This is a genomic window from Candidatus Babeliales bacterium (assembly GCA_040879965.1).
Classification (GTDB): domain Bacteria; phylum Babelota; class Babeliae; order Babelales; family JACPOV01; genus JBBDJI01.
The window spans coordinates 173,015-270,302 of sequence record JBBDJI010000012.1; the positions used below are offsets into that span (position 1 = coordinate 173,015).

Consider the following 97,288-nt stretch of genomic DNA (forward strand, 5'->3'; position numbering starts at 1 on the left):
TTAAGAGCATTGAAACCTGATTTATATTTTGCTCTAATGCATTAATAAATTTTAAATCGAGTGCTGATTGCGTAAAATCATTCGTTATGTTTGTATAAGCCTGTTCATAAGAATAGACAATATGTCGAGCAAATGCTTCTTTATCTGGTGAGTGAGATGAAAATGGTGTTAAGATTTTATAATAATTATAACCAGTTCCGAGTTCAACTTCTTGTGATGCGACCATATATTCAGCATAATTTTTTACAATATTTGCAATTTCAATCATTGACATTAAGCATGCATCAAAACAGATAATAGTAAGTTTTTTTCCGTTCAATAAATTAGTACATATGGAATCCAGAGCATATTCCAAGTCCTGATTGGTGAGATAATGTCCAGTGGTATCATCAAAACAAATTGCTCGTTGATCAGCATAAGCACATGACTGTATGAAATCAAAAAATGGGATACTCCTATCAAGCTCTATGAGGTTATTTTCTGGATTAAATAAAAACAATGGAAAAGGATTTATTGTGCGCTTAGGGCCAATATCTAGAGCTCCTGTGCCATGGTTCCATAAATTTAATACGTATTTTTTTGCAGGAAAGTTGTGAATACCCCATTTGCAAAAATCAATTAATGTATTTGGAACTCCGCTATCCATTTGCTGTGTTGTAGGATCATTATGATTGATTACAAGTAATTTATCTTTTTCTACATAATAACGTTTTGTTACTTTTTTATTTCCTGCAACGCGAGTATCAAGTTGGGTTATGATATTAATATATTGCGTAGATCCTGCATTAGATTGTTCTCTTAGGTTTTTTCGAGCAAATGGCCCGAGGTCATTATCTGCTGCCATAAAAGTCATAAAGGAATATTCCTTTTCATGCATTGTTTTATTAATTTGAGGGTCAGTGGTTTTTACATCAATAGTTGCAGATTTGTTATCGATACCAGAAATTTTTTGAATAATATTTTCAAGCAGTGATTGTCTATGTACTTCATGGCTAAAAATTAGATAATTAATGGCGCTACAAAACATTAGAATTAATAGAAATTTTGATTTAATCATAGTTTCTCCCCCTTATATTCTTATTCAAATCTAGGAGATTTAGAGAAGATTATTCAAGAGTTGAAAATAAATAACGACTTTTAGCAATATGTACTTGTTGAATCCATGCTAAAAGATAGGTGATGCCAAAACTTAATTGAAAATCAAGTAAAAAAAGGTTAATTGGATTTAAGATTAAAAACAAAAAAGTAATTATAGTGATTAAATGGAGGGAGTTTGTTTGTCGATTAAAAATAATACTAAATTTATAACTTAAAAAAGTAAAAAAAGCACGTAAAAAAGAAATGCTAGACCAACTTAATAATAAATAAACTATAGTAAAAAAGCTTATAAGAATTTGTTTGAAAATCAATGATAAAGGAATATACCTAAAAAGCATTTCCCATATATATATAATCATTACTAAATGTAGACCAGATCTAGCAAGATAATGTGAAATTCCCCATTCTTTACACCAAGTTCTTAGTTTTTGTAATTCTTTTTTATTGATTGATTTATTTCCCAGGAATAATAATGAAAATAAACTAAAAGTTTTTTTATTGCATATTTGTTTTAATTCAACAAGAATTCGATTTTTCTGGTTAAAAACAAAACTTCGTAAGCTATATTTTGAATGTAGCGTAGTTGTAAATTGGTTATTATTTTTTAAATTAATAGTTGCATAAATATTTTCTCGCAAAAAATAATAATTTAATATGGATGGGTCAGGAATTTTTAATTTTGGGTTTTCTATATATATCAAATCATCAGCTACAAGATTTAAATCTTGAGGAGAATAAATAAGAATATTCTTGTTGTAACATGTTTTTTGAAAATCTATACATTGTATATTTTTTATTGATCCATGATATAAATACTTTGAAAAAGAATTTTGCTTTTGTTCAGTATCAATAATTTTAATAGTTAGGCTTTTTGGGTTATTGCATTGAGAAAATGAGCAATGGCTATTATACTTTTTTTTCAATAATCCATTACCAATAATAAAAGTTGCTCCTAAAAGCAAAATTTTAAGATAATAGACATTTTCTGCATAATAGGAAACGAGTATTGCTAAAAAAATCCATGAAAAAAAAGGAATATAAAATGAAAAGCCAAAAAAATACCAAACAATACCAGCAATAAAAGCGATTAATGAGGGGAATAGCGGAGAAATCGGAATAGATAAAAAAAAGGAATGAAGTTTATACATGATGTGCTTATCTTTATTTTTTTTCAATATAGCAGATTTTGAATTTTTTTAAATAAAAATTTTAAATTATTTTTTAGATGGTAAAAAAGTAGTTTTAAAAAAATTGATGAAAGTCTGAAGGTAATTGTGTATAAGTTGGCATGATAGGCAAAGTAAAATTATCACAAAATGTATGCCAAAATAAAATAGTTTTATTTTTTAATTTTGTATTACTTTGTAAATCATTAATTAAAGCAGCAGCTGCTCGAGCAGTGTACGTATCATCTAAGTTAATTTTTTCATAAATTTCAAAAATATTTTTTGCTGCAGCTCCTTCTGGTATAGCTAACCCATAGTCATTTTCGCTCATTTTAGTAATAAATTTTAATTTTTTAGCATTAAATGAAATTATTGGAAATATTGAATCATAAAAATGAAGAAGTTGGTTTGTTTGCTCAAAAAGTAATTTGGCATCGAGTAAAACTTTTTCTAGTTCGATTGGTTCAACACAAACTGCTCTTATTTTGGTTTTTAATCCAAGAATTTGCAAGCCAAGTGATAAGCCAATTGAAGTGCCAAAACTACCACCAGCAACATAGATATAATCTGGTTCTGGAATGATACCATTATTTATTTGCTCTTTAAGTTCAAATGCAGCATTAACAAACCCTAAGATACCAATCGTATTTGAGCCTCCTGCTGGAATTACATATAATTTTTCATTCTTTACAAAATCAAAATTTGGATCTATTAAAATTTTTTGAATAAGATTTCTTTCAGATTGTGAAAAAAGATATGTTTTGCAGTTGAAGTAATGCATAAGTAATAAATTACGGTGAACATAGGTAGAAATTGGTTGTTTTTTTAAAAAACCGATACAGTTAAGTCCAAGTTTTTGTGCGTAACATGCAGTAGCAACTACATGATTTGAGCCAATAGCGCCAAAAGTTAAAATGGTATCAGCTTCTTTTTTTAAGGCATCTGCTAAAAGGAATTCCAATTTTCTTACTTTATTGCCACCATATAAATGGTTATCTAAATTTCCTGCAAGAGAATCTAATTTAATATAAAGATTAGTTTTAAAATAAGTGCTTAAGTTTTTTAATTTATTAATAGGAGTTGGTAATTGAGCCAATGGTATATAATGAATTTGCGATTTTAAAGAAGGAAAATATTTAAATAAAAAATGATTTTGCATTGTTTTTGGTAAAAACAAGAGATATAAAAAAATAATATTGTTGAATTTTTTCCATTGATTCAAAACAAAACCTATAATTATTCATTTTTTAAAATATCTAAATTATAATCTGAAAAAATTCCTTGTTTTGCTTTATAAGATCCGACAAATGCAATCATAGCAGCATTATCAGTACAATATTGGGAAGAAGGGCTAAAAAACAATTTATTATTTTTTTCAGCAATTTTCTGAATATTTTCTTTAACAAATTTATTACTAGCAACACCACCAACAAATGTTACCGCGCGTACTTGAGGAAATTGTTTAATGGCAAGTTCAATTTTTTGTATAAAAATATCATTAATACAAACGAGTAAAGAGCTTGCTATCTGTTCTTTTATATTTTCAGACATGTTTGGTGATAATTTTTTAGTAGATAAATTATATAAATTCTTTTTAACTAAATCATAAAGTATGGCTGTCTTGAGGCCTGAAAAACTAAAATCAAGTTGATTTCCCATACTGCGTGGATAGTGAAAAAAATCTTCAAAATTAACTTTTTTAGCTAGCTTTTCAATAATTGGACCACCCGGATACGGAAGATTTATTAATTTTGCAATTTTATCAAATGCTTCACCTGCTGCATCATCTAAAGTAGTACCTAAAACATCATATTTGCCAAAATCATGAATCAGATATAATGAAGTATGGCCTCCTGATGCCGTTAAACATAAATGGGGAAATGGTACATCGTATTCTAAAAATGTGGAAAATGCATGACCTTCAAGATGGTCGATACCAATAATCGGCTTTTTTTTTACCCATGCGAGCGCTTTTGCAAAACAGACGCCGATAAGTAAAGATCCTGGAAGGCCAGGCCTATTTGTTACGGCAACAATATCAATTTCATTTAATCCAATTTTTGATTGTGCCAATGCTTGTGCAACAATAGTATTTATTTTTTCTATATGAGAACGAGAAGCGATTTCAGGTACCACGCCACCATATAGTTGATGTAAATCTACTTGTGAAAAAATAATATTTGATTGAATTTTGTTATTTGCATAAACAGCGGCTGCTGTCTCATCGCATGATGTTTCGATACCCAAAATAGAAGGATTCATCTAACCCCTTTAAATTCGTATTTTTTTGGATAAGTAAGGCATTGAAATTATACGATCATTGGTATAAGCAATAGAATTATTAAGTGGTTTTTTATGTAAAAATTTAAAATCACAAAAAGCGAGCTCCATTTGAATCGCTAAATCAGTAAGCTTCTCTCTAGGGATTTCTTTTTTTATATTTAAAGATGGTAAGGGAATAATATTACTCGTGGTAGGCCATGAGATATTTTCGAGTTCTGCAACTATAGTGCAATCCATAAAAAAAATAATAGTATTATCAGGAATAATTAAATATTTTTTTTTATTATCCAGTTCTTCTATTTGCCAAGAACTCATTTGATTCCTTTTAGCATTTACTTGCGTAGCATCAGATGGTGCTGTTTTTGTTAACCTGAATAGGCGATATTGGTGATTAGGTGATGTTTGAAGATGAGTAATATTGATATCTATCGGTTGAGCTAACCCTTCAGTTATCATTATAAATAATTCTTTTGGCATTTCTTCATCGTGTAATTCAAAGTGTGCCTTGCGTGTATCGCCATCAGCATCGACCTCAGCTTTATATGGTTGTCCTTTATAGGATATAGGAATTTCCCACCCATCAAGAGGTTGATTGAGTTGAATGGATCCTAATAATATTATATTATGGGGTCGCAATTGAAATGGCAGTATTGCATTACCAATATTTGAATAAAGTAATATTATGGTTATAAGTAATTTTAACTTCATAATAAAGTACTCCTTTATTAAAAAAGGGATATTTTCATTTTTCTTCTACTTTAGTTTATACTTTTAATAAAGGAGTGCAAAGCTATTTATCAGGAGACTTTAAGTAAAGATCTTAAAATGAAATATACGATAACGAATTATTTAAAAAAATATGTTTATGAGGAACGCTCACCGCATAAACTTGCTCTATCTTTTTGTATAGGAAGCTATATTGCTTTTTCTCCATTTTTATTTTTTCATACGATAATGGTTTTTGCTGGGGTTTGGCTTTTTCAGTTAAACTTTCCTATAACATTAACAGCAGCATATGGAATTAATAATCCATGGACAGCTATACCAATTTATATGATTGATTATATTTTTGGCTATTGGATCTTACACAAATTATTACACATTAAAGTAGTAACAATATTTCCTGAATGGATGAGTTATTTGAATTATTTTTTTGAATATAAATTAGGATTACCACAGCCATGTATTTGGTCATTTTTGATAGGTGGTAATCTCTTAGGTATTATATTAAGTGTTTTACTTTATCCATTAATGAAAAAAATATTTTCAAAGCTTGTAACTGAAATACATGGTACAATATAATTATGGGTATAAAAATCATTGCACAAAATAAAAAAGCATTTCATGATTATGAAATTTTGGAGCGCCTTGAGGCTGGTATTGTGCTAACTGGTGACGAAGTTAAATCAATTAGAAAAGGTCATATTTCATTGGTTGGTTCTTATGCGGTATTTCATGACCGTGAATTGATGCTGCTCAATTGTACTATAGCACCCTACGAACAAGCTTTTCAGAAAAGAGATGACTTATCTACTCGAAGCCGAAAGCTTTTAATGCACCGCCGTGAGCTTGATCAGCTTGCAGGGGGAGTTGCAAAAAAAGGAATTACCATTGTGCCGTTAAAAATGTATTTGAATGAAAAGGGGCTCATAAAAATTGAGCTTGGTATAGCGAAGCACAAAAAAGCAGCGGATAAGCGGCGTGAACTTAAAGAACGAGATATTAAAAAAGAGACTGCTCGCGAAATCAAGAAGCATCGGTAAAGAGCTTGACTTTATCGGACCTGTTTGTTACTATTTGAATAGAAAAAAGTTCATTGAAATATTTGGGGGCGTCAAGGCTTCGACGTGGTGTTGATAGCTCAGAAAGCATGTCGAGTTTCGTCTGAGATCTCGTAAAAAAGCGGTCAAAACAATAAATGCAGACCAATTTGAAGGTCACTTCGCTCTCGGCGCAGCTGCTGCGTAAAAAGAGAAGCGAGTCTTGTTAATCTAACGTTTCTGCTCGTTAATTAACTCGTATAATAACAGGTAGGGCTTTCACGCGAAGTTTTTTGGTTACATAGCGTGATAGTATATGAAACTGGCTCAAATTCATTTGCCCTGTTTTCGAGGTTGAATTTGAGTATAATTCGAAAACTAAACATGTAGCGTTTTGGGTTTGATATAGTGCGGACATGGGTTCGATTCCCATCGCCTCCACCAGTTTTCGCTCCAAGAGCTTTATCTGGCTATTCGAGTTTTTTATTTATTTTTTACTGGCAAAAGCCCAAATAAATATATTAATGGTTTATAAATAATTATCAGAAAAAAAGTGCCAATAAAACTAGCGCTCAGCGATGATAAGTTAATAGAACTTCTTTTTGATTTATAGGGCTTTTTTTTATGAATTCCATTTAATTTCTTTTTAATATTTTCATCACCATTAATTCCAGCAGTATCGTTATTTTTTAGCCTATTAACTAAATTTTTTGTTTCTTCTGATAAATTATCCAATTTTCCATTAATAATATTGTGTAATATTTCATTTAAGTAAGTAGATTTAAGACCTTGAAACTCTTTCACTTCTCCTGGTACTTTTAATTCTTTTTCGATTAATATTTCTAGATATTTTTGATGCGCATTAATAAATATTTCATCACGATATCCAGCTTCTAATGCTTTTCTATAAATTTCCAGAAAACTGTGTTCAAATTCACTTTGGTTGATACCTTGTGCTGCCTTTTGTAATAAATAATCCCATTCTTGTTTGAGGGGTGTAAAGGTAGCTACATTTATTTTGCTTGGATGTTGAAAGATTATTTTATTTAAAAAGCCTCCATCTAACTGTAATGTAATAATTTTTGATTTTTCTTCATTTATTCCTCCATTTGATAAGCAAATAATCGGAATTACTAAAAGATAAAATAAAACAAAAATTGGATTTACCATAAAGCTTATTCCTTTTTAAGTATTCATTTTTTATTAAAGATTAATCAGCTATTTTAAGTCAATCAATTGAATAATTTCTTTTTGAAATGTTATGATTTAAATCGTTATTATTCATTTTTGGATAATTTTCAAGGAAGATATGCTTTTTAGGGGATGGTAAATGAAAATTGCATTTTTTGAAGTTAATGAGGAGCAAAAAGAAGTTTTTAAAAAAGCTTTTTCTGAAGATGAGCTTCATTTTTTTTGTGAATCTTTAATTGATGAGGTTCCTGATTCTATTAAAAATGCGGATATTATCTCGGTATTTGTATGTTCAGAAATTAAACAAAAAATACTTAATCAATTTAATAATTTAAAGTTAATTGTTACTCGTTCAACTGGTTATAATCATGTTGATGTTAAAAGTGCACAAGAGAAAAATATTGTTGTAAGCAATGTGCCTAAATATGCAGATGTGGCGGTAGCAGAATACACCTTTGCTCTTTTATTAGCATTATCCCGTAGAATTTATGATGCATATTATCAAGTTGCGCACGATTATTCCTTTTCAAATGAACATTTACAAGGGTTTGATCTTGCGGGGAAAGTACTAGGTGTAGTTGGAACTGGTAATATAGGGAGGCATGTAATTCGTATTGCAAACGGTTTTAATATGGAAATACTTGCTTGTGATAAGAAGGAAAATAAAGAATTTGCTAAACAATTTAATTTTGAATATTTATCTTTTAATGAACTGATTAAAAAATCGGATATTCTAACTTTTCATGTACCACTTATTAAAGAAACGTATCATATGATTAATCTTGATAATATTGATTTATTAAAACAGGGAAGCTATTTAATTAATACAGCACGAGGTGGTATTATTCAAACTGATGCATTGGTAAAAGCATTAAATGAAGGAATTATAGCAGGTGCGGCGCTTGATGTTTTAGAAGAAGAAAATTTTACAAAAGAACCATTAGCATTACTCTTTGAGCAGCATCCAGAATACAAACAATTAAAAAATATTTTAGAAAATCATGTTTTAATAGAACATCCCCGCGTTATTGTAACTCCACATAATGCTTTTAACTCCTATCAGGCTTTAGAACGTCTTATAAAGCTTAGTATTGAAAATATTAATAAATGGAAGAGTGGAAATCCAATTAATATAGTGCAATTATAAAACGGTTTTAAAATTATTCTTGCGAGCTTGATGCGCTCGTGATATATATGAGATAAAAAAAGGAGCTTAATGATTAGCAGTTATTTTTTTCAATTTTTGTTTATTATATTAAGCTCAATTTCCTGTTTTGCACAGGTATGTGTACCTTCAATGAGCCGTTTTTCTTCAATAGGTTATTCAAAAATATCTTTAGGTCAGCAACTACTTCAAGTAATTAAGCAAGGTAGCCCTGAAAAATTCAAATCTCTTTTAATGCAAGCAGTACAGCAAAATCGCGGCAATAAGCAAGCATTTTTTGAAGTAATTAATACACGAGATGAAAATACATATAATATTCTTCATTTTACTACTCTAATTGGAGATCTAGAAAATATAGCTGCGATATTTGATGCACTTAAACAATTTTATGGTAATGATAAACAGGGGCTTTTTAAGTACTTGGATGCTCGAGATAAATATGGGCTGAATGTGCTTGGCTTTGCTGAATATAATGCTGATAAAAGAACGATGCAATTAGTGCTTACAAGAACGATGCAATTAATTGGCGAAGATAAAGAACTTTTTTTTAAATTTATGAATGCACAAGATTCACGTGGTTGGCGTCCTTTATTAAATGCTGCAGATGATGCCGAATCAGATAATATGCAGCTTATGGTTCAAATAACAGCGCATGTTTTAGGTCAAGATTCTCAATTTTTTTTGGATTTTCTTAATGCCAAAGATTTTGAAGGATACACAGCTCTTGATTCAGTAAGAACTTTTCCTGATGAGCTTTTCTTGAAAAAATTTGGTGCAAAAAAAGGGAAAGAAGACATAGAAAGTGAAGAATTAAAAGAGGCTGATAGATATGGACGAATACTAATAGAATCTAGTAATCGCTCTAATTTTGCATTATTTGAGAAAACACTCAAAGAAGCTCTGGCAAAATTTAAAGATCAAAAACATATGTTATTTCACTTTCTTTATATTCGTGATGATGCAGGTTGGACCTCACTTATTAATGCTGCTACTGATGGTCAGTATGAATATGTTAAAATACTTTTGGAGGCAATAGAAGAACTTGCAATGCATGAAAAAGAACTTATTTTCCATGTTTTAAGCGCAACTGATTTTCAAGGAAGAACAGCACTTCACTTAGCATTATTAAGGCATCATTATGATATTGCTCACCTTTTGATTGATGCGATTATTAAATATTCTGATAATACCGCATTACTTTTAGCAATATTGAATACGCCAAATGAATTTAATGGTTTTACTCCTTTAATTACGGCAGTCTACAGTGGGTATCAATTTGATGTAAAAGGTTATGAGAATACTAAGCTCATAATTGAAAAAATAAAACAAGTTTTAGATAAAAATTCTCGTATGTTTTGGCTCTTTATGAATGCTCGAGATTATAATGGCTGGACTCCACTTGCATATGCTGCAGATGATCGTATACGTGCATTATTAAAATCATATGGCGCAATTGATACTACAATGCCTAAAATCTATGGTGTAACTAATTTTGAAAGTCTTGCACGCAATATGGGTATCTGATTTTGAATATTTCAAGTTTGCAATTTATTCTTCAAGGGTATTGACGCTTTATTAAAAAAAAGTAGTCTATAAGGAATACAATTGGCGAAAGTAACCTATAAATTGAAAGGTCTTAATGAATAACCGATATTTTAATAGCTTATTAATGCTTTTAATAATCAATATAATGAGTGTTTTATATATTAATGCAGAAACTGCAGCTCAAGGGATTAAAAAAGAAGATACTATACAAATGACTAAAGATGAAATTCAGACCATAGTTCGTGAAGAAATGGAAAAATCTTTTGCCTATTTTGATCCTTTTAAAATTTTAGAAAGATCCTTAGAATATAAAGATGAAGTAAGAAAAATAGAAAAAGAGCTTGATTCACGCAAGCAACAATTGAAATCACTTGAAGAAACAGCCATGAAAAGAAAAACAGAATTAGAAACTATGGCTAATGCGCTGAGTGAAAGCGCAAAAGAGCGTAAAAAAGAAGAGATGGGGAATTTAGAAGCGCAATATCGCATTAAAGCACAGGGCGCCCAAGAATATGCAGAAAATGCTGAACAAAAAGCACGCATGAAAGTATTGCGCACTATTCAGATAGAAGCGGAAGCTTTGGCAAAAGAAGAAGGCCGTATGGTAGTTCTAGCTGGTGGGGTAGTATATGGGGTAAAACCAATTGATCTTACCGAAAAAATACTCGAACGTATTAATACTAAATATCGTGCGAGTAAAGAAAAAAATAAAAATGAAGGTATGAAAAAACCAGCAGTTACTCCTGCTGCCTAATAAAATAAAAATTGAGTATATAAGAGCGGCTAGAACTAACTAGTCGCTCTTTTTATTTAATGAAGGATAATCGATGCAAAAAGATGACATTAAAGCGATAATTGGATTAGGTAACCCAGGAGAGAAGCACTATAACAATCGTCACAATATTGGTTTCCGTATTTTAGATGCGCTCGCAGAAGCACACACGGCTTATTGGCAAGAAAAAGATAATATGCTTACTGCCGAAGTTCAACATGGCAATAGAAAAGTAATTTTAGTTAAACCACAAACATTCATGAATTCTTCCAGTAAGGTACTTCCTTTTTTATTAAAAAAAGGAATAAAGCCAGAAAACATTCTAGTAGTTCATGATGAATTAGAACTTGCTTTAGGAGTTATAAAAATAAAATTTGGAGGAAGTGCCAAAGGGCATAATGGCTTACGTTCAATAATTGAGGTTATTGGTAAAGAATTCTATAGATTATGTTTTGGTATAGGACGGCCTAAAAATAAAGAAGAGGTTTCAGAATATGTTCTTTCTAATTTTCAAGAAGATCCTGCTGAACTTGAATTTCAGATTGGAAAAGCAGTAACAAAAATTGGCGAACTTTTTGATTCCGAAAAATAATTAAATCATGAATAATATCAAAGTTGGATGTGAAATTTTTGTAATAAAAAATAAATCTGTTTTGCTCGGAAAAAGAAAAAAAATTGTTATGGTGAAGGGATGTGGGGATTACCTGGTGGACATTTAGAATATGGTGAATCTATAATATAGTGCGCCCAAAGAGAACTTAAAGAAGAGATTGGTTTTGAAAAAATAGAGTTAAAGTTAATTTCAATAATAGAAAAAATTGATGAAAGAGGTCATTATATTCATATATCATTTATATCAGAGAGGTTTTCTGGTGAAATACAATGTCTGGAGCCCAACTTTTGCTACGAGTGGAAATTTTTTGACATATCAAATCTACCGCACAATATATTTAAACCACATCAAAAAATCTTTAAAAACTATTTTAGAAATACTATATATCTTGAAAAAGAATAAAACATAACAAAATGCAAAAATTACATACTATTGATAATATTTTCTTATTTTTTCAACCAAGCAACGATTCCTTCTTTTAATTGATTAATATCAATTGCAGGACCGCCACCTTGCAAGGTTCCTTTTTTGCCACCACCACGTAATTCAAAAGTATCTTTTAGCCATGTTGCAAACGCTTTTAAATTGATTTGTGATTCAAATTGATCAGCCAAAATACAATAAAAGCTACTGCGCTCATCATGAGTTGATAATAAGAAGTAAAACCCGGGTTTTTGTGTATTAAGCGCTTGTGCAATTTCTTTTAAATCTTCTGCGCTAGAATCTTCTATAGCAAAGATGCCAACAGGGATATTATTAATTTTAATTACTTGTTCAAGCCATGTTGCAAGTTGTGCTTTCCAGCTTTGTTTTTTCAATTTTTTAATAGTGTTAAGTGTTTGCTTGAATTGTTCTTGTTGCCGTTCTACTGCTTGCAGTACTTCATGCTGTGGTACTTTAAATTCTTGGCTTAGTTTTTTTACTGTGGTAAATGTTTCTTGAAATAACTCAATTGCTTTAACACCAGTAACGGCAAAGATTCTTCGCTGACCGGCAGATAAAGCTGATTCTTCTGTAATTTTAAAACAACCAATATCACCCGTTGCTTGCACATGCGTGCCGCCGCAAAGTTCCATCGAAAAACTTGGAATATCAATAACTCGTACTTCTTCTGGATTATATTTTTCTCCAAAAATTGCAATAACGCCCTTATTAACGGCATTTTGATAAGAAGTATAATAAATATTAAGTGGAATATTTTCACGAATTTTTTGATTTACTTTATCTTCAACTATTTTGATTTGTTCTGGAGTCATAGTGCCATGATAAGTAAAATCAAAACGTAAATAATCTGGATGAACGAGCGATCCTGATTGTTTTACTTCTTTACCAAGCACTTCTATAAGTGCGGCTTGCAATAAATGAGTAGCAGTATGATTATTCATCACATTGAGACGAAATTTTTTATCAACAAGAGCAGTAACGGTATCATCGATTGATATAGTTTTCGGTGCAACAATTTGCACTGCTATAGCATTTTCTATGCGTTGAAGATTAAGAATTGGTGTTTTTGTAGAATTAATTTGAATCCATCCTTGATCGCTAACTTGGCCTCCTTTTTCAACATAGAAAGGTGATTCTTGCATAATAATCCAACCAGATTCACCTTCATTTAATTTTTTAACGAGTTGGTTATCATAAATAATGCTTAATATTTTTGAGGTGGTCTCAAGTTTTTCATAACCAACAAAATTAGTTTTTACCGATTCTTCTAGATCGATAGCATCAAAGCGTTCTTTGGTGATTTTGCCACCTGATCGTTCTCTTTGTATTTCCATATGTTTTTCAAAACCTTCTATATCAACAGTAAAGCCATGCTCATGTGCAATAACTTTGGTTAATTCTAAAGGAAAACCAAATGTATCATACAGTTTAAATGCTTGAGCTCCTGAAATAATTTTTCTATCTTTTGATTCTTCAAAATAACGTTCTAATATATTTTGACCATATATGAGATTCTGTGCAAATTTTTCTACTTCGATGGTCAATAAATGTTTAATCGCTTTTTCAGCAGGTTTAAGTTCAGGATAAATAGAGTTCATTTCTTGAATTACCGATTGTGCAATTTCGGGAAAAATATTTTTATCAGTTAACTTCTGCGCAAATAATGCAGCACGTCGAATAATTTTACGTAATACATAACCACGTCCTTCGTTAGATGGTGTAACACCATCGGCAATTAAAAATGTTGATGAGCGAACGTGATCGGCTAATACATTGAATGCAGCTTGCTGCTCTTTAGTTGCTTTTTGATACCTAATATTGGTTAAATTTTCAATAGTATTAATAATATTTTCAAATAAATCGATTTCAAATAACGATTTCTTTTCTTGGACTATTAAACATAACCGTTCAAGCCCCATGCCGGTATCAACACCTTTTTGTTTTAAAGGAACATCAGAACCATCAGCTTGCCGATCATATTGCATGAATACTAAATTCCATACTTCTAAATAACGATCACAATCACATCCTGGCGCACAACTTATTTTTCCACAACCAAACTCAATGCCACGATCAACATAAATTTCGGTACATGGCCCGCACGGGCCGGTATCACCCATTTGCCAGAAATTATCGGCTTCGCCTAATCTTGAAATTTGTGCTTTTGGGAGGCCTATTTGTTGTAGCCAAATATCATATGCTTCATCATCTTCTCGAAATACGGTGGCATACATATTTTTTGGATCAAATGCCATTTCTTTTGTAAGAAAATCCCAAGCAAATTGAATAGCCTCTTTTTTAAAGTAATCACCAAAGGAAAAGTTTCCCATCATTTCAAAAAAGGTAAGATGACGATTAGTAAAGCCAACATTATCAAGATCGCTATGCTTTCCTCCTGCCCGCATGCATTTTTGAATTGAAACTGCTCTGGTATAACTCCTGGTTTCTTTACCAAGAAAAATATCTTTGAATTGATTCATTCCTGCGTTGGTAAATAATAAAGACGGATCTTGGGCTGGAATTAATGAAGAGCTGGCAACTTTGGTATGGCCATTCTTGATAAAAAAGTCGAAAAATTTTTTGCGTATTTCAGATGATTTCATTGGTTTCCTTTAGACCCGGCAGCTATTTTTTAAAATAGGTAGTACTTTAATAATAGTATAAACCAATCTTATACTCTTTTCTACTGAGCCATTTCGCTTTTTTTTTCAAAAAAATTAATTATTAAATCTGAAGTGCTTCAAAATGAGGTTTTAGTTTTTTATAGAGTTCCTGCAAATCAACTGAAATTTGCTTAGTTTGAGCAAGTAAAGGAAGGAAGTTCGTATCTCCTAACCATCTAGGTAGTACATGTTGATGTAAATGAGAAGGGATACCCGCACCACCAGCTTTTCCTAAATTAAGACCGACATTAATTCCTTGAGCTTCGAGCACGTTTTGTAAAATAATGATGCTTTCATGAGTAAGTTCAATAAGTTCAGCGCGAGCTTGCTTGCTAATATCTTTAAGGCAATTTTTATGCTCCAAAGATACAATTAAAAGATGTCCTGCATTATATGGATATAAATTGAGCATAATCGCGTGATGCTTAAACCGTTTAAAAATAAAATGTTTTTCATCATTATTAGTTGCAAGTTGTGTGCAAAAAACACAATCTTCTTTAAGGGTATCTTCACTTTTGCCCCGTAAAACTTTATGAACATATTTATTTCTCCACGGTGCATACAGAATTTCCATGTGATTTAATTCCTTTATAATTTTCAAAAATGAGCCAAAGCCAAAATGTTAAAGATAAAATTATGATAAGTGGTTCAGCAGGCATGCGCAGCCGGGCATAACCAAATCCACCGGTCATAAAAACAAGACCTCCAATCATTAGTCCTGTTTTTATCCATAATAATTGTAGTTTTTTTATTTCTAAAGTTTTTTGTTTTTGCCACGAATAATATATTAAAAAAATTAAGATTCCACCAAAAATGCCAAGCCAAATAAAAATATAAAACAATGCTTCCAGCCAACACAAAAAACGCATTAGCCAATGCATAGGTTGTTTATATAAACACAGTTGTAATTTTTCAGTTAAAAATTCTTCAAGAGGATCATAAGTATAAGAATTGTTAGCAAATGCTACAAGTTGACTACCATATAAATCAAAAGTAGTTTTTGCTGCTTCTTTACACCAATCAATCAAAAAAAACATTGGATATTTTTTTATCCAAGGAAGTGCTATTTGGCCACATATTAGTTCTTGTGGAACTACTAAATCTGGAGTAATAATTTTGCACAGTTCTTCTTGCTTTGATAATTCTTTGCTGACATTATACGTTAAATATTTAATACATTGATCAAGTGGTTTATTTGAAATACGCCGTAATATTTTTGGTGCTGAAAATGCAAGTAAGTATGGGCCACTCATTGGGCAAAAAAAACATTTACCCGTAAAATTATAATTACGTATGTACCATGGGCTTAAAAAAAGAAAAAACATACTTAAAAACAAGCAAATTTTTAAAACCTTTTTTTGCCAATTATCATTTGCTAAAAGCAAAATAAAACTTGCAATAACTGCGATGAAAATACCATTCGGACGCAGCCAAGTATATAACCCTAAACTTAGAGCTGCAAATGTTATCCAAAGCAAACTATTTTGTTGATTACATTTGAGTTGCCCAATAATGCAAAAACTGGTGTAAAATAAAAGTAAAAATGCAAAGAAAAAAAGTATAGCGAGTGCATCAGTCAATAAATAACAACTGGCAAGAATAAAACCGATATGAAAAACAAAAATCCACGCAACAATCCATGAAAGCAATAGTGAACTTGTCAAAAGAAACGCGAGAAAGAATGTTAAAATTGGAGTAAAAGAACACAAAAAAATTTGAAACCAAATTGTTGTCTTTTGCGCGGATTCCCAAGCATTAAATTGCATATTTTTTATATCATACCAATTATAAAACCATGATAAATATACTGGATAACCTGGCGTTCGCCAAAAGATAGGTTTGGCTGTTTGTGGATGATGCATGGCACCTTTTAAAGAAAGCATTACAGTGCAAATATGATAATCCATTGAATCTGCTTGGCGATAACGTTCATGGTGTTGTATATAAAAGAAAAAAACAGTAGCACGAATTAAAAAAGCAACAATAAATAAAATTAATAAGTTTTTCCATGAATATGATGATTGCACGGCGGCTCCTTTTTTTTGTGCAAATTCAAGATAATCATAGCAATGAAAAATTTTAATGGAAGCTATATCGAAGATACTAACTACTCAGTAATCTATATTTTATGAAAAAGTCTTATTTGTTTAAGACTAATAAGAAAATTAATTCTTGCAAAATATTGATCATTGTTAAAAATTATCTTTTATTTTTTAAATTGTTTTTAAAAGAAAAAGCAATTTGCATGAAAACAAAAAACATACTTTTTATTGCTTAACTCAATGTTTAAATTGCAAAGCGAAATTGTTAAATTGTTCAAAATGCCGTCTAGATCATATTTAACATAAAGTTTTTGTTTACATTTTGTTTTTTTACCGTACATTTAGCATGTAATCTTAGGGGTGTAGATTTGAAGCCAAGGAATAGGCCTATTCTTTTGATTTAAGTTTTAAATATTTATTATTTTTATAGTAAAATAAGGGTCAAATGAAAATCAAATATAGCTTTGTATTGTTAACTTTCTTTTCCATAAATGCTATGGAAATCGTACAATCTTCAAATAGTTTTGTTAATTTTCCAGTATTTGCGCCTACCAGGTTAGGAGAAGTTAAGCTCTTGCATGATGGCAAAGATTTTTTTGTGTATAAAGAAGATATGATTAAGCGCATACAGCCTGGAAGAATTGATAAAGTATTAAGAAGGGCTTGTCCTGAAAGCTTGCTTGCATTAGAAGATAAGTTATGTCTTTCATTGAATGAATCTGAAGAAGGTGAATATTCACTTGATGGCTATATAAAAGTTAATGGCGGTGGAATTCCATTTGCTTGTTTATTTGCAGCTGTTCCTCAATTAGTAGGAAAAGTTTTGCCGGCAATTGCTGCTTCAAAAATGATAGGTAAACTTATTAGTAAATTTTCTTCTGAAAAGAAACATGGTGCAAGTAGCTCATTGGGTATGTTGAGAGATGCCATTAGTTCTGCAGGAGTTACGAATGAATTTTTATCTAAAGCACGTACACAAGCAGAATTAATTCGTGAAAACTTTAGTAGTGCAATGGATTTTATACCGGGTGGGCCTGCAGCAAAGGAAGTAGTTTCATCAACAGCAAGCAATGTTAGTAAAAGGCTTGTTCCATATATTCCATTTATTACTATAAATGGTCAACCAATAGCTGAAGGAACGAGAACTGCACTAACTGCGGCACATCTTACACAGACAGCAGCTTTAAATGCAGTGGGAAGTGCAGTAGTTGATCAAGTTGGCGCTCAAAATATAGTAGCATTTACTGCTAATACGGCAACTGCTACTAATAATATTTCATGGGCGGCTTATTCTAAATTTATAGATAAACTTTCTGAGGCAGGATGGAATTTAGGCATGAGAATACATATTCCTCTTCCTGGGTTATGGTGGTTATAATAAAATATGAATTTTAAACACGATACTTGTGCAGAATATTTTATTTGGTGGCTTAAAACGTTTATTATAGTATGGCTTTGTAATTTTTTTATGCATATTTATACCTATAATGAATCAATAATAATTAATCTAAATACAATTAAATGGGATTTATTTTTCTTGATATTTGGGGGTATTTTTATAGCAATAACATTTAAGTGTATTGATTATTTAAATTCCTAAGTAATTGTATATTGATTATAGAACTTTTTTTGCATGTCCTTACGTAGTGATTTACATTGCTACGTAAGGCCTAATAAAGGACAAAATGATTCCTGAATTAAAAGTTGAAATTGCTACTGCCTTATTACTTTATTTTTTCATTTCCAGCTTATATTTTTTATTTAGTGCATGTTTAAATCCTATAATTATTACTTATCAACATGTAATAATATATTTATTTTCATTTTTTATGATGGGTTTTATAGCTTATTTGAAATGGTTATATGTTTATTTTGAAGAAAAATAATTTTTATAGATTTTTATTTTCAGCAGTACTTATTTCTTTTTTTGGATATTCTCATATATGGTTTAATAATTTTTGTGGCTTCAATCTCGAATTACCCCTTACAGATGAATATTTTATTTTATTTTTACTCTTTTTCTTAAATATACAAAAACCATATCAATTAAATGATAGAGGAAGAATAGTATGCAATTAAGTAATCGTTATCTATCTTTTGTAGTAGTTTTTACTACTGGTACTTTTTTAAAAATGCTTTTTTATAAAATGGGTATTAATAAGGAAGCAACAGGGTTTATTTCTATTTCCAACCCTATAATTACTATTCTTTCTCTATCAATAGGTCCTTGCTTACTGTATTGGTGGCGAGAGAATAAAGAGAGCTTTATGAGTAAAAAGAAAATTAAGAATTTTTTCTCTAAAATATTCAGGATATGGTTAATAGGTTGCACAACTAAATTTGTATTAATAGTAGCAAATATATCTGTTTCAGACATAACTTCATTGTATGCACTTTTAATAACAAATTTATTTATGTTTGCGTTTCTGGATTATCAAGATAGGAAAATTAATCATGCATAACAGAATACAAAAAGTCTTAGATAGAGCTATACCAGAAATCAAAGATGCGATTACTTATTCTTCAATAGCAATTGTATGGGCATTGTGTCTTTTGAGTATGCGGGCTTATTGTTTTGAAGAACCGGCATTCAGTATATCTCATGAATATACGCTCTTTTATTTAACGTATTTGGCAGTGTTTAGTGTGTATTGTGTAATACGTGATTTATTTTTTAGTACAGGTACTGTATGTAGCAGAAATAATGTGCCAACATCTTAAAATAATAAAAATTAACATGAGAAATTTGTTGCAAGTATTCACAGAGCATCTTCAATTAACATTATTGTGTATAATAATACTTGTTGTATGTTATGCCAATGAAGAATTAACTAAATTTAGTTATAATTTTGAAAATAAATACTTTGCTATTTTTATGTTATTTTTTTGGTTTGTTATTATGCCAAGTATTATTTGTTATTATCAATTTCTTTAATATGGCATATTTAGTTATTTACTTTAGGTTTTTTATATGAATCATACACTGCGATGGTTGTTGCAGTGTATGAAAAAATTGTTCTTAGCTTAAGTATTTGATTCTTAGAATGGATACATTGATATTAAGCAATTAAGTGATGGCAAATACAAACTTAATTCATATATACGTGGTGTTGGTGGTGGTCCACTTGCTGCAAAAGCAGCAGAATATGCTGCATACATAGCGGCAATACCTCATGAACCATTTTTACCTCTACATCATGCTGAAATTATGGCGGGTATAGAAGCAGCGGCTATGACGGCATACTCCGCAGCAATGCTGATACCTGGTCCTTAAGCATAAAAAATAGTATAAATAAGGAATAATAAATGACTCTTGTTCAAGCTTTTTTAAAACAATTAATATTTGCCTTATGTTTTATATTGTACTTATCATTAACTTGTATTATGCGGGGCGATAACGAGATGACAAGCATATTGCCTGAGGCGGATAGAAATATTTATTTTTTATTATTTATACTATTTTTTTGGTTTGGCTTAGGAACATTGTGGCGGCAATGGAGTGAACTTCCTTTATTGGGAATATGGAGTTATTTATATAATGCTATTTAAACTTAGAAGCATTAGAAATAATTTTAGCGGTATCAATAGAAACAATGTAGGAGCTATAGAATTTAAAAAAAATATGATTCATTTTACTGGTTCATTTTGGTTGTTTGATAAATTAGGAGAACAAGCGCTACTTACTCATCATGCGAAATTAGATAAATGGTTTCAATTTGGGTGGTCATTGTGGTGGAAATCCAGATGTTTTAGCAGTAGCACTGCGTGAAGCATAAGAAGAGTCTTGTATAAAAGGAATAAAAGTAGTATAAAATAGTATTTTTGATATTGATATTCCTTATAACTATCCAATAAAGATTTTGCTTGCTTATTTGTTTATGCTATGTTTGAGCGATGAATAAAAAGATTATTAAGGAGAGTGTTAAGGTTGTTTATGATTAAACCTATTGTGCTTATTATTGGTACCCGTCCCGAGGGTATCAAAATGATTCCCGTATATTTTGCGCTCAAAGATGCAGGGATGCCAGTTATTATTTGTTCTACTTGGCAGCACAATGAATTATTATCAGAAGTTTATAGCTTATTTAATATAAAACCTGAAATAAATTTTGATATTATGCGTCCGGGCCAAGATTTATTTTATCTGACACAAGAAATTTTAATAAAAATAAAAAAAGTATTTCAAGAAATTAATCCGTCACTAGTTTTAGTGCAAGGAGATACAACTTCTGCTATGACTGCTGCATTAGCCGCTTTTTATTTACATATTCCAGTTGGTCATATTGAAGCAGGATTGCGTACCGCATTTATTAATAATCCATTTCCTGAAGAATTTAATCGACGAGTAATAAGCATGGTTGCACAATATCATTTTGCCCCTACTCAAGATGCAGAAAAAAATTTGCATGCGGAAAAAATTAATCCAGCAACTATTTTTTGCACAGGTAATACGGTAGTTGATGCGTTATTTATAATGAAAAAAAAAATTGAAAAACAAGAGATCATAATTGATAAAAGTATTACTGATATTATTGAAACAACAAAAAAAAATAAAAAAAAATTAATTTTATTAACAGTGCATCGTAGAGAATCTTTTTCTGAAGGTATAAGAGATATATTAAAAGCAGTAAAGTCATTTGCTCGTAGAAATGATGAAGTCATATTCTTTTACCCGTATCATCCAAATCCAAACGTTACGAAAATTATTCAAGAAATAGATTTAGTAAGCGAACCAAATATTTTTTTATCACCACCAGTCAGCTATAAAGAATTGGTATACCTTCTATTGAATAGTGATATAGTTGCTACTGATTCTGGTGGAATTTGTGAAGAAGCAGTTAGTTTAAAAAAACCAGTATTAATATTGCGTAATGAAACTGAACGAGTTGAAGCCATTAAGGCTGGTCTAGCTTATTTAGTTGGTACGCAACAAAAAAATGTAGAAGATTATTTGGGAAGGTTTATGCAAAAAACAAATTCGCTAAATAAGAAAAATACAACTATATTTGGTGATGGTTTTGCAGCAAAAAAAATAGCTGCTATTCTAAAAGATGCTTTTAAATGTTCTCAGTTTTTGAATAAGGATATAAAACAGTCAACGATATAAAGGTAATTCAAAAAAAGGATTGAGTATGAAAAAAGTCTGTGTTATTGGACTTGGATATATCGGATTACCAACTTCTTTAATCGCGGCAGAATATGGTTTTGACGTGATTGGCTTTGATGTAGATCAAGATCGGGTTGCACGCATTAATATAGCAGATCCGGTTATTGAGGAACCAGAAATCAAAGAAAAATTAAAAAATATTTTAGCTAAAAAAAAGTTTCATGCTACAACCAAAATTCAAGAAGCCGATTATTTTATAATTGCGGTGCCAACACCATTTTTAAAAGATAAAAAGGCAGATCTTTCTTATGTTTGGGATGCAGTAGATTCAATAAGCCTTGTATTAAAAAAAGGGGCTGTTGTTATCTTAGAATCAACCGTTCCAGTTGGAGCAACGGCACAGTTAGCACAAAAATTAGAACAAAAAACGTTATTAAAAGCAGGCATCGATTTTTTTGTTGCGCATTGCCCAGAACGAGTTTTGCCTGGTAATATTTTTCATGAACTAGTACATAATCCTCGTATTATTGGTGGTATTAATGAAGAATCGGTTGATCAGACAAAAGAGTTTTATAAAAAATTTGTCAAAGCATCTTTGTATTTAACAAATGCTACTACTGCTGAAATGGTTAAATTGGTAGAAAATAGCTCCCGGGATGTATCCATTGCTTTTGCAAATCAAATAGCAGCCATGGCATATAAAGCAGGGCTTAATCCATTTGAGGTGATTGAATTAGCAAACAAGCATCCACGAGTTGATATTTTAAATCCATCATGTGGCGTTGGTGGTCATTGTATTGCTGTAGATCCATGGTTCTTAATTGAGACCTTTCCTGAGCAAACACAATTACTAAAGGCTGCTCGTGAAATAAATGATTTAAAGCCTTTGCAAGTTGTTAAAGCAACGAAAAAATCTGTTGAAGAATGGAAAAAAGATAATAAAAATCATATGCCCTGCAAAGTTCTTATTCTTGGCTTAACGTACAAACCAAATATTGATGATTTGCGTGAATCGCCAGCTCTGCAAATTGCAAAGCAATTATCTCAAGATACCGACATAGATTTGCTTATTTGTGAGCCATTTGTAAAAAATGAAACTATTAATACCTTATTTGGGAAATATTCAATCTCATTTAAAGAAGGATTAGAACAATCAAATATTATTCTTTGTTTAGTAAATCATACACCATTTAAAATTATAAATAGTGCCACGATATCAAATAAAATGATTCTTGATTATTGTGGTCTTTTATATAAACCGCACATAAAAAACCAAGATCAGGAGCAGCTTTTTTGGCCAGCCAGTACGGTATCAATAAAGCCTATAATTGATCATGTCCAAGGAGATTTATAAATGAGACAAGTATTTTTAGAAAAAGGCTTAGTAAAAATTAAAGAAGTCTGTGAACCACTTTTAGATGATAATATCGTATTAGTTTCGGTGCGATATTCTTGTATCAGTCCTGGAACTGAAGGATCTACTATTGCACAAGCCCAAGGAAATGTTTTAAGTAATTTACCATTAAAATTACCAAAAGTTTTAGTTTCATTGGCTCAACATGGTATCGAAGGCACTAAAGCCTTAATACGAGAACGATTAGCAGGAAATTTGCAATCACTGGGCTACTCTTGTTCAGGGAAAGTAATTGCAGTTGGCAAAAAAGTAACACGCTTTAGGGCAGGTGACCTTGTTGCATGCGCTGGCGCAGGATATGCGCATCATGCAGACGTTGTTGCAGTTCCTGAAAATTTAGTAGTTCTTGTGCGTGATGAAAAAAATTTACATGATGCAAGTATGACTACGCTTGGTGCTATTGCAATGCAAGGAGTACGGCGTGCACAAGTGCAAATTGGTGATGTAGTATGCGTACAGGGGCTTGGCCTTCTTGGGCAATTAACTATTCAAATGCTTAAACATGCAGGATGTACTGTTATTGGCATTGATCTTATAAAAGAAAGATTGACTCTTGCCAAAAAGTTGGGAGCTGACGTTGTATTACATGCAACCGATGACAATGTTAAAAATGAAATTAATTTTATTACTACACATTATGGTGTTGATTGTACCATAATTACTGCAGGCTCTAAAAGTGATAGTATCGTACAACAAGCAATGGAAATTACACGTAAAAAAGGCCGCGTAGTAGTAGTTGGCGATGTTGGATTGCATTTACAACGAAGTCCATTTTATCAAAAAGAAATTGATTTTCTTATTTCATGCTCATATGGTCCTGGAAGATATGATAATGCCTATGAGCAAAAAGGAATTGATTATCCATATCCTTATGTTCGTTGGACAGAAAATAGAAACATGCAAGCATTTGTACAACTTATTGAAAAAAAACATATTGATATACAAAGTTTAATTTCTCAAACAATTAATATTGATGAAGTTAATACGGCATATGATCAATTAAAACAGCAACAAACATTGGCAATTATTTTATCTTATGAAGATCAACTCGCAGTAGAAACTCCAAATGAAAATGTTAAAGATGTTAAACTTGATGAGGAAAATAAATTAGTTAATTTTAAGCCAGCAATTAAAGATACCATCCGTGTAGGAGTAATTGGTGCCGGTGGATTTGCAAAAGTAAAATTAATGCCAATTATTTCACGTATTAAAAATATCAAGATTAATGCAATTGTAGATTCAAATGCGGCTAATTCAATCACGACCTCTAAGGTTTATGCGGCAGCAAAAGCGCTTACTCATGATACCAAATTATTTGAAGAAGATTTGGTAGATGCAGTATTAATTGCATCACCACATAAATATCACTGTGACCAAGCTCTTTCGGCATTACAAAATGGTAAAGCAGTTTTTTTGGAAAAACCAATGGTTACAGATTTTGAACAACTCAATAAATTTAAAGCACTTTTTAGTTCGTATCCAAACATGCCATTTTGCGTTGATTATAATCGCTCATTTGCGCCATTTATGCAAAAAATTAAAACCTTTGTGACAGAACGTAAGTCACCGCTGGTTATTCAATATCGTATGAATGCAGGTTTTATTCCAAAAGATCATTGGATTCAAACAGAAATAGGTGCAGGGCGTATTATCGGTGAAGCGTGTCATATTTTTGACTTATTTTATTATTTGACTGATTCAGAGCCTGTTTCAGTGTCAGTTGAAACAATAAAACCTTCAACAGAAAATATTTTTCCTACCGATAATTTTTCGGCTCAATTTAGTTTTGCTGATGGTTCACTTTGTACATTATTATATACTTCATTAGGACATAAAGAAGTAAGCAAAGAACGTATGGAATTATTTTTTGATTCAAAAACAATATTAATGGATGATTACAAAGTACTCCAAGGTTATGGCTTATCTAGTACGCTTAATGAAAAAGTTATGATTCAAGATAAAGGGCATGAAAATTTATTAAAAGAATTTTTCAATGCACTAAAAAAAGATCAATTTATCCCACCAATTACGCAAAAGCGTCTTGAACGGGTTGCTGAAATAACTTTAATTGTTGATCAACTTGCATGCCAAGGAGGCGGAGAAGCTGCACTATGATGCAAGTATCGCATAAAAATATATATATTTTTTGCATTATTTTTTATGTTTTTGCTTCTTTTTTTCTTTATTTTATTGCTGCAAATAATTATGATGCACATTTAGATTTGGATTCTCCTGGCTACATTCGTGTTGCACAGCAATTTGCACAGTCAAATATATTAATTGATCCTGCACGAGGAAATATTATTCCTGTGCAGACGGTGGGGTATCCATTATTTTTAGGTGTTATTTATAAGTTATTTGGTCAGAATTTTAGTTTTATAATTATATTACAGGTCCTTTTAAGCATGGGCATTGCTTGGTTATTATATTCAATAGCTTTCATGCTTTTTAATGCTGAAGTTGCATTAATTACTGTTATACTTTGGGCAATCAATTTAGGTTATTTGGTTTTTAGTCAATTTATTTTAACTGATATTTTATTAGCAATATTAATTATCGCAGGTTTACAGCGTTTTTTGTCTTTTTTGCTTTTTTCAACCAAAAAAGCTTTGATACAATCGGCAATTATTTTTGGTATATCATTAATTGTTAAGCCTGTAGCATTATTTTATGTATTTATTTTGTATTTTTTCCTTTTATGGAAATATAAAAAAAATATAGTATATGGATTAAAAATTGTTTGCTTATTTGCAATTTGTTTTTACTCATTTGCAGGCAGTTATATGATTTATAATAAATCTATGTTTGGTGCATTTACTATTGCTCCCGTAATGAATGAAAATATTTATTATTATTTTTTAGCACGGATAACAGCACGAGTAGAGAATATTTCATATCCTCAAGCTATTAAGAAAACTGCCCAGTTATTTGAAGGAAAAGATCATAATGATGTTTTCCGATGGCAGTTAGCGCGTGAAAAATTATTTAACTATTTTTTTCAAAAACCCACTCTTGTTATTGGCATATGGCTTAATAATATGCTCAAGACACTTGGTGGTTTTTATACCAGTCAATTAAAATTTTTAGTTAATCCAGCACTTAAAGGAATCTCAACCTCTTTTTTTGAAAAAAATGGTTCGTGGTATGATTGCATAAAAGCTTATATTTTTGATGGCACCAATAATCACTTAGTGCAGAGTATTTCTTTTTTATATTTGATTTGTGTTTTTTTTCAATTTTTTTTAATTATGAGCACATTATGTATTTGTTTAGTACAAGGTAGATTTTTTTTAGCCAGTTTTTTTGGATTAACTATCTTATATTTTGCGTTTATTACTGGCCATGATGGATGTGCTCGATACCGTATAATGTTTGAAGGGCTTTACCTTTTACTTGCTGCACTTGGCATTTGGCTATTATGGGAGTACATTCAACATAGAAAAATTCGAATACCATCTCAGCTCTCATAAAAAAGGAGGGAATATGCAAAAAAATGAAATCTTAGTGTTTATTCCTACGTATAATGAACGAGAAAATGTTGAAAAACTATATCAAGAAATTAAAAAATATAACCAAGCAGTAGATATATTATTTTGTGATGATAATTCACCTGATGGCACCGGAGAAATCTTAGATAATCTTGCACAAAAAGATACTAGTGTTCATGTTATTCATCGATCGGCAAAATTAGGCTTAGGCACTGCACATGTTAAAGCGTTTGAGTTTGCACAACAATATAAATATCGTCATTTGATAACTATGGATGCTGATTTTACTCATCATCCTTCTTATATTTCTGCCATGCTTCAAAAAAAAGATGAGGCAGATATTGTCATCGGTTCTCGTTATGCACATGGTGGTAGTATGAGTGGCTGGGGATCAATACGGCTTCCATTTACTTATTTTTGGCGCAACATGATCAAAAAAGGATTAGGAATGCATTATGATTGTACTGGTGCATTTCGTTTATATAATGTTTCTCAGTTAAAACCAGAATTATATCAAAAATTCAGCTCAAAAGGGTTTTCTTTTTGCATGGAATCTTTATATCGAATGCATCAATCTGGTTTTAAAATTATGGAAGTTCCTATTAAAGCGCATAATCGTATGCACGGCAAATCAAAGCTATCAGTACAAATTATGAAAGAAGTTGCGCTAACTTATTTTAGATTATTATTCGAGCGCAAACCAAGAAAAAAATAAAAATAAATTGGAGTAGTTATGAAGAAGCACCAATATATTGTTATTTTAGCTGGCGGTAAAGGAGAGCGTTTATGGCCACTTAGTCGTGAAAAATGGCCAAAACAATTATTAACAATCGATAATTCTTCTTTGTTAGATCATACTATTGATCGAGTACAATCATTAATCCCTAAAAGTAGATTATTTATTATTACTACGGAATCTCAAAAAAAAACAATAAAAAAATTAGTTGGTCATCGTATTGGTGGAATTATTGTTGAGCCAGAATCATGCAATACGGCACCTGCTATTTTACTTGCTTGTTTAAAAATTTTCGAAAAAGATGCGTATGCAACAATCGGTTTTGTGCCAGCAGACCATTTTATTCCAGATCATAATGCTTTTGCGCAAGAATTTAAACATGCTTTAAACCACGCAACGCAAGAAAATAAAATCATTTTGCTTGGTATCAAGCCTAACTGGGCTGCAACAGGGTATGGTTATATTGAATATGAATATCAAAAAAATAAACTTGATAATATAACGCACAAAGTAATTAGATTTCATGAAAAACCAACGATAAAGACGGCTCAATATTATGGTGGTTTGCCAAATATGCTTTGGAATGCTGGTATGTTTTGTGCAAATATATCAGTATTTTTAAAAGAATTTGAAAAACATGCGCCAAAATTATTAAAAGCAGTACAAGGATATTTAGCTAGTAGCATAGAATATAATCTTTGTGAAAAAATATCAATTGATTATGCATTGCTTGAAAAGAGCACAAATATATCAGTATTGCCAGTGAATTTTTTATGGTCTGATGTGGGTAACCTTGAAATTTTTCTTTCTTTAATTAATCAAAATGTAGCGCAAAAATTACCAATAATAAGTATAAATGCCAAAAATAATATTATTAATATTTCGGATAAATTAGTGGCATTAATTGGAGTAAATAACTTATGTGTTGTAGAGACCAATGATGTATTGCTAATAGTGCAAAGAGATAAGACGGATAAGGTAAAAGATGTGGTTACAAAACTTAAAACACAAAAAAATGAAAAATATTTATAAAACAGTATTCATTTTACTTTTTTTAATAACTCAGATGAAAATAATGTCGAGCCATGAAAATGAAGAGTGTGAAATGAAAAGAAAAAAGGCATTAATTACAGGAGTAACTGGGCAAGATGGTGCTTATTTAGCTGAATTTTTACTCCAAAAAGGTTATGAAGTTCATGGGGTAAAGCGCCGTTCATCATTATTTAATACACAACGTATTGATCATTTGATTCAACGCATAAAAATGGAAAAAGACAAGCAATTTTTTCTTCATTATGGTGATATGACCGATGCTTCAAATCTAATATATTTAGTTCAAAAAATTCAACCTGATGAAATTTATAATTTAGCAGCACAATCCCATGTAAAAGTATCTTTTGAAATGCCTGAATATACTGCACAAGCAGATGCACTTGGTGCATTGCGATTATTAGAAGCAATACGTATTCTTGGTCTGACAAAAAAAATTAAATTTTATCAAGCATCTACTTCCGAACTTTATGGGCGCGTTCAGCAGGTACCTCAAGATGAATTAACGCCATTTTATCCGCGATCTCCCTATAGCGTATCAAAATTATTTGCCTATTGGATGACGGTAAACTATCGCGAATCATATAATATTTTTGCATGCAACGGTATTTTATTTAATCATGAATCACCGATTCGTGGTGAAACATTTGTTACACGAAAAATTACGCGTGGGGTAGCGCGTATAGCATATGGCTTGCAAGATGTTTTATATTTAGGAAATCTTGATGCTAAACGAGATTGGGGCTATGCAAAAGAATATGTAGAAGCAATGTGGTTGATTTTACAATATTATGAACCACAGGATTGGGTCATTGCTACCGGTAAAATACATACTGTACGAGAATTTATTGAACGTGCATTCGATTATGTTGGTATTAAAGTTGAATGGCAAGGATCAGGAATTGATGAAAAAGGATATGATAAAAAAACAGGTAAGTGTTTAGTAGAAATTGATCCGCGTTATTTTCGCCCCACGGAAGTTGATCTTTTGATTGGTAATGCACAAAAAGCTGAAAAATTACTCGGTTGGAAGCCAAAAACTACTTTTGAACAGTTAGTGGATTTAATGGTAGAAGCTGATTTAAAGGAAACGGAAAAAGAATTACATAATAAAGAAATTTTATTTAAGGTAAGTACCAAAGATTCCAACAAACAAGCATATAATTGTGTAAATCAAAAAGAAATATTAAAAAATATGCAAGGGGATTTATGAAACACGATGCTAAAATTTATATCGCAGGACATCGTGGATTAGTTGGTTCAGCATTACTAGAAACATTAAAAAAAAATAATTATAACAATATTATTACTCATGATGTTAATACGTTAGATCTTAGAAATCAGCAAGCAGTCAATGCTTTCTTTGCAAAAGAGCAACCAGAATATATTTTTTTAGCTGCAGCAAAAGTTGGTGGTATAAAGGCCAATACTCAGTACCCAGCCGATTTTATTTATGATAATCTCATGATTGCTGCTAATGTTATTCATGCCGCATATTTGTTTAGCGCGAAAAAATTACTTTTTTTAGGTTCTTCTTGTATTTATCCACGGTTATGCTCGCAGCCTATAAAAGAAGAATATTTATTAACGAATCAATTAGAAAAAACTAATGAGCCATACGCAATTGCTAAAATTGCTGGGCTTAAGCTTTGTGAGTCATATAATAAGCAGTATGGCACAAACTTTATTGCATGTATGCCAACTAATTTATATGGCCCGCGTGATAATTTTGATCTTGAATCTTCCCATGTAATACCAGCACTTATAGCAAAAGTTGATCAAGCAAAAGATAATAAAAATCCATCACTTTTTTTGTGGGGAACCGGAAAACCGCGTAGAGAATTTTTGTATATTGATGATTTAGTCGAAGCACTTTTACATTTAATGAATAATTATAATAAATCAGCACTTATTAATATTGGTACTGGAAAAGATATTTCAATTGCTGAACTAGCAGGGTTCATAAAAGAGATTGTCGGATATAAAGGAAAAATTTGCTTTAATCAAAATCAACTTGATGGTACACCGCAAAAATTATTAAATATTGATCGTATTGCAAAATTAGGTTGGCATGCAAAAACTTCTTTAAAAGAAGGATTGCAAAAAACGTATGAATGGTATTGCATGCATAAAAAATATAAAGAAATATTAATTAAAAGGCCGAATAAAATTGTAAATTCATGAAAAAAATAAATTGGGCAATATTAATTTCATTAACTTTACTAAGTATGAGTTTAATAACTTATCAAGTTTTGATAGATTATGTTGATTTTGATGAATCAATGAAAAAAAATGAATATATGCATATTGTCAAACAAAATAATTTTTTTGAGCGAACTTACAATTTATTGAAACAATTGTACGAGAAAAATAATCCACAAAAAATAAAACAGAATAATACAATACGTATTCCAAAAATTATTCATCAAATCTGGCTCGGTAGCCCGTTTCCCGAAAAATATAAGCAATGGCAAGCAAGCTGGAAAGAGAAACATTCTGATTGGGATTATAAATTATGGACGGATGCAGATGTAGCTACTTTTAATTTTATAAATAAGAAATTATTTGATGCTGCAACTAATTATGGTGAAAAATCTGATATCTGGCGTTATGAAATTTTGGAGCAATATGGCGGAGTATATGTGGATACTGATTTTGAATGTTTAAAAGCTTTAGATATTTTACATTATATGTATGATTTTTATATTGGTATTCAACCATTAGATACTAATATAGTTCAATTAGGTATAGGCATTATTGGTTCAATTCCGCATCACCCATTACTCAAGCAAGCGATAAAGCAATTACCAGTTTATCAAAGCAAAAAACAAATCATTCTTAAGACAGGTCCAATTTTTTTTACTAACATTTTCTTGAACTATATGAATCGATTTGACTATCTTGATATTGCATTACCAGCAACTTATTTTTATCCATTGGGTTATATAAAAAAAGATGATGGATGGCAAAAATCAGAATCATTTGCAGTGCATCATTGGGAAGGTAGTTGGTTAAAATAAAAAAAGGAATAATGAAGTGAAGAGAAACCTATTGTTTTTTAGTTTATCAATATTTATATTATTTAGCTTGAATTCAGAAATGAATGGAATGATGAAAGGCGAGGACGCAAAGGTAAATTTTGATATTGCAATCAATACAGGTAATAAACAGTTACTTAATTCCATTAATCTTAAATCTATTTCTCAAGAAGATCAAAATGAAGCATTATTAAAAGTTGCTGAAAGACCTGCCCTAAAATATGTAGAAATTGCTAAAATTTTGATTGAAAATAAGGCTGATCCAAATACAACCGATCAATTGGGGGCAACTCCTTTAATGAGAGCTGCTGAAAAAGGTTCACTTGCTATTGTTGAATTATTATATGAAAAAACACGAAATCCAAATCAATTGGATAAAAATCAATTTAATGCAGCTGATTATGCTTTTTTTGGTAAAAATGTACAGGTTTTAAATTTTTTGATAAATAAAGATTTTTATCCTAATACTATAAGTCCAACTAAAGTAAATGAATTCTTAGACAAATTTAATTACGAAAAATTATTTAATCAGGCAGTTGAAGATGGTAATTTAAATCAAGTAAAAACTTACATAAAAGAGATATCAAAATTAGAAAATGCACAAAAAATAAAAGATGATGCTTTATTAAAAGTTGCTCGTGAATCGGATTCAAAATATGTAGAAATTGCAAAAATTCTTGTTGATAATAATGCTAATCCCGATACCATTAATCCAGTTGGCAACACACCACTTATGACTGCAGTTTCTAGAGGCTCATTAGAAATAGTTCAATATTTGCTAAAGGTTACTAAAAATAAAGATCAAATTAATCGCTTGAAGCATAATGCTATCAATTTAGCCTATTTAAATAAGAACAAAGAAAAATTAAAATTACTTTGGGATGCTGGCCTACGGCCGACTGGTAATATAACTGAAAATCAAATAAAAGAATTTTTAGATATTGAAATAATTAGACAACCAGTAGAATATTCTTCATTAATCAAAAATCTTATTAATTTACAAAAAAATCTTATAGATCTAAATAGCTTATTGAAAATATTTGCTTAAAAAATAAAAAAAGGGAACATATGAAATTATTATTATTATTTAGTTTGTTAGTTTTTTCCGGTGTTAATTATGCGCAAGCTCCAGGGGCCAATGAAAGCTTTTTAAAAGCAGTAAATGAAGCAGATTCTGAAAAAGTTGAAAAATATATAGATCAGGTTAGTAGTGAGGTAAAAAATAAAGCCTTATGGAATATAGTTGATAAGAAAGAACCCGAGTACGTGAAGATCGCAAATTTCTTGCTAGGAAATGCTGCTGATCCAAATTATGTAGATCCGACATTAGACATGCGGATACTAGTAAAAGCAGTAAAAGATGGTTCAGCTGATATGCTCAAAACTATATTAAAAAGTCCTAAATTAAAACTGAATATCACTTATGGCCAAAAGACACTCATAGAACTTACGGCAGACAAAGAAAAAAACTCTCTTTTAATTGTTTATGGATACGATCCACGCATAGCTGAAACAGTAGCCATGACTATTAATGATGCAACTTTTATAGGATATATAAAAGGTGAACAATTTGAAGAAGCAAAGGAAGTGCAAAATGTTAGCCACAAAGCAAAAAATAAAGCTTTGTGGGATATAGTTGCAAAAAAAGGCAAAGGTTATCTTGATTTTGCAAAGTTTTTAATAGAACTAAAAGATGGACCAAGTGTCAATTTAAGGGAAGTTAACAATGTTACTCTTTTGATGCGAGCGGCTGCAGTAGGCACACCTGAAATGCTGAATCTTTTGTTAGAAAAAGTAAACAATATTACATATTTAGAACAAAAAGATAAATCAGGAAAAACAGTACTTGATTGGGCAGAGACTAAAGAAAAAAAAGATTTAATAGAACGAAAAATCATTGATTTAAAAAATCCACAAGAGGCATTTCAAAGAGGAATAAGAGGAGGACATATAGGTTTGGTAGAAAAGACAATAGATCGTATTATTAGTGAAAAAACTAAAAGTGATGCATTGCTGTATGTTGCTGCTCAACCTGATCCGAAATTTGTGGATATTGCAGAAATTTTAATAGATAAAGGTGCAGAAATAAATGCACAAGATCAAAATGGCAATACACCATTAATTTTGGCAACGCTTAATGGAAGCTTATCAATGCTTGAGTATCTTTTAAGTGTACGGGGAGGAAACCCGAATCTTACAAACCAATCTAGAATGAATCCATTGGATTATGCGTATGAATCTTTTAGTAAAGAGAGATATTTAATAAAAAGAAAAAAGCTATTTTTAGAAAAAATGGAAGCATTAAGAAGTGCTGGAGCAAATCCTAGTAAAATTGCATTAGAAAAAATAGAAAAAATTCTTAAAGGAGATTTGCCGCAAGATTTTGCACCACTTTTGAAAAATCTTAATGATTTACAAAAAAGCCTTGAACAGCTAATTAATCAATTACAAAAAGTAGCTTAGTTTTATAAAAAGCCTGGATAAACTCCAGGCTTTTGTATTGTTTTGAAATGATTAAATATTTTATTTTTTTTACATTTATTTTTAGTACGGCCATTTTTTGCTTTGAAGAAAAACCAATTGTGGTAGTAATTCCTTCATATAACAATAAGGATTGGTATAAAAGAAATTTATCATCTTTATTGTCTCAAAATTATACAAATTTTTGTGTTATTTATATTAATGATTGTTCATCCGATGACACGGGTAGTTTGGTTCAAGAATTTTTAGCAGCACATGATAAAAATAAACGTGTGCAATTAATTAAAAATAAAGCAAGACGTGGCGCACTTGCAAATCATTGGATGGCGATACAATTAATTCCTGATAATGCAATTGTAGTACATCTAGATGGCGATGATTGGTTTGCACATGAAAATGTTTTGAAACGGATCAATCAAGAATATCAGGATCCTAATGTATGGATGACTTATGGACAATATATCGTACATCCGTCAAAACAGCCTGGCCATTGCCGATCATTGCAACCAAATATTGGAGCAGAAAATAAATGGCGTGATAGCTTATTACTTCATTATTCACACCTGCGTACTTTTTATGCATGGTTATTTAAACGTATTAAACTTGATGATTTGCTTATTAAAAATAATTTTTTTCCGGTAGCGTGTGATAATGCCTTTATGCTTCCAATGCTAGAAATGGCAGGGTCTCATGTTCGCTTTATTCCTGATATTTTATATGTTTATAATCAAGAGACGTCATTAAATGATTATAAGAATCATCTGAATGTACAACTTAATATTGCACAATATATTCATAAAAAACCTCGATATATGCCATTGAATAATGATTTATATAAATCAAAAAAATATGATCCTACCGTTGATATGCTTATTTTTTCTTTTGATAGGCCAATGCAGCTTTATGCATTATTAGAATCTATCGAACATTATATTAAAAATATACAAACAATAAATGTTTTATATCGTGCAAGTAATCGTGATTTTGAATATGCATATGAAAATTTAAAAAAATGTTTCCCCTGTATTTGCTTTGTACAACAATCAGAGAAAAATCCTCATGCAGATTTTAAAGAAAAAACACTGGATTTAGTTTTTGCACGCTCAGATAATTATATTCTATTTGCGGTTGATGATATTATTGTTAAGGATTACATCGATCTAAAGCAATGTATTGATATTTTAGAACGTATGCATGCATATGGATTCTTTTTGCGACTAGGAAGCAATATAACTCATAGTTATTTATCAGATCTTTCAAAAAATAATGATAACAAAGTCCCACCATATCTCGAGATTGAGCCAAATATTCTTGCATGGCAATTTCGCTATGCAAAGCATGATTGGGCTTATCCAAATACATTGGATATGACATTATATCGAAAACGAGATATTGAATCAGTGCTCCGGCAATTATCTTATACCACACCAAATACATTAGAAGGTCAATGGTATGGGAGTACCGATTTTTTAAATATAGGAGTATGTTTTAAGCAATCAAAAGTAGTTAATATTCCATTGAATATTGTGCAGGAAGCAAAATACAATAGGATAGCTAATAAACATGTTATATACAAAAGTACGCTTGATTTATTACAAAAATTTAACAATGGATTAAAAATTGATATTAACCCATTATATAAATTTGCAAATAATTCAGCTCATATAGATTATGAGCCATCATTTATTTTGCGCTACTAGTTGTTGTTTATAGAGATATATATATTTTTTTTTTACTAAATTATGTTCTTGTAATGCTAATGGATTTTGCTGGTTTGTTGAAAGACCATATGGATTTTTATAATAAATACCAAGTGGTAAAGGGATACGCTTAAAGCTGGCACCACCAAAAGCAGCACGGATCCATATTTCCCAATCACCTGCTATTTTATACGATTCATCAAAATAACCAAATCGATTGTGCAAAGATTTACGCCACATTGGATGATTATTTGGCACACAATCAATTAATAATGCTTGTAAACTAAAATTTCTTTTTTTTACTTGCTTGAATTGATGAGAGTTTTCAAGATTATCATTTGGTGTGCAAGTAATATAAAAGTCTGAATACACTAAATCAATTATTGGATATCGATCTAATATATTCATATATAATTCATAGCAATATGGAACAAGACGATCATCAAGATTTGCATTAATTAAATATTCACCTTTCGATTGATTGATTGCATAATTCCAAACAGCATAAATACCAGGATCATGATCAAGTCTTTCATAATAAATATTTTTATATGATTGTTGATATTTTTTAATAATAATTTCTTCATTTCCGGGAGAGTTTGCATTAATTAAAATTAATTCGCAGCAATCAAAAACAGTTTGTTGAACAATATTTTTTTATATCTTATTTATTCCTTTTAATACAATTTTTTCTACCGAAAAAAACGTCTATATAATACCGTTTGCTGGTTTTGAACAACATGATTTTATGTTTGATTTACAACAGCGTGATGAGTGTATGAAGTCATTTTATATGTTACGTATGGCATTACAAAAATTAGGATATAAAGTAGAGGTTACTTTATTGAATAAAAAATTAGAGAATATTGCTGTAATTATTTCATGTGATATTCATAATGCTAATATCTTAAAAAAATTAAATGAATACCCAAAAGAAAAATGTTATCTATTTTTATGGGAACCACCAGTAGTTAAACCATTTTTATATAATAAAAATCTTCATCAATATTTTTCAAAAATTTTTACAATGGTTGATTCATTAGTTGATAATGAACGGTATTTTAAATTTTATTATCCGCAACCATCATTAAATATAATTGAAAATATTGTGCCATTTGAGCAAAAAAAACTATGTACATTGATTGGATGTAATAAAGCATCAACCATTAATGGTGAATTATATTCTGAACGATTGGCAGTAATACAATTTTTTGAAAATCTAAAAACGAATGATTTTGAATTTTATGGTGTTGGATGGCCATCATTCTTACATAATTATAAAGGAGCAACTGGCACAAAAAAAGAATGCTTGAAAAACTATAGGTTTTGTTTTTGTTACGAAAACACCAAAAATCTAAGCGGTTATATTACTGAAAAAATATTTGATTGTTTTGTAGCAGGTTGTGTACCAATATACTGGGGTGCATGCAATATTGCAGACTATATTCCTAATAATTGTTTTATAGATCGAAGAAATTTTCAAAATAATAAAGAACTATATATTTATTTAAAAAGCATGACTCCAGCAGTATATCAAAAATATATTGATGCAATAAAAAAATTTTTAAAAAGTAAACAAGCATTTTTATTTTCTACCAGCTACTTTGTAGATTCTATCTTATCTCTTATTAATCCAAATTATGACTTATCAATTATTTTTATAAAAGAAGAGCAGATCAAATTAAAGGAAACAAAAAAAATGAGAGACAAAATCTTATGAAAAAAAATTATATTTTTTTGTTTTTATTTTTCTTTGTAACTAATGCTGAGCAATCAAAACTGATATCAATTAATTTTGATATATCTATGAATGGGCCAATATCCTATGGCTTTAATGATCCACAAGATTATTTATGGCTTACCTTTTGGCGTTCATTATATGAAAAATATAATTTATCTATTATGCCACCATTATCAGAACTTCGTATTCCCAAACTTATTCATCAAATTTGGCTTGGAAGCGAATTTCCTGAAGAATATCGAGAATGGCAAGCAAGTTGGTTGCAGATACATCCTGATTGGCAATATAAATTATGGACCGATGAAGATGTAAAGATGCTTAAGCTTTATAATCAAAATTTATTTGATAATGCAGTCAATTATGCACAACAATCAGATATTTTGCGCTATGAAATTTTATATCGATTTGGTGGTTTATATATTGATATTGATTTTAGATGCTTAAAGCCTTTTGATGTTTTGCATCATTGCTATGATTTTTATATTGGTATCATGAGTACCGGCACTGTTGATTTAGGGATAGGGTTAATTGGTTCAAAACCGCATAGCCCTATCTTAAAAGAAGTAATTAAATCTATGTGCGCAAAAAAAATCAAATCGTATCAAGATATTTTATCAGCAACAGGGAACCTTCATTTTATGAAAGCATTTATGCGAAGTGCTTCTCAATGTAAAGAACCAATTATTACTTTTCCGGCAAGCTTTTTTTATCCTTCTCCAAATAAGGCACGCTTTTTAACTAAAGATCAGCAAGATCAATATATTCGACCCGAATCATTTGCCATTCATTATTGGGCATGTAGTTGGCAAAAAAAAGAAGCTTTATGCTCATGAGCTTCTTATATTTTCAATCTTATAATTAATGATGCCAAGAGAATCATCACTTGCCAGAGTAATTTTGGTATTGAATTCTTTTTCCAATGCAAAGATGCTATTATATTCAACGGTGGTTATATATTCAAACATGTTTGGATTGAGCGAAATAATAACAGCTTTGTTTTTATGTTTTTCAAGTTCTTTTTTTATTTTTGCTAATAAAGTATAGCATTGGGTTTGCAATGATTTTACTACGCCCAAGCCATGACATTTGATGCAAGTATCCATCAGTTCTTGCAACAAAGTTTTGCCAGAACGTTTTCTAGTCATTTGCAGCAAACCAAACTCAGAAACTTTTAAAAGAACGGATTGGAATTTATCACGCTCTTTGAGGGTTTTTTCAAAAAATTTTAATAATTTTTGTCGATTTGCAGCAGTTGCCATATCAATAAAATCAATAACAATTAAGCCGCCAATATTGCGTAAACGTAACTGTCTGACTACTTCTTCAGCTGCTTCTAAATTTGTTTTTAAAATTGTTTCTTCTAAATCAGCTTTGCCAATATATTTTCCAGTATTAACATCAATAACGGTCATTGCTTGCGTTTGTTCGATAATAATTGAGCCGCCAGATTTTAAATTAACTTTTATTGATAATGCTTCTTCTATTTGTTTATTAACTCCTAAGCGCTCAAAAATATCTTCTGGGCCAGAATAATAATGCACTCGTTGTGTAAATTCTGGGGCAATTGTTTTTACAAATTTATAAATTTCTGCTTGTTCATGTTTATTATCAATAATAATATCTTCCACATCTTCATCTAAATGATCTCGAACGATGCGTAATGGAATTGGCAAATCTTCATAAATTTTTTCTTGGGGTTGTGCTGCTTGGTACCTTTTTAAAATGGTATTCCAAGTGGTAACCGAATATTTAAGATCACGGAGTATTTCACGATCACTTTTGCCTTCAGAAGTAGTACGAATAATTGCACCCATTCCATCTGGTAAATTACTAATCAATAGTTCTTTTAAACGATTACGCTCGTCTCGGTCTTCTATTTTTTTTGAAATAGCAATACGTGGAATATTTGGCATTAAAACAATAAATCTTCCCGGCAACGTAAAGCAAGTTGTAAGTTTAGCTCCTTTTTCATATACCGGCTCCTTGCTTACTTGTACAAGAATCGCTTCACCTTCTTTTAAAATTTTACTAATGTTAAGCGTTGGTGACCGTTCTTCTCTTGTTGTTTTACCTGGAATTTCTTCTACTTCGACTGTTTGGCTCATTCGTTGTAAAGCAAGTTCGCGATCAATTTCAGAAATATGCAGAAAACCAGCTTTTTCTTGACCTATATCTACAAATGCGGTTTGAATTCCTGGTAAAACTTTATTCACAATACCTTTAAAAAAAGATCGTTCTAAAGGTTGAGTAACTGGTGAAGAGAAATAAATATTTTGTAACTCACCATCTCGTAAAATTGCGACTTTTGTTTGCCAAGGATTCACCTTTACTATAATTTTCTTCATTTATTTTTTTTACCCCTAACTAACCGTTAGATGATTTGTTTATTAATTTTGTCTTATTTTAAGTATACTCAATCTGTTTGCTAAAGAGTAGGCACAACAATAATAAGTAGAAAATTAACCAAAAGTATGGTAAAATTTTTGAAAAAAATTAAACCAAGGAGACAAAATAATGAAAAAAATATTATTTTCCCTTTCTTTCAGCTTAATACTTATCTTAGCCAGTTGTCGTGATGAGAAACAGTTTACAAAACCAATGCAAAAAAGTAAAAATATTGCGATTCCAATACCAGAAGATGATACTATAAAATTAAGCTTTTTTGATGATCAAGAGGTTGGCGATTTTGATGATATGGAATCTTTTGTGCTTGACGATTCTCAAGATGATAAAAATTTGTCGCTGGTAGAAAATGAGGCATTATTTGGATTGCAAGAATCAGAACAAAATAAACAAATGCGAGTAGTATATTTTGATTATGATAGCCGTAAACCAAGAGCTGATCAACAAGAAACAATGCAAATGCTTTCTGATAATATTAAACAATGGACCAAAAAAGGATATAAGGTAGTCTTTAAAGGACATTCATGCTTATGGCATGGTACGCGTGCCTATAATCTTGCACTCTCGGGCCAACGGGCACAATGCCTCGCTGATATGTGCCAGATACCAAAAGATAATCTTAAAGTATTTGGCGTAGGCAATGAGGAGCCAATGGTTTTTGATAACAAAACAAAAGAAGAACAAGGAGCCAATAGACGGGTTGAAGTATATCCGATTATTGCATAGAGCTTTAATGGCTTGCTTTTAGCAAAAAAAATTATACAGTGCGCATGCAAATTGCCATAAAATTGATACCGTTAATTTTTATAGGTGTTTGTATGTGCACTGTATTTTTTAACACTAAGGCACAAGATGGTTGATCTATCTTTAATTGAGCCATTTGATACCGCCAATTGGCAATCGTACTCATCAATTTTGATCAATTTTAATCATTATGAATGAGCAATATTTGTATTATTTGAGCTTCCTAAAAAATTAATAAATGGTTCAAAGCTCTTGCATAAGATTCTTTCTTTCGTTATTGATGCTAAGTCAACAGAGTAAATACCCATTTTGCTATCAGTATTGTTTTTCCACGAAAAAGAGTCCATGAGTGTCCACCAAAAATAACCACGAATATCAATTTTTTCCTTCAATGCTAATTGAACCACCCATAGATGTTTTTTGAGATAAATATTTTTAAAAAGATCTTCAGGGTCATTCATGCCATTTTCAGCGATGTATAATGGCACACCTAATTGAGCGGCTCTTTTTATAGCTCGATATAAACCTTCAGGATAACATGAACGTTCTTTTTTATTTGTAGTGAACATTTCTTCAGGCCGTTTATATTCTTTGCAATTCAATATAACCGTATGTGTATAATAATTAACGCCAAGAAAATCTAATGCTTTGATTGCTTTTTTATTATATTTCTTAACTCGATATCCCCAATAAAAATGCCCTGTTTTAAAATAGTTTAATGTTGCCTCATGCAGTAAATAATTAAATCCTTTGCAAATGTAACGATCTAATGGGTGTAGGCTATAATAAGGATCTAAAGGTTGAAATACTTTTGGGAAACCGACTTGTGCTTTAGGATTAATTTCTTTAAAGCGATGATAAATATCAATATGTGCATCGAGCATATTGCGGACTACTTTTCCACATAGCTTGAGATGCCATTTTTTAAACGGTGGATATTTGCCACGAAAATAACCTTCTAAAGCATAACCAACTGGTTCATTGAATGTCATCCACATGTCTACTTTATTATTGAGTTTTTCAAAAACATATTCAGCAAATTCAACAAAATCCGGTATATTTTTTGCTTTTTCGAAAGCACCTTTTTGATCAAACCATACTGGCCAAGCATGATGGAATAAACATGGAATAGGTTTAATACCATACTTAATTAATTCATCAACTAAATCGATATAATGTTGCATAGCGTCTTCATCAAAAATTCCTTCTTGCGGTTCAATCTTACTCCATTCTATAGAAAAGCGATAACTATTAAGTTTGGCTTTTTTTATAAGTTGTACATCTTCTTTGTATCGATCGTAATGATCACAAGCAGTGCCTGGTTGCGGAATGGCAGCATGTTTTATTTTTGAATCTACTTTGCAATAACCGCCATCACATGCAGCATGCATAGTCCAACTATTTTCACAATGAGTGTTATTTGCTGATTTTGTTCCTTCAATTTGAAATGCGGAAGTTGCAGCACCCCATAAAAAATTTTGTGGGAAAGATAATTTATGCCAAAAATTTTCATCAGCTAATGCATTTTCATGCCATTTGAAATGCGTTTCTTGATACCAGTCATAAGAAAAAGCAGTAAATGAGCATAATGAAAAAATTGAGAGATATAATATTTTTTGTATATTCATGAAACAAGTACTCCATTCAGAAAGAAATTATTTTATTTTATTTAAAAATTGCACTAATGGTTTTGCGCCATCACGTAAGCTCCGTTCATAGGTTTCTGGATTTACCTGATAAATACCATATTTAGAGCCGTATCCTTTTTTCCATCCTAAACTATCAAGTAAAGTCCAATAATGATAACCACGAATATCGAATCCATCAGCAATTGCTTTATTTACTATGTATAGATGTTTTTTTATAAATTCATTACGTATTTGATCAGTCGAATCAGCGATGCCATTTTCAGTTATGTAAATTGGCAATCCTAATGTTGCTGCTTTTACAATTGATCGATAGAGGCCTTCAGGATAAATAGCATTATTATTATCAGGTGCTTGCTGCTCACTTTGCCGTGCTTTGAGCGTGCCAATATTAGTTGGCCCAACTTGGATAATCTCATGCCTATAATAATTTACACCAATAAAATCTAAAGAATTTGGTGCTTTATTGTTTTTTTCATTAACTAAGCCACCAAACCAATTAAAATGACCATTCTTAAAGAAATTAAGTAGACTATCATGCAATAAAGCATTGCCTGTTTTGGCCGCAAAAATTTCTAGAGGATTCCAGCTATTATATGGATCTAAAGGATGAAACATGTTTATGATACCAAACTGAATATTTGGCCTTTTTCTTTTGAATTCTTTATAAATATCTATATGAGCATTGAGCATATTTTTAAGAACGATGCCGGGCTGTTTAAGGTAATCAATGAGGTTATAAGGATTTAATAAAACATCAGTAAATTTTTTGAGTGTTTTATGTGGCGGATAAGTACCGCGAAAATAACCTTCCATAGCATATGCAACTGGTTCATTATAAGAAATCCAATAATCTACTTGTGGAAGATTATCAAAAACATAATTGCAAAAGCGCACAAAATATTGATTGTTTTCTGCTTTTTCAAATCCTTCTTTTTGTGCAAACCATACTGGTAGTGTGAAATGAAATAAACAAACCCAAGGCGCGATATTATATTTTTCCAGTTCTTTAACTAAATCGATATAATGATTCATGGCTTCTTGATCAAATTTTCCTTCTTCTGGTTCAATTTTATCCCAAGGGATTGAAAAACGATAAGTATTAAATCCTGCTTTGGCGATGAGTTGTACATCTTTTTTAAATTGATTCCAATGATCCATGCCTTTAGTGTTTTTAAAATATTCACCTAAAACAGGATCTTCCGTCCAATTATTTTTTACAAATTGATTATGATGCGTTTGTACACCTTCGATTTGAAAAGCAGAAGAAGCTACGCCCCAAGAAAATTTTTTAGGAAAAGTAAGTGAAGACCAAAAAGTGGCATCATTTAAATCTATTGTTTGCCAATCAAGTTTTTTTTCTTTGTTCCAATCAAAAAGCAATTTTTTTGAAGAAACGCTTATTGCGATACAACTAAATACCAGACTCAGAATAGTGAAAAATATAAACTTTTTTTTACAATTCATAACTTAAACTCGATTTAATAATTTTTGCTCAGCAAGAAAGTTGACGAATGGTATTGCATCACTTCTCAATATTTTACTTTTATTTCTAGGATCAAATTTATACAATCCATAACCAGATTTATCCATAAACGTCCAATAAGCGTATCCTTTAATAGGAATACCGTCATTAATCGCACAGTTGATTATATAAAGATGTTTTTTGATAAATTCATTACGCAAAGAATCATTTGGGTCGGCAATGCCATTTTCAGTAATATAAATAGGGACATTGAGTTCTTGTGCTTTTAAAATTGCACGATATAAACCTTCAGGGTAAATAGCACGGCCAAGTTCTGTTTTTGATTCATACTCTCGCGCCTTTAAGCGTTTGTGAGAAAAATAACCAGTAGCTTGAATAAGCTCATGGCTATAATAATTTACCCCGATATAATCAAGCGCTTGTGTAGCATTAGGATTATAATCATGCATAAGCCAGAACCAATTAAAATGGCCTGTTTTAAAAAATTCAAAAATAGAATCATAAATAATATGATTTGCTCCTTTTATGATCAATTTTTCAGCAAATAAATCTTGGTAGCTATCAAGCATATGAAACATTTTTACAAAACCAATTTGTGCTTCAGGATTTTTTTCTTTGAATGCTTGATAAATATCTACGTGAGCATTAAGCATATTTTTAAGAACGGTTCCAGCTTGTCTTAAATAAAAAAATCCTTTTCTATATGGCGGATATTTAGCGGTATGATACGCTTCCATTACATAAGCAATTGGTTCATTATAGGTAATCCACGTGGAAACATATTTATTTAAATTATCAAATACAAATTGGGCAAACCGAATAAATTTTTGCATATTTTCTGATTTTTCAAAACGTCCTTGATCTGCAAACCAAAGTGGCAATCTAAAGTGAAAAAGACAAACAATTGGCTCAATATTTTCTTTTCTCAAATATTTACATAAATCGATATAATGAGTTATTGCCTGTTCATCGAATTGTCCTTCTTCTGGTTCTATTTTTTCCCAGGGAATATTAAAACGATATTGATTGACCCCTAATTTTTTGAGGAGTTCAATATCTTTAATATAATCATTCCAATTATCACAACCTTCATCAAATTCTCGATCTGGATTGTTGATGGTATAATCATTTTGAATGAATTTCCCACTATGAGTGCTCGTACCTTCAAGATCAGATGCTTTTGTAGCTACGCCCCATTTAAAATTTTTAGGAAAAGTGAGTGAAGACCAAAATATATCATCAGATAAATTAACAGAATCCCAATCGAGATGAAACTCTTGTTGCCAATTGGTTGCCAATGGATTGGCATTTAATATAAAAGAAAATATTAAAAGTATTCCAGAAAAAAGCTTAAGTAATTTCATAGTGTCCCCATTTATTTTATTATCACAAAGTAGTATTTAGATTTAGATATTTATTAAATTCTTGTTTCAGTTGATCAGCATTTTTAAAGTGAATGCTTTCAATATTTACCTTTGCGGATTCAGCGCCTTTGATATTATCAATTTGATCATCAATAAATAAAATTGGTTTTTGTGAATTATTAGGATTTTGTTTAATTAAATATTTACGTAGTCCGATATAATATTCTACGCATGGTTTTGCTATATCTTTATCGTTATCTTCTGGAATAAAGGAACCTTTAAATTGCTCAAATATTTTAGGATATTTGCTTTGCATTATTGCCAATGATCTTTTACCAATGTTAGAAGCAAGATAATTCTGAAAGCCTTTATTTTTCATTTCTATTAAACTGTCGATTGCGCCTTGATTAGGTGTTTGTAAATTTACAAGCTCCATCAGTTCCTGATCATATTTTTTTAATACCGGGTATTTTGCAATAAGTTTTATAAGCAAATCTTCTGCAGAGCTACACGCTTTATTTAAAGAATATGCTTCTGATCCCGCTTGCGTGATAAGCGAAATAAGTTCCCATTTGTTATTCGATTTCCACAATATAGAAAATGCTTTTTTTATCATGAGCCAAGGTTCTTGATTGACCAATACCCCATGAAAATCCCATGCAAGAATAACTTCATCTTTAGAAAGTTTTTTAGTTTCTTGTGAATACAAAGATGGAATAGAATGAAGAACAAGTGTGATAATAAAAAAGTAAGAAGCTAGTTTGTTAGCTTTCATAAGAATCCTCCATATTCATATAACCTTTTTTTACTATCACATGAATATATTATTTTGTCAAAAAAGGCATAAATTTAAATTAAAATATTGATGAATTTTCAAATATGCAATCAAAAAGCCAATTAAACCTCTAAAGGTTTAGTTTCATTAACATTATATAAAAAGATGAGAAGGTATTTCTACTTATTTTGAAAGCTTATTTTTTAACCACCAGCCAAAGGTAACTAAGGCAATACCGGTAACCACGCCAGCAAAAAAATTTTTATTAAAAAAAGAAAACTTTGAAGCAATTGATGCGGGTTTATTTGAGATTGGTTTATTGCTTTGAGAATTATTATTTTCTTCAATACTTGATTCTTTGGTCTTAGTGGTATCGTTTAATTCTGTATTTGTAGGGTTGATGGAGGGTTCAGTTTGTATTGCTATATCTGTGGTTTTTTGAACATCAGGATTCTCAGTGCTTGGAAAAATTTCATTTGATTCGTCTATGATAAGACTTTCATCTTCATCAGGATCAAAAAATTTTTCATTTTCATCATCTGATTCTTCTTTTTTTAGATTATTACTTGAAAGTTTTTCTTCTTCAATGCTTAATTGATTAAAATAATTTTTTAGTTGTTCTATTGATTCAAATTCTATCGGAGCAATATTCAATTGAGTAGTTAACTCTTGATTTAATTTGCAATCTTTTTTAGTAATAAGATGAATAGGGCTGTTAAGAACAATTTTATTGGCTAAAGCTCGTATTGTTTTTAGATACAAATCATTTGGAAATGGTTCTGGAGATTCAAACCAGTTAAATCCTTTTTCAATATAAGATTTAATTTTCTGATTATTTTTATTAAACGGAATGGTAACTATGCCATAAAAATAATCAGACAGATCGAGCATGGAATTTAATTTGTCTAAATAAGCTTCATGTTCTAAAGAGTCCTGATTAGAAAAGAGAATGCAAGAAAAATTTAATTTTTTCATTTCTAGTAAAAAATCTAAAAAATCTTTTTTAGTTGATGGAGAAATAATAATCTTATTTAAGCCATCAATTTCATCAGTTGATAACTTAATTTGAAATTTTTGATCAGAAACAGTATTAATAATATTGCTTAATCCTTTTGGTAGTCCATTTTTATTTTTAGAAAGATTATAGGCAACAGATGGAATACGCAGTATTGTCCAAGGGCTAAGATATTTTGAACCTAAAGATCTTACGGTATTACCAGTAATTATTTTTTTTATTTCTGCATGATTCTTAAATACCATTGAATCGGGTACTGCAATAATCCTTTTTGCATTCGAATTCAAAAAAAGAGAATTTTCCATGCTAGAAATATAAAAACTTGAAAAGATACTTACGAATATAAAAATAAAATTAAATACTTTTTTCATGAGAAAACCTCCATTTTCCCTTATTTTAATTAACTAAGCGCCAACGCCTGCCTTTAAATTGCTTTTGTTCTAATTGTGCGACAAGGCCCTGTGCTTTTTGTGGAATCAAAATAAAGCTACGTTTTTGAATTACTCGTACTTTTGCAATTTGTTTTTTAACAATTTTTTCATCGATAGTCAGATGATGAAGAATATCATTTCTTGTTACGCCATCTTGCATGCCTATGTTAATACATAATTCGATGAATCCTTGTTCAGATGATCTATTATTTTCAGTTTTATTTGAAAATGTTAATGTATCAGTATTTACCTGATTAAAAAACTTTTCATGTAAAAGTTCAATTAATAGTGTATTTCGCTGCTCATCTGAAAGTTGCTGAATAGATTCATATAAATTTGATAATTGCTTTTTAGATGATGTTGTACTTTCAATTTTAGCAGCTACATAAGCGAGAGCTTTTTTCTCTTGTTGACCCATAATGCATTCAACTGATGGAATAGGGAGTTCCTTAATAGTGCTTTTAAATTTTGCTGCTAATTCACGAATATATCGTTGTTCTCTTGGGTGGATAAATGTTATTGATACACCTTCTTTGCCTGCACGGCCTGTACGGCCAATACGATGAACATAGCTTTCACGATCTTCTGGAATTTGATAATTTATAACGTGAGTAATATCTGAAACATCAATACCACGTGCAGCCACATCGGTTGCAATTAAAATTGAAAATTTCTTTTTTCTAAAATCGGTAATTACGCGATTACGGTTAACTTGGCTCATATCACCATGCAAAGCATTAACACTATGACCTTTTGCGGCTAATTTTTCAGCAATTTCACTTGTTTGAATTTTAGTTTGGCAAAATACAAAGCCATAAAAGTCTGGTTCGCTTGCAATAAATCTACATAGTGCTTCAAAACGATATTGCGTCGGTGCTATGCAAAAATATTGTTGTGTAGTTGAACTGGTAACTTGTTCTTGGCTTACTCTTACTGATGAAGGATTACGCATATGGTTTTTTTGAATCTCTTTAATACCACCTTTAATGGTAGCAGAAAAAAGCCAAATGTTTCGATCGGGCTGAGAAAAAGTTAAAATTTCATCGATTTCTTCTTTGAATCCCATATCGAGCATGATGTCAGCTTCATCGAGTACAATAGTATGTACATTTCTTAATGATAGTGTTTTTCTACGTAAATGATCGTTAATACGGCCAGGCGTCCCGACCACAATTTGCGTACCTTTTTTTAATTGATTGCGTTGCGGTTCAAAAGAAACACCACCATATATAGTGGTAATTGAAATAGACATTCCCCGTGCTAATTTTTCAAGACTTTCATAAATCTGTAAAGCTAATTCTCGGGTAGGCGCTACGATAAGTGACTGAGTTTCTTTATTTTTTAAATCGATATGATGAAGCAAAGGAATACCAAAAGCAAGTGTTTTACCAGTACCGGTTTGTGCTTGACCATGAAAATCATTTTTACCGGGTACCATTAAAATAGGTAACGATTTTTCTTGAATTTCAGTAGGAGTATGAATACCCATTTTTTCAAGTGTAGTTATAATATGAGAATTTAATGAAAAATCACGAAATTGTTTAGTTTGTTTCATAGGAAGAAAAGCCTTTTGATTTTATCGAGCACTTATAGCTCTCTATATCATTAAGCATTCCTTGATTTTGCTTGGTAAACTTAATCTATGAGCTGTGTGCTCTAAAATTTAATATTAGTATTTAGTTCAAGTATAGAAGAGAATATAGATTTGTCAATCAAGGGCTTTTTAAAAAATCATACCATTCCTAATGAAAAATAAAATAATTTTAACATTGCTTATAAAAATTTCAATTGAAAAATATATAAAAATTAAATATGCAATTCGGCATCCAATTGACAAATTAAATGATTTGTTTATCCTGAAAAATAAGGCACAAGCCTAAAATGGATAAATGGAGGAATTTCTTATGAATATAAAAAAAGTTATGTTGTCTATGCTATTTATTAGTGTAGTTTGTTCAAATGTTTCATATCCTATGTCATTGCCAACTGTAGGAAAACAAGTAGCTCATACTTGGACACAGTGGTTATTAGATCGTCCAATGACAATCAACCCATATGGTATTTATGATTGGTGCAGTAATCATGCATTTTTAACTACCGGTATCACTGCATGCAGTTTACTATCAATCTTTTTTTCTTGCTTAAAATATAAACAATATTGTAAAAATTATGCTGAAAATATACAAAATTTAAAGAAGAACTTAGAAAAAGCTGTGTTGATGAATAAGGATGAATTTAAAAGAAATTTAAATGAAGAAATTAAACTACAAGCACAAAAAATTAATATTCATTCAATCAGAGAAAAAATAGATGAATTTTGTTTTAAAAAAGATAGTGTTTATACTCAATCTGTTGAACTTAAAGCGTTAATTGATGAGATTGAAAGAATTGCTCTGAGTGAAAGTTGGTTGAGTAATTTTTTTTAATAAGCTACTTTTCCTTCAAAAATTCTAGAGCCTTCTCCTGAAGGCTCTATTGTGCTTTTAGATTTGCCAATTGTGCAATTTATTGGTACAATTACTTAAGAATGTTGTAAATAGTATATGTTTAACCTCTAACCCCCGCCTTTTTTAGTACAAGTCGTAGGAGTTTTGATGTCAAAGACCGTTATTCAAGGATCCCATTTTCGTCATGTAGAGCCAGTTTGGCAAGATGAAGAGGATTTCGAGCTTAATCAAGAACAATTGGATGAACTTTCTTCTTTATATGAAGGGATGTTTGATTCAATTAAACAAGGAAAAATTGTCACCGGAAAAATCGTTAAACTCGATGATGATGGTGTATTAGTCGATATTGGATTTAAATCGCATGGTTTAGTTCCTTGGTATGAATTTTCTGAGCATGAACGTAAAAAACTAGCAGTAGACCAAGATATCGATGTAATGCTCGAAGAATTAGAAAATGTTGATGGAAACCTCAGTATTTCCTACGAAGAAGCAAAAGCAATGAGAGCGTGGGATACCATCATGAAGCTTTATGATGAAGGAAAACCGGTAGAAGGCCTGGTAACTCATAAAGTTAAAGGTGGTTTAAGTGTTGATATTGGTATTCCTGCATTCTTGCCAGGTTCACAAGTTGATTTACAACGGGTAACTGATTTCGATCAATTTGTTGGGCAACAAATCAATGCTTATATCATAAAAATTAATCAAAAACGTGGAAATGTTATTATTTCTCGTCGTAAATATCTTAATGAAATTCGTTCCGAATCTCGCAAAAAAATTCTTGAAGGATTGCAAGCAGACCAAGTTATCCAAGGTATCGTTAAAAATATTACCAATTATGGGGTATTTATCGACATTGGTGGCGTAGATGGTTTACTTCATATTACTGATATGACTTGGGGGCGCATTGCTCATCCAAGTGAACTAGTGAAGATTGGCGACCGTATTTCAGTAAAAGTACTTTCATTTGATAAAGAAAATGAAAAAATTTCTCTAGGTATGAAGCAACTTACTGAAAATCCATGGGAAAAAGTTACCAAGGATCTTGAAATTGCCGCTAAAGTTAAAGGCAAAATATCCAGTATTACTGATTATGGCCTTTTCATAGAAATAGCTAAAGGCGTTGAAGGACTTGTGCATATTTCTGAAATTTCATGGATCGATCGTATTGATGATATTAAACGTCACTTTAAAGTAGGTGATGAAGTTGAAGCAGTTATTGTTTCACTTGATAAAGATAATCGACGTATGTCATTAAGTATCAAGCAATTGCAAGAAAATCCATGGAAAAAACTTCATGATAAATTCAAAATTGGTGATAAAATTAAAGGTACAATTAGTAACATTACTGATTTTGGTATCTTTGTTCAATTATTGCCAGGAATCGATGGTCTTGTACATATTTCTGATCTTTCATGGACTGAGCATATAAATCATCCTGCAGATATTTTCAAGAAGGGTGATGAAGTTGAAGCGGTTATTCTTGGCATTGATGAAGAGAATAAACGTGTCTCGCTCGGTATTAAGCAGTTAGCAGAAGATCCTTGGGATAAGATTGAAGAATTGTATCCAGCAGGAAGTATTGTTGAAGGTGAAGTATCAAAGATCACTAACTTTGGTGCATTTATTAAATTACCTTCCGGCATTGAAGGCCTTGTGCATATTTCTGAATTATCAACTCAAAATGTTGATAAAGTTGAAGATGTACTAAAAGTAGGCGAAAAAGCTGAATTTCGAGTTATTAAAGTAAATAGAGAAGATCGCAAGCTTGGGTTGAGTCTCAAACTTGATGAGAAGGAAGCTAAAGCGACAGCAGAAACTAAAAAACCAAAAGTAACAAAATCTGCAGCTGCTCCTAAAGCTAAAAAATTCGAAGAACAACAAGCGAACAAACCAAAATCTCTTTTACAGATTGAACTTGAAAAACATGCGGCACGGCAAAAAGAAGAAAATACGGACAGCGAAGGATAAAAGAATGAAAGAAAGAACGTTAGCAATTATTAAACCTGATGCGGTAGCTGATAAAAATACCGGTAACATTATTGCAATGATTGAAAAAAATAACTTTGATATTCTTCGTATGCAAAAAATGCAATTAAGTGAAGATCAAGTTCGTTCTTTTTATGCAGTTCATAAAGATAAACCATTTTTTAATGAAGTTGTTGAATTTATGAGCTCGGGACCAATTGTTGTTATGGTATTAGAAAAAGAAAATGCGATACAAGAATGGCGCGATCTCATGGGCGCAACTGATCCAGAAAAAGCAGAAGAAGGCACAATTCGTAAACTTTACGGTAACAATATTGGTGCAAATGCGGTACATGGATCTGATAGCCGAGAAACTGCTGCATTAGAAATTAATCAATTTTATCCTGATCTATAAAAAAATAAGAAAAAAATTAAAAAAGCTCATATTAAATGAGCTTTTTTAATTTTTTTATATAAAAATAATCTGTTAAAATATTCGTGAAAAAGAAAGTAATAAATAAAATTGGTTTTCTTGATTCCGGGCTTGGTGGATTAACTATTTTGAAAAAATTCCTAGAATATACCCCTAGCAACTATCTTTATTTAGCAGATATAAAAAATATCCCCTATGGCCAAAAAACTCCAGAGCAATTAAAAAAAATTGCTTTAGCAAATGTAGATTTTTTGCTTTTACAAGGAGTAGAGGCGATAATTATTGCATGTCATACCCTTACTGCCCATACTATTGATTATCTACGTGCACGGTATCCGGAATTACCAATAATTGGTGTTATCAAGCCAGTTATTCAGTCTTTATGCGATATATCAGCAAAAAAAATTGGCATTATCGCAACAACTGCAACTATCCAAAGTAATATTTATTATGATTTACTGCAGAGTTTAAATCAATTTGAGAGCATTTTTCAGCAAGCATGTCCTGATTTAGTTCCCCTGATTGAAGCATATCCGATGAACCAAAGTGCGATTAAAAATAAACTTATTGAATATTTACAATCGTTAAAAAAAGAAAATATAGATTGCTTAATTCTTGGTTGCACACACTACTCATTAATAAAATATTATATAAGTGAACTATTGCCAGATTGCTTAATTATTGGAGCAGAAAGGCAGATGGTAGACTATAGTTCTTACTATTTTTCTATCAAAAATATCCCAAAATTGAATTGTGATATTTTTGTTACACAGTATTCCAATGCATTTGAGCAAAATTGCTTATATATATTAGGTGATAAAATACAGATATGTAAGATAAAATAATAAGGTTATTTTTTAGGTAGCTGCTTTAATGCTTCATCTAAAATGCCATTAATAAATTTATAGGCATCTTTTTCTGCAAAGCATTTAGCTAATTCAATAGCTTCGTTGATGATAATATTTGAATGGGTATCGGTATGGTGCATTTCCCAAATTGCATAGCGCAAAATAAGTTTAGTGCATACACCAACGCGTTCAAAACGCCAATTAGCTAATAAGGGCTTATATATTTCATCTAACGCTTCGCGATTATCAATTATATTTTGCGCAGTAGTTACTATTTGACTATCAAGTGGAATATTTAATTCAAATCCACGATTTAAGTTATCAACGAGTGATTCAAGGCTTACTTGATAATCATAACTATCAGCAGCATATAATAAATGAAAAATTAAAGAACGTTTATCGCGTTGCGATAATGATTCAAACCAGTGAGTGGAAGCATTATTGTCCATATTAGTATTTCGATAAAATAAAAGATGCTGGTTAAGAAACTCGTTCAATATAGCTACCATCACGGGTATCTACTTTAATAATATCTTCTTCATTAATAAATAGTGGTACTTGTACTACTAAATCAGTTTCTAAGGTTGCCGGTTTTGTAGCACCACCTTGTGCAGTATCACCACGCACACCTGGTTGCGTATCTGCTACTTTTAATTCAATAAACAAAGGAGGGTTTACTGCTATAGGTCTATCAGAAAAATATAAAATAGTATAAACAATACCATCTTTAAGATATTTTTTTACTTCTTCGATTTGATTTTCATTTAAAATGACTTGCTCATAATTATCTTGATCAAGAAAGTTATATTGACCATTTTCAGCATATAAATATTGCATTTCTCTATAGGAAAGATCAGGGACAGGCAATTTTTCTACAGAACGGAAGGTACCTTCAATGGTAAGGCCTGTGATAAGGTTTTTCATTTTTGTGCGGATATATGCACCACCTTTGCCTGGCTTTGTCCATTGAAAATCAATAACAACATGAGGCTCACTCTTATATAGAATTTTACTTCCTTTTCGAAGATCTCCAGCTGAAATCACACTAAAGCCTTTCCTAATTAATAAAGTCAAATATCCTAATATTTAGTATAAAAATATATTCATAAAAAGCAATTAATTTAGGTGTTTTTTTGCATTTAAAAATCTCATTTGATTAGTAACGGGATCTTTTTTAGACTTCTATCATATTTATTTACGAAGGAAAAAAAATGAAAAATCTTGCAAAAATCGATACTGATATATTTTCTCTTATTCAATTAGAACAAACAAGACAAGAAACAACGCTAGATTTAATCGCTTCTGAAAATTACACATCTTTGGCCGTAATGGAAGCAACGGGTTCTGTTTTAACTAATAAATATGCAGAAGGCTATCCAGGTAAGCGATATTATGGCGGGTGTGAGTTTGTTGATAAAGTAGAGTTGTTAGCACAAGAGCGTTGTAAAGAAATATTTCATGCTGAACATGTAAATGTACAGCCACATGCTGGCTCTCAAGCAAATATGGCCGTTTATTTTGCAGCACTTAATTTTGGCGATACGATAATGGGTATGAGCCTTGCTGAAGGCGGTCATTTAACGCATGGCCATAAAGTAAATTTTTCAGGAAAATTATATAGCAGCATTCAATATACGGTAAATCGTCAAACAGAGTTGCTTGATTATGATGAAATTGAAAAACTTGCTGAACAATATAAGCCAAAGTTAATTATTGCTGGGGCATCTGCTTATTCGCGTGCTATAGATTTTGCCCGTTTTAAAAAAATCGCTAAGCAAGTTGGGGCCTATTTGATGGCTGATATTGCCCATATTGCTGGTTTGGTTGCTACAGGCTTGCATGAAAATCCTTTTCCGCATGCAGAATTTGTAACGAGTACCACTCATAAAACACTTCGTGGCCCGCGTGGCGGTTTGATTATGTGTAAGCGAGATTTTGCTCAAAAAATTGATGCAGCGGTAATGCCGGGGTTACAAGGCGGTCCATTTATGCAAGTTATTGCTGGAAAAGCAGTAGCGTTTAAACAAGCACTTGAGCCAGAATTTAAAGATTATCAAAAACAAGTACTTGCTAATGCAAAAATAATGGCTAAAACATTTCAAGAGCTCGGTTATCGTATTGTAAGTGGCGGTACTGACACGCATTTATTTATTATTGATTTAAGAAATCAACGTATTACCGGTAAACTTGCAGAACAAATTTTAGAGCGCGTAGGAATATCTGTTTCTCGCAGTTGTATTCCTTTTGATTTAGAACAGGCATGGGTAACGAGTGGTATTCGGGTTGGATCGCCTGCTATAAGTACACGCGGTATAAAAGAGAATGAAGCTATACAGATTGTACATTTCATGCATGAAGCACTAGAGCATCGCGATGATGATTTATGGCTCGATAAAATCAGGAAAGAAGTTAAAACACTTTGTGCACGGCATCCGATTTATGTCTTTTAGTTATGGATTATTATTATATTTCAAAAATTATTTAGTAATTATTTTTTCAAAAAAATCACCTAATTGCTTTTTGGTGCGAATAGTATTTTTTTTCTCAATTAATTTGCCATTTTTGAAAGCAATAAATGATGGTACTGAAGTAATTTCAAATTTTTTACCAATTTCAGGATTTTTTTCATGATTAATTTTTATAATATGTACTTTATTTTCATATATACTTCCCATTTCTTCTAAATAGCTCAATAAGTTTTTACATGAAGGACAATAATCGGCATAAAAATCCACTAAAACTAACGGATTTTCTTTAATTACTCGCTCAAGCTGTTCAGTTGAAGTGATTAATTTTATATCAATACGTGGTGTAGTATCTGGTTTGAAAAGTTGTGGGCTTAATTGTTTTGCTATTTCTTGATTAAAACCTATATCTTGCATAAAATCGATAGCATCCATACCAGCTTTAACGCCACTTCCGGTTGCCACACCTGCTTTGCCATATATTTTATCGGTAACATCACCAGCAGCAAATACACCAGGAATATTAGTATGTTGCGTTCTTCCTTTAAGAAGAATAAAGCCTTCAGAACCAATTTTAAGATACGACTGAAAAATATCTGAATTTGGATGATAACCGATAGCAAAATAAAGTCCGCGAATAGGTAAACTAAATGTTTTTTGTGTTTTATTATCAATTAAAACTACTTTGTTAATATTTTTTCCGTCACCATCAATTTCTTTTAACTCTGTATTATATAAGATTTCTATGTTTGGGGTTTCTTTTAAATATTCTTGTACAGTACCAGAAGCATCAAGTTGGGGATTGCGAGCAAACATATACACTTTTTTTGCATAGGCTGCCAATTGTAAAGCACGATCACCGGCAGTATCACCACCACCCACAACAGCAACAATTTGTCCTTTATGAAAAGGAGCATCACAAATGGTACATACGCCAATGCCTTTTCCCCAGTAAGTTTCCACTCCGGGAACATTTAATTTTTTTGCGATGCGGCCAGTGGCAATAATAAGTGCGAGAGCGTGCAATTCTAAATTATTTTCGGTAATAATTACAAAAGGCCAGGTTGCAAGATTTACTTTTTTTATCGTATCGTTAATAGTTTGTGCACCAAAATGTTTTGCTTGATCTAAAAGATCATCGATAGCTTCTAAACCAGAAGCCTTTTTTTTGCCGGGCCAATTTTCAATTTGCCGAACATCTGCAAGTTGTCCACCAAGTTGATGACCATTAAAAACAATAGTGCCTAATTTTGCACGCGCAGTATACAAAGCAGCGCTTAGCCCAGCTGGTCCTGAACCAATAATGACGACAGGTACGATATTTTTTTTATCAAATGCTTGTTCTATATCAGGTAGTTTATTTTGTTTATATTGGTGGAACTGATAAGCCCCTATAAAAAACAAAGGTACAATCAATGCAACAATAATCAAAATTTTTTTAGCAGTATTCATTGCAACTCCTATCTATTAAATAATAGCAAATTAAAAATTGAGTCAGCAATGAATTAGAAAGAATAACGATAAAATGGGAATAGTAGAAAAATAAAAGGGCAGATTTCTGCCCTTTTTAATATAATTATTTTTTATTTTTTTCTTGATATTGATCAAGGAAGGTGAGCATTTCTTTCATGCTTTTTATTGTTTCTTCAAGAGTTTTTTCAAGATTTTGACGAGCATTGACCTCTTGGCCAAACATATTTTTAAAAGTAAAATCTAGTGAAGCACCCGCATCGAGAAGTGTTTCTACTACATCTTTTAAATTACAACTTAAGGCAATGGAAAGAGGTGTATATTCACATTCTTTTCCTCTATTTTCTCCCATTGGAACAGGCATTTTAAATTTGTGATTAACATCAACACCGTCTTTAATAAGTTGTTTTATTTGATTAGTATTTTGTGTAGTAATTGCCTGTAATAAAAGCATTTCATTTGGTATTTGTGGTGCATTGGATAAAGGTGCTTCATCGGGATTGTGAGCCAATGTTTTTTTAACATCTTCTTCAAAAGTTTTTTCATTTAAAGTACCAACAGAAAGACCATAAAGCTTGCCTTTATTAAAAATGGCAAAAGTTGGAATCTGTGTGATTTTATATTTTGCTGCTGTTTTTTTAGCAACATCAATATCAATGCTTACAAAAATATACTGATTAGCATATTGTGTTGCAAGTTTTTCGAAAGTAGGTTTAACCTTTTTGCACGGTCCACACCATTCAGCAAAAAAATCAACAATAACCGGCTTTTTTGCCTTTAATACTTTTGTTTCAAAATCATTATCAGATACTGCAATTACGGGAGATTTTTTAATTTCTTCAGCTTGAAGTATAGTAAAAAGTGACGCAAAACCAAAAGAAAGGCTGAGAATTAGGTATTTTTTTATCATATTAGACCCCTATAATTTAAATGTTTTTTATTTATTTATCCTCTGAAATATTAATGGTAATAATTCTAATAATAAAGATATAAAATAAATATACAAGTTGTTTCATAGAGAAAAAAATCTATAAATTTAATATAATATTATTATTTGCAAAACATTAAAGGTCAAATAGATTGCCAAAATAATTTAAGAGCTATTACTTAATAATTTATTTATGCTCGTAATACCGTATAAGGCAGCAAAAGTAATAAATCCTAAGGAATATTCAGTAATAGGAAGCACTAAAAGCGGAAATGCACTGCTTAAAACAAAAGCACCCCAAAAAGCAGTTTCTATTTGCCAGGGTTTTGGATAAAAAAAAGCAACAATTAGGCCTATGTTGGCAAAAATTACTAGATATAATAATAAAATTCCAAGCTTTGCAAATATGGTGGCGATAATAAAAGTTGGATTTGTTTTAATAAGTTTTATAATTTCATTTTTCAACACTTTTTCATATGCAGGGGTGTTGTAGTGAGCATTAGGATTTATGGATTGTGCTTTTTGGGCAGCAAAAGAATCTCCCCAGCGAATATTATCAGTATTTTTAAAAGATAAAAATCCTAATCCGGCATAAATAGGATGCCAGAGCATATGATTAGTTATACCAATAAAAGGATCTGTAATATTATTTTGTTTTAAAAAAGAGTTATAGTTTTTATAGGTATAATTGACATAGATCACTGGCAAATAAAGACCTAGGAGTAATAAGCAAAGAGTGATAGTCTTTTTTTTTAATGAATATTTTTTTTGCGTTATCAATAGCCAACTAATAAAAAATAATGAAGCGAGACCAGCATGTGCTCGTGCATAGTGAGAAAACATTATAGTGATGCCAGCCAGAAAAAAAAATAAATATGAAACAGGAGACATTTTTTTTGTAGAAAAGTATAAACTCCAAGGAATCAATGCAACTGGACAGATAGTATAAAAAAGATAAGTATCGCCAATAGTGAGAGAAAAAAGACAAATTAAAGTTAATCCTACAAAACTAATTAAACGTGGTAATAATGTTTGATAATAGAAAAAAAATCCTACTAAACCTATGAGCCATGCCGCACTAACTAGTCCATAAAAAAAAAGATTAATCGTTTGCTGGATGGGTATCTGTAATAATGAAGCGAGCTTAGGTATAAAAATATAAATACCAATATCATCAGCAGCAGAAAATGGTAATAATGAAGCACCATCAAATTCAATAAGAGAAACCCCGGTTTTTTGATATCCGGCATATGTTTGTAAAATATGAACGAGGCGACAATCCATTAATTTCATTTTTTTATGTAGTTTTTAATGATTTAAATGTCATAATAATTCGTCTAAAAAACATTTTTATATCATTACAAAAACCTTGCTGAATAGCATAATTTATACTTACTAATCCATATAATGCTGCACAGGTAATAAAACCAAGTGAATATTCTGGTAAGGTTGGCATAGTCAGAATAGGGAATAATGCATAAAAAGCTAAAGAAATCCAAAACGGTAACTCTAGATACCAAGGTTTTCGATATATTAATGCAAAAAATAAGCCAATATTAGCGTATTTGAACAAGTAAAAAAGCATAATGCCAATTTTGGCAAAAATAGTAAAGAGTACAAATTGTAAATTATTTTTTACTAGACCAATTGTTTTGTTTTTAATGATTTCTTCATAAGCGATTGTATTTTCTATAACCATAGGATCTTCTTTTTGTGCTACGCTAAAACCAAAGTTATCATTGTATTCAATATTATCGTTATTTCCTGGTTTTAATAATCCAAAACCTATATAAATATTATGCCAAAAAATATGTTTATTATTTCCAATTGCTAAATTATTGTGGAAATTTTGAAAATATGAAATTGATTTTTTATATTCTTGATTAAAATAGAGACTTGGTATTCCAACGCCACATAAAAATAAAACAGTTAAAACACTATATTTTTTGTAAGAAAAAGTAGATAACTTAAAGAAAAAAATGCTTAAGATAAACAGTGCAGTATCAATTCCAGAAAACGCTCTAATGAATTGAAAAAATCCAGTAATAAAGCCAGCACAAAAACTATATAATTTTATATTATTATTAAACCTATCTTTTTTTGTTAAATATAAAGCCCAGGGTATAAGCATTATTGGACAAGCATAATATGAAAGATAAACATCGCCCAAAGAAAATGCTTGCCTGCAAAGTAAAATTAAAATAAAAGAAGCTAATATTTTATGGGTTAATTGTTCATAATATTTCCAAAAACCAAGGGTACCAATTAATGCTGGAACAAGTAAGATTGTATAAAAAAATATATTGGTTGCATGTTCAATAGAAAAATTAAAAAAGGTAGCAATTTTAGGAATTAGTATATAAATACCAATATCATCGGCCGTTAAAGAAGGAATAATATTATTACCATCAAATTCAACGAGTGGAATTCCGGTTTTTAGATAGCCGGCTAGAGCTTGTTTTAAGTGAATGAATCGTGTGTGCATCAGATTCATAGCAATCCTTTTTTTCTTTTAATAATAATGAGGAATTAATTGATTCTTTAATAATGAATAAAGGCCTACCCTTTAATTCTTCATAAATTCTGCCAATATATTCACCAAGAATCCATACTAAAATAAATAACAATCCTATAAAAATATAAATAATGGTAACGAGCCATTTAAATAGTGGATAATAACCATGAAAGAATAATGCATCTATAGTAATAATTGTTAACATGGCAATACCAGAAAAAATGACAAAGCTACCAATAAATGCTGAAATTCTTAATGGTAGCATTGAAAATCCAATTATTCCGTCAAATGCGATTTTAAATAATTGATGCCACTTATATTTGGTAGAATCAAGTTCTCGAGCTGGTTGCATAAAATCTACATATTCTGGAGAAAAACCTGTCCATGCAATCATACCTCGAAGATAGCGTGAGCGTTCGGGATAGCGGTTGATTTCATTAATAACTTGTCTATCAAGAAGACGAAAGTCTGTAATATTTTCTGGAATGGTAATATCGGCGATTGAATTTAAAATTGATTGATAATAATAAGCAGTAATTTTTTTCAATTTATTATCATTTCTTTTTATTCTTCGTGCATAAACAATTTTTGCTCCATTTTCCCATTTTTGTATTAATTCTTCTATAAGCATGGGAGGGTGTTGCAAGTCTGCATCCATAGTAATTGCATTATCGCCTTTACAATATTTATAGCCTGCGGTTAATGCTGCTTGATAACCAAAATTCTTACTAAATCTAAATGCTTTTATTTGAAAATCTTTTTTTTGGATTTGTCTAATAATATGCCATGAATTATCAATGCTTCCATCATCTATTAGGAGTAGCTCATATTTATAATGATTTAATTTTTGGCAAATTTTTATAATTTCATTATAAGTTTTTTCTATATGTTTTTCTTCATTATAAATAGGTAAAATAATTGATATTAATTTTTTATTCATTTTTTTTTCATACTTAATCTAAATTAATTTTTTTATTAATTAAATAAAGAGGACGGTTTTTTTGCTGTTCAAATATTCTACCAATATATTCACCTAAAACCCATAACAACAAAAACTGTATGCCCATAAAAATATAAATTATAGTGACTAGCCATTTAAAAAGAGGATAATTAATTTTATAAAAAAAAGCATCTATTGATATATAAAAAAACATCAAAGATCCGGTAATAATTACAAAAACACCCATAAATGCAGCAAGCTTTAGAGGAAATAATGAAAATCCGGTAACACCATCAAATGCAAGTTTAAGCATTTTAGACCAGGTATAACCGGTTGTTCCTTTGATCCTATTTTGCCTTTTAAAATCTACATAAGCATGTTCAAAGCCAGACCATGCAACCATACCTCTTAGATAAGGTGATTTTTCTCGACAATGCTTTACATACTCGAGCACTTTTTTATCAATTAAACGGAAATCACCGACATTGCGTGGCATATTTATGTCAGTAATATGAGAAAGTAATTTATAATACCATAGTGCAGTTATTTTTTTTAAGAAATTATCATTACGGTCTATGCGGCGTGCATATACAATTTGTGCTCCGTCTTGCCATTTTTTTAACATTTCAGAAATTAGAGCTGGTGGATCTTGTAAATCGGCATCCATTGTTATGGCAATATCGCCGGTGGCAATCTTATATCCTGCAGTTAATGCAGCTTGATGGCCAAAATTTCTACTAAAAGAAATTCCTTTAATACGTGAATCTTGTTTTGCTAATATTTCAATATTATGCCATGAGTTGTCTCTGCTGCCATCATTAATGAAAATTATTTCCCATGAGTAGAAATTCTCCATTTTTTTAATTTCTTTAATTAATTCGAAATAAAGGAGGTTAATATTTTTCTCTTCATTAAATACTGGGATAATAATAGAAATATGGGAGCTTTTGATATTTACTGTTGGTGAAATTTGATTAATTTTTTCTGATGTATAGATCATTATATTTTAAAGACTTTTTATAATTATTTTTTATTATTGGGTGTTCCATATCAAGATAGTAGTTGGAAATAATTTTAGGTTTTTTATTTTCAATTGCTTGATAAATATCATATGATTTTCCAGTTAAAGATTTATATAAATCGGTGATGGAAGATTTATCATGATTTTGTTTAATTTGAAACCACATAAAATCAATATCATCACGAAATATGTTAAATATATTTTTGCCATCATATATCGTATCTCCTGGCTTTGTATGTGATAATACATAATTAATTTTCTCATGCTGCTCATTATTATTTTTTCCTTTAATTATCATTTTAGCAAGAATGAAAGAATAAGAAATGAAAGGTTGCGCAGCAATAATAAAAATCATCAATAAAATTTTATCTTTTTGCCCATCAAAAATTACATAATATCCATATGCTGCAATCATGGCGATAAATGGTATTGCCGGAGCGTAATATTGAGGGAATGAAAATTTAACAATAAAAATAGCAATGAATAAAAGACTTAAAGAAAAAAAGGCGACAATTTTTTGATTTTGTGTGTGTAAGTAATAAATCAATCCTAGAGCATAACCAAATAAAAGAAGTTTATTTAAAAAAAGCTCCATAAGAGTATGCATAGGATAAAAACGTTCTGGATGCATTATATTAAATAACCAATTAAATATAAAATAATAATGCAGGGCATTAGTATAAACAAGATAAGAATAATAAGGGATTAGTGCGATACAGAAAATTGAAATATAAAATATTAATGCCAATAATGAGATCTGTTTTTGATATATTTTATATAGAAAAACTAATCCAATAAGCACAATTAAAAATAGTATTTTTTGTAAAAATAAAAAAGAAATAGCCAATGATAAAGCACTAAAAAAAAGCAATAATAAATGTTTGCGATCGAAATATAAAAATAAAAAATAAACAGCGAGTAGCCCAAATAATACCTGTGGGCCATCTGGTCTTATCTCGATAACTTTGCTAAATATCGAAGAAAATAACAACAAGAAAATACTCAATAATGCACTGGTACGATTAAAAATATGTGATGCAATTAAATAGGTAACGATACCGCACAATAGATAATTTATATGCATTAAAACACGTGCAGCAACTAGTGTTTTCAACGTTTGACCAAAAAAATTAATTAATGGAATTAAGCAATAATAAAGAAGTGGATGGTGATGTTGAAAAAAATCACGATAAACCATTGATCCTTTTGAAATCTTCCAAGCAGTATGTATTGCTTCAAGTTCATCTTGATCAAAAGTAGTAAAAGAACAAGTTAAAGCACGAAAAAAAATCATAAAAATAAAAAGAACCCATGCAATTACTTCAAAATGAACTTGAGTAAAAATTAGTAAGGCATTAATTTTTTGTTTCATGATATTCCTGTTCAGTATTTACTGCCCAAATATTAGTTTTATCTTTTTTTCCTGCAATAATATTTTCAACAGCGGTCATTGCCGTAAGCATTGAATGGTCTTGATTATTATATTTATGCATACCATTGCGTCCGATTAAAAAGAGATTTTCAAAAGTATCCAGATAATCTTTCAGTACATCAAATTGATCATACGTGCCAAAGTAGGCCGGATATGTTTTTTCTACTTTAATAACCGTAGCATCGAGTACATCAACTTTATCTACTATACCAAGTATGTGTAGTTCATGTTTGGCAAGCTCAATTAATTCTTTTTCAGTTTTTTGCCATAACTCATCGGTTTCATAACAAAAATACTCAAGGCCAATCCAAATTTTTGATGGATCGGCAATCATATAAGGGCTCCAATTATTAAAAATTTGAATACGCCCTACGTGTACATCTTGTTCTTGAACATAGATCCAGTTGTCAGTTAAGTGATTATGATGAGCTTTTAATTTATTGGCGAGTATCCCAATTGTTATAAAATCACGATACATTAAGCCATCGCTGATTTTTTTTATTTTTTCTGGTATATCAGTTTTTAATGAGCAGATTAATTCTTTAATCGGCATTGTTGAAAATGCATAATCAACATTAAATGTTTGAGTTTCATTTGTTTTAGTATTGATGGCTTCAACTTTTGAAATTATATTATGATGCACGAATAATTTTTTTACATTCATATGAGTATAAATAATTCCACCAAGATCTTTGATTTGTTTTGCAACTTCTTCCCACATTTGGCCCGGACCATATTTAGGATATAGAAATTGTTGTATTAAGCTTGTTTCAATATCTTTTTGTGCAATATCTGTTTTATGAGCTGGTAAAAACTGTTTGCCAAAATGTTTGACTGCTTTTGCAATTGATAAACCTTTTATTCTTTGTGCGCCCCATTCAGCACTTATTTGATTGCAAGGAATGCCCCATACTTTTTCTGTGTAAGATTTAAAAAATGTTCGATAAAGGCGTGAGCCAAAGCGATTAATAAAAAATTCTTCTAAATTTTTTTCATTTTTTATTGGAAATAAGGAGCGGTAAAGATAGCTGCCACCAATTTTTATTGTATTTAGAAATCCCATTTTTTTGACCGTATCAGTATTAATTTTTAATGGGTAATCAAAAAAGGTACGATTAAAAAAAATACGCGATTTTCGTTGCCGCACAAGCATAACATTCTCAGCTTGATCTGGATTAGGCCCTTTATGATTTTCAGTGATTTTTTGTTTTTTATTTTGATAACTGATTTCAATATTGTTATTTATTAACTCTTGTAAAGGCAATATGGTTTGCCACCATTGCATAACCCGATCAGATTTTGAAAAAAAGCGATGACCGCCAATATCGATACGATTTCCTTTATAGTTTATAGTACGGGAAAGACCTCCCATATATTCACTTTTTTCAAGGACGATGGGAATAATATCTGTTTTTTTTAATAATTCATATGCAGCAGTTAATCCCGCAGGTCCGGCGCCAATAATAATAGCATATTTTTTTTGCATACTTACTCAGCCTTTTTTTTTCATCGTAATTTTCATAAACCATCCAGCTTTATGCCAACCGAATAAACAGGCTGCCAAATATGCAAACCATTGTATAGGTTTTGATTTGTAATATAAAAGATCGTGCTTAGTAACGGTGGCATCCAATTGGGATATTTCTACAGGATATAGTTTTAGTATTTTTTTTATTTCTTTAAAAGTATAAGCTTTGGTTCCTTTGCTTTCTTGGTGATTATATAAAATCCAACTTAGTGATTTAAAGGGCCGCCCTTTACAAAAACCCGCTAAAAACCATCGGTAAAAAGCAAAGAGAGAATAACGATTATAAATCATTATTTTGATAACGCCATTTGGTTTTGTAACACGAATAATTTCTTCTAAGCATTTTACGGTATCTGGTGAGTGATGAATAACGCCCCAAGAATAAACACAATCAAAAAAATTATTCTGATAAGGTAAATTTTCTGCATCAGCAGTTTGTAATTCATGAGCTTGAAGATTTTCCAGCGCAAGTCTTTTTTTGGTATTATCAAGTGCTTCTTGCGTTAAATCAATGCCATATGCAAAAGATCCAGCACGAATCCATTGCAAAAAATCAGTACCAGCTCCAATGCCAACTTCAAGAATCTTTTTTTTATGAAAACGTGTAAATTGAGCAAACGAAAAAATTTCTGGTTCAATAGTATAACGATATTCTTCGATACTTTTAAAATAATCTAAAGAAAATTTTTCGGCCTGAGTGTGTTCCGTTCCACAGCTTTCTTGATTCCAATAGTGCGCTACTTCCTTTTTTAATTGAGTCACTCCATGTTCCTTTTACTTATTAGGTTTTTCCAATGCTAGATAAAAATCTGATGCACATTTTGAAAATTTTTTACCAAACCAAAGATTAATGTTCATAGCAGTTTTAAATCCGGTGAAAAAAAGATTGCTCAATGGTCCACTTATAAATGTGCCACCAGTTGTTTTCTTTTGTTACAAATCCAGAATTATGTAATAATTTTTCTAAAGAATTATAAGTAAAACGTTGTACATGCCCTGAAGTATCAAGGCTTGAAGGGTGATCTTCTATCCAATCTCCTATTAATTTATTTTTGATAATAACAATTGTTTCAACTATATATAACTTTTCCAGTAATTTGCCTAATTTGAGTTTATACCACAAGAAGCTTTCCCATTCAAATATTCCATAGCCGTTTGGTACTGTAATAAGTAATAATCCTCCAGGTTTTAATTTTTTAAAAACTAAAGAAATTATTTGTTCAAGTTCGCCAGTTTTTATGTGTTCTAATACTTCCGAAAGAATAACTACATCAGGTACAAAAGATATAGTAGCAAAATCAAAACATGCAAGAAGGTCAGTGTTTAGTTTATTTTTTTCTAACAATTGCTTGCCATAATTAATACTTTTTTGATCAAGATCTAATCCTAAAATATCATAGCCTTCAGCAATCAGCGGAATAGTGATCATAGAGCCAGTACCGCATCCTAAATCAATAATTTTTTGATCTTTATTCAAAAATTTTTTAAACCATTTATATCTGTTGTAGGAACCATATATAGTTTCTTTAGGTTGAATCATAGTTATCCACTTATAATTTAATTTATAAGATATTTACTATGGATTTTTAATCAACGCAAGAACTATATTGTTTTCAGATTAAGTATGAATATAAGATAAAGAAAATTATGAAAAAAAACTTTTTAAAAATGAATTTTTTCAATCAGATGAAAAAAAATTAGTTGAAGCATGGTTAGTAGATCTTGAGCAATGTGGTTATACATTCCCTCAAATCATTGATTAAAAATATCTGTGTTTTGTATTAAATGCTTAATGATAGGTAAATCGGGATCTGGAAATGGATAATTTTCAAATTCATCAATATTTATCCAGGTAATTGCGCTATGTTCTTTTAACTGAATTTCACCTTCATAAGAAGTTACTACAAAGGCAAGCATTTCCATTGGCTTGCCTTTGTAGCTAAATTTACTAGAACAAATATACTCGCCAATAGTTGCGGTAATTCCTAATTCTTCAAAAAGTTCACGCGCTAAGCATTCATGAAACGTTTCGCCCTTTTCTAATTTGCCACCAGGAAATTCCCATTTTCCTTTCAAAGGATCTTCTTTTGCACGTTGTGCGATGAGAAATTTTCCATCTTTTTTAATAACCGCAGCAATTACTTTTTGTTCAACAGAAGTTTGCATGTTTATGGATCCATTTCATAACAGGAGTTTTTTGTGTTTCATTATAAATGTCATTCAATGTTTCTTGGGCATCATTTATTGATGGCATTGGTTCAATGTAAAGATTTTTATCCTGTTTTTCAAGTGTATTTAACAAACCTAAAGCCTGTTTGCTTGTTTTATCATAAATTTGTGTAAAATTTGTTTTCATAGTGACATAACCTAAATTTAACTGCTCTTTTTTTGGATAATCTAAGCGTTCTTTAAGGTTTTTATAAACCAATTCAGTTACAAAAGAAAAGAATCCCATATCATATGGTAAACCGGTAAAAATATCAGTGCTTCGGGATGAAACAACGCAACACAAATGATTATTTCGCACAAAAAATTGCATGCCAAGTGTGCAGGGAAAATCTTTAGAATCAAAATTTTTGTGATGTGGTTGGTTAATATTAATAAATGCTTTGCGTGAATCAAGATTTTTTTCTAAATTTTTTAATACCCATTCATATTGTGTTAAATTGCCACATTCAGGAATACGTTGATGAAATACGTAATAACCATAGTTTGAAGAAACTTGATTATTTTTATCAGCGAGTGATTGCCATATTTTAGAAGCTTGGCTTAGACCTTCAGATACATCAAGACTTCCTTTAAAATAGGCAAGTAATTCTCGGCAAAAATATTGCGTAGATCTTGGAATTCGCAACCAATGTATTCTTTCTTGAGGATTTAATAAAGTATACGAAACATCATAAGCTTGTAAGCCGCTTCCTGCACGTGCATCAAATCTGGCGCCATTTTCTTTAATATTCTTTATACCTTGTAAAATGATTTCATCAAGTGTTTTGCCGGTGATATGAACATTTTCAGGAAAAAGAAAATGCTGAGTATTTTCCTCAGATTTATTCAGGTTTGTATCAGAAATATTATTTTGTTCTGTGTTTTTCTGATACGTTGGCCATTGAAATGAAGCTGAATTTTGAGAAGCTTTATTATAAGCATTGCTGCCGTGACTATGGGCAAGCAAAGTCAGTTCATTCCCCAAAACATTTGGCGAAAAAATTAATATCATCATGCAAAACAATGATTTTTTTATTTTTATTGATAGCATAGCTAACCCCCTAATAATTAAAGAAATATATTATTTAGAATATACTAATTTTTTTATTTTTCAATTAGAATTTTAATAAACTTCAAAAAAAAGGTTAAAATAAGGGTTTTCATGTATAATTACGGGTTTATATTAGATTATATGAATTGGGATCTTTTCTTTTAGGAAATTTAAGAAAATGCTATCTATCTTCTTGTTTAATTTTTTCTTTCATATTAGAATGGAATTCTTCTCATGGGCCAGAAGGGAAAGAAGAACTCTCTTTTTTCCAACAAAAAAGTGGACAATAGATTTCTTGAATCTTGATTAATTTTATAAAAATAAAGAAAAATCTATTGTTGGTTTTTAGGAAAAAACCATGTCAAGGAGAAAAAATCGCTTTTCTTATCGTTCTAAATTAAGTGAAAAACAATTTAAACATATTTTGATGCTTTTTGAGCTTGATTTAACAGCGCAACAGATTGCAGAAATTTGCCAGTTAAATCGGAATACGGTAAATCGATATTTATTGTTGATTCGTGAAAGGATTGTTCAAAAATGGGAAAAACGTAATCCGTTAGCATTGGTAAATAATTTTGAAGAAATAATTAATCAAAAATTTTTGGATTTTTCAAACAAGACTATTATAGGAATTGTAGAAAACAAAAAAAATATTTTCTCTAAGATTATTCAAATTAATAGTTTAAGATCTGAACATATTGTTTATATTCCACTTATTTCTTGCAGAAAAAATAAGAAATCCCTTTTAATCGATGAAAGATATACATTAGACAAAAATAAAGTACTTCGCCTCGATGCATTTTGGCAGTTTACTCAAAATAGGCTTAGTAAATTTAGAGGTATTAATAAAACAGTTTTTTATTTACATCTTAAAGAATCTGAAATTAGATTTAATGGTAAAGATAAAAATATATACCTATCTTTATTGAAATTTTTTCATTTGACCCCTCTCTAATCTAGTCATGATATTTACTTTTTTTGAAAATGTCCTTAAAATCAAAAATTGAGAGAAAATAAAAGTAAATTAATATGAGGGATATAAATGTCAAAACCTGGGTTCAAAAATAAGATCTCTGAGCATTTAATTTCTAAATATAAAAGCTATAAAAAAAGTAATTCTCTTTCTGAAAAAAACTCATCTAAAAATGGATTAGATATTGGCTGGACACGAGCTACGTTTATTGTAAAAGAAGAATTGTTAAAAAAAATAAAAGATGCTGCCTACTGGGAACGTAAAACGGTTAAAGTTGTTATTAATGATGCACTTAATTCTTTTTTCAATAAACAGAAACATATCGAGAAATCAAAAAAATAATTTTTGTTCACTTCTATTTAATTTGATTAAGTAATCAATAATCATTTATTAAAAAAAATTTTAAAATTTTTTTTAACTCTTGCTTTTCTATTTTTTTTCAGACTATGTTGTTTACTATGTTTATAATGTTTAATATGTTTACACTAAAAGGAGTGTAATGATGCATAACACGAGGTCAAATATCTTATCAAATCATAAGAGCATGCGAATTTTTCTAGCTCTTGCAGTAACTTCATTATTTTTTCAAATAAATGTTTTTGCAAATTCGGAAGCGTCAAAAAGACCTACGCAAGCAGAAGAATTTGGTATAAAAAATTTAAAAGGCCAAGGAGGCTTTTGCGGTTTATGTTTATTGTGTGCCAAAAAAATTAAAGCAGATCAAATTCAAGCTTTGCAAGTAGATACTACTGAATTATGTGCTGATCGTGCTTCTATTGATACATTATGTACAGATTCTGTAGTGGTTCAAGATGCGCGTATTGATCGTTTAACAAATCGAGTACTTTGTGGCAGTCAGATTACCGCAAATAATATTTGTGCAAATAGTGTTGCTACCGATAACCTCTGTGTGCCAACGCTACGTATGGATCGCTTATGCGCAGATCAAAGTATTTCTACAAGCAATTTTTGTGCAGAGCAAGCGCAAATCGATGATTTATGGACGAATTTAATTACAGCTACCCATGTTTGCGTAGCTGGCGCTGTGGAACATTGTACGCCATATAAAGCACATCTTTCTTTAACTGCAACAACTCTTTATGCTCTTGGCGATGATATTGATTGGGACAAAATTGTTGATGATCCAAATGGCAATGTTATTCTTGGGCCAACACGTTATGTGGTTCCAAAAACAGGTTATTATGTAATGACTTTAGGAGTAGGAATCCTAAGCTTAGAAGGTAATGGCAATAGTGTAATTGCTGGTACTCCCGTAACACGTCCTGAAATTGTAGTTAATGGTACACGTCGCTTAAAAGCATTTGAATCATTCCTTTCTTTTGGTACAGATTTTCAAGAAAGCATTGTCTCCGGTTTATTGCCTTTAAATGAAGGAGATGAAGTTACTTGTCGATACAGAATATTTTATATAGATCCAAATACAGGGGTCTCACCATTTGACGGAAATGTGGTATTAGAAGCAGTAGGTACACAAGGTCAAGTAGATACAGAAACATTTTTTACTATTCATTATCTATCTTCAACTTGTGATACGATAAATTGTCCGCCATGCACAGTAGAATGCTTGCCATGCCCGACAACTACTTGTCCGCCTTGTACTGAAACATGTCCATCGATTAATATACCATGCCCAACATGTGAAGATTGTGAAATAATATGTCCGTGCTCTTGTCCATGCACAGTTTAAGCTGGGATAAATAAAAAGGTAAAAAGTATATTTAATTTCTCTCCGCCTGCCAAGCTTACACAGGAAATCAATAGGAACTGCAAACGCAGTTCCTATTGATTTTTAAATAATAACTTTAAAATTGTTATTGTAATTCAAGATTTAAGTATTTTTTTTCAGGTAAATTTTTATCTTTGGTAACAAAATTAAGAATATGTTTTACATGTTGCTGCCAAGAATAATAAGCCATTACTTTTTTTCTCGCATTGGCTCCAAGTTTGAGACGATCATTATTTTTTAAGTTTATTAAAGCCAAAGCAGCATTTATTAATTCTTGAGAGTTATTTGGTTCAATCAAAACGCCAACTTGTTTATTGATAATTAATGCAGGATTGGCGAGATCAGAAATATTGAGCGATGGATTAATTATTTCACCAATTTGTGCAAGATTAGTAGTAATAATGGGTTTTGCTAAACTCATGTATTCAAACAGTTTTGTTGGAGAACCAAAAAATTTACTCCCATCATTATTTGCTACAGTAGGAGAAAGAAACGCATTGCATGCTGCTAAATATTCTCGTGCTTTTTCGTGCGGTAAAATTCCAGTAAAAGTAATATTTTGTTCGATCGAATATTTATCTAATTCTGTCATTAAATAACTTTTAAGTAAGCCGTCGCCAATTAAAATAAAATGAGCTTGAGGATATAGCTCAATAATTTTTGGTATAGCATGTGCGAGTATTTCGATGCCATGCCAAAAAGAGAAAGTACCAATAAAACCAAAAACAAATTTTTTCTGTATATTCCGTTGTGTTCTTATAATATTACGTGCACTATTTAATGTTGCTGCATTAAATGTATCAGGATTAACACCATTCGGATTTACTAAAATCTTATTTTGAGAAATGCCTAAATTAATAAGGTTGTCTTTTAAAACATCTGAAACTACAACAATATAATCAGCATATTTAAGGTTTAAATATTCAATAAATAACGCGAGTTGAAACAAGCGACTCATTTTATTATTTTTTTTCAATATTTTATTAACCCACATTTCTGAACCATTAAACTCTAAAATTAATGGTTTTTTCTTTTGCATACTGAGTAATATGCCAGTAAAATTTAACCAGCTATATCGTTGATATATTGCATCAATGGTATTTTTTTTAAAAATCGAAGCAACTTGCCAATAAAAATAGAAAGTGGAAAGCAAGCAATCAGCATGCCAGCGTATAGATCCAAGTTTCCATCGTAAAAAGCAAAAAAATGGCCAGACTTTTAAAGATACAAAATAGGGTTTTGTTAATGTTGATAATACTTTTTGCATACATGAAGTTGCACAAATTATTTTTATATTATTCTTTTTAAAACCTTCAATAACGCCAAGAGTATGGGTTACTGAACCACCCGCTATAATTTCATGGTAATAAATATCAGTTTTTAGATATAAAAGAGTATTTATTAAATTAATAGACCTAGATTGCTTTTTTTTGCTTAAATAATTTTCAATTATGTTTCCTATTTTTGTGAATATAGATTGTTTTTCTTTTTCATTAATCATTGCGTACCAAAGTATTAAAGGCCAAGAGGCAAGAAAAATAAAATTTAAAAACCATGGTATGTTAAATAAAAAGAGAAAATGAAAGCAACCAACATAACAAAAAAATAAACTTAAAAGTATTTTAATTTTATTAATATCAAATATTGCCTGCGAGTAAACTTGTCTGCTTGTTAAATAACCAAAAAAGCCATAAAAAATAAAACTGATAATATTTGCACAAAATATACCGTTAAGATTATACGTGCTTGTTAAAAATAATAAAGCGCCTTGAATGCTGAGTGCAATAGCAGTTAATATGGGACTAAAAATTGTTTTTCTTGATAGAGTAACGCCAGTCTGGAATAATCGTGCAATATCAAGACTTATAATTGGCAAGAAAAAGAACGGCAAAAATGGAATGAGAAAAAAATATTTTTGCGGTAAAAATAATGAAATTGCATATCGTGCACCAATAATAGAAAGCAGACAACCAGTTGTTAACGTCATACAAAAATAAGTGATAATTTTTGCAATAAGAGATTCACTTTCAGTTTCATTTTGAGCATTAAAAATAATTATAGGAGAGGCATCCATTAATGCGATAGAAAAGAATTGAAAAATGCTACCAAATCGCCATAACAGTGCATAAGTGCCTAATGCTTCATATCCCTGATAATGTTGAATAATAAAGCGATCGATGGAAAAAAAAAGACCAAATAATAATGAATATGCTAATAACGGAATGCTGTATTTTAATTGTTCTTTTAATAATGAAAAAGAGAAGGAATAGTTGCGTATTAATATATATATAAATCCTGGTGAAAATAATAAAAATGAAAAACCATTTGCATAAAAGAAGCTTTCAATACCAAAATTATATGAAACACCAATAACGGTTAAAATCATTGCTATTAAACTTTGTCCGCAAAAGGTCACAAAGTACCATTTTAAATATTCTTTGACGCGTAAATAGGCCAGTACTAGAGAAAAAAAAGAAAAAACAATTATATTGAAACTACTTAAAATAATATAGTTAATATCAATATTTGTTTTTAAAAAAAATTTAAAGTAACCAAATATTAAGAGCATAAATATTATTGCGCTCAATATAATTAAACAAAAAGCATTACCAATGACCGCTTTTTGTTTTTCAATATCATTTTTATATAGTAAATAAAAACGAGTCATGCCAATTGCCGCATTGGATGATAAAAGTAAAGTGCCGATTGTAAATAATGTTTGATAAAAATCCCAAATGCCAAATTCAGCTAAACTCAGTTTTGATAAAAAATAGGGCAGAAATAAAAAACTAATAATACGAACGATTATAGCGCTACCAGCATATACAGAAGTGTTTAAAGAGCTTCGTTTTAAGTAATACGCTAACATTATTCTTTGATAGCCCGTACTGAAAGATACCAACCAAAATACTTACTTAGTTTATTTAAAATAGTTTGTGGCATATATTTTCTTAATCTTCCTATAAACCGTATGCCGGGAAGGTCTTCATGCACTAACTTTCTAATATCAGTTTTAATAATTTTAAAGCCTGCATTTTTAAGCATTTTGTGCAATTGTTTTTTGCTGTAAACATTTACCAAAGGTTTTTCAGTGCTTTGAGTATATTCGATTAATGAGCGTTGTTCTTTTAAGCTTCTTTTGCGGAAGCCACCTCTTAAAATCCATTCATTTAAAACAACACTTAACATATAAAAAATTGAATACTTATAATACACAATAATCTGTGCTTCGCCCTCTTTCTTAAGCGCTTTATAGCAATTATTTAAAGCTTGTTGCATATTTGGTGTATGATGTAAAACTCCAAAGCTATAAATATAATCAAATTCATTTTCCCAAGTTATTTTTTCAGCATCCATTGTTAAAAAACTTGGTTTAAAATCATAATATTGTAGATGTTGTTCGGCTAGTATTTTATTTTCTGCAGTGATATCAACGCCGGTATATTCTGCGCCATTTTTACAAAATAAATAGGCATCATAACCCCCGCCAAATCCTATTTCTAGAACTTTTTTGTTTTTAAGTCTTTTAAATTGTACGATCTCATCAAGCCAATCGCATTCATATGTATATCTTTTATCAAGAACGGCATCAAAAAATTCTTTAGAGCCTTTTTGATGTCCATCTCCAAAAGTCCAGCCTGCAGGGTTATGGCCCCAAAATTTTTTTGAAGTTTCTTTAATTTTCTCTGGAACTACAGTCATTTATTTCTCCTTTTTTTGTAATAAATTTTTCAATTTTTTGCACATGATGCAGCCATGAGTAATTATCGGATACTTCTTTTCGTGCACTTATGCCAACTTTTTTTAAAATTGAGCTATCTAAATTAATGACCGCATGAGTAGCTGCTATAAATTGTGAATGGTTTTTTGCTTCTATCAAAATGCCTCTATGATGAGGCTCAATATTTAAATGCGCATTGATCATACAAGCAGCAGGACTTAGTATTTCAGCAATTTGTTCTAAATCTGATGCAATAATTGGTTTTGCTAAACTCATATATTCAAAAAGTTTTGTTGGAGAACCAAAAAAACGAGAGCCATCATTATTGGGCTGTGTAGGCGATAAAAAAGTATCACAAGAAGCTAAATATTCTCGCGCTTTTTGTGGTGATAAAATACCCGTGAATGAAGTATAGCTTAATGCCTGTTTTTTTTTTAAATTTTTATATAATTGTTCGCACAATGGGCCATCACCAATGAGAATAAAATGAGAATTTTGCTTCAATTGTGTATGAGCGATAATAATTTTTTCTATTACTTCAATACCATGCCATTGATTAAAAGTGCCGATAAATCCGAAAACAAATTTATTCTGTAAGTTTAAATTTTTACGTAATTTAATTCGTGATGCTTCTAAAGATTTAGTATTGAAAAAATCCGTATCTACTCCATTTGGGTTCATTAAAATTTTTTTTTCAGGAATTCCTTGTTGTATCAAATCTTCCTTCAGTACATTTGATACCGTTATAATATAGGTAGCATATTTAAGATTAATTTTTTCAATCCATGAAATAAGCCGATACAATTTCAACCAATGATTTGGTGCCCAATGCTTATTTACCCATGTCTCAGAACCATTATATTCTAAAATGAGTGGTATTTTTTTTATTGTACTTATAAGAATACCAGAGCAGTTCAAAACACTATAACGTTGATAAATAAAGTCAATTTTATATTTTTTGAAAACTTGCAGCGTTTGATAGGTGAAAAAAATATTTGATAAAAAACAATTTATTTTCCACCGCAAAAATAAAAGCCAATTTGGATTCTTAAGTTGTTGCAAGTACGAAACTTCTTTGAGTGATTGTAAAATTGTTAGCATGCAGGATGAAGAGCAAACGATAGAATATCCTAACTTGGCAAATCCTTGAATAACACCTTTAGTATGGCTTACTGAACCTCCGGCAATAAGTTCATTATCCATTATATCAGTGCGCAAATATAAAATGGTTTTTTTCATAGTGCGTCAGAAATATTAGATGCCATTAAGTTTTGCAAAGCCCATAATTGTAAAGAATATTCTTGGTTAGGTTGCTGATTTTTTTCAAATAACTGTCTAACCTGATTTACATCAATAAATTCATTCCATTCATGTTTTTTTGATTTTAACATATCTAAAAAATAGCTTCTAAAATAACGGCCTTCTTTAAACCAGCGTGAGGTTGGGGCAGCAAAACCAACTTTTTTTCTATAAATGACATCATGAGGTAAAACACCTTCAGCAGCTTTTTTTAGAATATATTTATTTATACCATTTTTATATTTAAACTCATTTGGCATATGTAAAGCGTATTCAACTAATGCATGATCTAAAAATGGCACTCTCCCTTCAACTGAAGTTGCCATAGTCATCTTATCAACGCGCATTAATAATAATTCTGGTAGGCGCTGTTTTAATTCTAGATAAGTTATTGAGGTTAAAAAATCTGATTCAGGCATAATTTTTTTCAGTTTTTTTAAATGATAATCAACAATGGTATAACTATCCGGATCTTGATTAATGCCGTTATATATTGCTTCTATTATTGGATCATGTGCAAAATCCGCTTTAGCTGAGAATAATTCTTGTTTCCATTGCTCAGAAAAAGCCATTGCGCCGCTCCAAAATAATGATTTATTTTCTGCCCAATTTTTTAATAATTCTAAACGATTTGGCCTTTGTGATAAAACTGGCGATGCAAGTTGATAAATGCCTTTTCTTGCAAAAGCAGGAATATATTTTTGAGAATATCGCCAATAGCGATTATACCAATTTATATATTGTGCGTATGAATTATAGCCACAGAAAAGCTCATCAGCACCTTCACCTACTAAAACAACTGTAACTCCAGCATCTTTAAGTAATTTTGAAACATAATATAACGGAATACAGACACAATCGGCTAAAGGTTCATCTTGGTAATGGACCATGTTTTCAAAAAAATCGAACGCTTCTTTTTCTGAAATTATAATCTCATGATGATCAGTATTAAATTTACGTGCAATTTTACGCGCCCAATTTGTTTCACTAAATTCTGGGCCATCGGCAAATGAAACATTAAATGTTTTAACCTGATCGGTAAATGATGCCATTAAGGCCACAATTAAACTAGAATCAATACCGCCTGATAAAAATGCACCAATTGGCACATCTGCCATTAATCTTTTTTTCACCGAATCGCTCAACAAAGATCGAATACTTCTTACACAAATTGCTTCACTTTTATATACACTATCATCAACTTCAATTTTTCTTTTAAGTGGCGTATACCATTCTTGAAAAGATACGCTTTTATTTTTATTAACTTTTAAATAATAAGCAGGTGGAAGTTTATATATCCCTTTGTATAGTGTCATGGGCGATGGGGTGACTAAGAAAGTTAGATAGTGATAAAGGCCTTGAGGATTTATTGCTTTTTCTATCCAGGGTAATTGCCATAGTGCTTTGATTTCTGATGCAAAGCTTAATACGCCTGACTGGGTAGAGAAATAAAGTGGTTTTACCCCCATACGATCTCTAACTAAGTATAATTCATCTTTCTTGAGATCGGCGATAACTATTGCAAACATTCCTTCAAGTTTATTTAAACATGAAATACCCCATTTTTTATATGCATACACAATTACTTCTGTATCAGATTGCGATTTAAATTTATAACCAAATGATTCAAGTTCTTTTCTTAATGTTTTGTGATTATAAATTTCGCCATTACAACAAACGGCAATTGATTTTTCTTTATCAAATAAAGGTTGAAAGGCAGATTTGGAAAGATCTACAATGCTTAACCTTCGATGAGCAAGCCCAAGTTGATGAGCATGAGAAACCCATACGCGATGGCCATCGGGTCCACGATGTGCAATCGATTTTTGCATTTTTTCTAAAAGATATTCGTCACATTTAAATTGAGAATTCGAAAGATTCAAAAAACCGGCTATACCACACATAGTATCCTTTTTTGTATATGTATAGTCTAGAAAAGGTATAGAATTTTTCAAGTATATCGAAATGATCTAATTTTATATCGTTGTGTTAATGCTTCTTTTCTTGATAAATCAAAAAGAAAGAAAAAATAAAGGAGCGAAGGTGCCAGAGTTACCAGAAGTTAAAAATTTTACTCGTTATATTAAAGCGACAAGTTTACATAAAAAAATAACTGATGTTACCGCGCAAGATAAGCGATTAATAAAAGAAGTTACTTTTAGTGATTTTAAAAAACATGTAATCGATAATGCTTTTGAAGATGCCATTCAGCGTGGGAAATATACGATAATTTCTTTAAAAAAGAAAAAAAACTTTTTGATTATGCATTTTGGCATGACTGGTAGTGTGCATTATATAAAATCTGATACGCCAAAAGAGGGAAATGATAAATATACAAAAGTTATTTTTAAATTTTCTAATGATTATGAATTGCGATGGATTAATAAAAGAAAATTTGGGGCATTGTTTTTAGTTAAAAACTTAGATGAGATTAAAGCATTAAAAACATTAGGTCCGGATCCGCTTTCATTAACAGAAAGCAAATTTTTAAAAATAATGAATGATCACGAACGTCAAAATATAAAATCATTTTTAATGGATCAAAAAAATATTGCTGGTATTGGTAATGAATATTCGGATGAAATTTTATATCAAGCCAAAATAAACCCTCATAAATCGGTGCAAGATTTAAATACTACTACCAGAAAAAAGCTATTTAAAACGATAAAAGATGTATTAAAAGAAGCAATTGATATTAGAATGCATGATAAAAAGTTTGATCCAAAAAAATGGTTAATAGTGCATCGTAAAAAAAATGGGCATTGTCCTAAAAATAGTAATCATAAACTGAAGAATGAAACTATCGCTGGCCGCTCTTCTTACTGGTGTCCAATTTGTCAAAAAAAGTGAGTAGCATGAAAAAAATATTTAAAAACTTAACGCAAGAATTACAAAAAAAGATTAAAGAAAAATCTATGCCATCTTGGATTCCTCCCATGCTTGCTACTTTAACAAAAGATTATTTTTCTAAGGAGGGTTGGATTTTCGAACGGAAATTAGATGGTGAGCGTATTATAATTTATAAAAACAAAAATGATGTTTCTTTAAAAACAAGAAATAAAAAAACAGTTAATGTAGCGTATCCTGAAATTGAAGACGCGATCAAAAAAATAAAACTAAAAACCTGTATTTTAGATGGTGAAATAGTTGCTTTTGAGGGAAATATTACAAGTTTTTCAAAACTGCAGCCACGCATGCATATCAGTAAAAAAGAGGAGGCAGAAAAAAGTTCAGTTGCCGTTTATTATTATATTTTTGATCTTTTGTATTTGGAAGGCGCTGATATAAGAGAGCTACCATTGCGAGCGCGCAAATCATTATTGAAAAAAAGTATAGCATTTGAAGATCCGCTCCGTTATATGATTCATCGAAATAAAGAAGGCAAAAAATATCATAAAGAAGCATGCAAAAAAGGCTGGGAAGGGTTAATTGCTAAAGATACTGAAAGCACTTATGTATCAAAGCGATCAAAAAAATGGCTCAAATTTAAATGTGTAAATGAACAAGAATTTGTTATTGGCGGATATACGAATCCAAAAGGTGAGCGGATAGGATTCGGCGCATTACTTCTTGGTTATTATAAAAATGATAAATTAATATTTGCTGGGCGAGTTGGTACTGGTTTTGATGATGAAATGTTAGAAACACTTTCCGAGGAATTAAAGAAAATAAAGATTAAAGAAAATCCATTTGCAGCAAAAAAAGAAATTGCTACTAAAGATGTACATTGGGTTAAGCCTAAATTAGTAGGTCAAGTAGGTTTTACTGAATGGACAAAAGAGGGGAAATTACGTCATCCGCGCTTTCTTGGATTGCGTCGAGATAAAGATCCAAAAGATGTAATAAGAGAAAAAGCATCATAAATATCTTTAAAAAAATTAAAATCGCTGAAATTTAAACTTTTTTAATCCTATAAATGTCATTTTTAACAAAAGAAGACCATGATAAAACCGCCTAATTTGTGTAGACCCGTAAGTGCGGGCTTTATAATGGACTGGCATATCAATAATTTTTAAATTTTGTTTTGCAGCACCAAATAAAAGATCAAAATCACCAAATGGATCAAATTCACCAAAAAAAGCACGATTTTTTACGATTTTTTGATAATCTTCTTTAAATAAAACTTTAGTACCACAAAGCGTATCTTTTACACGTTGACCTAATAACCAAGAAAAACTGAGCGCAAAGCAATGATTGGCAATCATATTTAAAAATCGCATTGCTTCAGATTCCATACCATAAATCAATCGTGAACCATTAATGAACTCACCATCGCCATTGCAGAGTGCATTAAAAAATTTTGTTAACTCTTCTGGTGGTGCGGTTAAATCAGCATCCTGAATCATTAAAATGTCACCGTTTGCTTTGTCAAAGCCAATACGGACTGCATTGCCTTTTCCTTTACCATCTTGCTCAAAAAATTTAATATTTTTTTCAGGATATGCGGTTATAATTCGTTGTATTTCATTAGCAGTATCATCCTGCGAATTTCCTTCCACAAAAATAATTTCTGTTGATTTTCCCATTTGTGGGCATCGTTTAACTGCAGCTTCAATATTTCCTCGTTCATTTTTACAGGGAATAATTATGGATACTGAAAAATCCTTAGGATTTTTCTTTTGTTGTTTTGGCCGAGCAATAATCCACTCAATTAAGCATATACGGTTAATAATAGGCAATGGTGCTATAACTTTATTAAAAAGCCAGGAAAGAAAAGGAATATAGCAAGGCATTAACATTGAGCGCTCGGTTTTAACCACTTCAAAACCGGCTAATGATAAAAAATGTTGTAAATCTTGATGAGATATCCAATTTTTCAATGGTGTTTGCCTGCGTAATTTTAATTTTTGTGTCAATCGTAATATTGGTTCCCAGAAAAAAGAATACGAATCAATAATAATGCGTGTTTTATTGTGACAATATGGTTGTAAAGAATTTAAAAAATCTTGAATATCATCTACTTCATGTGTAATCGATGATAAAATAATATAATCAAATTGTTCTTTAGGGATTTTATTTAACGATTGATAAAAATATAATGCCGGATACTTTGCTTGTGCTTTTTGTATACAATCTTTTTCTGCATCAACCCCAACACCAAATGATGAATTTACTGATGCCAATAAATAACCAGTTTTACAACCAACTTGTAGAACTTGAGTTTGTTGTGAAATAATAAATTGATATGATTTTGCAAGATGGTTGTGATAATAATAATTTTTTTTTAACCAGTAATCGTAAGAAGTAATCATTCAATAATCAATATTATAAGTTTTATATTCAGTGTAATTATAATCGTTTATTAATTTTTTAATTATATAAGGTTGTGAAATGTTTTTCAAAACTAAAATAGGTTGAATGGTTCCATTGTTTAATTTTGGATTAAAAATTGAGTCATTAAATTCTTGAATACCAATTAACGAAAATAAAAAAACTCTTCTTTTCATTTCTCTCATTATTTTTTAAGCTGCTATAGTTTTATATTAGTGTAAATTATTGTGAAGTTCAATTTAAGAGTTTTTTACAAGATAGTTAGAATTTCGAGTAATTTTTTATTCTAAAAAAATGTTTGGCAAATCTGGATTAAAAAAAAGTACGGCTGTGGATACATTTGAAATCGAATGAATAAAAATATTACAACAAGAAAGAAGAATTGCTTCAATTAGAACCTCTTCTCCTCTTAATGCTCTATTGCCCTCTTCTCCTCTTAATGCTCTATTGCGATGATGAATTGGTTTATTGCTATCAGATCGGTACGCATCATAGTATATTACTTTACCAGGAAGATTTAGCTTCATTTTTTGTAGAATGTGTGCTTCATCTGTTGCCACAAAGAATTGGTACCCAGAATATTTTTTTGTTGTTTCAATGAATTTTTTTAATGCAACTGGGCGCACCTCTGTAAATTTATCAGTTCCACGGATATGCAATCCCACTGTTTTTTTCCCTTTTAAATTTTTTGTATAAAAACTAGTAATTTTTTCTAGTATTTTAGGTTTTATATGAATAAATTTTGTGATAAGGTAATGCATTCTTTTTCTTAGATCTGGAGAAAAGTTTTTTTTATATTCTTTCTGTAGGGGCAAACGGGAACCATCGGGGGCTGCATAATTATTATCAATTCGATCAGGAAATTGGTAATTAAAAATACTTGTTTGTTCAAAATAATATTCCCATACATTTTCAGAACGGCTATAACCTGGAACATAATATAAATTTTGATTATCCCAGTAAACAACTGGTTCAGTATTTGTTTTATTGCACCAATTCAAATGATTTAATACCCCTAAAAAATTTGAAAAAAAACCAGCTGGTCGAGAACCGATAACATGTTTTTCGATAGCCGATAGATTATAAAAAGTAAAAAAAATTAGCAGGATAAACATTTCTTTCTCAATATTTATTTATTTTTATTTGATACGAATATAAATTTGATCTAAAAATAAAGTCAATAAAAGTAAGATCTGTTAATTCTTTAGTTGGAATAATAATGGTGTTACATAGTAGATTTATTTTTATAATTGAACAATTGATCATTAACATATTCAACTGCGACTATTTTTGGAAGTAATTTAATATTTTAAGATGAAGTAGTAAAATAAATTAAAGAAGCAATACAGATTTAAAGTTGTTTATGAATTGATAATCTCCGGTTTTAATATTTTTTCTCTCCTTTATTCTTTTATAATAAGTATACAAGTAAGCTAAATTGATTAAATATTGAATAAATATTGCATTAAAAATTCGAATTAGTTTAACTAAACTAAACATTATTAATTTTTTAAAGCGAGAAGGAAAAAATGGCTAATCCGGTATACATAATGCTTAATTTTTATATTTTGTTATCCTTTTTTTTATTTATTCCAAAAAATTTTCTTGCTAATTCAGATATAATAAATATGCGAATAAATCTTGCTATTAGTTGCCGTGATTGCGAATATATACCTAAGGTGCCAAATGCTGGTAAAATAGTAAGTATAGATAATACTTTATTTCAAGTTATGCATAATGGCATATATGTTCTTTATGGAGCATATCATGGCCAATGGATGAGTAAAATTATTCAGGCACTGAGAGGGCATCATGAACCTCAAGAAGAAAAAGTCTTTTATGAAGTTTTAAAAACTATGCCTAATTCGGCTACAATGATTGAATTAGGAAGTTCTTGGTCTTATTATTCTATGTGGTTTCATAAATTTGTACTTAATGCTAAAAATTATATGATTGAACCGAATTTTGAAAAATTAGATATTGGTAAAAAGCATTTTTATTTTAATAATATGCAAGGAAGCTTTTTTAATGCGTTTTTAGGTAAGAGTTCAGATAAAAATGCTATTTTTGTTGATTGGGATAATAAGCAATATCAAATTCCTAGAATATGTATTGATGATTTTGTAGAAGAAAACGATATAGAGTTTATACATATTTTGCATAGCGATATTCAGGGAGCAGAATATGACATGCTATTGGGTTCCAAACAAACTATTTTAAATAACAAAATAGGGTATGTATTTATTTCGACTCATGGGGATTGTCATGATAAATGTCTAAATTTTTTGACCAAAACAAATTTTCATATAATCGCTGAACATTCTTGTCAGGAAAGTTATTCTGTAGATGGTTTAATTGTTGCTCGACATAAAAACTATCAAGGTCTAAACTTTGTTGAAATTAGCAAAAAAAAGTAAGTTGTTACTTGTTTTTACTTATAGATAACTTTTCGTTTCGATATCTGCCCAAGGATTAATAGGACCACCATAGCGACCGAGCCCCATCATGCTTAAAAGATGATATTGAAAACCTGAATCAAATATAAGTTGAATGCTCTCATTCATGGATTAATCGTTTTAGACGATTATTGATTCGTTGGGATAAAAAATTAGATAATTTTTGGGTATTTTTTAATTTCACTGTCAAATCATTGTTTTTAGAAAAATTTAACTTTCGGATAGGTTCTTAGTGTAAATTATTGTGAAATGTAATTTAAGAGTTTTTTACAAGATAGTTAGAATTCGAGTAAGTTTTTATTTAAAAATTAAAAAATTTTATATTATTATAGTTAATATATAAATTATATTTTATATTTTCATCAAAAAAAAGAAGAGAAGACAAATGAGATTTTTTTATTTTTTTTATTTTCTTTCCACTTGTTTTTATTTGATTCCTAATAATTTTTTTTCCTGTGATCCTAAAGATTTAATTTCGCCCTACCGGTTTGATATTATGGCTAAATATATTTATGCTAAGCATTTTTGCTTAGGTGTGCAGAATGCATGGGCTAAAGAATTATATAAAGCTCACTTAGATGTATGGAATGGGTGTCGGGAATATTTACCAAAACCAGATTTTTCGCATTTTCATTGTGCAAAAGAATATCAAGAAAAGTTTAATTTTAAAGATTACTATTGCAGCTTTGAGAAGCTAATTATAGAAATGAAAAAGAATGGTTTTAATGAAAATAAATCGGTATTACCTGTTGATAAAAATTTAATTCTAATAGATGGATCGCATCGTTTGGGATCTGCTTTGGCTTGTAATATTCTGGTTTCTGTAAAAGTTTTAGATAAGAATACACATCGATTTTCTGCAGATTATTTTAAAAATAAAAAAGATTTAGTCTTATCTGGTTTAAAAACTGAGTACTTAGATGCTATGGCTTTGGAATATACTCGGCTTAAACAAGATACTTTTATAGTCTCAATTTTTCCCGCCGCTAGAGGAAAACTTGATCGAGTTAGGGCAATTTTGAATCAATTTAGCACTATTGTCTATGAAAAAGATATACAGTTTTTTAACAATGGGCCCCAAAACTTTATTCATCTTTTATATGAAACAGAAAATTGGGTTGGCTCCTGGCAAAATAATTTTGCTGGCGTAAAAGGAAAAACTAATGGCTGTTTTCCTGAAAATAAAGGACTTGTACATATTTTTTTGATAGAAGCGAATAATTTAGAAATATTACGTCAAGCTAAAGAGCAAATTCGTTCTCTATTTAAAATTGGAAATGATTCGATACATATAAATGATACTTATGATGAAACACTTAAATTAGCTGAAGCTGTCTTTAATGAAAATAGTATTCACTGGTTAAATCATGCGAAAATAAAATATTGTAAAAATTTTGAACGCTATATAAATGAGTTTAAACAGTGGCTTAAGCAAGAAAATATCGATAAGGAATGTTTTTGTATAGACACAAGCGCTGTGCTATCTGCATATGGTTTACGAGATTGCCGTGATTTAGATTTTTTACATCATAATTTTGATGCAAAAGTATCTAATTTAAATAATAAATATCTTGGTAGTCATAATACCGAATTAAAATATCATACCTATGAAAAAGATCAGATTATTTTTAACCCTCGATATTATTTTTATTATAAAGGTGTAAAGTTTGCATCATTGAATGTAATAAAATTACTTAAAACAAATCGTAATGAAGAAAAAGATCGTCACGATATAAATTTAATAAATTCAATTTATATATAGGGTAAAATCAATTAATTTTAATTTTTTTTGATTCTTTTACTTGTTTTTGGCAACTGACTAAAATTAACAAAAAAAAGCGAGATTTTCATTTTTTTAACAGGCTATTTCAATAACCTTAATTTTGGGATAGGTTAAATTAATATTGCACCTAGCGCTACTTTCCAAAAAATATAAACATTTCTTCAAGACCCTGACTCAATGTAATGGTAGAATTAAAACCAAGTTTTTTAATTCTATTCAAGCATGGTTTCCTTTTTTTTGGATCAGTAGGATCTATTTGCTCAATATGATTAATTGATACTAAATATCCTAAATATTTTTCTATAATTTTATTTAATTTTATTGCCACTTCATTAATTGTAAATTCTTCATCGTTACCAATATTAAAGACTCGTTCTTGAATGAGCTGTGCTTTTGCAATTTCATTGTTTTCCAAAAGAATTAATAATTGCTCTATTGTATTAGTTATAAAAGAAAAACTTCGTGTTTGATTGCCGCTTCCATAAATCACCATTGGTTTACGATCCAATGCAGCGGCAATAAAATTGGTAACAACACGGCCATCATGTAAATTCATTCCAGGACCATAAGTATTAAATATTCGTGCAATTCTAATATCTAAGCCATAATTATCAAAATACCATTTGCATAATGTTTCACCGCCTCTTTTCGATTGATCATATTGTGATCTCATGCCCCATGGATTAGCATTGCCAGGATAATCTTCTGTTTGTGGACTTATTTCTGGGTCACCATATACTTCTGATGAAGAGGCAAAGACAAATCGAGCATTTTTTCTTAACGCAAGATCTAATGCGTTTTTTGTTCCATGAAGCCCCGTTGCTAATGTTTCAAAAGGGAGTTTATAATAATATTGTGGGCTCGGAACTGATGCTAAATGAATTATGGCATCAAGATTCCCTTCAATATCATAGGGTTGCGTAACATCAATCTCATGAAATTCAAAATTTTTATATTTTAGCAAAGGCTTAATATTTTCTTTGTTGCAGCATAAGAAAGAATCTAGGGCAATTACATAATAATTTAAGTCCAAGAGCTTTTTTACTAAATGACTACCAATAAATCCTGCGCCGCCAGTAATGGCTACTCGTTTTAAGTTTTCCGATTGTTTATTTTTGGGTATCACTTTTAATACTTTGGAGTTATCAGATTCCAGTGAGAATCGTTCAATGATATTTTGAAAATTATAGCTATTTTCATTTTCATAAACCAAATCATTCAAAAAAAACATCCGATTTTCCACATTAATTTCAGGAACATTAGTCTGATGAATAATCTTATTTAAACTAGGATTAACTAGGTGAGGTAATTGTATTAATGATTTTTTTTCTGTTGGCATTAGAATAATGCGTATATCACTATTTCTAAATCGTATGTATGCACTTGCCCACGCTAATGCAACACGAGCTCCTTCAGTAGTGTATGCATTTTTGTCTAAAGGGCCTACATTATCAAATTGTGTAGGACATAAAAAAATAACTGGTAATGTATGTTTTTCCGCATATTGTAATAATAAAGGAAACTTAAATGCCGCATTAAAAAAATATTGCTGAGCATAAGAGCTATCGGTCTCGAGCAACATTGGATCATGAGAGAAAATTAAAGCATTTATATGGTCATTTTGTTTAGAAGTTAAAAAAAATGCTTCAGTATTAAAAATATACAAAAAGTTAATAATAAATAATACCCAATGCTTCATGTTTATTCTCCAAGAATAGTTAAAAAAAAAATTAAGATAATTTATCTCGATAAAATTCAATCAATTTTTGCCAGTAAAGAAAATATATTTTTGCTAAATTGTAATTATGAAAATTATTTTTAATCTCTTCAGATTTTTTTTCTAAAAATTCTTCAGTTACTTCGTGCCAATCCTTAATAATAAGTATTGGTAAATCAAGGAGTAATTCATCGAGCATTGATGTTTTTAGGATTGGAATAGCTCCCATTAATAGTGCTTCCCAAGTACGATGACAATCAAGACCATTACCTGCAGGACTCAAAATAAATTTGGCCTCTGACATATTTTGTAAGTATATTTCAAGTTTCTCTGAATATAAATTTTTACAAAAAGATTTATTAGAAAAAAAATTGAATACTTCATTTCTTATTGATGGAGCGGTACCCACCCTAAAATTTATTCCCAGTAAATAGTTTTTTTCGATATATAAGTTTTTTAACGTTTTATTAAATACATCGATGTTACCATGAGACCAACATCGATTTGCTATGCCAATAGGAATAGGAATAAATTTTTCATTATTCATAATTGTTGGATTTTGTCCAAACCAATAGAGAATTTTTTTATCATATACATAATGTTCGAATTTTCCTGGTGCTGAATCATCTGAATTATGTGTTATTAAAATGTATTTCTGTTGAATATTAGGGTGAATTTTTGTAAAAAATAGATTTAGATAATCAGTTTTGACAAAAATAATATCTTTATACTTTATATCTTTAGGATTTAATGATTTATTTGTTTCATCAAAAATATGATTTGCTAGTGCACGAAAAGAATCACCAGATATATATGGAAAACTACTATCTCGAATTTGTGAGTAATTATTGTTCATATAAGTAAAAGAAAGTAGACTTATAATGCACAATAAATAGATATACATTAGATATGTTCCTCTTATAAAAATTATTTTACTTAACTTTTAAATTCATCGAGTTTTTTAGAATGTATATGAAGATTATTAATTCTATATTTCTTATTTTTATAAGTTAAAAAAGGAACTTTTCTACCTTGCCAATCTTTTTCCCATTCATAAATAAAATGAGAAGGATTAAAAATACAGCTTTCATTAATAAATCCAGGAAGTGATTGACCGTTTCTTGGATCAATTCCTCCTAAATACTGACCCAGTGCTGCACCATCAAAAATAGATTTAAATTCATCAAAATAATTATGGTACGGATCAGAATTAACTACCTTCTGGCCGAGCTGATTTTTTAGCTCATGATCATGTACATAATCAGGTATAATTATAGGAAGGAAATCTATAAATTCCTTTCCATATTTTTCTTTACAATGAGCTAAGATTTCCATGTCATTGAATCCTTGTTTGGCGCGATAAGCAATGAATGAAACAAGTGTATTAATCATCTGTTTAGTTGGTATATATAGAAAACTTGGAATACAACGATTATCATTATCGAAAATAGCTGCAATTCCTTTATATCTTTTTAAAGCATGAAAAATATCACTTATATTTACATAAAGCATTACATCAGTCTCAAGATGAATTACATGCTCCAAATTTAATTGTGAAATAAGCTCATCAAGATAAAAAAAACGCTCAGTTGCTTTTCGCCAAAAGCCTTCTCTCCATGAGTTATTTAATGACGAGTTTTCATTAAATTCTTGGTGTTCTTTGCTGTGATGTAATTCTTCACAAAATATTGTGATAATATTATTAGTCGAAATTATAAAATTATCCCTTTCATCTTTTTTTGCATTTTTATTGATTATCAAGTAAATTGGCGCTTCAGGGTTAAATAAGCGAGCTTGTTCTAATGCAAATTTAGTATATGATGGTAATACTGGTCCTACATGAACAAATACAAGAGAATAATCAGTAATTTTTGAATTAATATTAATCCCAAATAAAACTAATAAGAAAAATATATAATATCTCATATTATTCTTTCAGATAGCTATGGCATGAAACATAATCATAATCCAGATATTTATGACAATCTTTTAAGTGAATATTTGCCCATTTTAGTTTTCTAATTTTTGCTTGATTTGTTCGTGAAAAAATAAAATTAAAATAAATCTCATATTCAGACATACACGAGCCAAATACCTCTTTTTGATCAATACACCTACAAATAGCTTTCCAAGGATCAATTTTGTGATTATTTACTATTGCTCCAAACAAATCAAGAATAACTTCTCTATTGAAAATCATATGATGTGAAACGCCAGAATGCTGGGAAAATACTTTTTTAAAATTAGGTAATAAACGAGATCCATGATGAAAATAAGGCTCATGATATTCAGTTCCTACATTAAATAAAGGATTTTCATGAGTATCCTGAAATGATACGGGTTTTAAAAATATTGTGTCTGCATCTACAATGAGAACATTTTCGGATATCTCTGGAATAATTATGGGGGCATATAATTTAATAAATTGTTGAAATATCCATCCAATTCTTGTTTTTTTTGATTTTAAAAATTCAAATGCTTTTTTTTCATTTCCAAATATTTCAAGGGCAATTAATTCTTTGTTAAAAGGAAAGTCAGTTTCATTAAACCATTCTGCTTTTTCAGTAAATTTCTTTGATGAAACTGTAATAATTCTTCGAACTCCTTCAATGTTATTACGGGCTCCTTCTATGACCATGTTTAAGGTAGGAAGGTCTTTTTCATGTACTGGTATAACAACATCAATTGGCCCCTTGCTAAAAAAATATGCAGTCGTATTAGTATTAACTATGAACCCAAATAAAATTAAATATAAATAAAAAAAATTGTATTTATTGGCAATTTTTGAATAGTCCATTATTACTCACTTATAAAATACTCTTCTTTATTCAGCTGCTATAATTTTCAGGGATATATGCGACCATGATATTATTTGGATATTCGCCATGATCACCACCATCGATATAAGTAATAATATATAAAGGATTTATTTCTTTTATTTTTTCAATTATTTGCTCTTTAGTAATAAAATCAAAGAGTAGCATATTACAACAATGCATATCATCAATAAGTATAGTATGCGTTTTTATATGATGCTGCTTAATCTGTTCTAATTCTTCAAGTAGAGGCGTATTTTTTTTTTGCTGAGGATCCGGCCATCCATTATGTCCATCAAGCCAGAATGTTATAGGTTCTTGAATATTTCTAATAACATTTAATAAGATCTTTCCTGAATCTCCATGCCAAATATGTACATTCGAATTTTGTTTGAATTTTTTTTTGGCTTCACTAAAAAACTTTTCATTAATTTCAATTGAGTGAATTTCCCTAAACCCTGCTCTTAACGCAAAACGAATCCCATCACCAGAAAACGTACCAGTTTCTACAAAATATTTATTTGGAAATGCTTCAAACCCTTCAGGTCCCATGTTTGCAGTAATAAGACTAAAAGATAGTAAGAAAAATAAATAAATCATCATGCTCCTTTAAATTTTAAGAATACTTTAAAAAGTTTAACTACTGATTGTTTAAAAAATCAACATTTTTAACCTCCTAATAAGGTAATTTCATCGATAATGGGCTTCCATTGATTATTTATTTGTTCCCAGTGACCTTTTTGGGGAGAAATCTCTAACATATATTTTGCAATTTTTGCTGCTACATATGAAAAATTCGATTGAGGCCGAATTAAACAATCAAATTTAGTCATAGCAAAAAAATCTTCTAATAATGTTACTTTTTTTTCTCTACAAGAAAATTTTACGTTTTTATAATTTTCAAATTTTTTTTTAAAATATTCTGTTAATATTTGAGGATTTTCATCATCGGTAAAAATATATATGTATAGCTTGAAATCTTGAAATAAATGAATACAATATATTATTTGCTTAATATAAAATGATTTAGGAGGGAACTTAAGTAAATCTTTAAAATCTACATATTCATAAGGATTATGTACAGCATTTTCAATGTCAGATAATAATGGGCCATCTCCTCTACGAATATGGACTGCGATGCAAATATGATCATTAGGTAAAGGAAAATTTAATAGGTCTTTATTTATTGGTTGAATTGTTTTTTGTATTTCCGTTAAAAAATCTGGATTTTTCCAATCGACATCAAAATGTATCCATTTATTGTTAATTGGTGATAAATGTTCTGATTCGAATTCACTAAAATAAGGAACAACATACACACAATTGGCTTTGGTATCTATAATCAAGTTTTCTTTAGTAAGAGTAAGCTCTTTTTTGACTACATGAGAACGATAAGAACTTCTAGGGTTTTCAATTTTGTGTAACATTAATTGATCAGAATATTGGAAATTTTTATACAATAAGGGAATTTTATATTGAAATGATAGCCACTTTGCATGCAAATATGCCAATAAATTATCTCCAAATCTTCCTCCACTAAATTCATAAGTAATTTTAGCTGTCTCATTATTGGGAAATATTATACTCAAAAAACAACTTGAAAATGTTAGAGCAAGATACAAATAAAAATTCTTCAAATTCTAATTACCCCAGTTTTTCTATTTAATAACTCGCTTTTTATATAGCAATCCTAGATCTTTTTTCTCATCAAAAAAGTTAAACCTATAATTAATAATGTCTTCAATATTATTCAAAAAGTTTTCTTTATTTAAACAAATATTAAATACATTTTTTAAAATACTATTTTTTTCTAATCTAAATGCATATACATTTTCTTGTATAGCAAATTGCTTTTCATTAAAGCAACTTTTATCAATATTTAAATAAAATGCGTAAGCTTTTGTTTTATCCAGTATTTGCGCACATGAAATACTATCAAAGAAATTCTCAAAGTAATAAGACTTATTTAAAATCAGTAAGCTCAGGAACAAGAGTAGAAAGTGGTTATGAATTTATGACATCTACTGGCAGGCAAATCACATCTTCATTGTAATTATTATCGAAAAATAATTTTTTACTAAAAACCCAAATTTTTCTATAACTTTTTACATATTGAATAATTGATCTTATTGTTTTTTGCAATATTTCGGGGTTTTCATCGTGTGCAATAATGACTACATCGATTGCGGTTATATTTTTATATGTAGAAAATTGTGGTTCTTTCAATTCGGGAAATCGAGCCTTGCTTTAGCATACCTATCAACTACATTAAAAATATAATCAGCTAAACAGTGAAATGTATTTCCAGTTATGTAAGGAAAGCTTGATTTGGAATCTTCTTTTGTTATTATATTTAAAAAAATAAAAAAAAGTAATAATATCTAATTTTTATTTTTTATATTTTCCTAATTTTTAAAAACAAATTGATTATACTATTTAAGAATAATTAAAATTTAGAGAGATTTTGAAGGATATGATTAAATTTTTTATAAGTCGATTAAGTAATAAGTATTTAGGGCTATGTTTTTTAATAATTATATATATTTTTTTTATTTGTTCATTTTTTTATAATTATGCAAAATTTGCCATAACTTATGAAATTTCAGGAGGAAGATTAGGTGATCAATTAATTTATTATTGTATTGCAAAAAACCTCTCTATAAAACATAATATACCTTTTTTTTATAGGCCATTTAAATATTCTGATAAATTAATGTTATCAAGCCTTGATAATCAACTTAATGAAAAGGATTTGCAAAAATATGAAATTGTTAAAATTGGTAGTGAAGTACCTCATATTTTAAATCAGAGCAATAAAGAAAATATATTATATTTAGTTTCATTTCAGCATTGGCATACTTCTTCAAAGGATCCTAAATGGTATGGAGTTAACTCAACGAAAGAGTTTCGTCGTTTGCTAAAAAAACTTATTTTACCCAAAGTTCCAATACAAACAATTAAGTTGCCCCAAAATACCATAATAGTTGCAGTTCATGTTAGAACTGGTGAAGGATATGATTCGGTAATTTTAACCGCTAATCATACAGAAAAATTTCCAAAAGATGAGTTTTACATCAAACAAATTAATAAGATAAAAAATCATTATAAAAATAAAAAAATATACTTTCATATTTTTACTGATGCAATAAACCCAGAATTATTATTGAAAAAGTATAAAAGTATATTTTCAGATCCATTTTTAACTTTTGGAATAAGAAAAGAAAAGGAATCATGGAAATCAAATATTTTAAATGACCTTTTTTCAATGGCAAATTGTGATTGTTTAATTCGACCAAAATCTGGTTTTTCGGTAATTTCACAAGTTATTGGAAATCATAATATTATATTTTATCCTGGAGGAGAAATTTTTAATTATTAATTAATATTTAATAACCAATAAAAGAATTATGATGATAAACAAAAGTATAAATTTCTTCTGGATCAATAAGTGTTTTATCTGGCAAACAAATGGAATATAATGGAAAAATATAACTTGCTAATTGGATGACGATAAGGATTAAAATTTTTTTTCATATTTTTCCTTTTTAAAGATTGATTTTTTTATAAATTTCATCAGCACCAGTACGTTTTACGAGTTGGTATCCTTTTTTTAATAAATAATTATAAATGTATGGCTCATTATAATTATTTTCAACATCAATGATATTTATAATTATTTTGCTAAAATCAATCGATTTTAAGATATCTAATTCACCACCTTCTGTGTCAATGCTTAAATAATCGATGTATCGTATATCATATTTTTCTAAGATTGTATTAAGCGTATAACAAGGTATTACTATGATTTTTTTAGTCCCTCCATAAAGGGCTAACTCTCGATTAATTCGTTCTATATGTCGTGGATCATATTTTTTAATTAACCCACTAAGCATATCAGTACGTTCAGTGATACCTTGAATGGCTAAAAATTGAGCTAGTTCTTCTTGCGATCCTATGCATGCATTAATACATGTACAAGATCGATTTTTTTGAAGAATTTTGAATGCTGATGGTAGTGGTTCGAAGCAAATACCTTTCCAACCTAAATGTTTTTCAAAAAAATATGTATTGCTATAAGTTATACCGTCATTGGCACCAATATCGATAAAAAAACCTTTTTTATCATCTTTAAAAAATTGCTCATAAATAAATTGATCTTGGTTATTTTGACTATAAAATTGTGTATTCGTTGTTTGATAATATAATCCAAAAATTATTAAAAAAAAGAAATATTTAGATTTTTTCATTTTTACTTTTCCCAATTAATATCCCAGATATCAAGTTCTTTAAAATATTTTTTTCCATATTGAATAAACCAATTAAGTACTTGTTCTTTTCGCCATAATACAGGTTTATTAAAAACAGAGAAATCTAAAAACTCATATCCTTCAAACCATTCTTTAGGTGCAGAGAGTGTTTTTAGTGCTTTTTCATCTTTGCTCGGAGCATATCGCTTGTTAATTTCCAAACTAGATTTATCTGGTTCTCTTATTCGCTCTAAGCAGCGATACCAAGCTTGTTTGATGAGTAAATTTTTCCAGTTCACAAATTGGAAATGCATAAAACCATATTGATATCCAGGAATTCTATAAGTTTTACCGTTAAGGTTTTGTGGTATTCTGCTTGCATGAAGCCAGTTTTTTTCATAAGAACAATGTTTATCATCGCAAAAAATTATAGATTTATATAACCATGACCAGCAGCTATCATCGCACCGGTAATGATAAATATCTCGCCATAATTGAATCCAGACCATTTCAATTTTTTCACCTGTTTGTAAAGAAAGAATTTGATTGCGTAAATAATTATTTTTCATGCAATTAGCAGTGAATATTTCATCAGCATCGATTACAATAAAATGAGTACCACCAATTTGCCTACCGGCTTTTAGTAACAATTGTGAATTATCACTTTCGTTACCAGATTCACGGGTAGACTGTTTCTGTGTTAAAATTTTTTCAATATTCAATTGTTCAGCTAAAGAACAAACAATAAAAAGAGAATCATCAGAAGAAGCATCATCAAGTACAACAATTGCATCAGTATAACAAGAGAGTGCGCGTAAATATTGTTCTATGATATTTTCTTCATTACGTACTTGGACAAGACCTATTATTTTGGATTGTTTTGTAAAAGAAAAAAGGTATTGCGGTAAAATAGTTAAGCTTATTACTAGAGAAATAAAAATAACCTTAGATTGTTTCATATATTTTTTCCTCTAAGAATAAGTTATAAAGAAATTATTTATTTTTCTTTGTTTATATAGCCTTTCATCATCCTGCCAAAATTTCATATTTTTTACGTATAGCTTTTCAGATTGAGCTTTTTCAGTTTCCGGATAACGATGTAAAAATAATGTTTGGTAATATAATTTTTCTTTTTTTAACTTACGAGAAACTTCTGCTAGTTCATTATCACAATAAAAAGCTTTATATTCTGGGTAATAAACGTATCCAAATGCGAGATAATAATTTATTCCCATAATGGGATAGGTATTGAAATTTTTTGGATCGCGTCCATCAGAAAAATTTAGTACACCATCAAAATCAGGGAAATGAGTAAGCATTTCTTGTACAATAATCTCATCGAATTTATCTACTACCGGCTCCATATCATCACTAGTGACGATAAGAATATCAAATTGATCTATATATTTATCAATATCTTTATTATAAGCTTCAATTTTGGATCGATTTCTAGAAAATGTATAGGTTAAATGGGGGAATTTATCCAATATTTCTATTACTTTTGGGTTGTTCATTGTTGAGTCATCTATATCACACGAAATTAAAAAATGATAAGGAATTTCTTTTGAAAGTTTCTCGAAATAAAGATTAAGAAACTCGAAAAATTGCTTTGGTCTGGAACGAGTGGGAATTTTTATTAATAACCGAGGAATGTTTTCAGATGCAGTTAGATCAATTGAAGTAAACAAAAAAAAAGTAAATAGAAAAAATATTTTTTTTAACACTTGCCTCTCCTTTTATTTTTATTATCCTATGACTTTTATTGAAAATCACAAGTGCTTTATTAATTTCTATAATAAAAGGTAAAAATATGAATCAAAATGTTTTTTCTAAATGTATGATTATTGCGTTTTGTTTATCAAGCTCGATTTTTGCAAATGATATTATTGTTTCTTTGGAAGGAACAACTGGCGCAGGGAAAACAACCTTACTAAAAATTCTTGAAAATAATTTACCCGAAGTTCAGATAGTATATGAACCAGTTGAAGCTATGCAAGATTTGGGTGGTTGCGGTAATTTACTGGAAACATATTACAAAGATATGCCACGTTGGTCTTATTTATTTCAGACTTATGTATTTCCCATTCAGGCAAAAGCAATAGAAAAAGCAGTATTGAACTCTGAAAAAAATATTTTTGTTCTTGATAGGTCAATTTACGCTGGTTTTTATGTTTTTGGCAAAATGCTTAAAGAAAGTGAGTATTTAAATCCAATGGAATGGTACAGCTATTGCACGGTATTTGATTTTATGGAGCAAAATTTTAAACATAAAATTAATGGCTTTATTTATTTGCAAACTTCACCTGAAACTTGTTATACAAGGATTGCTAAGCGCAATAGAAAAGAAGAACAGGGTGCGGCATTAGATTATTATACTGATGAATTTAAGTATCATGAAGATTGGTTGTTAGAAAAAAAAGATATTTATCACGAGCGCATTAAAAATGATATTCCCGTGTTAACCTTGGATGGCAACATAGATTTCATTAAGGATGAAAAAAATAAACAAGAGATAATTAGAAAAATTAAATGTTTTATTAATTCGATTCAATTAACGAACAAAAATAATAAATAGATTAATAATAACTCGCTCTAACAAACTTTGGCAATAGCTTTTGCAGTTGTCGCTATTTGAGGTTTTTTATC

At 30.2% G+C, this 97,288-nt stretch carries 91 protein-coding genes and 1 other RNA gene (1 of these 92 only partly in view); 42 read left to right on the top strand and 50 right to left on the bottom strand.

The window, feature by feature from the left end:
• From WDZ41_03180 to WDZ41_03200, 5 genes are all read right to left on the bottom strand, one after another.
• Positions 1-1,057, bottom strand: partial view of a clostripain-related cysteine peptidase gene (locus tag WDZ41_03180; GenBank protein MEX0940337.1) — the 5' portion only. Its footprint begins 395 nt before the window's first position; 1,057 of the gene's 1,452 nt are visible here — the first part of the coding sequence; it begins with the start codon at positions 1,055-1,057; the stop codon falls past the left edge of the window.
• Positions 1,058-1,106: 49 nt separating this feature from the next.
• Positions 1,107-2,246, bottom strand: a complete 1,140-nt coding sequence (locus WDZ41_03185) for a ComEC/Rec2 family competence protein (protein ID MEX0940338.1) — start codon at positions 2,244-2,246, stop codon at positions 1,107-1,109.
• A 94-nt stretch (positions 2,247-2,340) separates the two neighbouring features.
• Positions 2,341-3,423, bottom strand: coding sequence for a pyridoxal-phosphate dependent enzyme (locus tag WDZ41_03190; GenBank protein ID MEX0940339.1), 1,083 nt, complete (start codon positions 3,421-3,423; stop codon positions 2,341-2,343).
• Between the two features lie 77 nt (positions 3,424-3,500).
• Positions 3,501-4,526, bottom strand: coding sequence for a tRNA (adenosine(37)-N6)-threonylcarbamoyltransferase complex transferase subunit TsaD (gene tsaD / locus WDZ41_03195; protein ID MEX0940340.1), 1,026 nt, complete (start codon positions 4,524-4,526; stop codon positions 3,501-3,503).
• A gap of 9 nt (positions 4,527-4,535) precedes the next feature.
• Entirely contained in the window at positions 4,536-5,255 is a 720-nt protein-coding gene (locus WDZ41_03200) for a hypothetical protein (protein MEX0940341.1), read from the bottom strand.
• A 117-nt stretch (positions 5,256-5,372) separates the two neighbouring features.
• Between WDZ41_03200 and WDZ41_03205 the strand changes: the two genes are divergently transcribed.
• From WDZ41_03205 to ssrA, 3 genes are all read left to right on the top strand, one after another.
• The gene (locus tag WDZ41_03205; protein MEX0940342.1) at positions 5,373-5,849 is read left to right on the top strand and encodes a DUF2062 domain-containing protein; all 477 of its coding nucleotides are present in this window, start codon (positions 5,373-5,375) and stop codon (positions 5,847-5,849) included.
• A 2-nt stretch (positions 5,850-5,851) separates the two neighbouring features.
• The gene (smpB, locus tag WDZ41_03210) at positions 5,852-6,310 is read left to right on the top strand and encodes an SsrA-binding protein SmpB (protein ID MEX0940343.1); all 459 of its coding nucleotides are present in this window, start codon (positions 5,852-5,854) and stop codon (positions 6,308-6,310) included.
• Positions 6,311-6,374: 64 nt separating this feature from the next.
• Positions 6,375-6,751: a transfer-messenger RNA gene (gene ssrA / locus WDZ41_03215) on the top strand.
• Positions 6,752-6,790: 39 nt separating this feature from the next.
• Here the strand turns inward: ssrA and WDZ41_03220 are convergent.
• Positions 6,791-7,477, bottom strand: a complete 687-nt coding sequence (locus WDZ41_03220) for a hypothetical protein (GenBank protein MEX0940344.1) — start codon at positions 7,475-7,477, stop codon at positions 6,791-6,793.
• Between the two features lie 160 nt (positions 7,478-7,637).
• Here WDZ41_03220 and WDZ41_03225 point away from each other — a divergent pair, with 160 nt between their 5' ends.
• The 4 genes from WDZ41_03225 (at position 7,638) to pth (ending at position 11,572) form a co-directional block, all read left to right on the top strand.
• Positions 7,638-8,645, top strand: a complete 1,008-nt coding sequence (locus tag WDZ41_03225) for an NAD(P)-dependent oxidoreductase (GenBank protein MEX0940345.1) — start codon at positions 7,638-7,640, stop codon at positions 8,643-8,645.
• A 69-nt stretch (positions 8,646-8,714) separates the two neighbouring features.
• Entirely contained in the window at positions 8,715-10,187 is a 1,473-nt protein-coding gene (locus WDZ41_03230; protein ID MEX0940346.1) for an ankyrin repeat domain-containing protein, read from the top strand.
• A gap of 115 nt (positions 10,188-10,302) precedes the next feature.
• A complete protein-coding gene (locus WDZ41_03235; protein MEX0940347.1) occupies positions 10,303-10,962 on the top strand; it encodes an OmpH family outer membrane protein in 660 nt (219 codons plus the stop codon).
• Positions 10,963-11,035: 73 nt separating this feature from the next.
• Entirely contained in the window at positions 11,036-11,572 is a 537-nt protein-coding gene (gene pth, locus WDZ41_03240; protein ID MEX0940348.1) for an aminoacyl-tRNA hydrolase, read from the top strand.
• A 467-nt stretch (positions 11,573-12,039) separates the two neighbouring features.
• On the opposite strand, the gene alaS is transcribed toward pth, so the two are convergent.
• The 3 genes from alaS to WDZ41_03255 form a co-directional block, all read right to left on the bottom strand.
• Positions 12,040-14,640, bottom strand: coding sequence for an alanine--tRNA ligase (gene alaS / locus WDZ41_03245; GenBank protein ID MEX0940349.1), 2,601 nt, complete (start codon positions 14,638-14,640; stop codon positions 12,040-12,042).
• A gap of 121 nt (positions 14,641-14,761) precedes the next feature.
• Positions 14,762-15,274 (bottom strand): HIT domain-containing protein, encoded by a 513-nt coding sequence (locus WDZ41_03250; protein MEX0940350.1) that lies wholly within the window; start codon positions 15,272-15,274, stop codon positions 14,762-14,764.
• Positions 15,243-16,727 (bottom strand): hypothetical protein, encoded by a 1,485-nt coding sequence (locus tag WDZ41_03255; protein MEX0940351.1) that lies wholly within the window; start codon positions 16,725-16,727, stop codon positions 15,243-15,245. The genes WDZ41_03250 and WDZ41_03255 overlap by 32 nt, the downstream gene beginning before the upstream one ends.
• 460 nt (positions 16,728-17,187) lie before the next feature.
• Between WDZ41_03255 and WDZ41_03260 the strand changes: the two genes are divergently transcribed.
• The 18 genes from WDZ41_03260 (at position 17,188) to WDZ41_03345 (ending at position 35,756) form a co-directional block, all read left to right on the top strand.
• On the top strand, positions 17,188-18,120 hold the full coding sequence (locus WDZ41_03260; GenBank protein MEX0940352.1) for a hypothetical protein: 933 nt from the start codon (positions 17,188-17,190) through the stop codon (positions 18,118-18,120).
• Positions 18,121-18,427: 307 nt separating this feature from the next.
• Positions 18,428-18,628 carry a hypothetical protein gene (locus WDZ41_03265; GenBank protein MEX0940353.1) on the top strand — a complete coding sequence of 67 codons (201 nt, stop codon included), beginning with the start codon at positions 18,428-18,430 and terminating at the stop codon, positions 18,626-18,628.
• 183 nt (positions 18,629-18,811) lie between these two features.
• Positions 18,812-19,204, top strand: coding sequence for a hypothetical protein (locus WDZ41_03270; GenBank protein ID MEX0940354.1), 393 nt, complete (start codon positions 18,812-18,814; stop codon positions 19,202-19,204).
• Positions 19,197-19,463 (top strand): hypothetical protein, encoded by a 267-nt coding sequence (locus WDZ41_03275; GenBank protein MEX0940355.1) that lies wholly within the window; start codon positions 19,197-19,199, stop codon positions 19,461-19,463. The genes WDZ41_03270 and WDZ41_03275 overlap by 8 nt, the downstream gene beginning before the upstream one ends.
• Positions 19,464-20,048: 585 nt before the next feature.
• On the top strand, positions 20,049-20,291 hold the full coding sequence (locus WDZ41_03280) for a hypothetical protein (GenBank protein ID MEX0940356.1): 243 nt from the start codon (positions 20,049-20,051) through the stop codon (positions 20,289-20,291).
• Positions 20,281-20,511 carry a hypothetical protein gene (locus WDZ41_03285; GenBank protein MEX0940357.1) on the top strand — a complete coding sequence of 77 codons (231 nt, stop codon included), beginning with the start codon at positions 20,281-20,283 and terminating at the stop codon, positions 20,509-20,511. Before WDZ41_03280 ends, WDZ41_03285 begins: the two co-directional genes overlap by 11 nt.
• 165 nt (positions 20,512-20,676) lie before the next feature.
• On the top strand, positions 20,677-21,849 hold the full coding sequence (wecB, locus tag WDZ41_03290; protein ID MEX0940358.1) for a UDP-N-acetylglucosamine 2-epimerase (non-hydrolyzing): 1,173 nt from the start codon (positions 20,677-20,679) through the stop codon (positions 21,847-21,849).
• Positions 21,850-21,874: 25 nt separating this feature from the next.
• A complete protein-coding gene (locus WDZ41_03295; protein ID MEX0940359.1) occupies positions 21,875-23,203 on the top strand; it encodes a nucleotide sugar dehydrogenase in 1,329 nt (442 codons plus the stop codon).
• Entirely contained in the window at positions 23,204-25,378 is a 2,175-nt protein-coding gene (locus tag WDZ41_03300) for a bi-domain-containing oxidoreductase (GenBank protein MEX0940360.1), read from the top strand.
• Positions 25,375-26,733: a glycosyltransferase family 39 protein gene (locus WDZ41_03305; protein ID MEX0940361.1), complete on the top strand. Its 1,359-nt coding sequence runs from the start codon at positions 25,375-25,377 to the stop codon at positions 26,731-26,733. The genes WDZ41_03300 and WDZ41_03305 overlap by 4 nt, the downstream gene beginning before the upstream one ends.
• A gap of 13 nt (positions 26,734-26,746) precedes the next feature.
• A complete protein-coding gene (locus WDZ41_03310; GenBank protein ID MEX0940362.1) occupies positions 26,747-27,466 on the top strand; it encodes a polyprenol monophosphomannose synthase in 720 nt (239 codons plus the stop codon).
• Between the two features lie 18 nt (positions 27,467-27,484).
• The gene (locus tag WDZ41_03315; protein MEX0940363.1) at positions 27,485-28,519 is read left to right on the top strand and encodes a mannose-1-phosphate guanylyltransferase; all 1,035 of its coding nucleotides are present in this window, start codon (positions 27,485-27,487) and stop codon (positions 28,517-28,519) included.
• A 73-nt stretch (positions 28,520-28,592) separates the two neighbouring features.
• Entirely contained in the window at positions 28,593-29,750 is a 1,158-nt protein-coding gene (gene gmd, locus WDZ41_03320; GenBank protein MEX0940364.1) for a GDP-mannose 4,6-dehydratase, read from the top strand.
• A complete protein-coding gene (locus WDZ41_03325) occupies positions 29,747-30,721 on the top strand; it encodes a GDP-L-fucose synthase (GenBank protein ID MEX0940365.1) in 975 nt (324 codons plus the stop codon). The genes gmd and WDZ41_03325 overlap by 4 nt, the downstream gene beginning before the upstream one ends.
• A complete protein-coding gene (locus WDZ41_03330) occupies positions 30,718-31,557 on the top strand; it encodes a glycosyltransferase (protein ID MEX0940366.1) in 840 nt (279 codons plus the stop codon). Before WDZ41_03325 ends, WDZ41_03330 begins: the two co-directional genes overlap by 4 nt.
• 16 nt (positions 31,558-31,573) lie before the next feature.
• A complete protein-coding gene (locus tag WDZ41_03335; protein MEX0940367.1) occupies positions 31,574-32,623 on the top strand; it encodes an ankyrin repeat domain-containing protein in 1,050 nt (349 codons plus the stop codon).
• A gap of 20 nt (positions 32,624-32,643) precedes the next feature.
• On the top strand, positions 32,644-34,038 hold the full coding sequence (locus WDZ41_03340; protein ID MEX0940368.1) for an ankyrin repeat domain-containing protein: 1,395 nt from the start codon (positions 32,644-32,646) through the stop codon (positions 34,036-34,038).
• 47 nt (positions 34,039-34,085) lie between these two features.
• Positions 34,086-35,756 carry a glycosyltransferase family 2 protein gene (locus tag WDZ41_03345; protein MEX0940369.1) on the top strand — a complete coding sequence of 557 codons (1,671 nt, stop codon included), beginning with the start codon at positions 34,086-34,088 and terminating at the stop codon, positions 35,754-35,756.
• Here WDZ41_03345 and WDZ41_03350 read toward each other — a convergent pair.
• The gene (locus WDZ41_03350) at positions 35,736-36,407 is read right to left on the bottom strand and encodes a glycosyltransferase (GenBank protein ID MEX0940370.1); all 672 of its coding nucleotides are present in this window, start codon (positions 36,405-36,407) and stop codon (positions 35,736-35,738) included. The genes WDZ41_03345 and WDZ41_03350 overlap by 21 nt on opposite strands.
• 127 nt (positions 36,408-36,534) lie before the next feature.
• Between WDZ41_03350 and WDZ41_03355 the strand changes: the two genes are divergently transcribed.
• Both WDZ41_03355 and WDZ41_03360 read left to right on the top strand, forming a co-directional pair.
• Positions 36,535-37,476: a glycosyltransferase family 10 gene (locus tag WDZ41_03355; GenBank protein MEX0940371.1), complete on the top strand. Its 942-nt coding sequence runs from the start codon at positions 36,535-36,537 to the stop codon at positions 37,474-37,476.
• Positions 37,473-38,330, top strand: a complete 858-nt coding sequence (locus tag WDZ41_03360; protein ID MEX0940372.1) for a glycosyltransferase — start codon at positions 37,473-37,475, stop codon at positions 38,328-38,330. The genes WDZ41_03355 and WDZ41_03360 overlap by 4 nt, the downstream gene beginning before the upstream one ends.
• Here WDZ41_03360 and WDZ41_03365 read toward each other — a convergent pair.
• Positions 38,325-39,842: an Rne/Rng family ribonuclease gene (locus WDZ41_03365; GenBank protein MEX0940373.1), complete on the bottom strand. Its 1,518-nt coding sequence runs from the start codon at positions 39,840-39,842 to the stop codon at positions 38,325-38,327. The genes WDZ41_03360 and WDZ41_03365 overlap by 6 nt on opposite strands.
• Before the next feature lie 169 nt (positions 39,843-40,011).
• Between WDZ41_03365 and WDZ41_03370 the strand changes: the two genes are divergently transcribed.
• Positions 40,012-40,626 (top strand): OmpA family protein, encoded by a 615-nt coding sequence (locus tag WDZ41_03370; GenBank protein ID MEX0940374.1) that lies wholly within the window; start codon positions 40,012-40,014, stop codon positions 40,624-40,626.
• A 31-nt stretch (positions 40,627-40,657) separates the two neighbouring features.
• Here WDZ41_03370 and WDZ41_03375 read toward each other — a convergent pair whose 3' ends face one another.
• The 7 genes from WDZ41_03375 to WDZ41_03405 form a co-directional block, all read right to left on the bottom strand.
• Positions 40,658-40,810: a hypothetical protein gene (locus WDZ41_03375; GenBank protein MEX0940375.1), complete on the bottom strand. Its 153-nt coding sequence runs from the start codon at positions 40,808-40,810 to the stop codon at positions 40,658-40,660.
• A gap of 22 nt (positions 40,811-40,832) precedes the next feature.
• A complete protein-coding gene (locus tag WDZ41_03380; protein ID MEX0940376.1) occupies positions 40,833-42,272 on the bottom strand; it encodes a family 1 glycosylhydrolase in 1,440 nt (479 codons plus the stop codon).
• A gap of 27 nt (positions 42,273-42,299) precedes the next feature.
• On the bottom strand, positions 42,300-43,757 hold the full coding sequence (locus tag WDZ41_03385; GenBank protein ID MEX0940377.1) for a family 1 glycosylhydrolase: 1,458 nt from the start codon (positions 43,755-43,757) through the stop codon (positions 42,300-42,302).
• A 3-nt stretch (positions 43,758-43,760) separates the two neighbouring features.
• Entirely contained in the window at positions 43,761-45,140 is a 1,380-nt protein-coding gene (locus WDZ41_03390) for a family 1 glycosylhydrolase (protein MEX0940378.1), read from the bottom strand.
• Between the two features lie 22 nt (positions 45,141-45,162).
• A complete protein-coding gene (locus WDZ41_03395; protein MEX0940379.1) occupies positions 45,163-45,915 on the bottom strand; it encodes a hypothetical protein in 753 nt (250 codons plus the stop codon).
• 183 nt (positions 45,916-46,098) lie between these two features.
• Complete coding sequence (locus WDZ41_03400; protein MEX0940380.1) at positions 46,099-47,301, bottom strand: hypothetical protein; 1,203 nt, start codon at positions 47,299-47,301, stop codon at positions 46,099-46,101.
• 25 nt (positions 47,302-47,326) lie between these two features.
• Positions 47,327-48,916: a DEAD/DEAH box helicase gene (locus WDZ41_03405; protein ID MEX0940381.1), complete on the bottom strand. Its 1,590-nt coding sequence runs from the start codon at positions 48,914-48,916 to the stop codon at positions 47,327-47,329.
• 349 nt (positions 48,917-49,265) lie between these two features.
• On the opposite strand from WDZ41_03405, the gene WDZ41_03410 reads away from it, so the two are divergent.
• From WDZ41_03410 to murI, 4 genes are all read left to right on the top strand, one after another.
• On the top strand, positions 49,266-49,787 hold the full coding sequence (locus tag WDZ41_03410; protein ID MEX0940382.1) for a hypothetical protein: 522 nt from the start codon (positions 49,266-49,268) through the stop codon (positions 49,785-49,787).
• A gap of 168 nt (positions 49,788-49,955) precedes the next feature.
• Complete coding sequence (locus WDZ41_03415; GenBank protein ID MEX0940383.1) at positions 49,956-51,776, top strand: 30S ribosomal protein S1; 1,821 nt, start codon at positions 49,956-49,958, stop codon at positions 51,774-51,776.
• 4 nt (positions 51,777-51,780) lie between these two features.
• Positions 51,781-52,188 carry a nucleoside-diphosphate kinase gene (ndk, locus tag WDZ41_03420; GenBank protein ID MEX0940384.1) on the top strand — a complete coding sequence of 136 codons (408 nt, stop codon included), beginning with the start codon at positions 51,781-51,783 and terminating at the stop codon, positions 52,186-52,188.
• An 83-nt stretch (positions 52,189-52,271) separates the two neighbouring features.
• Positions 52,272-53,051 (top strand): glutamate racemase, encoded by a 780-nt coding sequence (murI, locus tag WDZ41_03425; GenBank protein ID MEX0940385.1) that lies wholly within the window; start codon positions 52,272-52,274, stop codon positions 53,049-53,051.
• 5 nt (positions 53,052-53,056) lie between these two features.
• Here murI and nusB read toward each other — a convergent pair whose 3' ends face one another.
• Positions 53,057-53,503: a transcription antitermination factor NusB gene (gene nusB / locus WDZ41_03430; protein MEX0940386.1), complete on the bottom strand. Its 447-nt coding sequence runs from the start codon at positions 53,501-53,503 to the stop codon at positions 53,057-53,059.
• 31 nt (positions 53,504-53,534) lie between these two features.
• Complete coding sequence (efp, locus tag WDZ41_03435) at positions 53,535-54,098, bottom strand: elongation factor P (GenBank protein ID MEX0940387.1); 564 nt, start codon at positions 54,096-54,098, stop codon at positions 53,535-53,537.
• A gap of 167 nt (positions 54,099-54,265) precedes the next feature.
• On the opposite strand from efp, the gene glyA reads away from it, so the two are divergent.
• Positions 54,266-55,504, top strand: coding sequence for a serine hydroxymethyltransferase (glyA, locus tag WDZ41_03440; GenBank protein ID MEX0940388.1), 1,239 nt, complete (start codon positions 54,266-54,268; stop codon positions 55,502-55,504).
• 27 nt (positions 55,505-55,531) lie between these two features.
• Here glyA and WDZ41_03445 read toward each other — a convergent pair whose 3' ends face one another.
• From WDZ41_03445 to WDZ41_03500, 12 genes are all read right to left on the bottom strand, one after another.
• The gene (locus WDZ41_03445) at positions 55,532-56,971 is read right to left on the bottom strand and encodes an FAD-dependent oxidoreductase (GenBank protein MEX0940389.1); all 1,440 of its coding nucleotides are present in this window, start codon (positions 56,969-56,971) and stop codon (positions 55,532-55,534) included.
• A gap of 124 nt (positions 56,972-57,095) precedes the next feature.
• Positions 57,096-57,899: a thioredoxin domain-containing protein gene (locus tag WDZ41_03450; GenBank protein ID MEX0940390.1), complete on the bottom strand. Its 804-nt coding sequence runs from the start codon at positions 57,897-57,899 to the stop codon at positions 57,096-57,098.
• 183 nt (positions 57,900-58,082) lie between these two features.
• Positions 58,083-59,210 (bottom strand): hypothetical protein, encoded by a 1,128-nt coding sequence (locus WDZ41_03455; GenBank protein MEX0940391.1) that lies wholly within the window; start codon positions 59,208-59,210, stop codon positions 58,083-58,085.
• Between the two features lie 4 nt (positions 59,211-59,214).
• Complete coding sequence (locus tag WDZ41_03460) at positions 59,215-60,411, bottom strand: hypothetical protein (protein MEX0940392.1); 1,197 nt, start codon at positions 60,409-60,411, stop codon at positions 59,215-59,217.
• Positions 60,332-61,372 (bottom strand): glycosyltransferase family 2 protein, encoded by a 1,041-nt coding sequence (locus tag WDZ41_03465; GenBank protein ID MEX0940393.1) that lies wholly within the window; start codon positions 61,370-61,372, stop codon positions 60,332-60,334. Before WDZ41_03465 ends, WDZ41_03460 begins: the two co-directional genes overlap by 80 nt.
• Before the next feature lie 13 nt (positions 61,373-61,385).
• Positions 61,386-62,372, bottom strand: coding sequence for a glycosyltransferase family 2 protein (locus WDZ41_03470; protein MEX0940394.1), 987 nt, complete (start codon positions 62,370-62,372; stop codon positions 61,386-61,388).
• On the bottom strand, positions 62,347-63,765 hold the full coding sequence (locus WDZ41_03475; GenBank protein MEX0940395.1) for a glycosyltransferase family 39 protein: 1,419 nt from the start codon (positions 63,763-63,765) through the stop codon (positions 62,347-62,349). The genes WDZ41_03470 and WDZ41_03475 overlap by 26 nt, the downstream gene beginning before the upstream one ends.
• Entirely contained in the window at positions 63,749-65,311 is a 1,563-nt protein-coding gene (locus WDZ41_03480) for an NAD(P)/FAD-dependent oxidoreductase (protein MEX0940396.1), read from the bottom strand. The genes WDZ41_03475 and WDZ41_03480 overlap by 17 nt, the downstream gene beginning before the upstream one ends.
• Positions 65,312-65,317: 6 nt before the next feature.
• The gene (locus WDZ41_03485) at positions 65,318-66,115 is read right to left on the bottom strand and encodes a class I SAM-dependent methyltransferase (protein MEX0940397.1); all 798 of its coding nucleotides are present in this window, start codon (positions 66,113-66,115) and stop codon (positions 65,318-65,320) included.
• A 103-nt stretch (positions 66,116-66,218) separates the two neighbouring features.
• Positions 66,219-66,893, bottom strand: coding sequence for a class I SAM-dependent methyltransferase (locus WDZ41_03490; protein ID MEX0940398.1), 675 nt, complete (start codon positions 66,891-66,893; stop codon positions 66,219-66,221).
• A gap of 212 nt (positions 66,894-67,105) precedes the next feature.
• A complete protein-coding gene (locus WDZ41_03495; GenBank protein MEX0940399.1) occupies positions 67,106-67,519 on the bottom strand; it encodes a (deoxy)nucleoside triphosphate pyrophosphohydrolase in 414 nt (137 codons plus the stop codon).
• Positions 67,503-68,612, bottom strand: a complete 1,110-nt coding sequence (locus WDZ41_03500) for a thymidylate synthase (protein MEX0940400.1) — start codon at positions 68,610-68,612, stop codon at positions 67,503-67,505. The genes WDZ41_03495 and WDZ41_03500 overlap by 17 nt, the downstream gene beginning before the upstream one ends.
• Positions 68,613-68,970: 358 nt before the next feature.
• Between WDZ41_03500 and WDZ41_03505 the strand changes: the two genes are divergently transcribed.
• The 3 genes from WDZ41_03505 to WDZ41_03515 all read left to right on the top strand — a co-directional run bounded on the left by WDZ41_03505 (position 68,971) and on the right by WDZ41_03515 (position 71,293).
• Positions 68,971-69,567, top strand: coding sequence for a sigma factor-like helix-turn-helix DNA-binding protein (locus WDZ41_03505; GenBank protein MEX0940401.1), 597 nt, complete (start codon positions 68,971-68,973; stop codon positions 69,565-69,567).
• Between the two features lie 87 nt (positions 69,568-69,654).
• Entirely contained in the window at positions 69,655-69,927 is a 273-nt protein-coding gene (locus WDZ41_03510) for a hypothetical protein (protein ID MEX0940402.1), read from the top strand.
• A gap of 157 nt (positions 69,928-70,084) precedes the next feature.
• The gene (locus WDZ41_03515; protein MEX0940403.1) at positions 70,085-71,293 is read left to right on the top strand and encodes a hypothetical protein; all 1,209 of its coding nucleotides are present in this window, start codon (positions 70,085-70,087) and stop codon (positions 71,291-71,293) included.
• Positions 71,294-71,417: 124 nt separating this feature from the next.
• Here the strand turns inward: WDZ41_03515 and WDZ41_03520 are convergent, their stop codons facing one another.
• The 4 genes from WDZ41_03520 to asnB are packed head-to-tail and all read right to left on the bottom strand — an operon-like array spanning position 71,418 to position 78,256.
• Positions 71,418-74,201: a glycosyltransferase gene (locus tag WDZ41_03520; GenBank protein ID MEX0940404.1), complete on the bottom strand. Its 2,784-nt coding sequence runs from the start codon at positions 74,199-74,201 to the stop codon at positions 71,418-71,420.
• Entirely contained in the window at positions 74,201-75,034 is an 834-nt protein-coding gene (locus WDZ41_03525) for a class I SAM-dependent methyltransferase (GenBank protein MEX0940405.1), read from the bottom strand. Before WDZ41_03525 ends, WDZ41_03520 begins: the two co-directional genes overlap by 1 nt.
• Positions 75,009-76,292 (bottom strand): glycosyltransferase, encoded by a 1,284-nt coding sequence (locus WDZ41_03530; protein MEX0940406.1) that lies wholly within the window; start codon positions 76,290-76,292, stop codon positions 75,009-75,011. Before WDZ41_03530 ends, WDZ41_03525 begins: the two co-directional genes overlap by 26 nt.
• Positions 76,289-78,256, bottom strand: a complete 1,968-nt coding sequence (gene asnB, locus WDZ41_03535; GenBank protein ID MEX0940407.1) for an asparagine synthase (glutamine-hydrolyzing) — start codon at positions 78,254-78,256, stop codon at positions 76,289-76,291. The genes WDZ41_03530 and asnB overlap by 4 nt, the downstream gene beginning before the upstream one ends.
• A gap of 139 nt (positions 78,257-78,395) precedes the next feature.
• On the opposite strand from asnB, the gene WDZ41_03540 reads away from it, so the two are divergent.
• On the top strand, positions 78,396-79,202 hold the full coding sequence (locus WDZ41_03540; GenBank protein MEX0940408.1) for a DNA-formamidopyrimidine glycosylase family protein: 807 nt from the start codon (positions 78,396-78,398) through the stop codon (positions 79,200-79,202).
• A gap of 5 nt (positions 79,203-79,207) precedes the next feature.
• On the top strand, positions 79,208-80,215 hold the full coding sequence (gene ligD / locus WDZ41_03545; GenBank protein MEX0940409.1) for a non-homologous end-joining DNA ligase: 1,008 nt from the start codon (positions 79,208-79,210) through the stop codon (positions 80,213-80,215).
• Between the two features lie 15 nt (positions 80,216-80,230).
• Here the strand turns inward: ligD and WDZ41_03550 are convergent, their stop codons facing one another.
• From WDZ41_03550 to WDZ41_03560, 3 genes are all read right to left on the bottom strand, one after another.
• The gene (locus WDZ41_03550; protein ID MEX0940410.1) at positions 80,231-81,604 is read right to left on the bottom strand and encodes a glycosyltransferase; all 1,374 of its coding nucleotides are present in this window, start codon (positions 81,602-81,604) and stop codon (positions 80,231-80,233) included.
• Complete coding sequence (locus WDZ41_03555; GenBank protein ID MEX0940411.1) at positions 81,605-81,799, bottom strand: hypothetical protein; 195 nt, start codon at positions 81,797-81,799, stop codon at positions 81,605-81,607.
• 105 nt (positions 81,800-81,904) lie between these two features.
• On the bottom strand, positions 81,905-82,738 hold the full coding sequence (locus tag WDZ41_03560; protein MEX0940412.1) for a hypothetical protein: 834 nt from the start codon (positions 82,736-82,738) through the stop codon (positions 81,905-81,907).
• 414 nt (positions 82,739-83,152) lie between these two features.
• Between WDZ41_03560 and WDZ41_03565 the strand changes: the two genes are divergently transcribed.
• Positions 83,153-84,040, top strand: coding sequence for an FkbM family methyltransferase (locus WDZ41_03565; protein ID MEX0940413.1), 888 nt, complete (start codon positions 83,153-83,155; stop codon positions 84,038-84,040).
• An 18-nt stretch (positions 84,041-84,058) separates the two neighbouring features.
• Here the strand turns inward: WDZ41_03565 and WDZ41_03570 are convergent, their stop codons facing one another.
• Positions 84,059-84,187 (bottom strand): hypothetical protein, encoded by a 129-nt coding sequence (locus WDZ41_03570; GenBank protein ID MEX0940414.1) that lies wholly within the window; start codon positions 84,185-84,187, stop codon positions 84,059-84,061.
• 388 nt (positions 84,188-84,575) lie between these two features.
• Here WDZ41_03570 and WDZ41_03575 point away from each other — a divergent pair, with 388 nt between their 5' ends.
• The gene (locus tag WDZ41_03575) at positions 84,576-85,841 is read left to right on the top strand and encodes a hypothetical protein (protein MEX0940415.1); all 1,266 of its coding nucleotides are present in this window, start codon (positions 84,576-84,578) and stop codon (positions 85,839-85,841) included.
• A 154-nt stretch (positions 85,842-85,995) separates the two neighbouring features.
• Here the strand turns inward: WDZ41_03575 and WDZ41_03580 are convergent, their stop codons facing one another.
• From WDZ41_03580 to WDZ41_03610, 7 genes are all read right to left on the bottom strand, one after another.
• Entirely contained in the window at positions 85,996-87,561 is a 1,566-nt protein-coding gene (locus WDZ41_03580) for an NAD-dependent epimerase/dehydratase family protein (protein ID MEX0940416.1), read from the bottom strand.
• 31 nt (positions 87,562-87,592) lie between these two features.
• On the bottom strand, positions 87,593-88,483 hold the full coding sequence (locus tag WDZ41_03585) for a hypothetical protein (GenBank protein ID MEX0940417.1): 891 nt from the start codon (positions 88,481-88,483) through the stop codon (positions 87,593-87,595).
• A 32-nt stretch (positions 88,484-88,515) separates the two neighbouring features.
• Complete coding sequence (locus tag WDZ41_03590) at positions 88,516-89,505, bottom strand: hypothetical protein (GenBank protein ID MEX0940418.1); 990 nt, start codon at positions 89,503-89,505, stop codon at positions 88,516-88,518.
• 1 nt (position 89,506) lies between these two features.
• Positions 89,507-90,376, bottom strand: a complete 870-nt coding sequence (locus WDZ41_03595) for a DUF6492 family protein (GenBank protein MEX0940419.1) — start codon at positions 90,374-90,376, stop codon at positions 89,507-89,509.
• A 31-nt stretch (positions 90,377-90,407) separates the two neighbouring features.
• Positions 90,408-90,995, bottom strand: a complete 588-nt coding sequence (locus WDZ41_03600) for a hypothetical protein (GenBank protein ID MEX0940420.1) — start codon at positions 90,993-90,995, stop codon at positions 90,408-90,410.
• A gap of 68 nt (positions 90,996-91,063) precedes the next feature.
• Positions 91,064-91,984 (bottom strand): hypothetical protein, encoded by a 921-nt coding sequence (locus tag WDZ41_03605; GenBank protein MEX0940421.1) that lies wholly within the window; start codon positions 91,982-91,984, stop codon positions 91,064-91,066.
• Between the two features lie 415 nt (positions 91,985-92,399).
• Positions 92,400-92,621: a hypothetical protein gene (locus WDZ41_03610; protein ID MEX0940422.1), complete on the bottom strand. Its 222-nt coding sequence runs from the start codon at positions 92,619-92,621 to the stop codon at positions 92,400-92,402.
• A 247-nt stretch (positions 92,622-92,868) separates the two neighbouring features.
• Here WDZ41_03610 and WDZ41_03615 point away from each other — a divergent pair, with 247 nt between their 5' ends.
• Complete coding sequence (locus tag WDZ41_03615) at positions 92,869-93,774, top strand: hypothetical protein (protein MEX0940423.1); 906 nt, start codon at positions 92,869-92,871, stop codon at positions 93,772-93,774.
• Between the two features lie 166 nt (positions 93,775-93,940).
• Here the strand turns inward: WDZ41_03615 and WDZ41_03620 are convergent, their stop codons facing one another.
• The 3 genes from WDZ41_03620 to WDZ41_03630 are packed head-to-tail and all read right to left on the bottom strand — an operon-like array spanning position 93,941 to position 96,366.
• Positions 93,941-94,642, bottom strand: coding sequence for an FkbM family methyltransferase (locus WDZ41_03620; protein ID MEX0940424.1), 702 nt, complete (start codon positions 94,640-94,642; stop codon positions 93,941-93,943).
• 2 nt (positions 94,643-94,644) lie between these two features.
• Positions 94,645-95,601 (bottom strand): glycosyltransferase family 2 protein, encoded by a 957-nt coding sequence (locus WDZ41_03625; GenBank protein MEX0940425.1) that lies wholly within the window; start codon positions 95,599-95,601, stop codon positions 94,645-94,647.
• Positions 95,602-95,613: 12 nt separating this feature from the next.
• Positions 95,614-96,366 (bottom strand): hypothetical protein, encoded by a 753-nt coding sequence (locus WDZ41_03630; GenBank protein MEX0940426.1) that lies wholly within the window; start codon positions 96,364-96,366, stop codon positions 95,614-95,616.
• A gap of 86 nt (positions 96,367-96,452) precedes the next feature.
• Between WDZ41_03630 and WDZ41_03635 the strand changes: the two genes are divergently transcribed.
• The gene (locus tag WDZ41_03635) at positions 96,453-97,217 is read left to right on the top strand and encodes a deoxynucleoside kinase (GenBank protein ID MEX0940427.1); all 765 of its coding nucleotides are present in this window, start codon (positions 96,453-96,455) and stop codon (positions 97,215-97,217) included.
• Positions 97,218-97,288: the final 71 nt, after the last annotated feature.

Coding starts and splice junctions, on each gene's coding strand:
- WDZ41_03185 (MEX0940338.1), bottom strand. CDS start 2,246: ATGTATAAACTTCATTCCTTTTTTTTATCTATTCCGATTTCTCCGCTA.
- WDZ41_03190 (MEX0940339.1), bottom strand. CDS start 3,423: ATGCAAAATCATTTTTTATTTAAATATTTTCCTTCTTTAAAATCGCAA.
- tsaD (MEX0940340.1), bottom strand. CDS start 4,526: ATGAATCCTTCTATTTTGGGTATCGAAACATCATGCGATGAGACAGCA.
- WDZ41_03200 (MEX0940341.1), bottom strand. CDS start 5,255: ATGAAGTTAAAATTACTTATAACCATAATATTACTTTATTCAAATATT.
- WDZ41_03205 (MEX0940342.1), top strand. CDS start 5,373: ATGAAATATACGATAACGAATTATTTAAAAAAATATGTTTATGAGGAA.
- smpB (MEX0940343.1), top strand. CDS start 5,852: ATGGGTATAAAAATCATTGCACAAAATAAAAAAGCATTTCATGATTAT.
- WDZ41_03220 (MEX0940344.1), bottom strand. CDS start 7,477: ATGGTAAATCCAATTTTTGTTTTATTTTATCTTTTAGTAATTCCGATT.
- WDZ41_03225 (MEX0940345.1), top strand. CDS start 7,638: ATGAAAATTGCATTTTTTGAAGTTAATGAGGAGCAAAAAGAAGTTTTT.
- WDZ41_03230 (MEX0940346.1), top strand. CDS start 8,715: ATGATTAGCAGTTATTTTTTTCAATTTTTGTTTATTATATTAAGCTCA.
- WDZ41_03235 (MEX0940347.1), top strand. CDS start 10,303: ATGAATAACCGATATTTTAATAGCTTATTAATGCTTTTAATAATCAAT.
- pth (MEX0940348.1), top strand. CDS start 11,036: ATGCAAAAAGATGACATTAAAGCGATAATTGGATTAGGTAACCCAGGA.
- alaS (MEX0940349.1), bottom strand. CDS start 14,640: ATGAAATCATCTGAAATACGCAAAAAATTTTTCGACTTTTTTATCAAG.
- WDZ41_03250 (MEX0940350.1), bottom strand. CDS start 15,274: ATGGAAATTCTGTATGCACCGTGGAGAAATAAATATGTTCATAAAGTT.
- WDZ41_03260 (MEX0940352.1), top strand. CDS start 17,188: ATGAAAATCAAATATAGCTTTGTATTGTTAACTTTCTTTTCCATAAAT.
- WDZ41_03265 (MEX0940353.1), top strand. CDS start 18,428: ATGATTCCTGAATTAAAAGTTGAAATTGCTACTGCCTTATTACTTTAT.
- WDZ41_03270 (MEX0940354.1), top strand. CDS start 18,812: ATGCAATTAAGTAATCGTTATCTATCTTTTGTAGTAGTTTTTACTACT.
- WDZ41_03275 (MEX0940355.1), top strand. CDS start 19,197: ATGCATAACAGAATACAAAAAGTCTTAGATAGAGCTATACCAGAAATC.
- WDZ41_03280 (MEX0940356.1), top strand. CDS start 20,049: ATGACTCTTGTTCAAGCTTTTTTAAAACAATTAATATTTGCCTTATGT.
- WDZ41_03285 (MEX0940357.1), top strand. CDS start 20,281: ATGCTATTTAAACTTAGAAGCATTAGAAATAATTTTAGCGGTATCAAT.
- wecB (MEX0940358.1), top strand. CDS start 20,677: ATGATTAAACCTATTGTGCTTATTATTGGTACCCGTCCCGAGGGTATC.
- WDZ41_03295 (MEX0940359.1), top strand. CDS start 21,875: ATGAAAAAAGTCTGTGTTATTGGACTTGGATATATCGGATTACCAACT.
- WDZ41_03300 (MEX0940360.1), top strand. CDS start 23,204: ATGAGACAAGTATTTTTAGAAAAAGGCTTAGTAAAAATTAAAGAAGTC.
- WDZ41_03305 (MEX0940361.1), top strand. CDS start 25,375: ATGATGCAAGTATCGCATAAAAATATATATATTTTTTGCATTATTTTT.
- WDZ41_03310 (MEX0940362.1), top strand. CDS start 26,747: ATGCAAAAAAATGAAATCTTAGTGTTTATTCCTACGTATAATGAACGA.
- WDZ41_03315 (MEX0940363.1), top strand. CDS start 27,485: ATGAAGAAGCACCAATATATTGTTATTTTAGCTGGCGGTAAAGGAGAG.
- gmd (MEX0940364.1), top strand. CDS start 28,593: ATGAAAAGAAAAAAGGCATTAATTACAGGAGTAACTGGGCAAGATGGT.
- WDZ41_03325 (MEX0940365.1), top strand. CDS start 29,747: ATGAAACACGATGCTAAAATTTATATCGCAGGACATCGTGGATTAGTT.
- WDZ41_03330 (MEX0940366.1), top strand. CDS start 30,718: ATGAAAAAAATAAATTGGGCAATATTAATTTCATTAACTTTACTAAGT.
- WDZ41_03340 (MEX0940368.1), top strand. CDS start 32,644: ATGAAATTATTATTATTATTTAGTTTGTTAGTTTTTTCCGGTGTTAAT.
- WDZ41_03345 (MEX0940369.1), top strand. CDS start 34,086: ATGATTAAATATTTTATTTTTTTTACATTTATTTTTAGTACGGCCATT.
- WDZ41_03355 (MEX0940371.1), top strand. CDS start 36,535: ATGAAGTCATTTTATATGTTACGTATGGCATTACAAAAATTAGGATAT.
- WDZ41_03360 (MEX0940372.1), top strand. CDS start 37,473: ATGAAAAAAAATTATATTTTTTTGTTTTTATTTTTCTTTGTAACTAAT.
- WDZ41_03365 (MEX0940373.1), bottom strand. CDS start 39,842: ATGAAGAAAATTATAGTAAAGGTGAATCCTTGGCAAACAAAAGTCGCA.
- WDZ41_03370 (MEX0940374.1), top strand. CDS start 40,012: ATGAAAAAAATATTATTTTCCCTTTCTTTCAGCTTAATACTTATCTTA.
- WDZ41_03375 (MEX0940375.1), bottom strand. CDS start 40,810: ATGAGTACGATTGCCAATTGGCGGTATCAAATGGCTCAATTAAAGATA.
- WDZ41_03380 (MEX0940376.1), bottom strand. CDS start 42,272: ATGAATATACAAAAAATATTATATCTCTCAATTTTTTCATTATGCTCA.
- WDZ41_03385 (MEX0940377.1), bottom strand. CDS start 43,757: ATGAATTGTAAAAAAAAGTTTATATTTTTCACTATTCTGAGTCTGGTA.
- WDZ41_03390 (MEX0940378.1), bottom strand. CDS start 45,140: ATGAAATTACTTAAGCTTTTTTCTGGAATACTTTTAATATTTTCTTTT.
- WDZ41_03395 (MEX0940379.1), bottom strand. CDS start 45,915: ATGAAAGCTAACAAACTAGCTTCTTACTTTTTTATTATCACACTTGTT.
- WDZ41_03400 (MEX0940380.1), bottom strand. CDS start 47,301: ATGAAAAAAGTATTTAATTTTATTTTTATATTCGTAAGTATCTTTTCA.
- WDZ41_03405 (MEX0940381.1), bottom strand. CDS start 48,916: ATGAAACAAACTAAACAATTTCGTGATTTTTCATTAAATTCTCATATT.
- WDZ41_03410 (MEX0940382.1), top strand. CDS start 49,266: ATGAATATAAAAAAAGTTATGTTGTCTATGCTATTTATTAGTGTAGTT.
- WDZ41_03415 (MEX0940383.1), top strand. CDS start 49,956: ATGTCAAAGACCGTTATTCAAGGATCCCATTTTCGTCATGTAGAGCCA.
- ndk (MEX0940384.1), top strand. CDS start 51,781: ATGAAAGAAAGAACGTTAGCAATTATTAAACCTGATGCGGTAGCTGAT.
- nusB (MEX0940386.1), bottom strand. CDS start 53,503: ATGGACAATAATGCTTCCACTCACTGGTTTGAATCATTATCGCAACGC.
- glyA (MEX0940388.1), top strand. CDS start 54,266: ATGAAAAATCTTGCAAAAATCGATACTGATATATTTTCTCTTATTCAA.
- WDZ41_03445 (MEX0940389.1), bottom strand. CDS start 56,971: ATGAATACTGCTAAAAAAATTTTGATTATTGTTGCATTGATTGTACCT.
- WDZ41_03450 (MEX0940390.1), bottom strand. CDS start 57,899: ATGATAAAAAAATACCTAATTCTCAGCCTTTCTTTTGGTTTTGCGTCA.
- WDZ41_03455 (MEX0940391.1), bottom strand. CDS start 59,210: ATGAAATTAATGGATTGTCGCCTCGTTCATATTTTACAAACATATGCC.
- WDZ41_03460 (MEX0940392.1), bottom strand. CDS start 60,411: ATGAATCTGATGCACACACGATTCATTCACTTAAAACAAGCTCTAGCC.
- WDZ41_03465 (MEX0940393.1), bottom strand. CDS start 61,372: ATGAATAAAAAATTAATATCAATTATTTTACCTATTTATAATGAAGAA.
- WDZ41_03470 (MEX0940394.1), bottom strand. CDS start 62,372: ATGATCTATACATCAGAAAAAATTAATCAAATTTCACCAACAGTAAAT.
- WDZ41_03475 (MEX0940395.1), bottom strand. CDS start 63,765: ATGAAACAAAAAATTAATGCCTTACTAATTTTTACTCAAGTTCATTTT.
- WDZ41_03480 (MEX0940396.1), bottom strand. CDS start 65,311: ATGCAAAAAAAATATGCTATTATTATTGGCGCCGGACCTGCGGGATTA.
- WDZ41_03490 (MEX0940398.1), bottom strand. CDS start 66,893: ATGATTCAACCTAAAGAAACTATATATGGTTCCTACAACAGATATAAA.
- WDZ41_03495 (MEX0940399.1), bottom strand. CDS start 67,519: ATGCAAACTTCTGTTGAACAAAAAGTAATTGCTGCGGTTATTAAAAAA.
- WDZ41_03500 (MEX0940400.1), bottom strand. CDS start 68,612: ATGCTATCAATAAAAATAAAAAAATCATTGTTTTGCATGATGATATTA.
- WDZ41_03505 (MEX0940401.1), top strand. CDS start 68,971: ATGTCAAGGAGAAAAAATCGCTTTTCTTATCGTTCTAAATTAAGTGAA.
- WDZ41_03510 (MEX0940402.1), top strand. CDS start 69,655: ATGTCAAAACCTGGGTTCAAAAATAAGATCTCTGAGCATTTAATTTCT.
- WDZ41_03515 (MEX0940403.1), top strand. CDS start 70,085: ATGATGCATAACACGAGGTCAAATATCTTATCAAATCATAAGAGCATG.
- WDZ41_03520 (MEX0940404.1), bottom strand. CDS start 74,201: ATGTTAGCGTATTACTTAAAACGAAGCTCTTTAAACACTTCTGTATAT.
- WDZ41_03525 (MEX0940405.1), bottom strand. CDS start 75,034: ATGACTGTAGTTCCAGAGAAAATTAAAGAAACTTCAAAAAAATTTTGG.
- WDZ41_03530 (MEX0940406.1), bottom strand. CDS start 76,292: ATGAAAAAAACCATTTTATATTTGCGCACTGATATAATGGATAATGAA.
- asnB (MEX0940407.1), bottom strand. CDS start 78,256: ATGTGTGGTATAGCCGGTTTTTTGAATCTTTCGAATTCTCAATTTAAA.
- ligD (MEX0940409.1), top strand. CDS start 79,208: ATGAAAAAAATATTTAAAAACTTAACGCAAGAATTACAAAAAAAGATT.
- WDZ41_03550 (MEX0940410.1), bottom strand. CDS start 81,604: ATGATTACTTCTTACGATTACTGGTTAAAAAAAAATTATTATTATCAC.
- WDZ41_03555 (MEX0940411.1), bottom strand. CDS start 81,799: ATGAAAAGAAGAGTTTTTTTATTTTCGTTAATTGGTATTCAAGAATTT.
- WDZ41_03560 (MEX0940412.1), bottom strand. CDS start 82,738: ATGTTTATCCTGCTAATTTTTTTTACTTTTTATAATCTATCGGCTATC.
- WDZ41_03565 (MEX0940413.1), top strand. CDS start 83,153: ATGGCTAATCCGGTATACATAATGCTTAATTTTTATATTTTGTTATCC.
- WDZ41_03570 (MEX0940414.1), bottom strand. CDS start 84,187: ATGAATGAGAGCATTCAACTTATATTTGATTCAGGTTTTCAATATCAT.
- WDZ41_03575 (MEX0940415.1), top strand. CDS start 84,576: ATGGCTAAATATATTTATGCTAAGCATTTTTGCTTAGGTGTGCAGAAT.
- WDZ41_03580 (MEX0940416.1), bottom strand. CDS start 87,561: ATGAAGCATTGGGTATTATTTATTATTAACTTTTTGTATATTTTTAAT.
- WDZ41_03585 (MEX0940417.1), bottom strand. CDS start 88,483: ATGTATATCTATTTATTGTGCATTATAAGTCTACTTTCTTTTACTTAT.
- WDZ41_03590 (MEX0940418.1), bottom strand. CDS start 89,505: ATGAGATATTATATATTTTTCTTATTAGTTTTATTTGGGATTAATATT.
- WDZ41_03595 (MEX0940419.1), bottom strand. CDS start 90,376: ATGGACTATTCAAAAATTGCCAATAAATACAATTTTTTTTATTTATAT.
- WDZ41_03600 (MEX0940420.1), bottom strand. CDS start 90,995: ATGATTTATTTATTTTTCTTACTATCTTTTAGTCTTATTACTGCAAAC.
- WDZ41_03615 (MEX0940423.1), top strand. CDS start 92,869: ATGATTAAATTTTTTATAAGTCGATTAAGTAATAAGTATTTAGGGCTA.
- WDZ41_03620 (MEX0940424.1), bottom strand. CDS start 94,642: ATGAAAAAATCTAAATATTTCTTTTTTTTAATAATTTTTGGATTATAT.
- WDZ41_03625 (MEX0940425.1), bottom strand. CDS start 95,601: ATGAAACAATCTAAGGTTATTTTTATTTCTCTAGTAATAAGCTTAACT.
- WDZ41_03635 (MEX0940427.1), top strand. CDS start 96,453: ATGAATCAAAATGTTTTTTCTAAATGTATGATTATTGCGTTTTGTTTA.